General features: G+C 70.5%; 112 protein-coding genes and 1 tRNA gene (2 of these 113 running past the window's edge). 51 read left to right on the top strand and 62 right to left on the bottom strand.

The window, feature by feature from the left end:
* Positions 1 to 251, top strand: partial view of a sigma-70 family RNA polymerase sigma factor gene (locus KUG38_RS10450; protein ID WP_216921135.1) — the end only. 514 nt of this gene lie to the left of the window's left edge; the window shows 251 of its 765 coding nt (coding positions 515–765); the start codon falls outside the window, past its left edge; its stop codon occupies positions 249 to 251.
* On the opposite strand, the gene KUG38_RS10445 is transcribed toward KUG38_RS10450, so the two are convergent.
* The gene (locus KUG38_RS10445) at positions 199 to 390 is read right to left on the bottom strand and encodes a sigma factor SigF (RefSeq protein ID WP_094584563.1); all 192 of its coding nucleotides are present in this window, start codon (positions 388 to 390) and stop codon (positions 199 to 201) included. The two genes, KUG38_RS10450 and KUG38_RS10445, sit on opposite strands and share 53 nt — an antisense overlap.
* A gap of 239 nt (positions 391 to 629) precedes the next feature.
* Here KUG38_RS10445 and KUG38_RS10440 point away from each other — a divergent pair, with 239 nt between their 5' ends.
* Both KUG38_RS10440 and KUG38_RS10435 read left to right on the top strand, forming a co-directional pair.
* A complete protein-coding gene (locus tag KUG38_RS10440; protein ID WP_286195932.1) occupies positions 630 to 2,195 on the top strand; it encodes a DUF3370 family protein in 1,566 nt (521 codons plus the stop codon).
* A 45-nt stretch (positions 2,196 to 2,240) separates the two neighbouring features.
* Positions 2,241 to 3,323 (top strand): J domain-containing protein, encoded by a 1,083-nt coding sequence (locus KUG38_RS10435; protein ID WP_216921132.1) that lies wholly within the window; start codon positions 2,241 to 2,243, stop codon positions 3,321 to 3,323.
* Positions 3,324 to 4,315: 992 nt separating this feature from the next.
* On the opposite strand, the gene KUG38_RS10430 is transcribed toward KUG38_RS10435, so the two are convergent.
* Positions 4,316 to 4,810 (bottom strand): allophycocyanin subunit alpha-B, encoded by a 495-nt coding sequence (locus KUG38_RS10430; RefSeq protein ID WP_216921130.1) that lies wholly within the window; start codon positions 4,808 to 4,810, stop codon positions 4,316 to 4,318.
* A 122-nt stretch (positions 4,811 to 4,932) separates the two neighbouring features.
* Between KUG38_RS10430 and rlmD the strand changes: the two genes are divergently transcribed.
* On the top strand, positions 4,933 to 6,303 hold the full coding sequence (gene rlmD / locus KUG38_RS10425; RefSeq protein ID WP_216921128.1) for a 23S rRNA (uracil(1939)-C(5))-methyltransferase RlmD: 1,371 nt from the start codon (positions 4,933 to 4,935) through the stop codon (positions 6,301 to 6,303).
* On the opposite strand, the gene pheT is transcribed toward rlmD, so the two are convergent.
* Entirely contained in the window at positions 6,300 to 8,756 is a 2,457-nt protein-coding gene (gene pheT / locus KUG38_RS10420; RefSeq protein ID WP_216921125.1) for a phenylalanine--tRNA ligase subunit beta, read from the bottom strand. The genes rlmD and pheT overlap by 4 nt on opposite strands.
* Positions 8,757 to 8,868: 112 nt before the next feature.
* On the opposite strand from pheT, the gene rpmG reads away from it, so the two are divergent.
* From rpmG to KUG38_RS10405, 3 genes are all read left to right on the top strand, one after another.
* Entirely contained in the window at positions 8,869 to 9,063 is a 195-nt protein-coding gene (gene rpmG, locus KUG38_RS10415) for a 50S ribosomal protein L33 (protein ID WP_015108195.1), read from the top strand.
* 89 nt (positions 9,064 to 9,152) lie between these two features.
* Positions 9,153 to 9,374, top strand: a complete 222-nt coding sequence (gene rpsR, locus KUG38_RS10410) for a 30S ribosomal protein S18 (RefSeq protein WP_006041316.1) — start codon at positions 9,153 to 9,155, stop codon at positions 9,372 to 9,374.
* 1 nt (position 9,375) lies between these two features.
* Positions 9,376 to 11,415 (top strand): ribonuclease catalytic domain-containing protein, encoded by a 2,040-nt coding sequence (locus KUG38_RS10405; RefSeq protein ID WP_216921123.1) that lies wholly within the window; start codon positions 9,376 to 9,378, stop codon positions 11,413 to 11,415.
* Positions 11,416 to 11,426: 11 nt separating this feature from the next.
* Here KUG38_RS10405 and KUG38_RS10400 read toward each other — a convergent pair whose 3' ends face one another.
* The 3 genes from KUG38_RS10400 to KUG38_RS10390 are packed head-to-tail and all read right to left on the bottom strand — an operon-like array spanning position 11,427 to position 14,228.
* Positions 11,427 to 11,741, bottom strand: a complete 315-nt coding sequence (locus KUG38_RS10400) for a hypothetical protein (protein ID WP_216921121.1) — start codon at positions 11,739 to 11,741, stop codon at positions 11,427 to 11,429.
* 37 nt (positions 11,742 to 11,778) lie between these two features.
* Entirely contained in the window at positions 11,779 to 12,369 is a 591-nt protein-coding gene (locus KUG38_RS10395; RefSeq protein ID WP_216921119.1) for a hypothetical protein, read from the bottom strand.
* Entirely contained in the window at positions 12,366 to 14,228 is a 1,863-nt protein-coding gene (locus KUG38_RS10390) for an FAD-dependent oxidoreductase (protein WP_216921118.1), read from the bottom strand. Before KUG38_RS10390 ends, KUG38_RS10395 begins: the two co-directional genes overlap by 4 nt.
* A gap of 136 nt (positions 14,229 to 14,364) precedes the next feature.
* On the opposite strand from KUG38_RS10390, the gene metG reads away from it, so the two are divergent.
* A complete protein-coding gene (metG, locus tag KUG38_RS10385) occupies positions 14,365 to 15,915 on the top strand; it encodes a methionine--tRNA ligase (protein WP_216921117.1) in 1,551 nt (516 codons plus the stop codon).
* Complete coding sequence (lptC, locus tag KUG38_RS10380; protein ID WP_216921116.1) at positions 15,912 to 17,045, top strand: LPS export ABC transporter periplasmic protein LptC; 1,134 nt, start codon at positions 15,912 to 15,914, stop codon at positions 17,043 to 17,045. The genes metG and lptC overlap by 4 nt, the downstream gene beginning before the upstream one ends.
* Here lptC and KUG38_RS10375 read toward each other — a convergent pair.
* The gene (locus KUG38_RS10375) at positions 16,963 to 17,640 is read right to left on the bottom strand and encodes a cofactor assembly of complex C subunit B (RefSeq protein WP_216921115.1); all 678 of its coding nucleotides are present in this window, start codon (positions 17,638 to 17,640) and stop codon (positions 16,963 to 16,965) included. The genes lptC and KUG38_RS10375 overlap by 83 nt on opposite strands.
* A gap of 37 nt (positions 17,641 to 17,677) precedes the next feature.
* Here KUG38_RS10375 and psb32 point away from each other — a divergent pair, with 37 nt between their 5' ends.
* The 6 genes from psb32 to KUG38_RS10345 all read left to right on the top strand — a co-directional run bounded on the left by psb32 (position 17,678) and on the right by KUG38_RS10345 (position 21,999).
* Positions 17,678 to 18,466, top strand: coding sequence for a photosystem II repair protein Psb32 (gene psb32, locus KUG38_RS10370; protein WP_216921114.1), 789 nt, complete (start codon positions 17,678 to 17,680; stop codon positions 18,464 to 18,466).
* A 22-nt stretch (positions 18,467 to 18,488) separates the two neighbouring features.
* Positions 18,489 to 19,634: a proton extrusion protein PcxA gene (pxcA, locus tag KUG38_RS10365; protein WP_216921112.1), complete on the top strand. Its 1,146-nt coding sequence runs from the start codon at positions 18,489 to 18,491 to the stop codon at positions 19,632 to 19,634.
* 1 nt (position 19,635) lies between these two features.
* Positions 19,636 to 20,214, top strand: coding sequence for a bifunctional adenosylcobinamide kinase/adenosylcobinamide-phosphate guanylyltransferase (locus KUG38_RS10360; RefSeq protein ID WP_216921110.1), 579 nt, complete (start codon positions 19,636 to 19,638; stop codon positions 20,212 to 20,214).
* Between the two features lie 12 nt (positions 20,215 to 20,226).
* On the top strand, positions 20,227 to 20,718 hold the full coding sequence (locus tag KUG38_RS10355) for a tRNA (cytidine(34)-2'-O)-methyltransferase (protein ID WP_216921108.1): 492 nt from the start codon (positions 20,227 to 20,229) through the stop codon (positions 20,716 to 20,718).
* A 154-nt stretch (positions 20,719 to 20,872) separates the two neighbouring features.
* A complete protein-coding gene (locus tag KUG38_RS10350; protein ID WP_286195875.1) occupies positions 20,873 to 21,880 on the top strand; it encodes a LysM peptidoglycan-binding domain-containing M23 family metallopeptidase in 1,008 nt (335 codons plus the stop codon).
* 45 nt (positions 21,881 to 21,925) lie between these two features.
* Positions 21,926 to 21,999 (top strand) — tRNA-Met (locus KUG38_RS10345).
* Positions 22,000 to 22,136: 137 nt separating this feature from the next.
* Here KUG38_RS10345 and KUG38_RS10340 read toward each other — a convergent pair.
* Positions 22,137 to 22,493, bottom strand: a complete 357-nt coding sequence (locus KUG38_RS10340) for a hypothetical protein (protein ID WP_216921104.1) — start codon at positions 22,491 to 22,493, stop codon at positions 22,137 to 22,139.
* Between the two features lie 91 nt (positions 22,494 to 22,584).
* Here KUG38_RS10340 and KUG38_RS10335 point away from each other — a divergent pair, with 91 nt between their 5' ends.
* Entirely contained in the window at positions 22,585 to 23,184 is a 600-nt protein-coding gene (locus KUG38_RS10335) for a peroxiredoxin (protein WP_216921746.1), read from the top strand.
* Positions 23,185 to 23,188: 4 nt separating this feature from the next.
* Here the strand turns inward: KUG38_RS10335 and purQ are convergent, their stop codons facing one another.
* On the bottom strand, positions 23,189 to 23,842 hold the full coding sequence (purQ, locus tag KUG38_RS10330; protein WP_216921102.1) for a phosphoribosylformylglycinamidine synthase subunit PurQ: 654 nt from the start codon (positions 23,840 to 23,842) through the stop codon (positions 23,189 to 23,191).
* An 11-nt stretch (positions 23,843 to 23,853) separates the two neighbouring features.
* Complete coding sequence (gene purS, locus KUG38_RS10325; RefSeq protein ID WP_094584545.1) at positions 23,854 to 24,111, bottom strand: phosphoribosylformylglycinamidine synthase subunit PurS; 258 nt, start codon at positions 24,109 to 24,111, stop codon at positions 23,854 to 23,856.
* Between the two features lie 93 nt (positions 24,112 to 24,204).
* Here purS and KUG38_RS10320 point away from each other — a divergent pair, with 93 nt between their 5' ends.
* Positions 24,205 to 24,567 (top strand): hypothetical protein, encoded by a 363-nt coding sequence (locus KUG38_RS10320; RefSeq protein WP_353617776.1) that lies wholly within the window; start codon positions 24,205 to 24,207, stop codon positions 24,565 to 24,567.
* A 47-nt stretch (positions 24,568 to 24,614) separates the two neighbouring features.
* Here KUG38_RS10320 and cobW read toward each other — a convergent pair whose 3' ends face one another.
* Both cobW and KUG38_RS10310 read right to left on the bottom strand, forming a co-directional pair.
* Entirely contained in the window at positions 24,615 to 25,673 is a 1,059-nt protein-coding gene (cobW, locus tag KUG38_RS10315; RefSeq protein WP_216921100.1) for a cobalamin biosynthesis protein CobW, read from the bottom strand.
* A gap of 52 nt (positions 25,674 to 25,725) precedes the next feature.
* The gene (locus tag KUG38_RS10310) at positions 25,726 to 26,298 is read right to left on the bottom strand and encodes a pentapeptide repeat-containing protein (protein ID WP_286195874.1); all 573 of its coding nucleotides are present in this window, start codon (positions 26,296 to 26,298) and stop codon (positions 25,726 to 25,728) included.
* A gap of 47 nt (positions 26,299 to 26,345) precedes the next feature.
* Here KUG38_RS10310 and upp point away from each other — a divergent pair, with 47 nt between their 5' ends.
* From upp to KUG38_RS10290, 4 genes are all read left to right on the top strand, one after another.
* Entirely contained in the window at positions 26,346 to 27,011 is a 666-nt protein-coding gene (upp, locus tag KUG38_RS10305; RefSeq protein ID WP_216921098.1) for a uracil phosphoribosyltransferase, read from the top strand.
* Between the two features lie 42 nt (positions 27,012 to 27,053).
* Positions 27,054 to 27,341, top strand: coding sequence for a hypothetical protein (locus tag KUG38_RS10300; protein WP_094584542.1), 288 nt, complete (start codon positions 27,054 to 27,056; stop codon positions 27,339 to 27,341).
* A 48-nt stretch (positions 27,342 to 27,389) separates the two neighbouring features.
* Positions 27,390 to 29,066 (top strand): dihydroxy-acid dehydratase, encoded by a 1,677-nt coding sequence (gene ilvD / locus KUG38_RS10295; protein ID WP_216921096.1) that lies wholly within the window; start codon positions 27,390 to 27,392, stop codon positions 29,064 to 29,066.
* A 217-nt stretch (positions 29,067 to 29,283) separates the two neighbouring features.
* A complete protein-coding gene (locus KUG38_RS10290) occupies positions 29,284 to 29,508 on the top strand; it encodes a ribbon-helix-helix domain-containing protein (protein ID WP_216921094.1) in 225 nt (74 codons plus the stop codon).
* 16 nt (positions 29,509 to 29,524) lie between these two features.
* Here KUG38_RS10290 and KUG38_RS10285 read toward each other — a convergent pair whose 3' ends face one another.
* A complete protein-coding gene (locus KUG38_RS10285) occupies positions 29,525 to 30,466 on the bottom strand; it encodes a helix-turn-helix domain-containing protein (protein ID WP_216921093.1) in 942 nt (313 codons plus the stop codon).
* 501 nt (positions 30,467 to 30,967) lie between these two features.
* Between KUG38_RS10285 and KUG38_RS10280 the strand changes: the two genes are divergently transcribed.
* The gene (locus KUG38_RS10280) at positions 30,968 to 34,183 is read left to right on the top strand and encodes a chemotaxis protein CheB (protein ID WP_216921091.1); all 3,216 of its coding nucleotides are present in this window, start codon (positions 30,968 to 30,970) and stop codon (positions 34,181 to 34,183) included.
* On the opposite strand, the gene KUG38_RS10275 is transcribed toward KUG38_RS10280, so the two are convergent.
* From KUG38_RS10275 to glpX, 7 genes are all read right to left on the bottom strand, one after another.
* Complete coding sequence (locus KUG38_RS10275; protein WP_216921089.1) at positions 34,174 to 34,611, bottom strand: DUF8659 family protein; 438 nt, start codon at positions 34,609 to 34,611, stop codon at positions 34,174 to 34,176. The two genes, KUG38_RS10280 and KUG38_RS10275, sit on opposite strands and share 10 nt — an antisense overlap.
* Positions 34,598 to 35,152 carry a CIA30 family protein gene (locus KUG38_RS10270; RefSeq protein ID WP_216921087.1) on the bottom strand — a complete coding sequence of 185 codons (555 nt, stop codon included), beginning with the start codon at positions 35,150 to 35,152 and terminating at the stop codon, positions 34,598 to 34,600. The genes KUG38_RS10275 and KUG38_RS10270 overlap by 14 nt, the downstream gene beginning before the upstream one ends.
* Positions 35,153 to 35,160: 8 nt before the next feature.
* The gene (pgl, locus tag KUG38_RS10265; RefSeq protein WP_216921085.1) at positions 35,161 to 35,892 is read right to left on the bottom strand and encodes a 6-phosphogluconolactonase; all 732 of its coding nucleotides are present in this window, start codon (positions 35,890 to 35,892) and stop codon (positions 35,161 to 35,163) included.
* Complete coding sequence (gene gnd / locus KUG38_RS10260; RefSeq protein ID WP_216921084.1) at positions 35,889 to 37,307, bottom strand: NADP-dependent phosphogluconate dehydrogenase; 1,419 nt, start codon at positions 37,305 to 37,307, stop codon at positions 35,889 to 35,891. The genes pgl and gnd overlap by 4 nt, the downstream gene beginning before the upstream one ends.
* A 112-nt stretch (positions 37,308 to 37,419) precedes the next feature.
* Positions 37,420 to 38,715: a glucose-1-phosphate adenylyltransferase gene (locus KUG38_RS10255; protein ID WP_216921082.1), complete on the bottom strand. Its 1,296-nt coding sequence runs from the start codon at positions 38,713 to 38,715 to the stop codon at positions 37,420 to 37,422.
* Between the two features lie 147 nt (positions 38,716 to 38,862).
* Complete coding sequence (locus KUG38_RS10250) at positions 38,863 to 40,173, bottom strand: glutamyl-tRNA reductase (protein WP_216921080.1); 1,311 nt, start codon at positions 40,171 to 40,173, stop codon at positions 38,863 to 38,865.
* A 34-nt stretch (positions 40,174 to 40,207) separates the two neighbouring features.
* Positions 40,208 to 41,212, bottom strand: coding sequence for a class II fructose-bisphosphatase (glpX, locus tag KUG38_RS10245; RefSeq protein WP_216921078.1), 1,005 nt, complete (start codon positions 41,210 to 41,212; stop codon positions 40,208 to 40,210).
* Between the two features lie 204 nt (positions 41,213 to 41,416).
* Between glpX and rpe the strand changes: the two genes are divergently transcribed.
* Positions 41,417 to 42,100, top strand: coding sequence for a ribulose-phosphate 3-epimerase (gene rpe / locus KUG38_RS10240; protein WP_216921076.1), 684 nt, complete (start codon positions 41,417 to 41,419; stop codon positions 42,098 to 42,100).
* A gap of 95 nt (positions 42,101 to 42,195) precedes the next feature.
* Here rpe and ccsB read toward each other — a convergent pair whose 3' ends face one another.
* From ccsB to KUG38_RS10205, 7 genes are all read right to left on the bottom strand, one after another.
* Positions 42,196 to 43,107, bottom strand: coding sequence for a c-type cytochrome biogenesis protein CcsB (gene ccsB / locus KUG38_RS10235; RefSeq protein WP_216921074.1), 912 nt, complete (start codon positions 43,105 to 43,107; stop codon positions 42,196 to 42,198).
* 55 nt (positions 43,108 to 43,162) lie between these two features.
* A complete protein-coding gene (locus KUG38_RS10230) occupies positions 43,163 to 44,323 on the bottom strand; it encodes an LptF/LptG family permease (RefSeq protein ID WP_216921737.1) in 1,161 nt (386 codons plus the stop codon).
* A 56-nt stretch (positions 44,324 to 44,379) separates the two neighbouring features.
* Positions 44,380 to 45,108 carry an LPS export ABC transporter ATP-binding protein gene (lptB, locus tag KUG38_RS10225; RefSeq protein ID WP_216921072.1) on the bottom strand — a complete coding sequence of 243 codons (729 nt, stop codon included), beginning with the start codon at positions 45,106 to 45,108 and terminating at the stop codon, positions 44,380 to 44,382.
* The gene (locus KUG38_RS10220) at positions 45,105 to 45,593 is read right to left on the bottom strand and encodes an LptA/OstA family protein (protein WP_233133815.1); all 489 of its coding nucleotides are present in this window, start codon (positions 45,591 to 45,593) and stop codon (positions 45,105 to 45,107) included. Before KUG38_RS10220 ends, lptB begins: the two co-directional genes overlap by 4 nt.
* Positions 45,594 to 45,622: 29 nt before the next feature.
* Positions 45,623 to 46,039, bottom strand: a complete 417-nt coding sequence (locus KUG38_RS10215) for a DUF309 domain-containing protein (protein WP_216921070.1) — start codon at positions 46,037 to 46,039, stop codon at positions 45,623 to 45,625.
* Positions 46,036 to 47,844, bottom strand: coding sequence for a translational GTPase TypA (gene typA, locus KUG38_RS10210; RefSeq protein ID WP_015108155.1), 1,809 nt, complete (start codon positions 47,842 to 47,844; stop codon positions 46,036 to 46,038). The genes KUG38_RS10215 and typA overlap by 4 nt, the downstream gene beginning before the upstream one ends.
* A gap of 323 nt (positions 47,845 to 48,167) precedes the next feature.
* A complete protein-coding gene (locus KUG38_RS10205) occupies positions 48,168 to 48,881 on the bottom strand; it encodes a M15 family metallopeptidase (protein WP_216921068.1) in 714 nt (237 codons plus the stop codon).
* Positions 48,882 to 49,064: 183 nt separating this feature from the next.
* On the opposite strand from KUG38_RS10205, the gene chlP reads away from it, so the two are divergent.
* Positions 49,065 to 50,450: a geranylgeranyl reductase gene (gene chlP / locus KUG38_RS10200; protein WP_216921066.1), complete on the top strand. Its 1,386-nt coding sequence runs from the start codon at positions 49,065 to 49,067 to the stop codon at positions 50,448 to 50,450.
* A gap of 40 nt (positions 50,451 to 50,490) precedes the next feature.
* Here chlP and KUG38_RS10195 read toward each other — a convergent pair whose 3' ends face one another.
* Positions 50,491 to 51,798 (bottom strand): hemolysin family protein, encoded by a 1,308-nt coding sequence (locus KUG38_RS10195; RefSeq protein ID WP_216921064.1) that lies wholly within the window; start codon positions 51,796 to 51,798, stop codon positions 50,491 to 50,493.
* Between the two features lie 205 nt (positions 51,799 to 52,003).
* Between KUG38_RS10195 and KUG38_RS10190 the strand changes: the two genes are divergently transcribed.
* The 3 genes from KUG38_RS10190 to KUG38_RS10180 are packed head-to-tail and all read left to right on the top strand — an operon-like array spanning position 52,004 to position 54,935.
* Complete coding sequence (locus tag KUG38_RS10190; RefSeq protein ID WP_286195871.1) at positions 52,004 to 52,696, top strand: methyltransferase domain-containing protein; 693 nt, start codon at positions 52,004 to 52,006, stop codon at positions 52,694 to 52,696.
* Entirely contained in the window at positions 52,693 to 53,847 is a 1,155-nt protein-coding gene (locus tag KUG38_RS10185) for an NAD(P)/FAD-dependent oxidoreductase (protein WP_216921060.1), read from the top strand. The genes KUG38_RS10190 and KUG38_RS10185 overlap by 4 nt, the downstream gene beginning before the upstream one ends.
* Positions 53,838 to 54,935, top strand: coding sequence for a type III polyketide synthase (locus KUG38_RS10180; protein WP_216921059.1), 1,098 nt, complete (start codon positions 53,838 to 53,840; stop codon positions 54,933 to 54,935). The genes KUG38_RS10185 and KUG38_RS10180 overlap by 10 nt, the downstream gene beginning before the upstream one ends.
* A gap of 1 nt (position 54,936) precedes the next feature.
* On the opposite strand, the gene glyS is transcribed toward KUG38_RS10180, so the two are convergent.
* Positions 54,937 to 57,102 (bottom strand): glycine--tRNA ligase subunit beta, encoded by a 2,166-nt coding sequence (glyS, locus tag KUG38_RS10175; protein WP_216921058.1) that lies wholly within the window; start codon positions 57,100 to 57,102, stop codon positions 54,937 to 54,939.
* A 113-nt stretch (positions 57,103 to 57,215) separates the two neighbouring features.
* On the opposite strand from glyS, the gene sir reads away from it, so the two are divergent.
* Both sir and KUG38_RS10165 read left to right on the top strand, forming a co-directional pair.
* Entirely contained in the window at positions 57,216 to 58,985 is a 1,770-nt protein-coding gene (gene sir / locus KUG38_RS10170) for a sulfite reductase, ferredoxin dependent (protein ID WP_216921057.1), read from the top strand.
* The gene (locus KUG38_RS10165; RefSeq protein WP_216921056.1) at positions 58,985 to 59,428 is read left to right on the top strand and encodes a hypothetical protein; all 444 of its coding nucleotides are present in this window, start codon (positions 58,985 to 58,987) and stop codon (positions 59,426 to 59,428) included. The genes sir and KUG38_RS10165 overlap by 1 nt, the downstream gene beginning before the upstream one ends.
* Here the strand turns inward: KUG38_RS10165 and KUG38_RS10160 are convergent.
* The 11 genes from KUG38_RS10160 to KUG38_RS10110 all read right to left on the bottom strand — a co-directional run bounded on the left by KUG38_RS10160 (position 59,389) and on the right by KUG38_RS10110 (position 70,106).
* A complete protein-coding gene (locus KUG38_RS10160; protein WP_216921055.1) occupies positions 59,389 to 60,108 on the bottom strand; it encodes a M15 family metallopeptidase in 720 nt (239 codons plus the stop codon). The genes KUG38_RS10165 and KUG38_RS10160 overlap by 40 nt on opposite strands.
* A gap of 36 nt (positions 60,109 to 60,144) precedes the next feature.
* Positions 60,145 to 62,619, bottom strand: a complete 2,475-nt coding sequence (gene recG, locus KUG38_RS10155; protein ID WP_286195870.1) for an ATP-dependent DNA helicase RecG — start codon at positions 62,617 to 62,619, stop codon at positions 60,145 to 60,147.
* A 35-nt stretch (positions 62,620 to 62,654) separates the two neighbouring features.
* Positions 62,655 to 63,764: a hypothetical protein gene (locus tag KUG38_RS10150; protein ID WP_286195869.1), complete on the bottom strand. Its 1,110-nt coding sequence runs from the start codon at positions 63,762 to 63,764 to the stop codon at positions 62,655 to 62,657.
* A 10-nt stretch (positions 63,765 to 63,774) separates the two neighbouring features.
* Entirely contained in the window at positions 63,775 to 64,434 is a 660-nt protein-coding gene (gene tsf / locus KUG38_RS10145) for a translation elongation factor Ts (RefSeq protein ID WP_106219942.1), read from the bottom strand.
* 38 nt (positions 64,435 to 64,472) lie between these two features.
* Positions 64,473 to 65,189, bottom strand: a complete 717-nt coding sequence (gene rpsB, locus KUG38_RS10140; protein WP_094584520.1) for a 30S ribosomal protein S2 — start codon at positions 65,187 to 65,189, stop codon at positions 64,473 to 64,475.
* A 108-nt stretch (positions 65,190 to 65,297) separates the two neighbouring features.
* The gene (locus KUG38_RS10135) at positions 65,298 to 66,236 is read right to left on the bottom strand and encodes a glycosyltransferase family 2 protein (protein WP_216921728.1); all 939 of its coding nucleotides are present in this window, start codon (positions 66,234 to 66,236) and stop codon (positions 65,298 to 65,300) included.
* Positions 66,237 to 66,351: 115 nt separating this feature from the next.
* Entirely contained in the window at positions 66,352 to 66,507 is a 156-nt protein-coding gene (locus KUG38_RS10130) for an Asl3888 family RNA-binding protein (protein ID WP_011293689.1), read from the bottom strand.
* A gap of 42 nt (positions 66,508 to 66,549) precedes the next feature.
* A complete protein-coding gene (locus KUG38_RS10125) occupies positions 66,550 to 67,293 on the bottom strand; it encodes a DevA family ABC transporter ATP-binding protein (protein WP_216921053.1) in 744 nt (247 codons plus the stop codon).
* A gap of 19 nt (positions 67,294 to 67,312) precedes the next feature.
* The gene (gene devC / locus KUG38_RS10120; protein ID WP_216921051.1) at positions 67,313 to 68,479 is read right to left on the bottom strand and encodes an ABC transporter permease DevC; all 1,167 of its coding nucleotides are present in this window, start codon (positions 68,477 to 68,479) and stop codon (positions 67,313 to 67,315) included.
* Entirely contained in the window at positions 68,476 to 69,342 is an 867-nt protein-coding gene (locus KUG38_RS10115; RefSeq protein ID WP_216921049.1) for an efflux RND transporter periplasmic adaptor subunit, read from the bottom strand. Before KUG38_RS10115 ends, devC begins: the two co-directional genes overlap by 4 nt.
* Positions 69,343 to 69,353: 11 nt before the next feature.
* Positions 69,354 to 70,106, bottom strand: coding sequence for a phycocyanobilin:ferredoxin oxidoreductase (locus KUG38_RS10110; protein ID WP_216921047.1), 753 nt, complete (start codon positions 70,104 to 70,106; stop codon positions 69,354 to 69,356).
* 42 nt (positions 70,107 to 70,148) lie between these two features.
* Here KUG38_RS10110 and KUG38_RS10105 point away from each other — a divergent pair, with 42 nt between their 5' ends.
* Positions 70,149 to 71,423: a M16 family metallopeptidase gene (locus KUG38_RS10105; protein ID WP_216921045.1), complete on the top strand. Its 1,275-nt coding sequence runs from the start codon at positions 70,149 to 70,151 to the stop codon at positions 71,421 to 71,423.
* The gene (locus tag KUG38_RS10100) at positions 71,420 to 72,745 is read left to right on the top strand and encodes a M16 family metallopeptidase (RefSeq protein WP_216921043.1); all 1,326 of its coding nucleotides are present in this window, start codon (positions 71,420 to 71,422) and stop codon (positions 72,743 to 72,745) included. The genes KUG38_RS10105 and KUG38_RS10100 overlap by 4 nt, the downstream gene beginning before the upstream one ends.
* On the opposite strand, the gene KUG38_RS10095 is transcribed toward KUG38_RS10100, so the two are convergent.
* On the bottom strand, positions 72,705 to 72,989 hold the full coding sequence (locus KUG38_RS10095) for an NAD(P)H dehydrogenase assembly family protein (protein ID WP_353617774.1): 285 nt from the start codon (positions 72,987 to 72,989) through the stop codon (positions 72,705 to 72,707). The two genes, KUG38_RS10100 and KUG38_RS10095, sit on opposite strands and share 41 nt — an antisense overlap.
* A gap of 108 nt (positions 72,990 to 73,097) precedes the next feature.
* On the opposite strand from KUG38_RS10095, the gene KUG38_RS10090 reads away from it, so the two are divergent.
* From KUG38_RS10090 to KUG38_RS10075, 4 genes are read left to right on the top strand one after another with little or no spacing between them, the layout of a single operon-like run.
* Positions 73,098 to 73,679, top strand: coding sequence for a biotin transporter BioY (locus KUG38_RS10090; protein ID WP_233133811.1), 582 nt, complete (start codon positions 73,098 to 73,100; stop codon positions 73,677 to 73,679).
* A complete protein-coding gene (gene lspA, locus KUG38_RS10085) occupies positions 73,679 to 74,155 on the top strand; it encodes a signal peptidase II (protein ID WP_216921042.1) in 477 nt (158 codons plus the stop codon). Before KUG38_RS10090 ends, lspA begins: the two co-directional genes overlap by 1 nt.
* Positions 74,136 to 76,322 (top strand): transglycosylase domain-containing protein, encoded by a 2,187-nt coding sequence (locus KUG38_RS10080; RefSeq protein WP_216921040.1) that lies wholly within the window; start codon positions 74,136 to 74,138, stop codon positions 76,320 to 76,322. The genes lspA and KUG38_RS10080 overlap by 20 nt, the downstream gene beginning before the upstream one ends.
* On the top strand, positions 76,319 to 77,914 hold the full coding sequence (locus tag KUG38_RS10075) for a YcjF family protein (protein ID WP_216921038.1): 1,596 nt from the start codon (positions 76,319 to 76,321) through the stop codon (positions 77,912 to 77,914). Before KUG38_RS10080 ends, KUG38_RS10075 begins: the two co-directional genes overlap by 4 nt.
* A 116-nt stretch (positions 77,915 to 78,030) precedes the next feature.
* Here the strand turns inward: KUG38_RS10075 and KUG38_RS10070 are convergent, their stop codons facing one another.
* Complete coding sequence (locus KUG38_RS10070; protein WP_216921037.1) at positions 78,031 to 79,464, bottom strand: pyridoxal phosphate-dependent decarboxylase family protein; 1,434 nt, start codon at positions 79,462 to 79,464, stop codon at positions 78,031 to 78,033.
* Positions 79,465 to 79,547: 83 nt separating this feature from the next.
* Here KUG38_RS10070 and KUG38_RS10065 point away from each other — a divergent pair, with 83 nt between their 5' ends.
* The gene (locus KUG38_RS10065; RefSeq protein WP_216921035.1) at positions 79,548 to 80,051 is read left to right on the top strand and encodes a nucleoside deaminase; all 504 of its coding nucleotides are present in this window, start codon (positions 79,548 to 79,550) and stop codon (positions 80,049 to 80,051) included.
* Position 80,052: 1 nt separating this feature from the next.
* Here KUG38_RS10065 and KUG38_RS10060 read toward each other — a convergent pair whose 3' ends face one another.
* Positions 80,053 to 81,234 carry a pyridoxal-phosphate-dependent aminotransferase family protein gene (locus KUG38_RS10060; RefSeq protein ID WP_353617773.1) on the bottom strand — a complete coding sequence of 394 codons (1,182 nt, stop codon included), beginning with the start codon at positions 81,232 to 81,234 and terminating at the stop codon, positions 80,053 to 80,055.
* Between the two features lie 62 nt (positions 81,235 to 81,296).
* Positions 81,297 to 81,815, bottom strand: a complete 519-nt coding sequence (locus KUG38_RS10055; protein WP_190609337.1) for an allophycocyanin subunit beta — start codon at positions 81,813 to 81,815, stop codon at positions 81,297 to 81,299.
* 163 nt (positions 81,816 to 81,978) lie between these two features.
* Here KUG38_RS10055 and KUG38_RS10050 point away from each other — a divergent pair, with 163 nt between their 5' ends.
* Complete coding sequence (locus tag KUG38_RS10050; protein WP_216921032.1) at positions 81,979 to 83,250, top strand: type I glutamate--ammonia ligase; 1,272 nt, start codon at positions 81,979 to 81,981, stop codon at positions 83,248 to 83,250.
* 1 nt (position 83,251) lies between these two features.
* Here KUG38_RS10050 and KUG38_RS10045 read toward each other — a convergent pair whose 3' ends face one another.
* Positions 83,252 to 83,521 carry a hypothetical protein gene (locus KUG38_RS10045; protein ID WP_216921030.1) on the bottom strand — a complete coding sequence of 90 codons (270 nt, stop codon included), beginning with the start codon at positions 83,519 to 83,521 and terminating at the stop codon, positions 83,252 to 83,254.
* Between the two features lie 65 nt (positions 83,522 to 83,586).
* Here KUG38_RS10045 and KUG38_RS10040 point away from each other — a divergent pair, with 65 nt between their 5' ends.
* Positions 83,587 to 83,922 carry a DUF6439 family protein gene (locus KUG38_RS10040; RefSeq protein WP_353617772.1) on the top strand — a complete coding sequence of 112 codons (336 nt, stop codon included), beginning with the start codon at positions 83,587 to 83,589 and terminating at the stop codon, positions 83,920 to 83,922.
* Here the strand turns inward: KUG38_RS10040 and KUG38_RS10035 are convergent.
* Together KUG38_RS10035 and KUG38_RS10030 are read right to left on the bottom strand one after the other, a co-directional pair.
* On the bottom strand, positions 83,888 to 84,313 hold the full coding sequence (locus KUG38_RS10035; protein WP_094584503.1) for an ATP-binding protein: 426 nt from the start codon (positions 84,311 to 84,313) through the stop codon (positions 83,888 to 83,890). The genes KUG38_RS10040 and KUG38_RS10035 overlap by 35 nt on opposite strands.
* A 32-nt stretch (positions 84,314 to 84,345) precedes the next feature.
* Positions 84,346 to 85,092, bottom strand: coding sequence for a GUN4 domain-containing protein (locus KUG38_RS10030; RefSeq protein ID WP_216921026.1), 747 nt, complete (start codon positions 85,090 to 85,092; stop codon positions 84,346 to 84,348).
* A 147-nt stretch (positions 85,093 to 85,239) separates the two neighbouring features.
* Here KUG38_RS10030 and psb28 point away from each other — a divergent pair, with 147 nt between their 5' ends.
* The 3 genes from psb28 to KUG38_RS10015 are packed head-to-tail and all read left to right on the top strand — an operon-like array spanning position 85,240 to position 87,688.
* The gene (gene psb28 / locus KUG38_RS10025; RefSeq protein WP_216921024.1) at positions 85,240 to 85,614 is read left to right on the top strand and encodes a photosystem II reaction center protein Psb28; all 375 of its coding nucleotides are present in this window, start codon (positions 85,240 to 85,242) and stop codon (positions 85,612 to 85,614) included.
* Positions 85,611 to 86,684, top strand: a complete 1,074-nt coding sequence (locus KUG38_RS10020) for an AI-2E family transporter (RefSeq protein WP_216921022.1) — start codon at positions 85,611 to 85,613, stop codon at positions 86,682 to 86,684. Before psb28 ends, KUG38_RS10020 begins: the two co-directional genes overlap by 4 nt.
* Positions 86,681 to 87,688, top strand: coding sequence for an AI-2E family transporter (locus tag KUG38_RS10015; RefSeq protein ID WP_216921020.1), 1,008 nt, complete (start codon positions 86,681 to 86,683; stop codon positions 87,686 to 87,688). The genes KUG38_RS10020 and KUG38_RS10015 overlap by 4 nt, the downstream gene beginning before the upstream one ends.
* A 30-nt stretch (positions 87,689 to 87,718) precedes the next feature.
* Here KUG38_RS10015 and KUG38_RS10010 read toward each other — a convergent pair whose 3' ends face one another.
* The 7 genes from KUG38_RS10010 to rsmA form a co-directional block, all read right to left on the bottom strand.
* Positions 87,719 to 87,946, bottom strand: coding sequence for a hypothetical protein (locus KUG38_RS10010; RefSeq protein ID WP_094584499.1), 228 nt, complete (start codon positions 87,944 to 87,946; stop codon positions 87,719 to 87,721).
* Positions 87,943 to 88,902: a protein translocase subunit SecF gene (gene secF / locus KUG38_RS10005; protein ID WP_216921018.1), complete on the bottom strand. Its 960-nt coding sequence runs from the start codon at positions 88,900 to 88,902 to the stop codon at positions 87,943 to 87,945. The genes KUG38_RS10010 and secF overlap by 4 nt, the downstream gene beginning before the upstream one ends.
* Before the next feature lie 9 nt (positions 88,903 to 88,911).
* On the bottom strand, positions 88,912 to 90,438 hold the full coding sequence (gene secD, locus KUG38_RS10000; protein ID WP_216921016.1) for a protein translocase subunit SecD: 1,527 nt from the start codon (positions 90,436 to 90,438) through the stop codon (positions 88,912 to 88,914).
* Position 90,439: 1 nt separating this feature from the next.
* On the bottom strand, positions 90,440 to 91,423 hold the full coding sequence (locus KUG38_RS09995) for a pyruvate dehydrogenase complex E1 component subunit beta (protein ID WP_216921014.1): 984 nt from the start codon (positions 91,421 to 91,423) through the stop codon (positions 90,440 to 90,442).
* 154 nt (positions 91,424 to 91,577) lie between these two features.
* Positions 91,578 to 91,880 (bottom strand): DUF3082 domain-containing protein, encoded by a 303-nt coding sequence (locus KUG38_RS09990; RefSeq protein WP_094584495.1) that lies wholly within the window; start codon positions 91,878 to 91,880, stop codon positions 91,578 to 91,580.
* Positions 91,877 to 92,827: a 4-(cytidine 5'-diphospho)-2-C-methyl-D-erythritol kinase gene (gene ispE, locus KUG38_RS09985; protein ID WP_216921722.1), complete on the bottom strand. Its 951-nt coding sequence runs from the start codon at positions 92,825 to 92,827 to the stop codon at positions 91,877 to 91,879. The genes KUG38_RS09990 and ispE overlap by 4 nt, the downstream gene beginning before the upstream one ends.
* A 5-nt stretch (positions 92,828 to 92,832) precedes the next feature.
* A complete protein-coding gene (rsmA, locus tag KUG38_RS09980) occupies positions 92,833 to 93,678 on the bottom strand; it encodes a 16S rRNA (adenine(1518)-N(6)/adenine(1519)-N(6))-dimethyltransferase RsmA (RefSeq protein WP_216921012.1) in 846 nt (281 codons plus the stop codon).
* A gap of 76 nt (positions 93,679 to 93,754) precedes the next feature.
* On the opposite strand from rsmA, the gene KUG38_RS09975 reads away from it, so the two are divergent.
* Positions 93,755 to 94,060 carry a hypothetical protein gene (locus KUG38_RS09975; RefSeq protein ID WP_216921010.1) on the top strand — a complete coding sequence of 102 codons (306 nt, stop codon included), beginning with the start codon at positions 93,755 to 93,757 and terminating at the stop codon, positions 94,058 to 94,060.
* A gap of 30 nt (positions 94,061 to 94,090) precedes the next feature.
* Here KUG38_RS09975 and KUG38_RS09970 read toward each other — a convergent pair whose 3' ends face one another.
* The 4 genes from KUG38_RS09970 to KUG38_RS09955 form a co-directional block, all read right to left on the bottom strand.
* Positions 94,091 to 94,456 (bottom strand): YraN family protein, encoded by a 366-nt coding sequence (locus KUG38_RS09970; protein ID WP_216921009.1) that lies wholly within the window; start codon positions 94,454 to 94,456, stop codon positions 94,091 to 94,093.
* A gap of 62 nt (positions 94,457 to 94,518) precedes the next feature.
* Positions 94,519 to 95,028, bottom strand: a complete 510-nt coding sequence (locus tag KUG38_RS09965) for an HPP family protein (RefSeq protein ID WP_353617771.1) — start codon at positions 95,026 to 95,028, stop codon at positions 94,519 to 94,521.
* A gap of 124 nt (positions 95,029 to 95,152) precedes the next feature.
* Positions 95,153 to 95,647 (bottom strand): DUF2721 domain-containing protein, encoded by a 495-nt coding sequence (locus KUG38_RS09960; protein ID WP_094584492.1) that lies wholly within the window; start codon positions 95,645 to 95,647, stop codon positions 95,153 to 95,155.
* A gap of 12 nt (positions 95,648 to 95,659) precedes the next feature.
* Positions 95,660 to 97,258 (bottom strand): putative bifunctional diguanylate cyclase/phosphodiesterase, encoded by a 1,599-nt coding sequence (locus tag KUG38_RS09955; RefSeq protein WP_216921005.1) that lies wholly within the window; start codon positions 97,256 to 97,258, stop codon positions 95,660 to 95,662.
* 215 nt (positions 97,259 to 97,473) lie between these two features.
* On the opposite strand from KUG38_RS09955, the gene KUG38_RS09950 reads away from it, so the two are divergent.
* From KUG38_RS09950 to KUG38_RS09935, 4 genes are read left to right on the top strand one after another with little or no spacing between them, the layout of a single operon-like run.
* Positions 97,474 to 97,983 (top strand): pentapeptide repeat-containing protein, encoded by a 510-nt coding sequence (locus tag KUG38_RS09950; RefSeq protein ID WP_216921004.1) that lies wholly within the window; start codon positions 97,474 to 97,476, stop codon positions 97,981 to 97,983.
* A gap of 10 nt (positions 97,984 to 97,993) precedes the next feature.
* Positions 97,994 to 98,464, top strand: a complete 471-nt coding sequence (locus KUG38_RS09945; RefSeq protein ID WP_216921003.1) for a hypothetical protein — start codon at positions 97,994 to 97,996, stop codon at positions 98,462 to 98,464.
* A 42-nt stretch (positions 98,465 to 98,506) separates the two neighbouring features.
* Positions 98,507 to 98,881: a LexA family protein gene (locus KUG38_RS09940; protein WP_353617770.1), complete on the top strand. Its 375-nt coding sequence runs from the start codon at positions 98,507 to 98,509 to the stop codon at positions 98,879 to 98,881.
* A complete protein-coding gene (locus KUG38_RS09935) occupies positions 98,860 to 100,140 on the top strand; it encodes a Y-family DNA polymerase (protein WP_216921002.1) in 1,281 nt (426 codons plus the stop codon). Before KUG38_RS09940 ends, KUG38_RS09935 begins: the two co-directional genes overlap by 22 nt.
* Before the next feature lie 5 nt (positions 100,141 to 100,145).
* Here KUG38_RS09935 and KUG38_RS09930 read toward each other — a convergent pair whose 3' ends face one another.
* The gene (locus KUG38_RS09930; RefSeq protein ID WP_216921001.1) at positions 100,146 to 101,144 is read right to left on the bottom strand and encodes a GGDEF domain-containing protein; all 999 of its coding nucleotides are present in this window, start codon (positions 101,142 to 101,144) and stop codon (positions 100,146 to 100,148) included.
* A 65-nt stretch (positions 101,145 to 101,209) separates the two neighbouring features.
* Positions 101,210 to 103,312, bottom strand: coding sequence for a DNA primase (dnaG, locus tag KUG38_RS09925; protein WP_216921000.1), 2,103 nt, complete (start codon positions 103,310 to 103,312; stop codon positions 101,210 to 101,212).
* A 126-nt stretch (positions 103,313 to 103,438) separates the two neighbouring features.
* On the opposite strand from dnaG, the gene KUG38_RS09920 reads away from it, so the two are divergent.
* The gene (locus KUG38_RS09920) at positions 103,439 to 104,353 is read left to right on the top strand and encodes a DMT family transporter (protein WP_353617769.1); all 915 of its coding nucleotides are present in this window, start codon (positions 103,439 to 103,441) and stop codon (positions 104,351 to 104,353) included.
* Positions 104,350 to 105,768, top strand: coding sequence for a cation:proton antiporter domain-containing protein (locus KUG38_RS09915; protein ID WP_216920999.1), 1,419 nt, complete (start codon positions 104,350 to 104,352; stop codon positions 105,766 to 105,768). The genes KUG38_RS09920 and KUG38_RS09915 overlap by 4 nt, the downstream gene beginning before the upstream one ends.
* On the opposite strand, the gene KUG38_RS09910 is transcribed toward KUG38_RS09915, so the two are convergent.
* Positions 105,757 to 106,230, bottom strand: a complete 474-nt coding sequence (locus KUG38_RS09910) for a hypothetical protein (protein ID WP_216920998.1) — start codon at positions 106,228 to 106,230, stop codon at positions 105,757 to 105,759. The genes KUG38_RS09915 and KUG38_RS09910 overlap by 12 nt on opposite strands.
* A gap of 22 nt (positions 106,231 to 106,252) precedes the next feature.
* Between KUG38_RS09910 and ruvA the strand changes: the two genes are divergently transcribed.
* The 3 genes from ruvA to KUG38_RS09895 all read left to right on the top strand — a co-directional run bounded on the left by ruvA (position 106,253) and on the right by KUG38_RS09895 (position 107,686).
* Positions 106,253 to 106,903, top strand: a complete 651-nt coding sequence (gene ruvA, locus KUG38_RS09905) for a Holliday junction branch migration protein RuvA (RefSeq protein WP_216921714.1) — start codon at positions 106,253 to 106,255, stop codon at positions 106,901 to 106,903.
* A gap of 77 nt (positions 106,904 to 106,980) precedes the next feature.
* On the top strand, positions 106,981 to 107,250 hold the full coding sequence (gene rpsO / locus KUG38_RS09900) for a 30S ribosomal protein S15 (RefSeq protein ID WP_015108092.1): 270 nt from the start codon (positions 106,981 to 106,983) through the stop codon (positions 107,248 to 107,250).
* A 10-nt stretch (positions 107,251 to 107,260) separates the two neighbouring features.
* On the top strand, positions 107,261 to 107,686 hold the full coding sequence (locus KUG38_RS09895) for a PAM68 family protein (protein WP_216920997.1): 426 nt from the start codon (positions 107,261 to 107,263) through the stop codon (positions 107,684 to 107,686).
* Here the strand turns inward: KUG38_RS09895 and KUG38_RS09890 are convergent.
* A protein-coding gene (locus KUG38_RS09890; RefSeq protein WP_216920995.1) for a DNA polymerase III subunit alpha crosses the window boundary here: on the bottom strand, positions 107,666 to 109,717 show its 3' portion. 1,479 nt of this gene lie beyond the right edge of the window; only the last 2,052 of its 3,531 coding nucleotides appear in the window; its start codon lies beyond the right edge, outside the window; its stop codon occupies positions 107,666 to 107,668. The genes KUG38_RS09895 and KUG38_RS09890 overlap by 21 nt on opposite strands.

Here is a 109,717-nt window from a genome sequence, read left to right as displayed (position 1 = left end):
AGGAGGAGCCGGGTCCGTCGGTGGCCATGCTGCTGGCCCTGCTGGAGCCCCGCCAGCAAGTGGTGGTGCGCCAGGTGGTTCTGGCGGGGTGGAGCTACCGGCGCCTCGGGCGCCAGATGGAAGTGAGCCCGATGACGGTGAAACGCCTGCTGCACAAAGGCCTGGAGCAGCTGCGACTGGAGCTGGATACCCGCGGGCTCAGCCCTGGGGATCGGCCTGATCGCGGTGCATCTGCTGCTCCAGGGTGCTGATGGCGGCGTTCATCGCGGCCAGCTGCCGCTCGATGCCATCGCGCCAGAAGCTCAGCAGCCGCAGCTTGCGTTCCTGATACCGCCGCAGGGCGCTGGCTCCGGACTCCGACCCGGAGCAGTACCCGAAGGGAGGAATCATGACAAAATCTGCAGAGTGGGTCCGTTCTAGCGAGCCCGTCGTTCCATCCGGGGCTGCCCAGGTCCTCGCACCCCCCAACGGTTGGGACGGTCGCATCCCGCCTTACCGTCCTCTGGCCACCCACACCACCAGCCTGACGCAATTTGAGATCAGTTCCCCCCATTGGTCCCATCGGTGTCTGGCTGACGCTGGGTCTGGGCCTGGTGTTGGCGCAGCCCGCCCACGCCTACGTGGCCCTCATGGCGGGCCAGAAGGCCCGGCCGCTGAACGGCACCTTCAACAGCGTGCCGGTGCTGCACTCCAACCAGCCGGAGGAGGTGGAGGGGCCGGGGATCCTGATCAACACGGCACCGGGCTACGCCTATGCCACGGAGACGGGCCAGCCCCTGCGCAATGCGGAGTTCACCTTCAACGGGGAATTCGGCATGCACCTGCACCACAAGTATTTCCCGCCCAACCGCCGCTCCATCGCCCCTGGCACGCGACGGGCGGAGCTGACCCTGGCGGCGATCCTGATCAATCCGGGCGTGCGTCCGGTCCACATCCGCTTCGAGAAGGGGGCGGTGCGCAACAGCTTCGAGGCCCCGTACCTCGCCAACAACCTGATGGGGGTCAAGCCGCTGGGGCCCCGTCCCTGGAACACCGGACCCGGTGATGCCACCGCTGTGCAGATGCTGCGTGGCCGCCTGGACAGCCGACTGAGCGACGAGATCACAATCCCGGCCCGCAGCCGCATCGTGCTGTTCCAGACCCAGCTGCCGGCCCTGGGCATCGCCAACGCCCTGCTGCGCGGCCGCAGCGACGGCCCCTTCCAGATCGCCGTGGTGGCCGCCAAGGAGCGTGACACCGACTATGAAGTGCTGGCGGTGCTGGATGAGGGCCGGCTGGCCCCCGGCCGGGTTTACCTCAGCCGGATCAATGACATCCACAACCGGCGCATCTTCTCCCGTGTGGGCGGCGTCGCCCTCGGCGATGCCTACCAGGCCTCGATCAGCCACGACCTCGACGTCAAGGGCCCGCTGCACGTGCCCTTCACCAGCACCGACCGCCACCACTTCGGCACCCGCGACGTGCAGGTCAACGCCCTGGCCAGCCGCATGGTCGATTCCTCCCTCGACAACGTCGGCACCTACGGAGTGCGGTTCGATATCGACCTGAACCTCAAGGGCAACGGCCCCTACGAGCTGGTGATGAGCCACCCCACCCTGATCGGCGGCCAGCCCTTCACGGCCTTCCGGGGCTCCATCCAGATCCAGACCCCCGCCGGCCTGCGGGAGGTGCATGTGGGGCTGCGCTCGGGGCAGAGCCTGTCCCTGGGTCAGATCGATCTCACCCCAGGGGTCGTGAACCCCGTGCGCGTCAGCCTCGTCTACCCGGCCGATGCCACCCCGGGCCATCTGCTGAGCGTGGTCAGCGCCAGCCAGCTGGCCATGGTCCAGGAACGGGAACGGCAGCTGGAACTGGCCCGGGCCGGTGCCACCGTCCGGCCGGCCCCGCCGCCCGTCGCCCCTCCGGCGCTCACCGTCCTGCCCCCCGCCGCCACCATCACCCCGACGCCGATGGGGGGCGGCACCGGTCCCCTGGTGCCGCCGTCCCAGATGCTGCGGCCGGCGCCGGCCCCCGGTTGGCTCGCGCCGCCACCGCCGCTGCCCTCATCCAACCGCGGCGTCCTGGCGCCGTCCCCCATGATCACGCCGATGCGCAGCCGCTCCGGCACCGCCGCCGGCGGCGGATCGCTGGTGGATCGCTACCGCGAGGCCGTGGAGGCCCAGCAACAGTTCCTGCGGGACCAGCGGGGACCCTGACCAGCCTTCCGATGCCAGCAAAACCAGCACCGATGGAGGGCTGCCGTGGCTGAGAAGTCGAACGACGCCCGACAGCGGATCAGCCTCGACCTCAGCCGGGAGCTGGTGGCCCACCTGGATCACCTGCGGCGCGAGTGGGGCATCCGCAGCCGGGGCGATGTGCTCGAACGTCTGCTCGACGATCTGTTCGGCTCCGGAGAGGAGGGGGATGGCGAGTCTGACGGCGATCGTGTTGGTGTTGGCAGTGACGGAGGGGGACTTGGCCTGGTGCCGGAGGGCCGATCGACCCAGCGTCACGACGATGACGAGCGGGACCTGGAGGAACAGGGGGCCCTGGTGCTGGTGGGACGGGGGGCGATGGACACCCTGCAGGCGGAATTCGAGTGGGAAGCGCCGGCAGAGCATGCCCCACGGCCCCAGCATGCAGGCGGAGGCATCGATCTGCCCGGCTTCGTGCGTCGCCGCTCCGATGTCCTCAAGCGCAGCCTGCGGCCAACGGCGCGGTCGGGTGCCGGGCCCCTGCCCCTGACCCCCCTGCCGCCCCTCGGCGGGGAGGTGGTGCAGCAGGCGATGGAGGAGGCCGGTAACCACTGGCGCACCCTCTATGGGTCGCCGGCCAACGAAGCGGTGCTGGAGGCGGCCATGCTCTGGCTGGCCCAGGACATCTGGCCCCAGTCGGACCAGAGCGATGGCCGTACGTTCACCTGGTCGGGCGCCTGCCAGGTGATGCAGCAGTTCGTTCCCGGCTGGAGCGATGGCCCGCCGACGTTTGAACGGGTGATGGTCACCGCCGGTGTGCTGGAAGATCCCTTCAGTGGGTCGACCCTGAGCCTGCGGATCCCGACCCTGATCCGGCGCTTCGTCCACCGTTTTCGACGCCGTCGCCGTGGCACGTCCTTCCAGACGCTGGAGCACACCATGACCCTGCACGGCGCCCTGCGTCTGCTGCAGTTGCCCACCGATCCCGGCCAGCGCCTGACCCTTGCCCAGATCCGTGAGGCCTACCGGGACATGGCCCAGAGCCACCACCCCGACGCCGGCGGTTCGGTGGAGGCGATGCGACGGCTCAATGAGGCCTATCAGCTGCTCAAGGAGCTCTATCGGCAGGGCGCCGCGAGCGACCGCTGACCTCTCAGCGCGCACCGATCAGGGGCGTAGCGAGCTGCCCAAGTGTCTCGCGTGAGACAAGGGCCTGGTCTAGTAGTGAGTCCCAGACTGGGGGGATGGGACGGAGGATTTCACCACCAAGGCGCTCGGACCTCAGGCGGCGCATATGAGACCAGCTACGTGTCGTGGTGCTGGTCTCATTCGCCACTACGAAGAACGTGATTTTTCGTCGATTTCATTTGTGACGACCGGCCTTCTCCACCTCGTGGCCTCCGCCGACAGTCGACGAGCTGCGGATCGCAAGCGCAGTGACTGTCCAGGGGCGCCTGTCCAGGCCGATGGCCATGTCCATGGTTTGGACAGCACCTGAAAAGCTCTGGCGCTACTGGCTCCCGAGTGCTTGCGTATCTGTCTTTGACACAGATACGCAGGTTGAAGCGGCGGCACGAAGCGCTCGATTCCTCGGAAACCGCTCGAAACCCCCCAGGGGGAGAGCCATCTTCAACAGCTTGTCCATCCCCATGCACAGACCCTGCAACATGCCGATCAGAAGTCTCAGATGAGTGTTGTTACTGGACCAGTATTGCGACCCATCTGGGACAGCTGAGGGTCTTGCGCTGGATCCGCCTCCCAGGCGCCATGGCGGCCCCATCTCCGACCAGGCCATCGCCTTGCCGGCCAGGGATGCCCTCCAGCACCTGATCACGAACCGCCAACCCACGAGCCGGCCAGCGCCACAGCCGCTGCAGATGTCGCAATTGGCCCGTTCGGGTCTCAGGCCAGGACCTGAAGCGTGTCCCGTGTGAGACACATGGCGGACCCTTGTCGCTGCCCAGGCGATCGTCCGCGCGCCACCGGCGGGCCTCGTTCCAATCGCGGGAGGCCCCACAAAAAAACCCGTCACGAACGTGACGGGGAGGGAGGCTGGAAAGCCCAGAGAAATCTGGTTGATCGTCTCATCTCGGACCCACCGTAAGACCAGTGACTGGACCAGAGTGAGACGGTCGGACCGATCAGGTGGAGGTCTGGAGTCCCTGGATCAGGTAATCGAAGTAGGGGCCGGCCAGGATGGCTTCATCAGCACCCAGAAGCACCAGCGCCGCCTCCTTGAGGGTGCGCATCGCTTCCACCATGCCGGGGAGGGGCACGCCCAGGCTGTTGTACATCTCGCGGGCGCCCACCACGCCGATCTGCTGGATCAGCTCGGTGCTGCCGGCCAGGATTCCGTAGGTGACCAGCCGCAGGTACCAGCTGTAATCACGCAGGCACTGGGCACGCTGCTTCTGGCCGAAGGCATTGCCTCCGGGGGCCACGTAGTCCGGCTTGCGCAGGAAGAGCTGTTTGGACGCTTCGGCGATGATCTTTTTCTCGTTGTCGGTCAGCACCCTGACGACACTCAGCCGGCGGGCCCCGCCACTGAGGAACTCCACCATCGTGCGCAGCTCGCCGCCGGTGGGGTAGCGGAGCTGATCATCGGCCTGGAGGATCAGATCGCGAACGACGCTCATAGCAGCGACCACAGTCCGGCGAATCCTATCGAGCCCGAAGCCTCCACCAGGGCTCCTGGCGCAAGGTGTAACGCCCCTTTGCACGACCCCCGATAGGGTCGCTGCAGTGCTGCGGAATCCAGATGGCCTCGGTGGGCGACAGGCTCGAGCTGGAGATCACCGACCTGGGCCATGACGGGCAGGGGGTGGGGCGCCACGACGGGCTGGTGGTGTTCGTCAGCGGCGCCCTGCCCGGGGACACCGTGCAGGTGCGCCTGCAGGCGGTGGCGCGGCGCCATCTGGTGGGTCAGCTGCTGCGGGTGCTGACCCCCTCGCCCGACCGCCGCCGGCCTCCCTGCATCCTCGCTGACAACTGCGGTGGCTGCAGCCTCCAGCCCCTGGCGGACGGGGCTCAGGCCGCCTGGAAGCAGCGCAGCCTGGAGCAGACCCTGCAGCGCATCGGCGGCCTGAGCGCCCCTGTGCGGCCGCTGCTGGTGGCCGATCCGACCCTCGGCTACCGCAACCGCGCCCTGATTCCGCTGGAGCGCCGGGCCGATGGCCGCCTGCGTGCCGGCTACTACCGCCGGGGCTCGCACCAGATCGTCAACATGGCCCGCTGCCCGGTGCTCGACCCGCGCATCGACGCCCTGGTCGCCCCCCTCAAGGCCGACATCGAAGCCAGCGACTGGCCGATCGATCGCCACGGCAACGACCCCGAGGCCGTGGAGGGTCCCGGTCTGCGCCACCTGGGCCTGCGGGTGGGGGCGGCCACCGGGGAGCTGCTCATCACCCTGATCAGCAGCCATGACGACCTGCCCGGCCTCGAGGCCCTGGCCGAGGCCTGGTGCGAACGCTGGCCCGAACTGGTGGGTGTCTGCCTCAACCTCCAGCCCCTGCCCACCAATCGCCTGATGGGCGACGAGACCCGGGTGATCCGCGGCCGTGAGTGGCTCCACGAGAGCTTCGCCGGCCTGCGCTTCCGCATCGCCGCTGACACCTTCTTCCAGGTCAACACCCGCCAGGCCGAACGGCTGGTGCCCCATCTGATCGAGGCCCTCGGCCCTGCTGCCGCCGGCGGCTCCCTGCTGGATGCCTACTGCGGCATCGGCACCTACAGCCTGCCCCTGGCCGCCGCCGGCTGGCAGGTCAGCGGCCTGGAGCTGCACCCGGGCTCGGTGGCCATGGCCCGGCTGAATGCCTCCGCCAACGGCCTGGGGGATCGGGCGAGCTTCGAGCAGACCGACGTGCCCCAGGTGCTGGAGGAGCGGCTCCAGGGCCAGCAGGCCCTGGTGCTGGATCCGCCCCGCAAGGGGCTGAGCCCGATCGCCACCGCCGCGATCCTGGCGGCGCAACCGGAGCGCATCGCCTACGTGAGCTGCGATCCGGCGGCCCTGGCCCGCGACCTGGCCCAGCTGTGCGGCTCAGGGGTCTACCGGCTGAACTGGGTGCAGCCCGTGGACTTCTTCCCCAACACCAGCCACGTGGAGGCTCTGGCGGCCCTGGAGCGGCTCTAGCGGCGCTGCTCGGCGCCGAAGCGGCGCTCGAGGGCCTCGCGCACCCGCCCATGGGCCGCCTCCACCTCCTCGTCGGTGAGGGTGCGGGCGCTGTCGCGGTAGCGCAGGCGGAAGGCCTGGCTGCAGCGGCCGGCCTCCACCTGGGCGCCCTCGTAGCGGTCGATCAGCTCGGCCTGCTCCAGCAGCGGCTTGCCCGCCTTGCGGATCGCCGCCAGCAGGTCGGCGGCCGTGGTGTCGGCGGGAACGACCAGGGCCAGATCGCGCTCCGAGGCGGGCACGGTGGGGTAGGCGCGGAAGCTGGGCTGCCAGCGGTTGCGGCGGGTGCCGGCGCTGAGCAGGGGCTCCAGGTCCAGCTGGAACACATAGCTGGCGGCCGGCAGGTCGAGGGCGTCGGCCTCGGCCGGGTGGAGCTGGCCAAACCAGCCGGCGGGCTTGCCTTCCACCAGCAGCTGGGCGGCACGGCCGGGGTGCAGCAGGGGGGCGTCGACCAGGGGGCGGTCCTCCAGGGGCAGGCGCAGGGGCTCCAGACCGGCCTGGAGCACGCCGCGGGCCTGGAAGTAGTCCGGGGGGGCGGGCTTGCCGGAGCTGCGCCAGCGTTCGCCGCGCCGCTCCCCGGCGATCACCCCCACCAGCAGGGTGCGTTCCCCATGGCGCTCCTCACCGCTGGCCCCACCACCCGGGAACACCCGGCCGATCTCGAAGCCCCAGAAGCCCCCCAGGGAGGCCTGCAGGTTGCGGCGGGCGGCCTGGAGCAGCTCCTGGTGCAGGTTGTCGCGCAGGTGGCCGTAGTCGGCCAGGAGCGGATTGGCCAGGGGCACCCGGCCCGGGGCCGCCGCCACCAGCGACAGGGAGACGATCTCCTGCAGGCCAGCGGCGCAGAGGCTGCGGCGCAGGCGTCGCTCCAGCTGCTGGGCCGGCTCCAGGCCGCCGGGGATCAGGGGATCGGGCAGATGGGCGGCGAAGTGGTCGTAGCCCACCAGCCGGGCCACCTCCTCGATCAGGTCCACCTCACGCTTGAGATCCATGGCCCGCTCGGGCGGCACCCGCACCTGCCAGCCCTCCTCGTCCTCCTCAAGCACGCAGCCGAGGGCCTCAAGGGTGGCGGTGATGCGGTCGTCGTCCAGGTCCTGGGCCTCGCCCTCCACCAGCACCGGACCCAGCAGGTTGTGGAGGGCGTCGCGGCGCAGGGGCAGGGGCGGCTGGGGAGACGGGGTCCGTTGGTGCAGCCAGCGGCCCTCCACGCTGGCTCCGGCCAGCTCCTGCAGCAGGGCCACGGCCCGATCGGCGGCTGCCACGGTGATCTCCCGCGGCACCCCCTTCTCGAAGCGGCTGCAGGCCTCGGTGCGCAGCCCGACGCTGCGGGCGGAGCGGCGCACGGCCTGGGGGGCGAAGACGGCCGCCTCCAGCCAGATGGCGGTGGTGGCTTCGGTGACGGCCTCGGCGAGGCCCCCCATCACCCCGGCCAGGGCGATGGGGTGGTCGCCGCAGGTGACCACCAGGGCCTCGTCGCTCAAGGTGCGCTCCTGGCCGTCGAGGGCGACGAAGGCTTCCCCGGGGCGGCCCTGGCGCAGGCCGATGCTGGCCGGCTCGGGGGTGCCGTCCGTGAGCGCCCCCAGGCGATCCCGGTCGAAGGCATGCAGGGGCTGGCCCGTCTCCAGCATCACCAGGTTGGTGATATCGACCACGTTGTTGATGGGGCGCACACCGGCCCTCTCCAGGCGCTGGCGCAGCCAGTCCGGGGAGGGACCCACCTTCAGGCCGCTGAGGGCGGTGAGGCTGAACAGGCCACCCGCCTCGATGGCCTCGCGGTCGGCCGCCGCGGCAGCCAGGGGCTGGGCGGCCACCACGGGCGCCGGAGCGGGGAAGGTGGTGCTGCCGCCGCTGAGGGCCGCCACCTCGCGGGCGATGCCCCGCATCGAGAGGCCATCGGGGCGGTTGGCGGTGATCGCCAGTTCCAGCACCTGATCATCCAGGCCCAGCAACGGACCCACGGGCGTCCCCAGGGGGGGCACGCTGGCCAGCAACTGGTCGAGTTCGGCAATGCCGTCGCTGCCGTCGTCGAGGCCCAGTTCCCGCAGCGAGCAGATCATGCCGCTGCTGGCCACCCCCCGCAGTTCGGCCGGCTTGATCGTCAACCCCACCGCCGGCAGGGTGCTGCCCACCAGGGCCACGGGCACGTGCAGGCCCTGGCGCACATTCGCGGCGCCGCAGACGATCTGCAGGGGCTCGCCAGCCCCCACATCCACCCGACAGACACTGAGCTTGTCGGCGTTGGGATGGGGATCCCGCTGCACCACATGACCCACCACCACCCCGGCCGCCCGGGCCGCCAGATCCTCGATGGCCTCCACCTCGAAACCGGCGATCGAGAGGCGCTCCGCCAGGTGCCCAGGCTCGAGAGCGGCCGGTTCCACGCTGACCAGCTCCCGGAGCCATTGGAGCGAAACCAGCATCGGAGGGTTGCACAGCAGCCGCCCACATTAGGAAGCGATCAGGGCCCTCCCCATCGGGAGGTAAGGTGCAGGATCGTCTCTCTGCAACGCATCCGCGGCGCAACGTCCTTCCATGGCCAAGAACAAGGGCGTCCGGCTGGTGATCACCCTCGAGTGCACCGAATGCCGGTCCAACCCCGCCAAGCGGTCCCCTGGCGTGTCCCGTTACACGACCCAGAAGAACCGCCGCAACACCACCGAACGGATCGAACTGAAGAAGTTCTGCCCCCACTGCAACGCCTCCACCGTCCACAAGGAGATCAAGTGAGGCTGGATTCCCTGCGGAATCCCATCGCCTGATCGTCCCGCGGCCCCTGCAGCGGCAGTTTCCTCCTTTCGTTCCATCACTCCGTTCCCATGTCCAGTTCCTTCTTCAAAAAGCGCCTGTCGCCGATCAAGCCCGGTGATCCGATCGATTACAAGGACGTCGATCTGCTCAAGAAGTTCATCACCGAGCGCGGCAAGATCCTGCCCCGCCGCCTCACCGGCCTGACGGCCAAGCAGCAGCGCGACCTCACCAATGCCGTCAAGCGGGCCCGGATCGTGGCCCTGCTGCCCTTCGTGAATCCCGAAGGCTGAGTTGCCCTCCGCCTCGCGTCGCTTCACGGCGGGTGACCTGGTCGGCCTCCACGACGACAGCCGCAGTCTGCTGGCGGTCGTCGTGGCCGAGAAAGGTACGCGCCTCGATCTCAAGGTGGGATTTGAGGCCAAGGCCGTCCAGCGGGGGGTCCGGCAGCTCGATCTGCTGGCCGCTCTTCCTGGCGATCAATCCCCACCCTCCCGCCTGTCCCAGCCCCCCTGGGGTCTGAGTCCGGAGGCGTTGCAGCAGGCCGCCCCCAGCCCCAGGGAGCTGGGGGCGGCCTGGTTGCTGCTTCTGGACGACCCGTCGTCCCTCGCGCTGGGGGACTTCGTTGACCTGATCGGCGACGGCGGCAATCCCATCCAGCGGGCCGCCTGCTGGCTGTGGCTGCAGGGCCCCCAGACCCTGTTCCGCTGGCGCCAGCAGCAGGTGGAGGCCCGGCCCCTGGTGGATGTGCGCCGGCTGCGGCGGGAGGCCCGACGCCAGCAACTGGCCGAGCAGCGCCGCCGCCAGTGGCAGGACGCCCTGCGCCAGCGCCGCCCGATCGATCCCCAGCAGCTCGATCCCGAACAGCGCCAGCACCTGTCCCTGCTGCGGGAATGGGCCAGCGGGGAGACCAGCCGACCCCTGCCCGACGACCTGCACCGGGCCCTGCAGGCGGCCCACTGCGCGATGGAAGCCTCCCCGATCCGGCACCTGCTGGTGGATCTGGGCCAGTGGGAGCGGCACCATCTGCCCTCGCTGGAGAACACCACCTGGCAAGCGGGCTTCTCCGCGGAGCTCGAGGCGGAGGCCCGGCGGCTGGTGGAGCTGGCCGCCACGGAGCTTCCCGGTGACGAGCGCCGCCGCGACCTCACCCGCCTGCACACCGTCACGATCGACGATGCGGACACCCGCGACATCGACGACGGCCTCTCCCTGGAGCAGGGGCCCGATGGCACACCGCGGCTGTGGATCCACATCGCTGACCCGGGCCGGCTGGTGGCACCGGACAGCCCCCTCGACACCGAAGCCCGGCGACGGGCCAGCAGCCTTTACCTGGCCCGGGGGCCGCTGCCGATGTTCCCCGAGGTGCTCAGCACCGGCCCGATGAGCCTGCGCATGGGCCAGCGCAGTGCGGCCCTGAGCCTGTGGGTGGAGCTGGCGGAGGACGGCGCCGTGGCCGCCCATGGGCTGGAGTCCAGCTGGGTGCGGCCCGCCTACCGCCTGAGTTATGCCGATGCCGATGAGCTGATCGAGCTGGCCCCGCCCCAGGAGCGCGATCTCGAAGAGATCCACGCCCTGATGGAGCGGCGGCGGCGCTGGCGACTGGCCCGGGGGGCCCTCGATCTGGACCAGCCCGAGGGCCGGATCCGCTGTGACGACCAGGGACCCCAGCTGGAGATCACCGAGCCGTCGCCATCGCGGACGCTGGTGGCCGAGGCCATGATCCTGGCCGGTGCCGTGATCGCCCAACACGGCCAGGGGCAAGGCCTGGCCCTGCCCTACCGCAGCCAGCTGGCGGCGGAGCTGCCCCCTGAGGCGGAGCTGGCGAGCCTGCCGGCCGGTCCGGTGCGCCACGCGGCCATCAAGCGCTGCCTCAGCCGGGGCCATCTCGGCACCACGCCCGCCCCCCACTTCTCCCTGGGCCTGCCCTGCTACGTGCAGGCCACCTCACCGATCCGCCGGTACAACGACCTGCTGGTGCAACGCCAGCTGCTGGCCCATCAGCAGGGGCAGCCGGTGCTGGAGGAGGCGGAGCTGGCGGCGCTGCTGGCGGAGCTGGAGGGGGCGATCCGCCAGGGCCTGCAGATCGCCCGGGAGGACCAGCGCCACTGGCAGCAGGTGTGGTTCGAGGCCCAGGAGCAGCACCAGTGGCCGGGGCTGTTCCTGCGCTGGCTGCGGCCCCAGGACCGGCTTGGCCTGGTGCACCTGCCCGATCTGGCCATGGACCTGGCCGCCGAGTGCCATGGCGATCCCAGTCCCGGCGACGCCCTGCTGGTGCGGCTGCAGCAGGTGGATTCCCTGCGGGACCTGCTGCGCTTCACGGCCGCGGGCTGACCCTGGAGGCCTCAGGGGCTGAGGTTGTACTTGCCCATCGCCTGCTGTTTGCAGATGGTTTCGGCCTGGGCAATCGTCGCCCGGTCGTTCACCTGCTGGGCCACGCAGGTGCAGGTGTCCTTGGCCAGGCCCTCCGGTACCGGCTTGCCCGCCTTGGTGAAATCAGCATTCACCGCCAGGGTGCAGTAGTGGATGATCAGCTGGTCGCGCATGTTGTTGAGACCCTGGGCCCGGGCTGGCAGGGCGGCCAGCAGCAGCGCCGAGCCCGCCACCGAGAGCAGCACGGGCAGGGGCCGGAGAGCGGATCCTGGGTTGGCGGAAACCATGGGGCAAGGGCGCTGATCCAACCCATCCTGGCCGACCTCAGGCCGGCTGGCCCATGCGCTGCAGGCGGCGCCGCCGCCACAGCAGCAACACCACCACCCCCACGCAGGCCAGGCCCACCGCCGCCGGGAACAGGGTCGTGGTCAGCGTCAGCCGCTCAAGGGAGAGCAGCACCAGCAGGTTGCGCAGCACGAACAGGCTGAAGAAGCCGATCCGTTCCTGTTCGGGGTGGCTCCAGGCCCGCCGCAGGGTGGGGCCGAAGCCCAGCAGGTCCACCAGGGTGAGGACCACCACGGCCCCGAGCGGGTCGGCGGTGAGGAACCAGAAGGGCAGGGCCGAGGCGGCGCCGGCCAGAAACAGCCAATCGCTTGTGGTGATCGCCCGATCGGCGCCATGGGTGAAGGCCAGCCAGGCGATGGAGAAGGTGATCAGGGCCGACACGCCGGTGGGCCAGGCCCCGACCCCGCCGCCGGCGGCCCACGTGGCCAGGAACACCAGCAGGGTGGTGACCCCCCAGATCAGCCAGGAGAACACATGGGGGCGGGTGCGGCCGTCCCGAATGGAGCGGATGTACGGGAGGAAGGCCGCGAAGGTGAGGGCGATGGCCGTCGCGCTGAACAGTGCCTTCACGGCACGGCGCGCGACACCCGCAGCCAGGGGCCCCAGGGGTTGGCGCAGCCGATCAGGGCTGCAGGGGTGGGGCGATCGAGGCCCAGCAGCCAGTGGTGCAGGGACGGTTCCAGGGTGATCAGGGGCCAGGCCCCGGACTCGCCGTGGAGCACGTAGCCGCCCTGGCCATCGGGCACCAGCTCGCCGCGCCAGAGGCGCTCGCCCGGCTCCGGCGGTGGCGCCCAGCCCGCCGGGGCCGCCAGTTCCGCTGCCTCCAGCTGCCCGTGCCGATCCAGTCGCTCCGGCGACTCCAGCGCCTCCATCTGCCGATCGCGCCAGCGGGGGTGGTGCCAGGGGGTGTCCCAGAGCGGCACCACACCAGCCGGGGCCACCGGATCGCTGATCAGGGCCTCCTGCAGCCGCCGCACCGGCAGGGCCGCCGGATCCAGCCCCTCTTGCACGCACAGGGCCGCCGCCAGACCGGCGGCCTGGCCGATGTTGAGCACCAGCGGCTGGAGCCGGGTGGCGCCGTTGGCCATGTGGCTGACGCCGAAGCCCTTGTCGGCCGCCAGCAGGTTGGTCACCCCCTCACTCACCAGGGCGCCGTACGGGATGGTGAAGGGGGTGCCGCTCCAGCGGCCGCCCCAGCGGCAGCTCTTGGGGGCCAGGGGCCAGTCGCCGCCGGGGTAGTGGTGGTCGTTGGCGTAGTTGCCCACGGCGATGCTGGTCAAGGTTCCTTCGGCGGCGCGGCTGAGGGGGGCGATGCAGGCACCCTCCCCCTGGGGCAGCAGGTGTTGCTCCAGCACCAGCTCCCGGGCCACCAGCCGGCGGCCCTCACGCCAGTAGGGCATCAGGGCCAGGGATCCGGCGCCGCTGAGCCGGCCGGCGCTGGCCTCCTCGGCTGTGGGAAACACCGCCGCCGGCCCCAGCCAGCCGCCGCTGGCCTGGCGCAGGGCGGCGGCGAAGGCCTCGCTGTGGTCGCGCATCGCTGCGAGCAGCTCCCCTTCGACCGCAGCGACATCGGCGGCGGCACCTCCGACGACGCATTCCGGAAAAGCCCGCTCCAGGCCGTGGTGCCAGTCGTTGCCATGCAGGGGCCAGTTCAGCATCACCAGCCCGCCTGGCAGGCGCCCGTAGGTGAGGGTGCGCTCCAGGCCGAAGGACTCGGTGGCCCCGGCGAATGGGGCGTCGAGGGTGGGGGGGGAGTGCTGCCAGGCCTCCCTATCGGGGGCCGCCGTTCCCCCGCGCTCGTCCAGCTGGCCCAGGCACACCCAGGTGGGCGACTGCACCGGCTGACGCTGGAAGAAGGGGTCGTTCCCGAGGCGCTCGGCCGTGGGGGCGCTGGGTTCCTGCCAGAGCTCCTTGCCCTCCCAGCCGAAGCGGAAGGGGGCGCCGGCCAGGGGATAGAGCTCGCCCCGGTCGCTGCCATCGATCACCACCGTGGGCACGAGGCGCCGCAGGACGCCCCTGTGCTGCACGGTCACGGCGCTGATGCGGTCGCCGTCGCGCTCCACCGCCTCCAGCCGCACGCCGGACCACCAGTCCAGCCGTTCCTCGGCCGCCACCCAGCGGCGCAGGATCCGCTCGGCGCTGGCGGGGCGGTAGCCGAAGCAGCTCACCCAGTTCTGATCCAGCCCCTCCGGCTCGATCCACTGCAGGGCCCGCAGCAGGGCCCCCCAGAGGCCGCTCTGCCAGGGGCTCAGCTCGTTGCCGTCCGGGGCGCACACCCCAGCGGCGCTCACCATGCCGCCGAGCCAGGGCCCGGGGGTGAGCAGCAGGGTGTCGGCGCCGGAGCGGGCGGCCTGCAGCGCGGCGGCCACACCACCGCTGCCACCGCCCCACACGAGCACCTCAGCCCTGCGATCGAAGCCCGTGCGCATCGGGGAGAAAGGGCCGGGGTCAGGGGGCCAGCATCCCATCCCGGGGCCACGGCTAGGATCCGGGCCCCGGGCTGGGCCCACGGGCGTCACGGGGACCCTTCCTGCCGCCGGCGGACCCGGCCGACGACGCCTGCCGATGACCTATACCCTCACCACCCCCCTCTATTACGTCAACGACCGCGCCCACCTGGGCAGCACCTACACCACCCTTGCCTGCGACAGCATGGCCCGCTTCCGGCGGCTGCAGGGCGAGCGGGTCACCTTCATCACCGGCTGCGACGAGCACGGTCTGAAGATCCAGCGCTCAGCGGAGGCCGCCGGCCTCACCCCCCAGGCCCACTGCGACGCCATCAGCGGCGAGTACCGCGACCTGTGGCGCCGCTGGGGCATCAGCAACGACCGCTTCATCCGCACCACCGACCCGCGCCACCGGGCGATCGTGGAGCAGTTCTTCGCCCGGGTCGAGGCCAGCGGCGATGTGGTCGAAGGGCGCCAGCAGGGCTGGTACTGCGTGGCCTGCGAGGAGTTCAAGGAGGAATCGCCGGCAGCCACCGAGCCCCACTGCCCGATCCACCTGCGCCCCCTGGAGTGGCGCGACGAGCTCAACCTCTTCTTCCGCCTCTCCCGTTACCAGGAGCAGATCGAACAGCTGGTGGCCAGCGATGGCTTCATCGCGCCCCGCTCCCGGCGCCGGGAGGTGGAGAACTTCGTCGCCGGTGGCCTGCGGGACTTCTCCATCTCCCGCCTCGACCTGCCCTGGGGCATCCCCGTTCCCGGCTACGAGGGCCACACCTTCTATGTGTGGTTCGACGCGCTGGTGGGCTACCTTTCGGCCCTGCTGGAGCCGGACGATCCCGCCGACCTGAGCCTGTTGGCCGAGCGCGGCTGGCCCGCCCAGCTGCACGTGATCGGCAAGGACATCCTGCGTTTTCACGCCGTCTACTGGCCGGCCATGCTCCTCTCGGCCGGGCTGCCCCTGCCGGAGAAGGTCTTCGGCCACGGCTTCCTCACCCGGGAGGGCCAGAAGATGGGCAAATCTCTGGGCAACGTGCTGGATCCCGACGTCCTGCTCGAGCGCTGCGGCACCGATGCGGTGCGCTGGTACCTGCTGCGGGACATCCCCTTCGGCGATGACGGCGATTTCCAGCAGCAGCGCTTCAGCGATCTGGTCAACAACGACCTGGCCAACACGATCGGCAACCTGCTCAACCGCACCTCCTCGATGGCGCGCCGCTGGTTCGACGAGGCCGTGCCGCCGGCGGGAGCCGCCGCCGCCCCAGACCATCCCCTGGCCGTGCGCTGCCTGGCCTGCGCCCAGACCGTCGAAGGGGCCCTTGAAGCACTGGATTTCCGCACGGCGGCCGCCGCAATTCTGGAGCTGGCCGAGGCGGCCAACGGCTTCCTGAACGATCGCGCCCCCTGGAAGGCCATCAAGGCCGAGGAGGGCCGCGACGGTGTGGCCGAAGACCTTTATGCCGTGCTGGAGACGAGCCGCTGGGTGGCCGTGCTGCTGGCCCCGCTGCTGCCGGATCTCTCCGGGCGCATGCTCGACCAGCTGGCCCAGCCGCCGCTGGTGGCCGACAGCGGCTGGACGGCGGCCCGACACTGGGGGAAGCTGGCCAGTGGTCTGGCCCTGCCCGAACCGACGCCGGTGATGCACCGACTGGAACTGGATTCCCCCCTTTGACGCTTTCCCTCCCCGCGCGACCCTGGCGCCTGTCGGCCCTGCTGGTGCTGCTGCTTGCCGGCTGCGGCCGCAGCGACGTCGCCCGCGAGACGGCACCCACCCCCTTCGTGTTCCGTTCCCTGGATCTGCGCCAGCAGGATGTGTTCGGGCGCCCGAACTGGGAACTCACCAGCCCCGAGGCCCGCTATGACCTGCGTCGCCGGGTGGCCCGGGCCCTGCAGCCCCGCGGCGTGATCTACAGCGACGGCAAGCCGGCCTACCGGGTGGAGGCTTCCACCGGCACCGTGATCAACGACGGGGCCGTGATCCTGCTGGAGGGGCGGATCCGGCTGCAGCGCCTCGGGAAGGAGCCGGTGATGATCCAGGGCACCCGGGTGCGCTGGCTTCCCTCCCGCAACCTGATGGAGATCGACCGCCATCCGGAGGGGTTCGACCCCCACACCCGGCTCTCCGCCGAGCGGGCCACCTTCCGGCTCGACAAGGACACCCTGGAGCTGCAGGGCAAGCCCCGGCTGCGGCGCTGGGCCCAGGCCTTCGATCCCTTCCGTGCCAACCCCGTCGGCACCCCCCAGATCGTGCTGACCGTGACCTCGGTGCTCTGGCAACCCGGCAGCGGCGCCCTCACCGCCCGCGGGCCGGTGCTGGGTGAACGGCGGCCGCCGGGCTCAGCCTCCACCAGCCCGCTCCAGACCCTCACCGCCACCTCCCTGGTCGGCAACACCAAGACCCAGCTGTTCAACCTCGGACCGCCGGTGCTGTTCAGCGACCCGGCGGTGGCCGGCGGCGCCAGCGCCCGGGGCAAGGCCCTGCAGGTGGACGCCGGCCAGCATCTGGTGCGGATCCCATCGGGCTGCTTCCTCCAGCAGGACGGTGCCAGCCTCGAGGCCACCAGCTGCTCCTGGAACTGGGAGACCCAGGCGGTCACCGCCGATGGTTCGGTGCTGCTGCAGCGGCCCGCCAGCCGCCAGCTCACCCGCGGCAGCGTGCTGCGGGGGCAGCTGGGCAACAAGGGGGCCGTGGTGGTCACCAACCCTGGAGGCCGGGTGTTCAGCCAGTTCCAGGTGCCGCCGTCGACGACACCTCCGCGGCCGGTGGCGCCGCGCCCGAAACCCGAGCCAATTCGCCTGTGAGCCTGCGGGCCCAGCCCTCGACCCACACCAGATCACTGCGGCTGAAGCAGCGGGGCGACCAACCGCCCAGCACCAGCACCCCCTCGGTGCCGAGGGGCTGGACCACCACCGCCGGCAGGCCCGCGGGCAGGCTGCTGAACTCGTCACGGCCCGGGTAGAGCTTCAGGTCCACCAGGGAAATGGCCTTGCCGCTGGCCATGCTGCGGGCGCAGATGGCCCCGGGCAGGAAGTCGCCGCTGCCCAGCACGCCCCGCTCCAGCAGGGTGTGCCCGCGCCAGTGGAGCAGCACCACCGCCGCCGGCGTCGCCGTCAGGAGCATGGTGCTGCCCCAGCCCAGCTCCTCGGCCAGAGCAGCCTCCAGATCCGGCGACAGCCGCAGTCCCTCACGGCCCTCCAGCGCCACCCGCTCCGGCGCCACGGGCTCCACCCGCTGCCAGAGCAGGGCCACGAGCAGCAGCAGCACCGCCAGGATGCTGGCCAGCACCGAGGCCCGCTCCAGGGGCGGCTCCAGGCTCGGGGCCGTCATCTGGTTGAGCACGGCCAGGGCCAGGCCCGTGGCGCCGCAGGCCAGAACGACACGGGCGGGGGCGGACATCGTCATCGTGGCGTCCCGCTCCGAAGCTGCCTTCAGGATGCCGGAACGGAGCCGCAACGGCAGACTGGTGGCGTCTTGCACGATGGCCTTGGCTTCAGTGACGCCTTCGGTGGCGGCAGCCCACCCCGGCCCCACCCGCCGCTCCGGGCTGCTCCGCTCCCTGCTCTCCCTGGTGCTGGCCATCGGCCTGGTGCTGGCGGCTCCGGTCGCGGCCGTCCGGGCCCTGTCGGCGGCGGATCTGCCCGCCCGTCCACCGGCCGAGCACGTGCTCGACGGCGCCGACGTGCTCAGCCGGGCGGGCAAGGCCGAGATCGAGCGCCAGCTGCAGGCCTTCAGCGCCGAACGGGTCGATGCCCGCCTGATCACCCTCACCCGGCTCGACTACGGCCTTGACCTCAACAGCCTGGCCGGCCAGCTGCTGGAGCGCTGGACGGCCGATCCCCCGGCCGGCAGCAGTCCCGATCCGTTGCTGCTGCTGCTGATCGACACCCAGACCCGGGCCACGGCGATTGCGGCCCAGCCCCCCCTCGACCGCCAGCTCCCCAGCGAGCTGCTGAAGAGCACCGCGGCCACCACCATGGCCCAGCCCCTGCGCAGCGGCGACCGCTACCGCCAGTCGGCCGTCGACGCCCTGCAACGCCTTGCCACCGTTCTCCAGGGCGGGGAAGATTCCGGCGAACCCGTCGTCGAGGAAACGGCCGCCGTCGTCAGCAACATCCCCACCCGGGAGGAGACCTCCAGCAGCAACGCCTTCACCTGGGTGATCGTCCTGCTGGTGGTGGGCACCGTCGTGCCGATGCTCACCTGGTGGGTCTTCTCCCGCTGATCCCCCCGCTACCCGCCTCCCCATGGGACTGACGAACTGGATGGGTACCTTCGGGCGGGCCCGCTCCCTCGACCTGAGCTCGGACCTCGAGCGCGGCTATGAGGCCGCCCTGCTCATCCAGAGCATCGAGATGGAGCACTACAACGACCGGCCGGTGCGTCCCGAACTGGAGCTCAGCATCCCCCGGGCCATGCAGGCCCAGGTGCTGCGCCGTTTCCGGGCGGCCCTGCAGGTCTGCCGCCAGTCCAGGGACGTGCTGGCCCCCTACCGGCAGGAGCTCTCCGGCCAGGAACTGCGCCAGTACCAGCTGATCGACACGGTCACCGCCCGCTATGCCGTGGCCCGGGAGGAGCTGCCGGCCCTGAGCCGCACCCCGGAGATGCTGCCCCGCAGCCTGGTGAGCGTGGTCGACCAGGTGCGCCGCCAACTCGACCCGGAGGCGGAGGCCAGTGTGGTGGCGGGCTTCCGCCGTCGTCGCGATTCCACCCTGGTGTCGCTGCGGATCCTGCTGCTGCTGGTGCTGGTGCCGGTGCTGGTGCAGCAGGTGAGCCGCACCTACGTGGTGTCGCCCCTGGTGGATCGCTTCGCCCCCGACAACGCCTTCCTGGCCTACCCGAAACCCCACCTGGAGGAGCGTGCCGTCGAGAAGCTGCGGGTGTACCAGGCGGAGATCGAATTCGACGCCCTGCTGGCGGGCAAGGCCCTGCCCAGCCGCGAGGAGCTCCAGACGGAGCTGGCCAAGCGGGCCCAGGAGCTCAAGGAGGAGGCCGACCAGGAGAGCACCCATGCCATCAAGAACGTCCTGGCCGATGTCTGCGGTTTCATCGGCTTCGTGGCGGTGGCCATCGCCGGACGGCGCGACATCCAGGTGCTGCGGGGCTTCATCGACGAAATGGTGTATGGCCTGAGCGACAGCGCCAAGGCCTTCGCCATCATCCTGTTCACGGACATCTTCGTGGGATTCCACAGTCCGGAGGGCTGGACAGTGCTGCTCGATGGTGTCGCCCACCATCTGGGATTGCCGGCCCAGGAGAATTTCGTGATGCTCTTCATCGCCACCTTCCCGGTGGTACTGGCCACGATCTTCAAGTACTGGATCTTCCGTTACCTGAACCGCGTCTCGCCGTCCTCGGTGGCCACCCTGCGCAACATGAACGGTGGCGGCTGAGGTGGCGGCTGAGCCCCCGTCCGGGGTCCAGCGCCATCCGCGCCTCACGCTGGTCAGCGGACCTTCGCGGGGCGGCAAGAGCCGCTGGGCCGAGCATCTGGCCGGCACCAGCGGCCTGGCGGTGATCTACCTGGCCACCGGGCCCTCCCTGCCCGACGACGACGCCTGGCAGGAGCGGCTGCGGCGCCACCGCCTTCGCCGTCCCCCTGAATGGGGCTGCCGCGAGGTGGGCGGTGATCTGGCCGCCGAGCTGGAACGTCTGCAGGAAGGGCAGCTGGGGTTGGTGGATTCACTCGGAACCTGGGTGGCCGCCCACCTGGAGCTGGAGGCGCCGGACTGGGGGCTCCGCTGCGACGAGCTGCTGAGGGCCATCGGCGCCTGCCCGGCGCCGCTGGTGCTGGTCTGCGAGGAGACGGGCTGGGGCGTGGTGCCGGCCACGGCGGCCGGATCCCGATTCCGCGACCGGCTCGGGACGATGCAACAGACCCTCCAGGCCCGCAGCGAGGCGGCCTGGCTGGTCCTGCAGGGACGTGCCCTCGACCTGCTGGCCCTGAGCCAGCCCGTGCCCCCCGGCGCCTGAGGACAGCCCCGGATGCCCCGCGTCGTTCTCTACCAGCCCCAGATCCCGCCGAACACGGGCAACGTGGCCCGCACCTGCGCCGCCACCGGCTGCGAACTGCATCTGATCGAACCCCTCGGTTTCACGATCAGCGATCGCCATCTGCGCCGGGCCGGCCTGGATTACTGGCCCTGGGTGTCGCTGCACCGCCACGGCGACCTGGAGCGCTTCCAGGCGGAGCGACGGCGGCGGGGGGGCCGTCTGGTGGCCCTCAGCAGCCAGGCGGAGGCGTCCTACACCGATTTCCGCTTCCATCCCGACGACTGGCTGCTGTTCGGACGGGAGACGGACGGATTACCGAACGCCCTGCAGGCGTCGGCCGAGGCGCGGCTCACCATCCCGATGGCCTGCCGGGCCCGGGACGGCCAGGGGGGCGTCCGCAGCCTGAATCTCTCGGTGTCCGTTGGCATCGTGCTGTTCGAGGCCCTGCGCCAGATCGGGCCGGCCGCAGCCAGCGACTCCTGAGACCCAAGGGGGACGGTCCCGATGTCCCGACCGAGTTGTGCCTGAGGAACCTTGCCGCCTGTGGTTCATAGCGCTACTCTCTGCCGGACCCGCAGATGTTGGCTTCTCTGCTGGGTTTTGTCCGCTGGATGTGAAATGCATGAAGCCTTTCCGCTTGATTCTTCCCTTTCTGCTCTCCACACCGGCCGTCGTGCCGCTCGTGGCCGTTCTCGCTGACGATTCCCCCAGCACGGTGTCCACCGAGACCCTGCTGGCCTCCCTGCCTTCCGCCACCGACCGGGTCTGGGTCAAGGTGCGCCGTCCGGTGTCCATCGAGGAGCTCTCCACCGCCCTCGACCTCGATGAGAGCCGCCTGGCCCGCCTCAATGACGTCGATGAAGATCACCGCTTCGGCAACGGCGACTGGCTGGTGGTGCCGTCCCGGGGCAAGGAGCGCCTCGGCCGCATCGCCTCCCTCGATGCCTCTGCCCAGCGCCAGAGCCCCCCTGTCTCCACCCCTCCCCCGGTCGAGAACGATGGCGTCGTCCGCTTCGGCGACACGGTGCTGAAGCTGGCCCAGCGCTACGGCCTGAGCGTGGCCGAACTGGTGCGCCTCAATCCCGGCCTGGAAACCGCCCGCCTGGTGGTGGGCAGCCAGATTCGACTGGCCCAGTCGGCGCCGGGCCGTTCCCGCATGCTGCTGGGCCTGAAGCCCTCCGTCAGCGGCGGCATCAGCTGGCCCGAGCTCCCCGAGTTCGGCGACCCCCAGCCGCCCTTCGACGGTGCCACCACGGCCCCCTCCACCAGCTGGATCTGGCCCACCCGCGGGGTGTTCACCTCCGGTTTCGGCTGGCGCTGGGGCCGGATGCACAAGGGCATCGATGTGGCCAACAACGTCGGCACCCCGATCATGGCCGCCAGGGAGGGCCAGGTCGTCTTCGCCGGCTGGCATGACGGCGGCTACGGCTTCCTGGTGGAGATCGCCCATCCCGACGGCAGCCGCAGCCTCTACGCCCACAACAGCCGCCTGCTGGTGGCCAGGGGCGAGATGGTGACCCAGGGTCAGGTGATCAGCCAGATGGGCAGCACCGGCCGCAGCACCGGTCCCCACCTGCACTTCGAGATCCACCCCCCTGGCCGCGGTGCGGTCAACCCCCTGCAGATGCTTCCCCCCCGGGCCTGACCCGGTCGGGGGCCGAGCAGGCCATCGTCTAAAGTCAGGTGGATTGGCTCGGTAGCTCAGCTGGTTAGAGCGTGGGATTCATAACCCCAAGGTCGGGAGTTCAAGTCTCCCCCGAGCCATTGTCCTGGGTCATTGTTTTCTGATTCCAGGTTGCCTGGATGGAGCCATTCCACCCAGCATCAAAATCAACGGCAGAGGCGAATCCACCGTTGATGCAACGTTGAGGTATCGCTGATGCGGCGTCGAAGCCGCTGATTCAGCGCATCTCGATGGCGTTGAGCCGTTCACGGAAGCTGCGGGCATTGGCCGCCTCCTGGCTTTCCACACTCTCGACCCAGGCCGGCAGCGGAGCGATCACGGGCAGGGCAGGCGCGGCGGTGACGACGACGGGCTGGGAGCTCTGAAGCGACCGGCGACTGCGGCCGTACCCCCCCGACTGGGAACGGTTCTGCAGGGCGCGGGTGAGGCTCTTGCTGCGGTTGGCGGCGCCCACGGTTTCCCCATCCTTGGGGCGGATCAGGGGGTTGCCCTTGAGTTCGGAGCGCAACTGATTGATGAGCCGGAAGTGGCCGGTGGTGTTGTATTTGCGCAGGACGGTCGGATCCCAACCCATGGCCGAGGCATTGCTACGTTGACAAGCATCGTAGGGCCAGGCTCCTTCAGGCCAGCATGGGGGTCATTCCCCTCCCGAGACGGTGCCCACCATGACCAGCAGCGGCAGGCTCGTGGGCCTCGAAGCCCCCGACTTTCGCGCCACCGCCGTGGTGGATCAGGAGTTCAGAGAGCTGTCGCTGCGCGACTATCGCGGCAGGGATGTGGTGCTGTTCTTCTATCCCCTCAATTTCACCTTCGTCTGTCCCACGGAGATCACGGCCTTCAGTGATCGCCACGCTGAATTCGCCCGCCTCGGCGCCGCCATCCTGGCCGTCTCCGTCGACAGCCCCTACAGCCATCTGGCCTGGGTGCAGACCGAACGCAAGAGCGGGGGGCTCGGGGTTGTGGCCTACCCCCTGGTGTCGGATCTCAACAAGGAGATCGCCCGGGCCTATCACGTGCTCGACGAGCAGGCCGGCACGGCCTTGCGGGGACTGTTCCTGATCGACCCCGATGGGGTGATCCGCCACAGCACCGTCAACGACGTGGCCGTCGGCCGCAGTGTGGACGAAACCCTGCGGGTGCTGCAGGCGTTCCAGCACGTGCGGACCCAGCCCGGCCAGGTCTGTCCGGCCGACTGGACCCCCGGGGCCCGCACCCTGGCCCCCGATCCCCGCGGCAGTCGCGACTTCTTCGCGGCCCTGGACTGAGACCTCAGCCCAGCAGCGATTGCAGCAGGCGCCGGCCGTCGAGGCCGCCGGTGACCGGATCACAGGCCCGCTCCGGATGGGGCATCAGGCCGAGCACATTGCCGGCGGGGTTGCTCAGGCCGGCCACGTCGCCCCGCGATCCATTCGGATTGGCGACGTAGCGCAGCACCACACAGCCCTGATCCTCGAGGCGCTCCAGCTGCTCCGGCTCCACCTGGTAGCGCCCTTCCCCGTGGGCGATCGGCAGGCTGATCCGCTCGCCGGCGCCGTAGGCGCCGAGCCAGCGGCAGGCCCCGGGCTGCACCTCCAGGGGGCTGCTCTGGCAGAGGAAGTGCAGATCCCGGTTGCGGGTGAGGGCTCCGGGCAGCAGGCCCATCTCCGTGAGCACCTGGAAGCCGTTGCAGATGCCGAGCACGGGCCCGCCGCGCTCGGCGAAGCTGCGCACCTCCTCCAGCACGGGGGCGAAGCGGGCGATGGCGCCGCAGCGCAGGTAGTCGCCGTAGCTGAAGCCCCCCGGCAGCACGACGGCCTCGAGGCCGGACAGGTCGCGCTCCTCATGCCAGAGGAAGCGCACGGGGATGCCCAGGCAGCCCTCCAGGGCCCAGGCCACGTCCCGGTCGCAGTTGGAGCCGGGAAACACAACGATGCCGACGGTCATCGGTCCGCCCCTCAACCCGCTTCGGCCAGATCCAGCGACCAGTCCTCGATCACCGGATTGGCGAGCAGGCGGTCGCTGAGCAGTTCGAGCCGGGCCTGGGCGGTGGCCCGGTCCGGCGCCTCCAGATCCAGCTCGATCGCCTTGCCGATCCGCAGGCGCTTCACGCCCTCCACCCCGAGCCGGGCGGCGGCGGCCCGGGTGGCCTCCCCGGCGGGGTCCAGCACGGAAGGGCGCAGGGAAACCTGAACGCGGGCGTTGAAGAGCGGCACCGGGGGCACGGACGTTTGTTAAATCTTGGCAGCACGCCCCACCACCCCCCCGGCGCAGCACCAGCCTGGAGTTGATGCTCCGCACCGCTGGCCGTGGTGCCCTCCCTGCGACGGTTGCTGCTGGATCCGCTGGGGCCCGGATTGCTGGCCTGGCTGACGGGCCTGGCCCTGGCCTGCACGGCCCTGCAGGCCCACTCCCTGCCGGGGCTGGTGTCGCTGCAGTGCCGCGTCGCCGATGGTCCCTGGCAGGAGTGCCAGATGCAGGTCGAGGAGCTCGGCCTCCACTGGTTCCTGTTGGTGGGGGGCCAGAGGATCGAGTTCCGCCACGACGGACGGGGCCGGGTGACGATGCTCAAACCCTCCGGCAGCTGGCAGCCGGTGAACAGCCGCTGGGTGGAGAACACCGATCTCTGCTGGGATGGGATCTGCGCCCGGGGCGACATCCCCCTCGACTGACGCGGGGCTCGGGCCAGGGGCCGCCCCTGGGTACCGCGTCTTGGGCCTCAGAGGCGATCGAGGGCGTCGCGCAGGGGGCCGGCGGCGCCGGCGGTGGCCAGCAGCACCAGCTCCAGGCCGTCGGGGCCATCACCCTCGGCGGGGGCGGCGCCTGGGGCCATCCCCTCCCGCTCCTCGTACCAGCAGTCGAGGCGTCGACCGACCCCCTGGATCTGCAGCGGCAAGCGCTTGCCGTCCTGGCGCAGCCGCCCCTTGAGCCGCACGACGGGATGGTCGATCAGCAGTTGCTGCAGCTGGGCCTCCAGGGCGGCCCGCCCCCATTGGCCGGCCCGTCGCACGACGATCGACTCCATCGCCACGTGGGCATGGTCGTGGTGGTCGTGATCGTGGTCGTCGTGGTCGTGATCGCGGCCCGGACCATCCAGCACCAGGGAGGGATCGAGGCGGCCCCGGGCCATGGGCAGCACCACGGTGCCGGGGCGCAGATCGGCGCGCAGCGCCTCGGTCACCCGGGCCAGGGCCTCCGGCTCCAGCCGGTCTGCCCGGCTCACCAGCACCAGGTCGGCGGCACCGAGCTGGTCGGCGAACAGGTCCTCGATGGCGCTGATGTGGTCGAGGCTGGGGTCGGCCCGGCGCTGGGCCTCCACCGCGTCGGCGTCCCCCACCACGTGGCCGGCGGCCATCGCCTCGCCATCCACCACCGTGACCACCCCGTGTACCCGGGTGCGGCTGCGGATCTCCGGCCAGCCGAAGGCGGCCACCAGGGGCTCGGGCAGGGCCAGGCCGCTGGTTTCCACGACGATGCCGTCGAGCCGGTCGGCCCGCTCCAGCAGCCGCTGCATCGTGGGCAGGAACTCATCCTGGACGGTGCAGCAGAGGCAGCCGTTGGCCAGCTCCACCAGCCGGTCGTCCAGCTCCTCCTCGGGGCAGAAGCCGCAGGAGGCGATCAGATCACCGTCAATGCCCACCTCACCGAACTCGTTGACCAGGACGGCCAGCCGCAGTCCGCTCTCCAGGAGCAGGTGGCGCAGCAGGGTGGTCTTGCCGGCCCCCAGAAATCCGGTCACCACCGTGACCGGCAGCCGTCGGGTGCTGGTGGCGGTCATCGGGGAGCGGGCAGGGGGAATCGAAACCTAGGGGAGGCGCCGCCGGTGGGGGTCAGCGGCAGCCGAGGCTCTCCCGCGTGTCGACGCCGGTGAGGGGGTGGCTGCCGGTGGCACGGGCGCAGAGGGCCTTCTGCTCCGGCAGGTCGAGCACCGCGTCGCTGAAGTCGGCCCCGTCGATGCGGGCCTCCCGGAAGCGGCTCTGCATCAGCATGGCGTTGCGGAACTGGGCACCGCGCAGGTCCGCCCCGTCGAAGCGGGTGGCGAAGGCCACCACGTCCTCCAGGTCGGCGCCGCGCAGGTCGGCCTGGCGCAGGTCGGTGGAGTTGAAGACGGCCCCGCGCAGGTCGGCGTCCCGTAGATCGAAGCCCTCCATCGAGGCCTTGAGAAACTCCTGCTGCTGCAGGTTGCGGCCCCGCAGGTCGGGGTCGAGGTCCTGGAAGGAGCGCTGGGCGCGCAGCTCGGGGGCGGTGATCGCCTGGGCCGGCGCCACGGGCAGCACGGTCCAGACGAGCAGCAGACCCAGCACCGTCCCCAGCACCCCCCCCAGGACGGACCCCAGCCGGCCGGCCAGCGGGGCCCTGGGCCTCCGGACGATCACGGGGAAGATAGGGGAGCTGGGGACCATGCCACACCGGTACGCTGCCGGATCAAGCTAGGCAGACGCAGCGCGCCATGAGCATGTCCCTGCGGGTGGTGGTCCCCCCCCATCCCCTGATCGGCCACTGGCTCACCCTGCTGCGCGACGGGGCCACCCCCTCGCCCCTGTTCGCCACCGCCATGGCGGAACTGGGCCGCTGGCTCACCTATGAGGCCCTGCGCGACTGGCTGCCCCATCGCCCGGTGTCGGTCACCACGCCCCTGGGCCACTGCGACGGCCAGGTGGTCGATCCGGATGTGCCGCTGCTGGTGATCCCGGTGCTGCGGGGGGGCCTGGGGCTGTGGCAGGGGGCCCAGTCCGTGCTGCCGTCGGCCCAGCTGGCCCATGTGGGCATCGAGCCCTGCGGGCCGGAGCACAAGCCCCACTGGTTCCTCGATGACCTGCCGGCCACCATCGATCCCCGCAGCGGCGTGCTGGTGTTCCTGCCTGTCCTCGCCAGCGGCTCGATCCTGCTGGCCCTGCTCGACCGTCTGGCGGGCCTGGGGGTGGAGGGTCAGCGGCTGCGGGTGATCACCACCCTGGCCGCGAGCCCCGGGCTGAAGGTCGTCGGCGAACACCACAGCCAGCTCACCATCTACTGCGCCGGCATCGACCCCGAGGTGGACAGCCGCCACCGCGTCGTTCCCGGTTTCGGCGAGGTGAGCGAGCGGCTGTATGGAATCGCCGCCGCCCCTGCCTAGGCTGGGCCCCTCAGGTCCAGATCCCCCTTCCTTTGCAGGTTCATGGCTGATTCCAGGCAGCAATCGTCCGCCAGCGGCAGTCTGGTTCTGCTGGCCGGGGCCGCCGGGGCGGTGATGGGGGCCGCCGGGCTGGCGGTCTGGCTGCTGCGCCGGGCCGATCGTCACCGGCTCGCCCAGCGCCAGCTGCGCATGCTGCGTGTCTCCCGCCTCAGCGAAGCCTTCGAGGAGCCGCCGGTGAGCAGCGACCAGCTGCACGACCGCGTCCAGAAACTCAACCAGGCGATCGACGAGGTGCGCCGCCAGCTCGAGCAACTGCAGCCCCAGGCCTGAGGGCGCAGGCCCCTCGGTAAGTTGCTGCAGACCCGTTCCTCCCCGGCCATGCTGCGCTCCGACGCCATCACCAAGGGCCTCCAACGCTCCCCCAACCGGGCCATGCTGCGGGCCGTCGGTTTCGGCGACGGGGATTTCGGCAAGCCGATCATCGGCATCGCCAACGGCTACAGCACGATCACGCCCTGCAACATCGGCCTCAACGATCTGGCCCGACGGGCCGAGCAGGCCGCCCGCGTCGCCGGAGCGATGCCCCAGATGTTCGGCACCATCACCGTCAGCGACGGCATCTCGATGGGGACCGAAGGGATGAAGTACTCGCTCGTGTCCCGCGAAGTGATCGCCGACTCGATCGAAACCGCCTGCAACGCCCAGAGCATGGATGGTCTGCTGGCCATCGGCGGCTGCGACAAGAACATGCCCGGCGCCATGCTGGCCATGGCCCGCATGAACATCCCGGCGATCTTCGTCTACGGCGGCACAATCAAGCCGGGCAAACTCGGTCCCTGTGACCTCACCGTGGTGAGTGCCTTCGAGGCGGTGGGCCAGCTTTCCGGCGGCCGGATCGACGAGGCGGAGCTGCTGGCGATCGAGAAGAACGCCTGCCCCGGGGCCGGCAGCTGCGGCGGCATGTTCACCGCCAACACGATGAGTTCGGCCTTCGAGGCCTTCGGGCTGAGCCTGCCCTACAGCTCCACGATGGCGGCGGAGGACCCGGAGAAGGCCGAGAGCGCTGCCCGTTCGGCCGAGGTGCTGGTGCAGGCGATCGAGGCCGGCATCCGCCCCCGGGACCTGCTCACCAGGGAGGCGTTCGAGAACGCCATCGCCGTGATCATGGCGGTGGGCGGCTCCACCAACTCGGTGCTGCACCTGCTGGCGATCGCCCGCACCGCCGGCGTGCCGCTGACGATCGACGACTTCGAGACGATCCGCCAGAAGGTGCCCGTGATCTGCGACCTCAAGCCCAGCGGCCGCTACGTGACCGTGGACCTGCACCGGGCGGGCGGCATCCCCCAGGTGATGAAGCTGCTGCTCGACGGCGGCCTCCTGAACGGCGACTGCCGCACGATCGAGGGGCGCACCCTGGCGGAGGTGCTCGCCGAGGTTCCTTCCGAGCCTCCTGCCGATCAGGACGTGATCCGGCCCCTGTCCAACCCCCTCTACGCCCAGGGCCACCTGGCGATCCTGCGGGGCAACCTGGCCGAGGAGGGCAGCGTGGCCAAGATCAGCGGGGTGAAGAACCCGGTGATGACCGGCCCGGCGCGGGTCTTCGAGAGTGAGGAGGACGCCCTGGCCGCCATCCTCGCCAAGCGCATCAGCGCCGGTGATGTGGTGGTGATCCGCTACGAAGGACCGGTGGGCGGCCCCGGCATGCGCGAGATGCTCGCCCCCACCGCCGCGATCATCGGTGAGGGGCTGGGGGATTCGGTGGCCCTGATCACCGACGGCCGCTTCTCCGGCGGCACCTACGGCATGGTGGTGGGCCACGTGGCTCCGGAAGCCGCCGTGGGCGGCACCATCGCCCTGGTCCAGGAGGGCGACAGCATCACGGTGGATGCGAAGCAACGGCTGATCCAGCTCAACGTGGCCGACGAGGAGCTGGCCCACCGCCGCAGCGGCTGGACGAAGCCCGCCCCCCGCTACCGCACCGGGGTGCTCGGCAAGTACGCCCGGCTGGTGAGCAGCAGCAGCCTGGGGGCCGTCACCGACCTGTACCCGGACTGAGTCGCAGGCTGTCAGCCCGATTTCATAAACGTGCAGTTTGCGCAGGGCGATGCAGGCCTGCACTGGTGGCGCAGGCCCCCTGCTGCTGACCGCAGCAGGGTGAATCGCTTACCAGCACTGGCATCTGGTCCACGGAGGGGTTCCGGCTCACTGTGAAGCGCCTGTCCGCAGGCCATGGAATCGGGCTTAGAGCAGAGGCAGCCCCCCCGATCGACCCATGCGAAGCAACTCCGAACCCGGTCCCTTCCTGCGGCCGGTGCGTGTCACCATCACCGTTCCCTACAACGCCTACCAGGCCCTGGTGGAGCGCAGCAACGTCCAGGGACGCTCCCTCTCCAACCTGGCCGCCTACCTGCTGGAGTCGGCCCTCCAGGGCGGGCACCCCAGCGAGCACAACCAGGGCCGCATGGAGTCGGCGGATGGGTTCCGACGCCGGGCGTGACCACGGCGGGTCCCGGCTACTCCGGCCGGGACTCGCGCAGCAGCTGGGACGGCTTGACATGGAAGCGCTGCTGGAAATCCACGCTGAACAGTCCCAGGGAGCGATAGCCGCACTCGCGGGCGATGCTCCCCACCGTGTCGTTCGGAGTCGGCCGCTCCAGCCGTTGCCGAGCCCGGTCAAGACGCTGCATCTTGATCCACTTGGTGGCGGTGCAGCCCATGCGCTCGGCGAAGGCATATTGCAGGGACCTGCGGGAGTAATGACTCCTCGATTCCAGGTCGGTGAGGGTGAGCGGCTCGCCCAGATTCTGCTTGATGTAGTCGATCAGTTCGTCGAAGGAATCCCGGCCCTGGGTCTGCCGGTGCAGGAGCCGATCCAGGGTCTTGTCCTGGCGGATCTCCGGCAGCAGCATGGCCACCATCAACCGATAGATCTGGTCGTCGAACTGGAGGCGATCCAGCAACCCAAGGCCATACCCCGACAGCTGCCCCGCCATGGCGACGGTCTGCTGCAACGCCGTCAGCAGGGAAGGGGCGAACTGATTCAGGGGCGGGCTCCAACCATGGGCCTGGGCAACACTTTCTTCCCAGCCTTTCGGCTTCTGCAGATACCCCCCCATGGCCATCGCCGTCTCCAGCAGTCGATCCCTGGTCAGAGCGAAAGCCACGGCCGACGAGAGGGTGCTCTCCATCGTGCAGGCCGCACTCGCCATCAGCACACAGCCTCCCTTGACACAGGGCCAGGTGGTGGAGGCCTGGCGCAGCCGCTGTTCTCCGCCGTACCCCAGGACAACGATGTGCTCCTGACGTTCGGAAAAAGCCATCCGCATCGGCCTGGCCGTCCAGGCCGTCGCCACGAGGCTGCCGAGGTGAAGATTGGCGCCGTAATACCACCAGGAGGACTCGGGCTCCAGCGGGATGATCTCCACCAGCGGCAGGGCCTGCTGCAGCAAAGACACGCAGGACTCGGAATCCTCACTCAGCCGGAGCTGACGCAGCAGGGGATTGGGGAAATGGCCTGCTTCAGGGTGCCATTGACTAGGAAAGAAAGGCTCGCTGCACATACGAAGCCTCACCTCCTGTTATTTCCTCTGTTCAATAAGCTTATCACAACAAACGCGCAGCTTCTGCCGAGTCGTTAGCTGTTCACACGCTGTTCACACTCCGATGGGGCCTTGCTCTTGAGCTCCCTTCTCATACAAGATTGGCATCTCGATGACAGCTTTCATGATCATTCATGACAGTGATCATCTCTGATGAAACGCTTTAGAACCATCGCGCTCCGATTCCGGCTCCACCCGCCGCGCTGCCAGCGGTGCTGTTCTTCACGCAGCGTCGGCCTGGAGGGCCCCGGCGGCTTACATTGAGATCCAACCTTCACGGTGCGGATATCGATGGAAGAATCCAGTGAATCGGAGTCTTCCCCGGCGCCATCCACGCCCCCCGGTTCCGAACCCGACATGCATCTGGTGGGCATCGGGGCCTCGGCAGGCGGCCTGGAGGCCCTGCAGGCCCTTCTCGGCAGCCTCTCCCACGGCGGCAGCGTGGCCTATGTGGTGGCCCAGCACCTCTCGCCCGACCACGGCAGCCTGATGGTCGAACTGCTGGCACGGGTCACCGAGCTGCAGGTGGTCGAGGCGGTCGACGGGAGCATGTTGCTGCCGGACACGGTCAGCGTCTGCCCCCCCAACCACGACATCAGCGTCGAGGGGAACCGGGTGAAGCTGGTGGCGCCCGAACCCCGCTTCGGCCCAAGCCCCAGCATCGACCGTCTGTTCGAGTCGATCGCCGACCACTGGAATGGCCATGGGGCCGCCGTGGTGCTCTCGGGCACCGGCTCCGACGGGGCCCGCGGCCTGCGGGCCGTGCGGGCTGCCGGTGGGCTCACCATCGCCCAGACCCCCGAGAGCGCCCGGTTCGCCGCCATGCCCACCGCCGCCGTCGCCATGGGTGGGGCCGACCTCGTCCTTGAGCCGGCCGCCATCGGCCGTCACCTCTGCGACCTGATGGGCTCGAGCGGCGACTGGGTCGAGCTGAACGTTCCCGACCCCAGGAGCCTCAACGTCTCCAGTGCCCTGGAGCTGCTGCTGCACAACAGCGGCATCGATTTCAGCCAGTACAAGGCGTCCACCCTGCAGCGTCAGCTGGCGCGGCGCATGGCGATCCGCCAGATGGACAACATGGAGGAGTACCTGCAGGTGCTGGCGGCCGACAGCAGGGAGGCCTCGGCCCTCGTCCACAACCTGCTGGTCACCGTCACCTCCTTCTTCCGCGACCCGGAGTCGTTCGCGGTCCTCGGCGAACTCCTGCAGGCCTACCTAGCCCAGCGCACCCGCAAGGACCGCCTGAGGGTGTGGGTGCCGGGCTGTGCCACCGGCGAGGAGGTCTATTCGATCGGGATGCTGATCAGCGAGGTGCTCGGCCACCCCCAGGACCTGACCCATCACCTCAAGATCTTCGGCACCGACCTCGACGAGGACAGCCTGGCCGTGGCGCGCCGGGCCACCTATCCGGCGGCCTCCAGCCTGGCCATCCCGGAAACGCTGCGGGAACGCTTCGTGGTGCCGTTCAACGGCGAGATCCAGATCTGCGAGGCCCTGCGCAACTGCGTGGTCTTCGCCCGCCACAACGTGGCCGTCGATCCGCCCTTCCCGCGTCTGGACCTGATCTCCAGCCGCAACACCCTCATCTACTTCACCCAGCCCCTGCAGGATCGGGTGCTGGCGCAGTTCCGTTTCGGCCTTCTCCCCGCGGGTCTGCTGTTCCTCGGCCGCACGGAGTCGCTGGGCCACCGGACCGAGGGCTTCGAGGTGGCCAACGCCGACCACCGCATCTTCCATCGCACCGCGGAACACCAGTCCGCCCGCTACACCGCGGCCATCCAGCCCTCCCAGCGCCCACCGACCCTGTTCACCCCGGTCGGGCGGATCTCGATCCTGAGGGAGACCGTGGTCGAGGAGCATGTCGCCACCCTCGAGGCCCTGGTCCGCAGCACCTCTCCCCCCTGCGTGATCCTCGATGAAAACCACGGACTGGTGGAGGTGATCGGCGATGTCAGTCCCTTCTGCCGGCTCCCTGAAGGCCGGATCTCCACGGCCGCCACGTCCTTCCTGCTGCCGGAGCTGCAGGCCGAGGCCCGCGCCCTGCTGCTGATCGTGCGGGCCGATGGCCAGCCGGTCCGCAGCCGGCGGCTTCACCTGCCGAACTTCGCCATTCACCTGCAGCTGGAGGCCCGGCCGCTCCAGGTCAACGAGCGGGTGCTGACCCTGCTCAGCTTCCTGCAGGAACCCCTCGACGGCTCGGAGCAGGCCCCAACGGATGCTCCTTTGATCCGGGACCCGGAGTTCGATCAGCAGATCGCCCGGCTGGAGAAGGAGCTGCTCACCAGCCACGACACCCTGCGCCGCTCCCTGGCGGATCTGGAGGAGGCCAACGAGGAACTGGAGGCTTCGGCCGAAGAACTGCAGGCCTCATCGGAGGAGCTGCAGTCGTCCAACGAAGAGCTGGAATCCTCCAACGAGGAGCTGCAGGCCACCAACGAGGAACTGGCCACCCTCAACCAGGAGCTGCGGGCCAGGAGCACGGACCTGCAACTGCTCAGCACCGACCTGGAGAACATCCAGAACTCCCTCAACCAGGGCATGGTCATCGTCGACCGGGAGCTGTGCATCACCCGGTTCACGCCCCTGGCGGTGCGGGTGTTCGCCCTGGTGGACGACGACATCGGCCGGCCCCTGCTGGGGATTCCCACCACGGTGCCCCTGCCGGGACTGCGGTCGGCCCTGATGGAGGTGGTGGACGGTTCTCCCCGGCGCAACATCGAGGCGGTCAACGAGGACATCGCCTACCTGGCCCAGGTGCTGCCCTACCAGGAACGGGAGGGGCAGCGGCTCGGGGCGATCATCACCCTCACCGACGTGTCGGAACTGCTGGCCCTGCGCCAGGCCGCCGAGGACTCCCTGGATTCCTTCTCCACCCTCACCGATGCCCTCGAGGAGGCGGTCTGGAAGCGGGACGCCAGCCTTCAGCGGCTGCTCTATGCCAGCCAGCGCATCCTGCCCCTGACGGGCTGGAGCCCGGCCGAGCTGTTTGCCCATCCCCAGCTGCTCGATGACGCCATCCTTCCGGAGGACAGGGATCGGGTCTGGGCCGCCCGGGACCCGGCCGAGGGGGGCTGGTCGGTGCAGTACCGGATCATCCGCCGCGATGGCGAGCAGCGCTGGGTGACGGAGAACGCCAAGGTGCTCACCGAGGAGATGGATCGCTATGTGGTCGGCACCCTCTCCGACGTCACCCAGCAGCGCCAGGCCCAGGAGCATGGCCGCGATCTCTCGGTCCTGTTCGAGACGTTGGTCCGAAGCCCCAGCTTCTCGGTGGCGGTGTTCGACGGCAACCAGCGGGTGGTGATGGTCAACGCCAGCCTGTGCCACCGGATCGGCTTCGAGCGCGACAGCCTGGTGGGGTCACCGGCCTCCCTGTTCTGCCAGCTGCCGGAAGAGGCCATGGCCGCCGCCCCCACCGACGCGCCCGCCGATGGGCCGCTGTTCGTCAGCGAGTCCTTTCCCCTGCGCCATCGCGATGGCCACACCCTGCAGACCAGGGCGGAACTCTGGCCGCTGCCGTCGCCGATGGGGACCGGATCGCTGCTGATGGTGCTGCCTTCGCCTCAGCCCTGATCGGGCCGCAGCAGGGCCCGCAGGCGGCGGGCCAGGGCCTCCAGCGGCTCCCCCTGGGGCGGACAGCTGCAGCGCAGCCCCGTGGCCCCATCCATCCAGACCGGATGGCTGCCCTGCCACAGCAGGGGATGGTCCTCCCCCTGGCGCCAGGCCAGGGTGAGGTTGAAATCCTCACCGCTGCGGTAGATCTCCAGCTCCAGATCCTCCGTCGGCACCCGTTCGCCCTCGGGTGTGCGGGCCTCCAGCCGCAGGCAGAGATCCAGGCTGTCCACCTCCTCGGCCGCCGCCTCCACCCCAGCCCCCAGGGCGCCTGGGTCGGGGTTGACCACCGCATGGCGCAGGGGTCTGCGGCAGAGATCGGCCGCCGCCGCCACCAGCTGGCAGAGGTCGGTGTTGGCGCTGCCGATGGAGGACTCAGGCGACGGCATCGATCGCCATCAGCTCCAGGCTGAGCGGGCCGGCCCGGAAGCCCGGGTTGGCGGAGCCGTCATCACCGAACTTCGAGTGCAGGATCTGCAGCCGGGTGATGCGCTGGGCGTCGAAGCGCAGGGGCAGGCCGAGGGGCAAAGCCTCGATCGGCTTGGCCCGGATCGAGGGCCGCAGCTGGGCGAAGGGGATCCTCACCCGGCAGGGGCCCGCCGGGTCGGTGGCGAAGTTGGCCACCCAGCGCACGCCGCCGGGGATCATCTCGGTGAGACCCGCCACCCCGTCGGCGCAGGCCACCGCCAGCTTGTAATGGCGGCCATCGCCGTGGAGCTCCAGCTCGAAGGCGGCCTGCTCCGAGAGATCGAGGGGCGGGGAGAACACCGGCGAACGGCAGCTCACGAAGCCGCCGCCCTGTTCCACCACCTCCGCCTCCAGCCGCAGCCCGCGGCTGCTGACCGTGCAGCTGCCGCTGCTGCGGCCGCCCATCACGGTGTCGTTGAGGGCATGCCAGCCACTGAAGCCATCGCCGCGGATCACCGGCATGGGAGCCCTCAGGCGCCGGGGAGGTCGGCGGCGGCGGCGGCATCGGCCAGGATCACCACCACGCCGGCCGGCCGCACCAGCCGGGCGGGGGTGCGCTCGGCGGGCTCACTCGGGTCGAGCAGCCGGGCGAGCGCCTGGCGCTTGCCGGCGCCGCTGACCAGGAAGATCACCCGGCGGGCCGCCGAGAGCACCGGCGCGGTGAGGGTGATGCGGGGCAGGCCCTTGCCCTCGCCAATGGTGACCGGACGATCGCTGACACCGGGGGCCGCCGTGCCGGGGAACAGGGAGGCGGTGTGGCCGTCGTCACCCAGGCCCAGCAGCAGCACATCGAAGCGGGGCAGCGCGCCGGGGCAGAGCACCGCCAGCTCGGAGGCGTAGGCCTCGGCGCTGGCCTGCGGGGTGGGGCGGTCGGTGGGCACCGGGTGGAAGCGCGCGCGGCTGGCCGGCGACTGGGCCAGCAGGGTTTCCCGCAGCATGCGGGCATTGCTGGAGGGGTCGTCGGCCGGCACCCAGCGCTCATCCCCCAGCAGGACATCGACCCGCTCCCAGGGCAGGTGCTCCTCGGCCAGCCGGGCGTAGGCCGCCCGGGGGGTTTCGCCACCCGCCAGGGCGATCTGGGCCCGGTCCCGCTCCGCCAGGGCCAGATCGATGCCGGTGGCGATCTGCTCCGCTGCCTGGCGGGCCAGATCTTCCGGGCTGGTGGCGACGATCAGCTGGTAGCGCGTGCTTGGTTCGGTCAAACGAGCCACTCGGTGTGGAACGCGCCGGGGCGGTCCGTGCGCTCATAAGTATGGGAGCCGAAGCAGTCGCGCATGGCCTGCACCAGGTTCTGGGGCAGGCGACCGGTGCGGTAGCTGTCGATGTAGTCGAGGGTGCTGCTGAGGCAGGGCACGGGAATGCCAGCCAGGGCCGCCCCCGCCACCACCTGGCGCAGGCCGGCCAGGCGCTGGTTGACCTGGGCGGCGAACCAGGGATCGAGCATCAGGTTGGGCAGGGAGGGATCGGTGCCGTAGGCGTCCTGGATGCGTTGCAGCAGCCGGGCCCGGATGATGCAGCCCCCCTTCCAGATCTGGCCGATGGCCGAAAAGTCGAGGTTGTAGTCGTGGAGTTTCGAGGCCTCCTGCAGCAGGGCCATGCCCTGGCCGTAGCTGGCGATGCAGGCCAGGATGCAGGCATCCCGCAGCGGCGCCATGCCAGTGGCGGGCTCGCCCAGCGGGAAGCTGTGGGGGGCGGGGGCGTGCAGGACCGCCTCGGCCGCCATCCGCTCGCTGCGCAGGGAGCTCAGCACGCGGGCGTTGAGGGCGGCGTAGATGGTGGGCACGGGCACCCCCATCTCCAGGGCGCTGACGACGGTCCACAGGCCGGTGCCCTTCTGGCCGGCGGCATCGACGATCAGTTCCACCAGGTCACCGCCGCTTTCGGGATCCTTGGTGCGCAGGCACACCTCGGTGATCTCCACCAGGAAGGAAGCCAGCTCTTCGGTCTGGTTCCAGCCCCCGAGCACGTCGGCCATGGCGTCGCCATCGAGGCCGCCGATGCGCTTCATCAGGTCGTAGGCCTCGGCCAGGATCTGCTCGATGCCGTACTCGATGCCGTTGTGGACGGTCTTGACGAAGTGGCCGGCGCCACCGGGGCCGATGTAGGTGACGCAGGGGCCGTCCTCCACCTGGGCGGCCATCTTGGTGACAAGGCTCTCGATGGCGTCGTAGGCCGCCTTGGTGCCGCCGGGCATCATGCTCGGCCCCTCCAGGGCCCCCTTGGCGCCACCGGAGACGCCCATGCCGATGTAGCCGAAGCTCTTGCTCTCCAGCTCCTTGACCCGCCGTTCGGTGTCGGTGTAGAGGGAGTTGCCGCCGTCGATCAGCAGATCGCCTTCCTCGAGCAGCGGCGAGATGCTGGCGATGGTGGCATCCACCGGATCGCCCGCCTTCACCATCATCAGGATGCGGCGGGGCCGCTCCAGCGCCGCCACGAACTCCTCGAGGGTGGCCGCTCCCACGATGTCCTTGCCGGCGCCGCGTCCGGCCAGGAACTCCTCGGTCTTGGCGTAGGTCCGGTTGTAGACGACGCTCGAGAACCCATTTCTCTCGGCGTTGAGGACCAGATTCTCACCCATCACGCCGAGGCCGATGAGTCCGAAATGCGCCTTGCCCATAGGAGCGTGGATGTCTTGCTTCATCGCCACTGTGGCCAGCGGTCGGCGGAGCGTCGGTGTCCCGGGGGGGGATGTCAGCAACTGCTGGCCCAGCCCTCCCCCGGCGCGGTCCTCAGATGACGGTGCCGTCGGCGATCGTGCCGTTCTTCACCACCACGACAATGCCGTTGCGGATGTAGAAGTTGAGCTCCGGTCGGTCGGCCTCCTCCACCCGGTCCTTGTTGACGATGGTGACGTCGCGGCCGATGCGCACGTTCTTGTCGAGGATCGCCCCCTTCACCGTGGTGCCCCGGCCCACGCCGATCGGGGTGCCGCCCCGCTCGCGCAGCACGAGGCGTTCCTCGGAGGATTCGAAGAAGTCGGCCCCCATCAACAGGGTGTCCTGGAGGACGACTTCGTCTTCGACCCGGGAGCGCACACCAAGCACGCAGTGGTGGATGCTGCAGGCCTTGAGCAGGGATCCCTCCCCGATGATCGACTGGGTCACCTGGGCGTCCTGCAGCTTGCTGGGGGGCAGGTAGCGGGGCCGGGTGTAGATGGGGAACTTCTCGTCGTAGAAGGAGAAGGCCGGGTTGGGCTGGTCAGTGAGGGCCAGGTTGGCCTCGTAGAACGCCCCGATCGTGCCGATGTCCTCCCAGTAGTCGTCGAAGAGGAAGGTCTGCAGGTGGTCACCACGGCCGAGGGAGGCGGGGATGATCTCCTTGCCGAAATCGGTGGCCTCCGGATGGCTGGCCAGCAGGTCGAACAGGGTGTTGCGGTTGAAGACGTAGATCCCCATCGAGGCCAGGTAGGGCCGCTTGGCGGCCTCCTCGGCGGAGAGGCCGAGGCTCTCGGTGTTGACCCGCATGGCCTCCAGGGCGTCGCCCTTGGGCTTCTCGCTGAACTCCAGGATCCGGCCGTCGGAAGAGGTGCGCATCAGGCCGAAGCCCTCCGCCTGGGCCGCATCCACCGGCAGGGCACCCACCGTCAGCTCGGCGCCGCAGTCGATGTGGTGCTGCACGAACTTGCTGTAGTCCATCCGGTAGAGCTGGTCACCGGAGAGGATCAGCACGTGGTCCACGTCCCACTCCTGGAACAGCCACTGGTACTTGCGCACCGCGTCGGCCGTGCCTTCGAACCAGCTGGGACTGTCGGGGGTCTGCTGGGCGGCGAGCACCTCCACGAAGCCCTGGCCGAAGCCGGAGGAGAGGTTGTAGCTCATCGTCAGGTGACGGTTGAGCGAGGCGCTGTTGAACTGCGTCAGCACGTAGATCTTGTTGATCTCCGAGTTGATGCAGTTGCTGATGGGAATATCGATCAGTCGGTATTTCCCGGCGAGGGGAACGGCGGGCTTCGCCCGCATCTTGGTGAGGGGGTAGAGACGCGTTCCCGCACCGCCTCCCAGGATGATGGCCAGAACGCGTTTCATGAGCCCAGTCCTCGGTCCTTGGCTGGCCAGACCGTACTGGAGCGTGGTGACGCGGAGCGCCGCGCTGCTGCTTCTCGGTTCATGTTCCGTTGCAGTGAAATGGGGTGCTGGTGCCGGTGAAGCGGGGACCCTCCCGGGGGGCGGGGCTCAGGCCTCCGGCGGGTCGTCGTGAAGCTCGAAGAGGTCCTGCAGCACCCCCATGGCCGCCCGCCGCTGCTGGCGGGGCTGGGGGGCGCGCAGCCGGGTGACGGGCGTGTGCAGGATCTTGTTGATGATCCCCTTGCTGAGGGCTTCGACCACCTTCCGCTCCCGGGCGGAAAGGTCCGGGCCCATGCGGCTGAGGGCCTTCTGCAGCTCCTGCTCGCGGATGTCCTCCAGCTGGAGACGCAGCCGGTTGACCAAGGGCACCGCCTCGAGGCCGTCCCACCATTCCAGGAACAGGCGTGATTCCTCGGCCAGGAGCCCCTCGGCCTCGGCGGCCATCTCCCGCCGGGCCTCCTGGTTGCGGGCCACCACCTCCTGGAGATCGTCGACGTCGAAGCTGTCGACACCCTGGAGTTCGGCCGCATCGGCGCTGATGTTGCGGGGCACACCGATATCGATGAGCATCAGGCTGGAGCGGCGGTTGAGGCCCTCCAGCCGCCGGGCCGTGATGATCGGCTCCTCGGCGCCGGTGCTGGTGAACACCAGCGAGCAGGTGCTCAGGCAGTGGTCGAGGTCGTCCAGGGGACGGCACTGCACGGGCAGGGCGGGGAAATCGGCCGCCAGGGCCTCGGCCCGGGCGACGGTGCGGTTGAGCACCACCACCCCCCGGCAGCCCTTGGCCTGCAGGTGCTGAAGCAGCAGCCGGGCCATGCGGCCCGCCCCCACCACCGCCACCTGCTCCTGGTCCAGCGGCACCAGCTCATCGGTGCCCCGGGCCTGGCCCACCTTCAGCTGGGCCAGCTCGACGGCCGCCGAGCTGATCGACACCGCCCCGGTGCCCAGGTTGGTCTCGGTGCGCACCCGCTTGCCGGTGCTCACCGCCTGGTTGAGCAGGCGGTTGAGGATCGGGCCCACGGAGCGGTGCTCCTGGCCGAGGCGCACCATCTTCTTCACCTGGGAAAGGATCTGACCCTCTCCCAGCACCAGGCTGTCGAGCCCGGCGGCCACCCGCAGCAGGTGGCCCACGGCCTCCTCGTGGTGGTAGGTGAACAGATGGGGGCGCAGCTCCTCCAGCGCCAGACCGGACTGGCGGCTGAGGAAGTCGCCGACGGCCGTGATGCCCTGTTCGGGATGGCGCAGGAGCGTGTAGATCTCCAGCCGGTTGCAGGTGCTCAGGATCGAGGCCTCGATCACCTGCTCATCCGCCCGCAGCCTCTGGAGGGAATCCTCCATGGTCTGCTCGGGGATGCTCAGGCGCTCGCGGATTTCCACCGGAGCCGTGCGATGGCTCAGACCGACGACGGCGATGTGCATGGAGGCGGGCTCCGAGGTCCGGACTCTGGTGGGATCAGCGCAGGGCGATGCTCTTGGCGCCCTCCTTGATATGCACCGTATCGGTGAAGCGGGCGCTGCGGTCGAGGGTGCTGATGATCAGGCTGCTGGTGCGGGTGCAGTCGGCCTCGAAGACCACGCCGTTGAACAGCAGGCCGGGGGTGATGCCGCTGCCGGCGAAGACCACGTTCTCGCCGGAGGCGAGCTCTTCGGCCTCATAGACCTTGTCGACGTCGGTGATGCCCATCTCGTTGAGGCGGGCGATGTTGCCCTCCTTGGTGTAGTCGGCCCACTCGCTGGTCTGGGCGACGGCGGGGTCGTACACCAGCTGGCCCTGGAAGTGGCCGCCGAGGGCCCGCAGGGCGGCGGCGGAGATCACACCCTCGGGGGCGGCGCCGATGCCCATCAGGCAGTGGGTGCCGGTGCCGGCGAAGCCGCAGGCGATGGCGGCCTGCACGTCACCGTCGCTGATCGGCTTGACGCGGGCGCCGGTGGCGCGGATCTCGGCGATCAGGGCCTTGTGGCGGGCGCGGTCCATCACCACGATGGTGAGGTCGCTGGCGGGGATGCCGAGGCACTCGCTCAGGATGGCGATGTTCTCGGTGGCACTCTTGCGGATGTCCACCTTGCCCTTGGCGGCCGGGGGCGCCGCCAGCTTCTTCATGTAGAAGTCGGGGGCATAGAACAGGCCGCCGCGGTCGCTGGCGGCGAGTACGGCCATCGAGCCGTCCTGGGCGTTGGCGCAGAGGTTGGTGCCTTCGCAGGGGTCGACGGCGAAGTCGACACCGGGGCCGGTGCCGCTGCCGACTTCCTCGCCGATGTAAAGCATGGGGGCTTCATCGCGCTCCCCTTCCCCGATGACGATCCGGCCCTGCATGGCAATGCTGCCCATGCGGGTGCGCATCGCCTCGACGGCGGCCGCATCGGCTTCGTCCTTCTTGCCGAGCCCGGTCAGGCGGGCAGAGGCAATGGCGGCCTGCTCGACGACTTCGAGCAGTTCCTGGATAAGAGTGCGATCCACAACGGTCCGGCAGGGGGAGGGGCCTCAACGAGGGGCCGGCACGCCGGAGGCGGACCGCAGGCAAAGCGGGGAAAGATCCAGCCGCTGCAAGGCCTCTCGGAGTCGAAGCGGGGCCATCGTATCAGCGCGCCCGGGAGCACCCCGGGAGACCCATGGTGGGCCGCTCCTTACAATCCCTTCATTCTTCCGCTGCGGTGGCCGTCCATGAGCACCAAGCCCCTGGTGATCTCCCCGTCGATCCTTTCGGCCGACTTCTCCCGCCTCGGCGACGACGTGCGGGCCGTCGACGCCGCCGGTGCCGACTGGATCCACGTGGACGTGATGGACGGCCGCTTCGTGCCCAACATCACCATCGGCCCGCTGATCGTCGAGGCCCTGCGCCCGGTGACGACCAAGCCCCTGGACGTGCACCTGATGATCGTCGAGCCCGAGAAGTACGTGGCCGATTTCGCCAAGGCCGGCGCCGACATCATCAGCGTCCAGGTCGAGGCCTGCCCCCACCTGCACCGCAACCTCAGCCAGATCAAGGACCTGGGCAAGATGGCCGGTGCCGTGCTCAACCCCAGCACCCCCCTCGACACCCTCGAGTACTGCCTGGAGCTCTGTGATCTGGTGCTGATCATGAGCGTCAACCCCGGCTTCGGCGGCCAGAGCTTCATTCCCTCCCAGGTGGAGAAGATCCGCCAGCTGCGCCGCCTCTGTGATGAGCGAGGTCTGGATCCCTGGATCGAGGTCGACGGCGGCGTCAAAGGCAGCAACGCCTGGCAGGTGATCGAGGCGGGCGCCAACGCGATCGTCAGCGGTTCGGGGGTCTTCGGCCACGCCGACTACGCCGAGGCCATCACCGGCATCCGCAACAGCCGCCGCCCCGAGCCGGCCCTGGTCTGAGGGCCGCAAGGCCGCCCATGGCTGGCGGCCTTCTGATGGGCAGGAGCTTGAGAGGGGGCCCGTGACGAACGGGCCCTTTCTTGTTGCGCGTTAGCTCAGCTGCCCAGGAACCAGCCGTAGCTGTGCAGGCCGATGCCGAGCAGATTCACGCCGATGTAGCAGACGGCGATCACCACCAGGCCGGCCGACGCCACGATCGCCGGTCGGCGTCCCTGCCAGCCCCGGATCAGACGGGTGTGCAGGTAGGCGGCATAGACGAGCCAGCAGATCAGGGCCCAGGTCTCCTTGGGATCCCAGCTCCACCAGCTGCCCCAGGCCTCATTGGCCCACACCGCGCCGCTCACCAGTCCGACGGACAGGAGCAGGAAGCCCACCGTGATCGTGCGGTAGCTGAGGCTGTCGAGCTGCTCGCTGATGCGGAAGCTGCTGCTGCTCAGCGCCATGGCACCGGGGCCGTCGCTGGCCAGCTGGGCCTGGCGGAAGCCGCCGCTGCCGATCGAGCTGCTGCGCAGCTCGAGGTCCTCGTTGCGGTCGACGAACAGCACGGCCACCGACAGCAGGGAGCCCACCAGCAGGGCGGCATAGCTGACCATGATCACGCTGACGTGCATCACCAGCCAGCTGGAGCGCAGCGCCGGCACCAGGGGCGAGGCCTCCTGGAGGCGATCCGGCAGCGCGAAGCTGGCGAAGGCCACGCAGCCCAGGCCCATCGGGGTGGCCGCCGCCGCCACCAGTGGGTTGGGCCAGCTGCGCTCCACCAGCAGCTGGGTGAGGGTGCAGGCCCAGGCCAGGAAGCAGAGCGACTCGTAGAGGTTGCTGATCGGGAAGTGGCCCGACTCCCACCAGCGCAGCACCAGCTGGGCAGTGAGGCAGAGATTGGCCGAGGCCACCAGGATCCTGACCACCGGGTTGCTGTGGCCGCCGCTGACGGACCAGAAGGCGATGGGCAGCACCAGCAGGAGCAGGGCGAAGGCCGCGAGGCCGAGGCCGATGACCGGATCGTTCACCAAAGGAGCGGATCGAAACCGATCCACTTTGCCGTGCCGTCCCCCCGATGGGGCCTCAGCGGCTCGCCTGGCGCAACAGCCAGAGTCCTCCGGCCAGGCCGATGACCACCGGCAGCCAGGCCGCCATGAAGGGCATCAGGGTGCCTGTGATCCCCAGGGAGCTGAAGATGAAGGACATCAGGTAGTAGCCGAAGATCAGCAGCACGCTGATGCCGAACCCCTGGCTGCGGCTGGTGCGCGAATTGGGCCGCACCCCCAGGCTGCTGCCGATCAGGCCGAACACCAGGCAGATGGCCGGGAAGGCGAACTTCTCCTGGATCCGCACCCGCAGCCGCCGCGCCTCCTTGGTGTTGTTGGCCTCCAGCAACAGCCGCTCCGCCGTCAGGGCCTGGCCCACGGTCATGGTGCTGGCGTCGGTGGGCAGCTGGGCCACCTCGATCGGATCGCGGGTGAAGGGGTAGAGGTAACGGTCAAAGCTGGCGGAGGTGGTGGTGCCGGTGGCCACGTCGATGTTGGTGATGCGGCCCTTGTTGAACTCCCACATGCCCTCCTCCTCGTTCCACTTGCCGGTGAGGGCCGTGAGCATCTGCCGGTAGCCGTGGCGTGAGAAGTCGAGCAGGGTGACATCGAGCATGACCCCCTTGCGGAACTGGCGGGCATGGAAGATGTGGGTCAGCCACTTCACCGATTCGCCGTTGGGCAGCTTGACGTCGGTGAAACGGGAATAGAGGGCGTTGTCGCTCTGCTCGGTGGCGATGGCCTTGCCGAGGGCCCGCTCCAGGCTGTTGGTGGCCTCCAGATTCGCCCGCGGCACGATCGCGTCGTTGAAGACGAAGGTGAGCAGGGTCATCACCAGGGCCAGGGCCATGGCCGGCAGCACCATGCGCCGGGTGCTCACGCCCACGCTGCGCAGGGCGGTCAGCTCGCTGCTGCCCGACAGGCGGCTGTAGGCCAGCAGGGTGGCCATCAGGGTGGCCATCGGGAAGGACAGCACCAGGAAGGAGGGCAGCCTCAGCAGCAGCACCTTCATCGCCGCCAGCACCGGCAGGCCGGACTCGGCCACCCGGCGCACCAGCTCGAACACCGCCCCCACGGAGAGGGACACGGCCGTGAAGGCGGCGATGCCGAAAAGCAGCGGGCCCAGCAGTTCCTGAAGTAGCCAGCGGTCGAGCAGGGGCAGATCCCGCCAGCGCGGCACCCGCTTCCAGTCACGCAGCCGTTCGGCGCCCGGCAGCTGCAGCCAGGTGGGGCGCTTCTCCAGCAGGGCCCCCTTCAAAGCTGGAAACCCTCGCCGAGGTAGTGACGCCGCACCAGGGGATCGTTGGCCACGGAATGGGAGGCACCGGAGGCAAGGATCCTGCCATCGGCCAGGATGTAGGCACGGTCGGTGATCGCCAGGGTCTCCCGCACGTTGTGATCGGTGATCAGCACGCCCATGCCCCGGCCCCGCAGGCTGTCGATCAGGGCCTGGAGATCGGCGACGGCCATGGGATCCACCCCCGCGAAGGGTTCGTCGAGCAGCAGGTAGCGGGGGCCCTGGTCGCCCACGGCGAGGGCCCGGGCCACCTCGCAGCGGCGCCGCTCACCGCCGGAGAGCTGGTAGCCGCGGCGGTGCTGGAAGCCGCCCAGATGGAAATCCTCGATCAGCACGTCCAGGCGGCTGCGGCGCCCGGCCGGATCCGAGCCGCTCTCCTGCAGGGCCAGCATCAGGTTGTCGCGGACGCTGAGCTGGCGGAACACGCTCGCCTCCTGGGGGAGGTAGCCGATGCCGAGGCGTGCGCGGCGGGGCATCGGCAGGTGGGACACGGACTCCCCGTCCAGGAGCACCTCGCCGCAGTCGGGCCGGAGCAGACCGGTGATCAGATTGAAGGTGGTCGTCTTGCCGGCCCCGTTCGGACCCAGCAGCCCCACCACTTCCCCCGGGCGCAGATCCAGGCTCACATCGGTCACCAGGGGGCGGCCGGCGAGGGTGATGGCCACCCTCTCCAGAACCAGGCTCACGGCTTGGGGGTGGCAGGCTTGGCTGCGTCAGGCTTGGAGGTGCCCTGCTGCTGCAGGCGGAACTTACTGAAGACCTGTTTGCCGGCGGGCGGCTCCGCCAGCATGCGCTCGCTGTCGAGCTGATACACCAGCCGCTCCGCCCGCAGTCGCTGGCCATCGGTGTCGATCACGTCGACATCGCCGGTGAGCACCAGGCGCCCCTCATTGCTGAAATACTGGGCCTGCCGCGAGGTGGCCGTCATGCCGCGATCGGCGTAGACGATGCGCACGTTGCCCGTGGCGGTGACGATGCCGTTCTGATTGTCGGCCTGCTGCACGTCGGACTCGATCGTGACCATGCCGGTGGCGGGCGTCTTCGGCCGCTGGGTCTGGGCCGTGGCGGCCGGCGCCTGGGCCGCGACGGGGCGGGACGGGAGCACCAGCAGGGCGGCGCCCACGAACCCCGCGGCGAGCACGAACAGCAGTGGGCGGGGGGGCAGGGTCAAGGTGGAAATCGTGGAGGCCTTGAGTGTGCTCAATGTACCGGCGCCGTGCCCGTTCCCCGCGCCAGTTCCAGGCGCGGCAGGGGGAGGCCGCTGAGGTCGGCCTGCTGCTGGAGGGCCTCCAGCCGCTGGGCGGCCAGGAGCCGGACCGGCCCCAGGGCTAGGCCCAGGGCTTCGTCGCCGCAGCCCCGCAGGCGGCCCAGCCCCTCGCCCATCAGCACCGTGGCGCCGCGGCGGTTGTCGCGTTCCAGATGCAGTTCAGCCACCGCGATCTGCAGCAGACCCTGGAGCACGGGCCGCATCGGACCCTGGGTCTCATGCCAGAGCTCCTCGAAGCCGTCGTGGCAGGCATACCACTCGGCCGCGTTGAAGTGTTTGATCGCCTGCTGCAGGCGTGGGTCCGCCTGCAGCAGGGTTTCCTCATCGGCGGATGGGGCGCCGGGACTCAACGCTTGGCGGGCTTCTTCACCGGCATCTTGCGCAGCCGGATCGACTCGGGGGTGACCTCCAGCATCTCGTCGGGGCCGATGTACTCGAGGGCCCGCTCCAGGGTCATCTGGATCGGCGACTGGAGGGTGTCGAGCACCTCAGCGCCGGCCGAGCGGATGTTGGTGACCTGCTTGGCCTTGCAGACGTTGAGCTCGAGATCGGGCGGGCGGTTGTGCTCACCGACGATCATCCCCTTGTAGACCTTGGTGCCGGGGGTGATGAAGAACTGGCCGCGGTCCTCGGCGCCCTTGAGGGCGTAGAAGGTGGCGGTGCCCTCCTCGAAGGCGATCAGGACGCCGTTGCGGCGGGCGTCGAAGTCGCCCTGCATGGGGCGGTAGTCGAGGAAGGAGTGGCTCATGATCCCCTCGCCCCGGCTGGCGCGGATGAACTCGCCCCGGAAGCCGATCAGACCCCGGGAGGGCACCACGAACTCCAGCTGGGTACGGCCGTCGCTGGTGGCCTCCATGTTCTGCATTTCGCCCTTGCGGATGCCCAGCTTCTCGATGCAGCTGCCCACCGCCTCCTCGGGCACGTCCATCACCAGGGTCTCGAACGGCTCGTGGGGCGTGCCGTCGATGGTGCGGAAGATCACCTGGGGCTGGGACACCTGGAACTCGAAGCCTTCGCGACGCATCGTCTCGATCAGGATGCCGAGGTGCAGCTCACCGCGGCCGCAGACGGAGAAGCGGTCGGGGGAGTCGGTGTCCTCGACCCGCAGGGCCACGTTGGTGAGAAGCTCCCGCTGCAGGCGATCACGCAGCTGGCGGCTGGTGACGAACTTACCTTCCTTGCCGGCGAAGGGGGAGTCGTTGACGACGAAGGTCATCTGCAGGGTGGGTTCGTCCACCTTGATCAGCGGCAGGGCCTCGGGATGGTCGGGGCAGGCGATGGTCTCGCCGATGTTGACCTCATCGAAGCCGGCGACGGCCACCAGATCGCCCGCCCGGGCTTCGGGGATCTCCACCCGCTGCAGACCCTGGAAGCCGAGCAGCTTGCTGATGCGGCCACGCTTGATGCTGCCGTCGTCGCGGATCAGGGCGACGTTCTGTCCGCCGGCGATCGTGCCGTTGTGGACCCGGCCGATCATGATCCGGCCGAGGAAGTCGGAGTAGTCGAGGGTGGTGACCTGCATCTGCAGGGGCTTGGTGGGATCACCCACCGGCGGCGGGACATGCCGCAGGATGGCGTCGAAGAGCGGCTTCATGTTGTCGCTCTCGGTGGCCATGTCGGGCTTGGCGTAACCGCCCATGCCGCTGCCGAAGAGATAGGTGAAGTCGCACTGGTCGTCATCGGCGCCGAGCTCGATGAACAGATCGAGCACCTTGTCGACCGCCTGCTCGGGGTCCACCCGGGCCCGGTCGATCTTGTTGACGAAGACGATCGGCCGCAGGCCCTTCTCCAGGGCCTTCTTGAGCACAAAGCGCGTCTGGGGCATGGGGCCTTCGTTGGCGTCCACGATCAGCAGACAGCCATCCACCATGCCCAGCACCCGCTCCACCTCACCGCCGAAGTCGGAGTGACCGGGGGTGTCAACGATGTTGATGCGGATGCCGTTGTAATCCACGGCGGTGTTCTTGGAAAGGATCGTGATCCCCCGTTCCCGCTCCAGATCGTTGGAATCGAGCACACAGGTGGGCACCGCTTCACCTTCGCGGAAGATGCCGGACTGCTCGAGCAGGGCATCCACCAGGGTGGTCTTGCCGTGGTCGACGTGGGCAATGATCGCGATATTGCGTATCGGGGCGCCTTTGATGTCGCCGCTCATGGGGATGTCGTCCTGCGAAGGTGAGGGAAGGGGTTCGACGGAATCGAATCGACGGTGGTCGTTTCCAGGGAAACGGGGCGTTGATGGCGAGACGAAGAAGACATGTCGCTGCCAACGTTGCGTTCAGCTAGGCGTTCAGGTGGACGGAATGGGAAATCCAGGGCCCTGAACGGGGACCAACCAGCGCTCTGACGCTTCGTCAGGGTTTTCGGGGAACCCTGCCGCGCCGGCCCGGTGGGACATGTGGCGAACGTTGAAGCGATTCTTTATCCTACTCCCACCCCCTCCCGCGGCACCGGCGGCGGGTCCCCGAACCTGGCGGTTCAGCGGGCCAGGCGCTGGGCGGGCTCGAACATCTCCAGGGCTTCGGTGGACCCTTCGAAGCGCCAGTGCCAGGGTTCGTAGCTCACACCCTGGCGGTTGCCCCTGGGGAAGGAACGCACGAAATGGAACCGGGCCGCGTGGCGATCGAGCCAGCGGTAGGCGTCGGTGGTCTCGAAACTCTCCATCAGATTGGTGGCCGGCAGGCGACCGTCCCCCAGGTCCACGGCGAAGCCGGTGCTGTGTTCGGAGAAGCCCGGCGGCGCACTGACCCGGGCCCGGTCGGCGGAGGTCTGGTTGCGCTCGGCCTTGACATCGAAGAACAGCTGCTTCTGCAGATCAACGCTGCGCCAGGCACTCAGCACGGTGAGGACGACACCGTCGGCATCGGCGGCGGCGCGCATGTCCTCGAGGGCACGGGCCGCGTCCGGCCGCAGGCGCAGGCCGGGAGCGATGGCCACCAGGTCGGCGGGCCCGGCCTCGGGATAGGGAAAGTGGCCGAGGAGCCGACCGTCCGGCCCGAGACGGGCCGACAGACCCGGAACGGGCGTGGGGGTGATCCAGGTGCGCAGGGGGCCGATCAGCAGCAGAACGGCAGCACCGGCCAGCAGGGCGCCGGTGAGTCCCACCTGGGCCATCCGCCTGGGGAGGGAGGCCGGCCGGCGCGGGCGGGGCGTGGTGCGCCGGGCCAGCGGGATGTCGTCACCGAGGGGCATCACCGAGGGGCATAACCGGGCGGAATCACCGAGGGCCATCTCCGATGCGGGGCGGAGACGGCCTCTGCTCCGGGCCTGACCCATCTTAGTTGGGGGTCATTTCATAGGTTTCTCTACCGGGCGGTTACCCGCACGGCGGTGTTAGCTTCCAACCCACATCCCAATGGCGGAGCAGGTTTCAAGATGTTGCGAGTGGCAGTCGTGGGCGGCGGCCCCAGCGGTTCCTGTGCTGCGGAAGTTCTCGCCAAGGCCGGCATCGAGACCTGGCTGTTCGAGCGCAAGCTCGACAACGCCAAGCCCTGCGGTGGGGCGATCCCCTTGTGCATGGTCGAGGAATTCGACCTGCCGGAATCGATCATCGACCGCAAGGTGCGGAACATGCGGATGATCTCTCCCTCCAACCGGGAGGTGGACATCCACCTGGAGAACAGCAACGAATACATCGGCATGTGCCGCCGGGAGGTCCTCGACGGCTTCCTGCGCAACCGGGCCGCCGAACTGGGCGCCCATCTGGTCAACGGGCTGGTGCAGAGCATCGACACCGGCAGCCAGCGCCAGGGTCCCTACACCCTCCACTACGCCGACTACTCCTCCGGCGGCCCCACCGGTGAACTCAAGACCCTCGAGGTGGATCTGATCGTCGGCGCCGACGGGGCCAACAGCCGGGTGGCCAAGGCCATGGACGCCGGTGACTACAACGTGGCGATCGCCTTCCAGGAGCGGATCCGGCTCCCCGCCGAGGAGATGGCCTACTACGAGGACCTGGCCGAGATGTACGTCGGCACCGACGTCTCGCCCGACTTCTATGCCTGGGTGTTCCCCAAGTACGACCACGTGGCGGTGGGCACCGGCACCATGCAGGCCAACCAGTCCCTGATCAAGGGTCTCCAGAAGGGGATCCGCGAGCGGGCCAGCCGCCGGCTGCTGCGCGGCGAGGTGATCAAGGTGGAGGCCCACCCCATCCCCGAGCATCCCCGCCCCCGGCGGGTGGTGGGCCGCATGGCCCTGGTGGGCGACGCGGCCGGTTACGTCACCAAGAGCTCCGGCGAAGGCATCTACTTCGCCGCCAAGAGCGGCCGGATGTGTGCCGAGGAGATCGTCGCCGCCAGCGCCTCCGGCAGCCGCATCCCCACCGAGAAGGATCTCAAGGTCTACATCCGCAAGTGGGACCGCAAGTACGGCGCCACCTACAAGGTGCTGGAACTGCTCCAGAACATCTTCTACAGCAACGATGCCGCCCGTGAGGCGTTCGTCGAGATGTGCGATGACAAGGACGTTCAGCGGCTCACCTTCGACAGCTACCTCTACAAGCGGGTGGTGGCGATGAACCCCTGGCAGCAGATCAAGCTCACCGTGCTCACCCTGGGCGCCGTGCTGCGGGGTCAGGCCCTGGCTCCCGCCGGCTACAAGCCGGTCCCCAGCGCCGTGCGCTCGGCCGAGGAAGCGGAGGCGATCCTGGCGGCCGCCGAGCCCCGCTCGGCGATGAAACCAGCCGGCGTCCATGCCGTGACACCGCCCGTGGATCCCGATCCCGACACCGTCAAGGAGCCCGTGCTGGTCGCCAAGTGAGAAGGGGGGCTACCTGAGGCCAGCCGGCCTGAGGAGAACCTCAGGCCGGTTCCTTGTCGGCTTCGATCCAGCTGACCAGCAGTTTGTCGACCCGGTTGCCGTCCATGTCGACGACCTCGATACGCAGGCCGTCCCACTCGAAACAGTCGCCGGCCTTGGGAATGTGTTCGAGGTAGTGCATCACGAAGCCCCCCAGGGTCTGGTAACCGCCGCGGTCCTCCTCCGGGAGCCGGCCCTTCCCCACCAGATCCTTGAAGTCAGCAATGTCCAGGGCGCCATCGAGGAGCCAGGAACCGTCCTGACGGACGATGATCATCGGATCCTCCCGGTCCTGGCCTGAGGAGAGATCACCGACGATCGCCTCCATCATGTCGTTGAGGGTCACCAGCCCTTCGATGCCGCCGAATTCGTCGGTGACCAGGGCGATATGGACCCCCGAGCTGCGGAACTGCTCGATCAGCTTCAGGGCCCGGGTGCTTTCACCGACGTAGAGGGGTGGCTGCAGCAGGGCCTCGATGTCCCGTGGCCCGTCACCAAGCTGGGCCGCCAGCAGGTTGCGGCCACGGACCACGCCGACGCAGGCGTCGAGGCTGGCACGGGCCACCGGAAACAGGGAGTGGTTCGCCTCCATCACCCGCTGGAGGTGGGTCTGCGGCGATTCGGCCAGGTCCAGCCAGCAGATGTCGGTGCGCGGCGTCATGATCGCCTTGACCGGTCGGTCGGCCAGCCGGAACACCCGCTCCACCATGGCGTGCTCAGCCACCTCGAACAGGCCGGATTCCGTTCCCCGTCGCAGCAGGGTCCTGATCTCCTCCTCGGTGATCTCCGGCTCACCGGTTTCGCCGATGCCCATGAGGCTGAGGAGGCGGTCGGTGGAGGCGCCCAGCAGGTGAGCGAGGGGGGCCATCCAGCGCGACAGGGCCCGCATCGGGGGCGCCACGGCGCAGGCGATGCGCTCGGGGTCGTTGAGGGCGATGCGCTTCGGCACCAGCTCCCCCAGCACCAGGGAAAGAAAGGTGATGGCGGTGACCACGAGTCCGAGGGACAGGGGGTCGGCCCAGGCCCGCAATGGCGGCACGGCCTCAAGCAGCGGCCGTAAGGCTTCGGCCACCCGCGAGCCGCCCAGCGCACCGCTGAGAATGCCGATCAATGTGATGCCGATCTGCACCGTCGAGAGGAAATCGTTGGGGGATCGGATTAGTTTCAGAGCCACTTCCGCCTTTTTCTCCCCAGCCTCCGCCTGGTGCTCAAGGCGCAATCTCCGAGCCGACATCATGGCCAACTCCGAACCCGAAAAGATCCCGTTGATCAGAATCAGAAGGACAATCAAAAAACTGTCGAACAGCATCGGCAAATCCAGTGATGGCCCCTCGGCCAGCGGCAGAACAAAACGACAAGTTAGGTGACGACGGCTGTAGCTCCCCGCCGGATGACCCTTCGGCGAAGTCCTGAGCGGCCGTGGAGCCGTCCTGTCCCCCCAGCCGCCCAACCCCCAGCGCCCTTCTCCGATGCCTTGGCAGCCCCTGGCTGAGCGAAACCGACAGCCGGAGTGGATGGATCAGTCCGGCCTCGACGCCGCTGCCCATCAGCAGGCCCTCCAGGGCCTGCGACGGATCAACGCCATCAGCCGCGCTGTGGGGTGCCTGTTCACGCCGGTTCAGGCCCTGGCCGCCGCCCTTGGCCACGGCCGGCCCCTGCGGATCCTGGATGTGGCCTGCGGTGGGGGCGACAACACCATGGCGCTGGCGCAGCGCTGCCGACGCAACGGTCTGGCCGTGCAGGTCGACGGCTGCGACCGCAGCCAGCAGGCGGTGGCCATCGCCAACGGCCATGCCGCCGGCACTGCCCTGGGGAGCCGCTTCTTCCAGGCCGACGTTCTGGAGGATCCCCTGCCGGCCGGTTACGACGTCATGGTCTGCAGCCTGTTTCTGCATCACCTCGAGAACGCCGACGCCGTCGAGCTGCTCCGCCGCCTGGGCCAGAGCTGCCGCCATCTGGTGCTGGTGAACGACCTGATCCGCAGTCCGCTGGGCTACGGCCTGGCCTGGGTGGGTTGCCGGCTGCTGAGTCGCTCGCCGATCGTTCATTTCGATGGTCCCGTATCGGTGCAGGGGGCCTTCCGGATGGACGAGGCGCTTGATCTGGCAACCCGGGCCGGCCTGGGGGGAGCCAGCATCCAGCGCCACTGGCCCGAGCGCTTCCTGCTCAGCTGGCGCCGTCCTGACGGGGCGCTGGAAGCGCCATGACGGCTCCCGAGTGGGATGTGATCGTGCTCGGGGCCGGACCCGCCGGTGCCCTGGCCGCCCACCAGCTGGCCAGGCAGCGGCTGCGGGTGCTGCTGGTGGACAAGCGGACCTTTCCCCGCTGGAAGGTCTGCGGCACCTGTCTCAACGGCCTGGCCCTCGAGGCCCTGGCTCAGGCGGGCCTGTCGGGCCTGGTGGATCGCCTCGGCGGTGTGCCCCTCACCCGGCTCCACCTCGGACTGCAGAACCATCAGGCGGAGCTGGAGCTACCCCTGGGCCGCTCCCTCTCCCGAGGCCGCCTCGACCTGGTCCTGGCCGAGGCGGCGGAAGCCGAAGGCGCGGTGTGGCGGCGGGGCACCGAGGCCACGGTGACTGGCCCCTGCCCGGGCGGCCGGCAGGTGCGGCTGTGCAGCGGCGGTGCGGCTGAAACCACCAGCGCCCGGGTGGTGCTCGTGGCCACCGGGCTGGGCAGCCCGGGACTGACCCCTGCCATCGGGATCCGGAACCGGGTCGAAGCCCACTCCAGGGTGGGGGCCGGCTGCCGCGTCGATACCGGCGCCGGCGGCTATGGCCGGGGCACGATCCACATGGCGGTCGGCCGCCATGGCTATGTGGGGCTGGTGCGCACCGAAACCGGATATCTCAACCTGGCGGCGGCCTTCGACCGGGCCCATCTGATCCAGGCCGGAGGGGCGGCAAGCGCCGCCGCGGGCGTGCTGGCGGAGGCTGGCTTCGAGCCGGTCCCCGAGGCCTCGGCCAGCGCCTGGCTGGCCACCCCGGCCCTCACCGCCCACCGTTGGCCGCCGGCGGCCGAGCGGGTGCTGCTGCTGGGAGATGCCGCCGGCTATGTCGAACCGTTCACGGGGGAGGGGATGGGCTGGGCCCTGCTGGGGGCCCTGGCGGTGGTGCCATGGGCCGTTCAGGGGCAGCACCAATGGAGCAGGGAGCTCGAGCGGCAATGGGTTCGCCGCTACGGCCGGCTGATCGGATGCCGCCAGCGACTCTGCCGGGGCCTGGCCTTCGCCCTGCGCCGCCCCGGCCTCAGCCGCTGTGCCCTGGCGGCGGTGGAGCGCTGGCCGGTCCTGGCCTCCCCCTTCCTGCACCCCTTCGATGGCGCCGGCGTGAATTCGCTGGTCCCTGAACCATGTCCCTGACCATCCAGGGGCTGGGAACGGCCCTGCCTCCCGAACGGATCGCCCAGGGCGATGCCGCCACCATTGCTGCCGAGGTGGCCCTGCCCGCCCAGACCCCCTCCCCAGGCCAGCGCCGGCTGCTGGAGACCCTGCACCGCCGCTCGGGCGTCGCCAACCGCCACAGCGTCCTGCTCCAGCCCCCCGGCAGCGACCCCCGGCAGACCTTCTTCGGAGCCACCAGCCCCGGCACCGGGGAGCGGATGCGGCGCTACGCCCTCGAAGCACCGCACCTGGCCCTGCGGGCCGTCCGGGCGGCCCTGGCCCAGGCCGGGCTGAGCGCGGAGCGGATCACCCATCTGGTCACGGTCTCCTGCAGCGGCTTCCATGCCCCCGGCGTCGATCTGGCCCTGATGGCCGCCCTGCCGCTGGACGCCGGCGTGGCCCGCACCCATGTGGGGTTCATGGGCTGCCATGGGGCGCTCAATGGTCTGCGGGTCGCCGCCGGGTTCACCGGTGCCCAGCCGGAGGCCTGTGTGCTGCTCTGCGCCGTCGAGCTCTGCAGCCTCCATCTCCAGTACGGCTGGGATGGGGAGCGGATCGTGGCCAATGCCCTGTTCGCCGATGGCGCCGCCGCCCTGGTGGCCACGGGGGAGCCGCCGGAGCAGGCCGCACCGACCACGCCACCGCTGGGGCGGCTGCTCGCCAGCGGTTCCCTGCTGGTGCCCGCCAGCACGGAGGCCATGTCCTGGGGGATCGGGGACCACGGCTTCGCCATGGGTCTGTCACCGCAGGTTCCTGACCTGATCGGCGAGCATCTGCGGCCCTGGCTCGAGGGCTGGCTGGCCGGCCACAACCTCAGCCTCGATGCCATCGGCTCCTGGGCCGTGCACCCCGGTGGCCCCCGCATCCTCTCGGCGGTCACGAAAGGACTGGGACTCGATCCAGGGCTGATCGAACCCTCCCGCTCGGTGCTTCGGGACTACGGCAACATGTCGTCCCCGACCCTGCTGTTCATCCTCGAGCGCCTGCAGCGCAGCGGCGCTCCGGGCCCCTGTCTGGCCATGGCCTTCGGACCCGGCCTGTGCATCGAGGTGGCCCTGCTGGCCTGAATCAGCCCCCCAGTCGGCTGAAATCGGCGAGCACCGAGGCCTGGTTGCGCAGCACCGCCAGCAGCCGCAGGCGGTTGCGGCGCACCTCGGGCTCGTCGCAGAGCACCATGACGCTGCCGGGGCCATCGAAGAAGGCGGCCAGGGTGGCGCCGCTCTCCCCCAGCATCCGGGCCAGCGGTTCGTAGCGGGCGGTGCCGGTGGCGGCGGCATGGACCGCCAGCCGCTCCAGCACCGCCAGCACGGCGGCCTCGCTGGGGGAACCGAACAGATCCGCGTTCACCACCCCATCGGGGCTGACCAGATCCTCCGCCAGGTCGGCCTGTTCGGCCAGGCGGGAGGCCCGCTGCACCACCGCCTGCACCAGGGGCAGGCTGCCTTCGCTGCGCAGACGTCGCAGCAGCTCCACCCGGGCCCGGGCATCGGCCGGATCCCGCAGCAGCCGCTCCAGGGAGACGCCATCCCCGGCCACGGCCTGGACCAGATCGGCGCTGGAGCCCTCCTCCTCCAGCAGGCTGGCCAGGCGTTGGCGCAGGAAGTCGAGCAGGTCGGCGGCCAGGGCCAGCGGCTGCACTGCCAGCTCAGGCAGCAGCCGCTGCCAGTGGGCGGTGGCCTCGGCCATCAGGCCCACCAGGTCGAGCGACCAGCCCCGATCCCAGAGGATCTGCAGCAGGCCGTTGCCCGCCCGGCGCAGGGCATAGGGATCGGAGGAGCCGCTGGGCCGCTCCCCCCTGGCGAAGATGCTGAGCAGCAGCTCCAGCCGTTCGGCGAGGGCCAGCACCGCCCCCGCTTCGGACCCCGGCAGGGCGTCGCCGGCGCCGCGGGGCTGGTAATGCTCCAGCACCGCCAGGGCCACCGCACGGGACTCGCCCTCCGCCAGCAGGTACTTCGCCCCCATCACCCCCTGCAGCTCGGGGAATTCCCCGACCATCTGGCTCACCAGGTCGTGCTTGCACAGGGGAGCGGCCCTCCGCGCAGCGACGGCGGCGGCATCGCCCACCGGCAGGCGGCTGCACAGCAGATCCGCCAGCCAGGCCAGGCGCTGGGTGCGATCGGCCAGGCTGCCGAGACCCTCGGCGAAGGTGACCCGATCGAGGGCCTCCACCCGCTCCGTGCTGCTCTGACGGCGGTCCGCCGCCAGGAAGAAGGCCGCATCCGCCAGCCGGGCCCGCAGCACCCGCTCATTGCCGCGCCGGATCGTGTCGGCGGCGGCGGCCAGGCCGTTGGACAGGCACAGGAACCGGGGCATCAGGGCCTCCCCGGCCACCAGGGCCAGGGGATCGGCCGGGGCGTCCGCCAGGCGCAGGGGCACGTAGCGCTGGTGGGAACGCATCACGGTGCTGAGCACCTCCGGGGGCAGGGCCAGATAGTCGGCATCGATGGAGCCCTCGATCAGCCGGGGGGACTCCACCAGGTCGACCAGTTCGTCGAACAGCGACTCCGGCAGATCCAGCTCGGCCCCCGCCGCTGTCGCCGCCGCCTCCAGGGCGGTGCGGATCGCGGCGCCCCTGGCTTCCCGGTCGACCTGGACATCGGCGGCCTCCAGGGCGGCGGCATAGCCCGTGGCGGAGGGGATCGTCACCGCTCCGGCGTGAAGACGGTGGCCGCGGCTGAGGCGATCGCTGGCCACAGGCGGATCCACGTCGGTGAGCGCCACCGGCACCACCGCCTCGTCGAGCAGCGCCACCAGCCAGCGCAGGGGCCGGCTGAAGCGGCCATCCCCGGCGCCCCAGCGCATGAAGCGCCGCCCCTGCAGTGAGCGGATCCAGCCGGGGATGCACCCGGCCAGCACCTCGGCGGTGGGGCGACCGGCCTCGGTGGTGCGGGCGAACACGAAGGGGCCCTTGTCGGTCTCGCGGATCTCCAGCTGGTCGGGGCTGCAGCCGCAGCGTCGGGCGAATCCGATGGCGGCCTGGGTGGGCTGGCCATCGCGGAACGCCTGCTGGGCCGGCGGACCCTTGCGATCCTCGACCAGGTCCTCCTGCTCCCGGGGCAGGCCGGTGACGGTCACGGCCAGGCGCCGGGGGGTGCCGCCGGTGCTGATCGTGTCGCAGGCGAGGCGGGCCTCCCGCAGGTCGCGGGCCACGATCGCCTCCAGCTGGGGCTGGGCCAGGCGCACGAAATCGGCCGGCAGTTCCTCGGTTCCGATCTCCAGAAGAAAGGTGGCCATGCAGGGGAGAGGGCAGAACGCGACTGTATGCAAAGGAGGGAAACGGCCGGAACCTCCGGCGGTGCGCCACGTCCCGTTCGCTAGTTTCAGTTCAGATACCGTTCCGCATGCCGATGTCCTCGACGACGGTCGCCGACAGCACGTCGCTCCCATCGGCTCCTCCCGCCAAGCCCCCCACCAAGCAGGAGGCGCTCAAGGCCGGCAGCGGCCACCTGCATGATCCCCTGGCGGGCGAACTGGGCAACGATCTGCCCAGCTTCACGGATCCCGCCGTCCAGATCCTCAAGTTCCACGGCAGTTACCAGCAGGACGACCGGGACAAACGCCGCAAGGGCGCCGACAAGGACTGGCAGATGATGCTGCGGCTGCGCAACCCCGGCGGGCGCATCCCCACCTCCCTTTACCTGGCGCTGGATGCCCTCGCCGATCGCTTGGGCAACGGCACCCTGCGGATCACGACGCGCCAGGCCTTCCAGATGCACGGCGTCCAGAAGACCGACCTCAAGGAGGTGATCGGCGGCATCGTGCGGGCCCTGGGCTCCACCCTGTCGGCCTGCGGGGACATCAACCGCAACGTGATGGCCCCGGCCGCCCCCTTCGAGCGCGACGGCTACCCGGAGGCCCGCCTGCTGGCCGATCGCATCGCCGACCTGCTGGCTCCCCAGGCCGCCGAGGGCTCCTACCTCGACCTCTGGGTCGACGGCGACCTGAGCTATCGCATCAAGCCCAAGGGCCCGGTGAAGAAGGCGCGCCGTCTGCAGGAGAGCGGTGCCGTGTTCAGTGGTGACGCGGCCGAACCCCTCTACGGCTCCACCTACCTGCCGCGCAAGTTCAAGGTGGCCGTCACCGTCCCCGGGGACAACTCGGTGGACCTGCTGACCCAGGACATCGGCCTGGTGCTGTTCAGCGACCCCTCCGGCCGGCCGCTGGGCTGCAACGTCTATGTGGGCGGTGGCATGGGGCGGACCCACAACAAGGACGAGACCTTCGCCCGCACCGCCGATCCCCTCGGCTATGTGGCCGCCGCCCATGTGCTGGAGCTGGTGCAGGCGATCGTCGCCCTGCAGCGGGACCACGGCGACCGGGAGCAGCGCCGCCACGCCCGGATGAAATATCTGATCCACGACCGGGGGGTGGACTGGTTCCGCACCGAACTGGGCCGGTACTTCCCCCATCCGATCAAGGGGATGCGCCGGGAGCCCCCCGCCGTCCTCACCGACTACCTGGGCTGGCATCGCCAGTCCCCGGGTCTGTGGTTCGTGGGGCTGCCGGTGCTGTGCGGACGCCTGCAGGGGGAGCTCAAGAGCGGCCTGCGCCGTCTCATCGAGACCTACCAGCTGGAGGTGCGGCTCACCCCCAACCAGGACCTGCTGCTCTGCAACATCGGCAGCGCCCAGCGGGCGTCGGTGCGGGAGGGTCTGGCGGCCCTCGGCCTCACCGCCCCCGAGGCGCCGGCCCCCCTGGCCCGCCATGCCCTGGCCTGCCCGGCCCTGCCCCTGTGCGGCCTGGCGATCACCGAAGCCGAACGGATCCTCCCCGAGGTGCTCGACCGCCTCGAGGCCCTGCTGGAGCGGCTGGAGATCCGCAAACCGCTGCTGGTGCGCATGACGGGCTGCCCCAATGGCTGCGCCCGTCCCTACATGGCCGAGATCGGGCTGGTGGGCAGCGCCGTGGACGCGTACCAGCTTTGGCTCGGCGGCAGCCACGGCCTGACACGGCTGGCCAGCCCCTACCTGGAGAAGATGCCCCTGGAGAAGCTCGAGGCCACCCTGGAGCCCCTGCTGGTGGCCTGGCGCGACGAGGGCGGTCCCCGCAGCCGCTTCGGCGACTTCATCGAGCGGATCGGGGCCGAGCGGGTCACCGGGCTGCTCGCCGCCGCCTGATGGGCCACCCCTCCGCTGGCCCCATCCAGCCCCTTCTGGGCGCCCTCCTCGGCACGCTGCTGGCGGGGCTGCTGCCCTGCTCAGGGCGGACCAGTGAGGCGGCGGAGCGGCCGCGGGCGCCCGAGGCCCCGGTGCAGTACTTCCAGTCCGATCCCCTGGCCTGCCAGCCGGACTCGATCCGGGCCGCCTACAAGGCCCATCTGCAGCCCTTCGCCGACCAGAGTCCGGCGGTGCTGGCCAAGCTGCGCCGCGTGCAGGACGACATGACCCTGGCCAGCCTCAAGCGCTGCGTCCAGAAGGGTCTGCTGACCCGCCCCCAGGCCAGCGTTCTGTTCCGGGAACTGGGCCTGACCCTGCCGGGCACCGTGATCCCCGTCACCAACAGCCCGACACCCTCCACCGCTCAGCCCACACCGTCCCCGGCACCGGCCACGGCGCCGTAGAGGGCCTGCGGTTCGCCGCGGCGCCAGGCCCAGAGCTGGTCGCCGTGGCTGAAATGCCACCACTCGTTGGGGTGCTGGGCGAAGCCTGATTCCTCCATTACCGCCGCCAGCAGCCGGCGCCGTTGGTGCCACTCGGCGGCCTCGCTGCCGGGGGCGGCCCCGGCGTGGTGGTCGGGCTCGGAGATGGCGCCGATCGCGTCGATCTCCCCGCCCATGGCCAGGGGGCGGCCGCTGGCCTCGGCCAGGGTGAGATCCACCGCGGCACCGGTGCTGTGGGGGGGCGGGGTGGCCGGATCGGCACTCGGCGGGGCCCAGAAACGATCCACCTCCGCCGCCACGGCCTGCTGGGGGAGGCCGAAGGCGTCGGGGTCGAGGCCCCGCTCGCGGCAGGCCTCACGGAAGGCCTGGCGGACCATGAACGCCTGAACGGCGATGGGGCGCCAGGCGTCGAAGATGGCCAGCCGCCAGTGGGGCCGACGCTGCTGCAGCCGCTCCTGGGCCCGCTCCAGCCGATCGATCACACCGCGCCGCAGCCGGAAGGGACTGGCACCGGCGCCATAGGGCGCCCCCAGGGCCTGATAGGGATGGGGCTCGAGCCGCCACAGGCTCGGCGGCAGGTCGTTCAGGGGCTCGCCCCCATCGGCGATGGGGATCGGACTCCAGGGGCGCAGGGGCGGCATGGGGGCGGCGGGTCCGGCTCGGCCCGGTGGTCTGGCTCAATTCAACTGGGCCGCCTCCACCGAGCGGCGCCGCTGGGCCTCGAGGGCCCCGCGCAGGTGCGGGTGGTTGGCCAGGTCGGGATCCAGCGACAGAATCCGCTGCGCCGCCGTGCGCGCCTCCTCAAGCACCGCTCCGTCGTCGCTGAGGCTGGCCAGGGCCAGGTCCGGCAGGCCCGACTGGCGGGTGCCGAGCACCTGGCCGGGCCCCCGCAGCCGCAGGTCCATCTCGGCGATCTCGAAGCCGTCGCTGCTGCGGGCGAGCAGCTCCAGCCGCTGGCGGGCCATGGCGTTGTCCCCCTCGTGCAGCAGCAGGCAATGGGAGGCGGCGGCCCCCCGACCCACCCGGCCCCGCAACTGGTGCAACTGGGCCAGACCGAAGCGCTCCGCATGTTCGATCACCATCACGCTCGCCTCCGGCACGTCCACCCCCACCTCCACCACCGTCGTGGACACCAGCACCTGGGAGTGCCCGTCCTGGAAGGCGCTGATGGCGCGCTGCTTCTCATCGCCAGTCATCCGACCGTGCAGCAGGCCCACCGTGAGTTCGGGAAACACCTCCTCATCGAGGTGGCGGTGCACCTCCACCGCCGAGCGCAGGTCGAGCTTCTCCGATTCCTCCACCAGGGGCAGCACCACGTAGGCCCGCTGCCCCTTGGCCACCTCCTGACGCACCAGCTCCCAGGCGCCAGCGCGCTCGGATCCCCGCAGCAGCCGGGTGCGGATCGGCGTGCGGCCTGGCGGCAGTTCATCGATCTGGCTGAGGTCCAGATCGCCGTGGATCGAGAGGGCCAGGGTGCGGGGAATGGGGGTGGCGGTCATGGTGAGCAGATGGGGCTGGAGCCCCTTGGCCAGCAGCCGGTTGCGCTGCCGCACGCCGAAGCGGTGCTGCTCATCGACCACCACCAGCCCGAGGCGGTCGAACTGGACAGGATCCTCCAGCAGGGCATGGGTCCCCACCAGCAGCTTCACCTGGCCGTTGACCAGGTCCTGCAGCACCTGGCGGCGGCGGCGGGCGGGGGTGGAGCCGGTGAGCAGCTCGATGCTGACGTCGAGCTGGGGCAGCCAGCCGGCCAGCTTGTGGAAATGCTGGGCCGCCAGCACCTCGGTGGGCGCCATCAGAGCCCCCTGGCAGCCGGCGGCAATGGCCCCCAGCAGGGCCGCCAGGGCCACCACCGTCTTGCCGCTGCCCACATCCCCCTGCACCAGCCGGGCCATGGGCTGGGGGCGCTCCATGTCGGCGCGGATCTCCGCCAGCACGCGGCTCTGGGCGCCGGTGAGGGGAAAGGGCAGCAGGTCGAGGAAGCGGCTCACCAGGTCCTCGCCGCCGCTGGGCAGGAGCAGCGGCGGCGCCGGGGAGCGGCGCAGGCGCTCGCGCCGCTGCCCCAGGGCCAGCTGCAGCAGCAGGAATTCATCGAAGACCAGGCGCCGGCGGCAGCGCTGCAGCTCCTCGCGGTCGGCGGGGCGATGGAGCCCCAGCAGCGCCTCGCCACGGCCCGTCAGGCCCAGCTCCAGGCGCAGAGACTCCGGCAGGGGATCGGGCCAGCGGCTCGCCGCCGGCAGCACCGCGGCGATGGCCCGGCCGAGGGCCTCGCCACTGAGGCCCTCTGTGAGGGCATAAACGGGCACGAACCGTCCGATCCGCTCCGACCGCACCGGCGCGCCGGGGGCCTCCAGCACCTCCAGCAGGGGATCGCCGAAGCAGGGGCCATAGGGGCTGTCCTTCACCAGCCCGCTGACGGCCACCGTGGCCCCCACCGGGTAGAGCCGCTGCTGGGCCTTGAGCCAGCCGGGACTGCTGAAGCGGCGACCCGCAAAGAACCGCGTCACCTTCAGTCGGCCCGTCACGTCCTGCAGCTGCAGCTCCAGGATCGCCAGGTTGGGGTTGCGGGGGCTGCCGAAGGCATGGCAGCGGCGCACCGTCGCCACGATGGTGGCGGTCCGCCCCGGCTCCAGGGCCGCGATCCGCACCAGATGGGCGTAATCGAGGTAGTCGCGGGGGTAATGGTGCACCAGATCGCGCACCACCAGCAGGCCGAGGGCGGCGAGGCGGGTGGCGGTCTTCGGGCCGATCCCGGGCACCTCCGCCAGGGGGGTCTGGGGATCGAGCCGCTGGGGAGCGCCGGCGGTTGGCCCCACCGCAGGATCAGGGGCCCCCAGCCGCAGGCGTGGGGGTCCCACGGGCCGGACCTCCTGCCGGCGGCGGCGCAGTTCATGCAGCGCCTGCCGCAGGCGCCGCACCAGCGACTGGCGGCCCGCCAGCGCCAGGGCGCCGTAGCCGGCGAAGTCCCGGGACAGGGCGGCCAGCTGCTGGCGCTCGGCGGCTTCGAGCCCCTCCGGCGCCGCCGCCAGGGAGCTGCCGATGAAGCCGCTGAAGCGGTCGCGACGCCCCTGGAGATCTGCGAAGCCGGCTTCGGCCTCGAGGCGGCAGGCCAGCTGCAGGGGTGTGCACCAGCGCTCCAGGGCCTCAGGCAAGGACGCCGCCGGCCCTTCCACGGAGGGGGTGCCGTTCAGTCGCTCGGAATCGATGGGGGGCGGATGTCCTGCAGCCAAAGCTGTTCGGCCTGATGGATCCGTAGCCGCCGTTGCAGGCGACGGAACTGCTGGGCCATTCTGCGAACCTCCTGCCGATGCTGCTGCAGCCGCCGCCGGCAGGTGCGCAGGCGGGGTTCCTCCAGCTCCAGATCCGTGGGCCGCAGCAGCACCGCCAGCGTCTGGGCCTGGGGTCCGCGGGCGCCAGGGAAGGGCAGGGGCAACCGCATCAGGTTGGCGGGGGCGGCCATCGTCTCGAGCTGGCCGGCCAGGACCGCATCCAGCAGGCTCACCGGCAGCAGGCTGCGGCTCACGCCACCGCGCAGCAGCTCCACATTGATGGCATGGGAGAGGTTGCGCAGCCGCCGGGCCAGGGCCAGCTCCATGCCGTCCATCCAGCGCAGCACCCGTTCGGGATCGTCGGGAAGCCGCCCCGCCTGCCACAGGGAATCCTCCTCGGAGCCCTCCGGGGGCTCCTCGTCGGGATCGTCGCGGCCGTCGTCGGGATCGTCGTGGCTGTCATCCTCCCGGTCGTCGTCCCGGTCGTGGGGGCGCACGTCATCCTCATCGTCCCGCTCCCCTTCGTTGGTGTCCGGCGGGTGGGCTTCCCCATGGCCGAGAGCCCCCCAGAGGAAAGATCCGCCGGCGAGGGGCGGTGCAAAGGCGATCTGCACCGATCCCGGCGGCAGGGACTCCGGTTCCCCGCCCCCGCTCTCCCCCTCCCAGGTGAGTTCCTCCAGCAGCTGTTCCCGGTCGTGGCGGTCGCGGCGCTGGCGCTCCCGGGAGATCTGGGCCGCCAAAATCACCAGCTGCTCGACCGTGAGCAGGCTGCAGCAGCGCCCCACCAGCTCCTGGATCTGGCCATGCAGCAACCTCCTGCCCTCAACCGGGAGTTCGGTGTAGCGCTGGGGGTGGACCTGGGTGGCGAGATGGAAGCAGGCCTGGCGGACCTGCTGGGGCAGCGCCTGCCGCAGTACCTGGAGGTACAGGGCGACGTGGCGATAGAGCTCCGGGTTCGACTGCGTCAGCCGCCGGGTCAGGGCCTGGAGCTGACCCGGCAGATCGATCGAATCGGACGGGTCGCTCAACGGCTCCGGCTCAGGCCGCCTTGCCCATCGCCGCCACTTCAGCGGCGAAATCCGACTGCTCCACCTCAATGCCCTCACCGAGGGTGTAGCGGGTGAAGCGGCGCACCCGGATGTTCTCGCCGGTCTTGCCGGCGGCCGACTTGACCATCTCCCCGACGGTCACGGTGTTGTCGCGGATGAAGGGCTGGTCCATCAGGGCCAGTTCCTTGAGGCGCTTGCCGATGCGCCCCGCCACGATCTTGACCTTCATCTCCTCCTTCTTGCCGGCGAGATCGTCGCGACCCATCTCGATGGACTTCTCCCGCTCCGCCACTTCGGGGGGGATGTCGTCGGTGCTGACGTATTCCACGTTGGGGCAGGCGGCGATCTGCATCGCCACGTTGCGCACCAGCTCCTGGAAGAGCTCACCGCGGGCCACGAAGTCGGTCTCGCAGTTCACCTCCACCAGCACGCCGACGCGGGCACCGGTGTGGATGTAGCTGCCGACGGCCCCTTCGGCCGCCGTACGACCGGCCTTCTTCTCGGCGGTGGCGATGCCCTTCTGGCGCAGCCATTCGGCGGCCTTGGTGGCATCCCCACCGGATTCGGTGAGGGCCTTCTTGCAGTCCATCATGCCCGCGCCGGTCTTGTCGCGCAGGTCCTTGACGAGCTTGGCAGTGATCTCAGCCATGGGGTGGGAGTAGGGGAGGTCGGGAGGGAGAGAACGGCTCAGGCGTCGTCGTCGCCGCCGCGCTGATCCTGCGCTCCATGGCGGCCTTCATTGATGGCATCCGCCAGCCGGCCCAGCACCAGCTGGACGGAACGCACGGCGTCGTCGTTGCAGGGGATGGGAACGTCGCAGAGATCGGGATCGCAGTTGGTGTCAAGCATGGACACCAGGGGGATGTCGAGCTTGCGGCACTCGAGCACGGCGTTGGTCTCACGGCGCTGATCCACCAGCACCACCACATCGGGCAGGCGGCGCATGTTCTTGAGGCCGCCCAGATACTTCTGAAGACGGTCGAGCTCACGCCGCAGCACGGCGGCTTCCTTCTTGGGCCGCATGGCGATGGCGCCGGAGGACTCCATGCGCTCCAGGTCCTTGAGGCGGTCGATGCGGGCCCGCATCGTGCTCCAGTTGGTGAGCATGCCGCCCAGCCAGCGCTGGTTGACGTAGGAAGCGCCGCAGCGGGCAGCTTCCTGGGCGATGACCTCGGAGGCCTGCTTCTTGGTGCCGACGAACAGGAAGCGCTTGCCGCTGCGGGCGGCACTGCGGGTCCATTTGTAGGCGTTGTTCATGCAGACGGCGGTCTGCACGAGATCGATGATGTGGACTCCGTTGCGCGCGCAATAGATGTAGCGCGACATCTTGGGATTCCAGCGACGGGTCTGGTGTCCGAAGTGGGCACCAGCTTCCATCATCTCGGCGAGAGTGACGACAGCCATTGGGGTTGTGGGGTTTCGGGTTGGCCTCCACCTGCCAGGGATGCCGCTCCCAGGGAAGGGGGGCGGATCACCCGAAACGTGCAGGTGTGCGGTGTTGGTGTGACCGGGTCAACCTACCAAATGGCCCTGCTGGCGGGCTTCGGCATGGAGGGCCCGCACCCCGAAGCGGTTGAGGGGCAGCCGCAGCAGCTCCATCGCCAACCCCGCCTTGTCGTGGCGGATCAGCCAGCGCAGCAGGGGCCTCAGGGTCCGTTCATTGATCAGGCCGCCGAGGGTGAGCAGCTCCCACAGGGCCAGATGCAGCCAGGTGTACTGGATGATGAAGCGCACCCGCCGGGTGGGGTGCTTGCGGTAGAAAACCAGGCCCATCTTGGCCCGTTCCCGCTCCACCCGCACCAGATCGGGGATCTGCTCGAGGCTCAGGGGCGGATGCCAGTGGTAGCCCACGGCCTCGGGGCAGCGCACCAGCCGCACGCCCATGCGACGCAGCCGTTCCCCGAGCTCCAGATCCTCCCAGCCGTAGAGGCGGAAGCCGGTGTCGAACAGGCCCGACTGCTCCAGCACCCGGCGGTCGATCGCCACGTTGCCGGTGGCGAAGTAGGCCCAGGAGAGATCCCGCAGCTTGTGGGGCTCCGACGTGGGCGCTTCGAAGTTGTGGGTGTTGATCACGGCGCCGTAGGTGAAGCAGAGCCGGTCGCCGCTCTCTTCCCAGGCCCGCGCCAGGGCCGTGGCGTGGTGCAGCAGGAACCGCTCCGTCACCACCAGATCACTGTCGATAAAGACGATCACATCGCCGCGGGCCTCGTCCACGCCCCGGTTGCGACCTTCGGCGGGGCCACCGTGGTCCTGGCGGATCAGGCGCAGATGGGGGAACGCGGTGGCATGGGCATCCAGCCAGCGCACCGTGTCGTCGGTGGAGCCGTCATCGACCAGCACCACCTCGTAGGCCTGCAGGGGGCCGCCGGTCTCCTGGAGTTCCAGTGCCTGCAGGCACTGGCGCAGGATCGGCAGCCGGTTGTAGGTGGGGATGACGACGCTGATGAACATCGGGTAAAGGTGCGAGGCAGGGCCGCAGGCAGCGGGTGGGTCGGTCGTGGCAGCCATGAAAAAAGGGGGATCCCGATCGAATCCCCCCGGTGCCGCCTTGACCGGACAGGCGTGATCAGTCGGCGGCGCCGCCGTTGTTGGCCGTGCCGGTCACGCCGTTGCCGGCCCCTTCACCGCGGCCGTCGTTACGCAGCTTGCGCTTCTTGAACTTGCGGGCGTAGGCCCGGTTGCGCTCCTGCTTTTCCTTCTTGAGGTTCCTGCGTTTCGACATAGGTGATGCGAGCCTTGAAAAGACTGTGATGCTCCACCCTACTCACCCGACCACGGCCTCACCGGCCCACAGCCGGCCATCCTCCATCCGCACCAGGCGGTCGGCCACATCGAGGATGCGGGGGTCGTGGGTGACCATCAGGACGCCGCAGCCCTCGTCCCGGGCCAGGCGCTGGAGCAGTTCCACCACCTCCCGGCCGGTGCGGCTGTCGAGGGCGGCGGTGGGCTCGTCCGCCAGGAGCAGGCGGGGGTGGGCGGCGAGGGCCCGGGCGATCGCCACCCGTTGCTTCTGGCCTCCGGAAAGGTCGTGGGGGAGCTTGCCGAGGTGGTCGGAGAGGCCCACGGCCCGCAGCCATTCCCGGGAGAGGTCACGACGGGCGCGGTAGCCCAGATCCGGCAGCAGGTCGGCCCCCATCTGCACGTTCTGCTCGGCGGTGAGGCAGCGCAGCAGGTTGTGGCCCTGGAAGATCATGCCGACGCTGCGGCGCAGCAGCTGGCGCTCATGGCGGCTGGAGCCGTTCAGCTCGCAGCCCAGCACCCGCACCGACCCCTCCATCACCTGGCGCAGGGCCCCCACCAGGGTGAGCAGGGTGGTCTTGCCGCAGCCGGAAGGCCCCGTGAGCAGCACCACCTCGCCGGGGTGGATCTCCAGATCGATGCCCTGGAGCACCTGGCGCCGCATGGCGCCGGTGCCGTACCAGTGGCTGAGCCCCCGCACCGACACCGTGGCGGAGCCATCGGCCGTTCTGGCGACGGGCGGGGCGGAACCGGTGTGGAGCGTGGTCATCGGCTCAGGAAGGAAGGGCTCAGAAAATGTCGGCCGGATCGGCGTCGCCCAGCTTGCGCATCGCCATCGCCGCCGACCCCATGCACATCACCAGGATCATCAGGAAGACGGTCATGGACCGGTCGCCGGCCATCGCCACCGGCAGCTTGGTGGCGGCATGGATGGCGGCGTACAGCACCTGGCCGGCGATGTAGGCGGGCACGTAGCCGAAGATCGCCAGAAGCAGCCCCTCGCGCGCCACCACCCCCAGCAGGGTGAGCAGGCTGTAGCCCATGGCCATCAGGGTGGCGTATTCGGGCAGGTGGTCGCTGACGTCGGAATAGAGGATCTGGTAGACGATCACGCAGCCCACCACGAAGCCCATGGCAGCGCCCAGGGTGAAGATGAAGCCGATGGCGGTGCTGGTGCGCCAGTAGTCCATCTCCAGGTCCAGGAAGCCCTGCTTGGTGAGCACGGTCACGTCCTCCGGCAGCAGGCGGCGCAAGCGGTCCACCACCTGGGCGGGGTCGGCCCCGGGACGCAGGCGGATCAGACCCAGCTCGATGCTGCCGGGCGGGTTGTTCGGCACCAGGCTCAGCAGGGTTTCCCGGCTGGTGAGGAGGTTCCCGTCGGCACCGAAGGACGGCCCTGAACTGAACAGGCCCGCCACCCGCAGCCGCTTGCCGGCCACCTCACTCTCCACGGTCCGGCCCTCCCGGAACCACTTCGCCACCGGTCCGAACTCATCGCGGGAGAGGTCGTCGAAAAGCACCCGGCCCTTCTGGGTGAGGCGGGGCGCCATGGCGGTGACGGCCGGATCAAGAAACAGGGGATCCCCCGGCTCAAACCCCAGGGCCAGGATCGAACGCGTGCCCTTGGTCTCGGGGTTGCGCCAGAGCAGCAGGTTCCAGTGCACCGGGGTGATGCCGGTCACGTCCGGATCGGCCTTGGCCTGCACCAGCCGTCGCTCGGGGAAGCCGGTCATGCTGATCGAGCTCTTGCTGCGGGGGCTGAGCAGCACCAGATCGGTGTCGAACAGCTTGTGCACCGTGACGCTGGAGTCGAACAGGGCGTCGCGGAAGCCCAGCTGCATGAACATCAGGATCCCGGCGAAGGTGATCCCGGCCAGGGCCACCGCCAGGCGCATCGGCTGGCGGGTGAGCAGCAGCCAGGCCAGCGGGATGCGGCGTCCCTGCCAGAGGCTCATGGCTGCATGCGGGCGATGACCTTGAGGCCGCTGAGGTCGGCGACCTTCGCCCCATCCTGGGGATCAAGCCGCACCCGCACCTCGACGACACGGGCATCGGCGTCGCCGGTGGGATCGGTGGAGAGGACCTCCCGCTGGCGGACCTGGGGACTGATGCGCGTCACGGTGCCCCGGAGGGTGCCGTCGAAGCCGCCGTTTTCGCTGGTGAGGGTGACCGCCTGGCCGACCCGGACCCGATCGATGTCGCTCTCGTAGACCTCGATCGAGGCCTCCATGCGATCGCTGGCCCCCAGCTCGAGGATGCCCTTGTCGCCGGGCCGTTCGCCGACGCGGGACTGGATGCGCAGCACCGTGCCGTCGATCGGGGCCCGCAATTCGGTGTTGACCAGGTCGGTGGTGGCCTTGACCAGGGAGGCCCGGGCCTCCTGCAGCTGACCCTGAAGCTCCAGGGTGCGCTGCTCAAGCACGTCGAGATCGGCGGCGGAATAGGCGCCGTCGCTGGCCAGCTTGCGATAGCGCGCCAGGTCGCGGGTCTGGATGGTGAGCCGGCGGCTCAGGTTGGCGATCCGGGTGCGGATCAGCTCGAGTTCCGCCCGTTGCAGGGGCTGGTTGTCGAAACGGGCCAGCAGCTGGCCCGCCCGCACCCGGTCACCCTCGGCCACCAGCAGCTCGGTGATGCGGGGGCTGCCGCCGATGCCCGTGATCGGCGCCGCCAGGATGCGCACGTCACCGTCGGGCTCCAGTTGGCCCAGGGCCGCCACGGCCTCCACCGGGGCCGGCGGACGGGCGACTGCGGCGGCCGGAGGCTTGGCGGGCTGCAGGCGCTGGTACAAGACGACACCGCCTACCAGCAGACCCGCCACACCGGCGACGATCAGGCCGTTGCGCCAGGGACCGGTGGGTCGTCGAAGAGCAGGTCCTCGATGTAGCGGTCCGCCCACTGGGGGTTGAACGCCTTCTCCAGCACCCTCCGGGTCTTGTCGTTTTGTTTCTGTTGCTTGCAATACCTCAGCTGCCCGCTCCATCGCGCAACCGTAGCCGGATCGTCATGGGCTTGGGAAGGGCTCGTTGCCGCCGCTGTGGCCAGCACGCCGAGGAACGTGGCCACCTCGTCGACGAACCCCTTTTCCTCCGCCTCCGACTCCGGCCGCACGAACAGCACGTGGGGGGAGAAGATCGACCCCCAGGGGGGCAGCTCGCGCACCTGGGCAAAGGCGGGCCGGGTCCGGTCGGCCAGGGCCGCCGCGATCGCCTCCGGCAGGGTCTCCCCAACGGGGGAGAGATCGACGATGGCGGCGCTCACCCCGGCCTTGCCGGCGACGATGTCGGCGCCGAACACCGGCAGGTCGTAGCGGGGATCGGGGAAGAAGACGCAGTGGAGGATCTGCAGCCCGGCCCCGAGGCGCGCCGTCTCCAGGTGCAGCTTGCGCAGCCCCCGGCAGCGGTGCACCTCGTTGCGGATGAACAGGGCATCCCCGTCCAGGCTGCCGCTGATCGCCTCCAGTTCCGGGTCGATCGCCAAAGGGGCCAGATCCGGCAGAGCGTTGCGACAGAGCCGGATCCGCTCCGCCAGGGAATCCACCAGGGGGTGGATGCCACCGTCAACGGCCGGTGCGACCTCACCCATGGACACGTCGTCACAGCAGAATGCGGATCCTGCCATGCATCCGTGAGCGATTCCCTGGGTTGTTGCGGGTCCTTGCTGCCCGGTCTGGCCGCCCCCGTCAGCCACACCCTCGCCAACGGGGTCGAACTGGTGCAGCTCGACCTGGAGGACGCCCCCCTGGTCTGCCTTGATTTCTGGTGCCGCGCCGGCAGCGCCTTCGAGACACCAGCGGAGAGCGGCCTGGCCCATTTCCTCGAGCACATGGTGTTCAAGGGCAGCGACGGGCTGGCGGCCGGGGAGTTCGATCGCCGCATCGAGGCCCTGGGGGGCAGCAGCAATGCCGCCACCGGCTTCGACGATGTCCACTTCCACGCCCTGATGCCCCCGGAGGCGGCGGCCGAGGCCCTTGATCTGCTGATGGATCTGGTGCTGCAGCCCCGGCTCGACGCCGACAGCTTCGCGATGGAGCGGCAGGTGGTGCTGGAGGAGCTGGCCCAGAGCGAGGACCAGCCCGAGGAGGTGGCCCTGCAGCGGCTGCTGTCCCTGGCCTGTCCCGACCATCCCTACGGACTGCCGATCCTGGGGCGGCGCCAGGCCCTGCTGGACCATGACCCGGCCGCCATGGCGGCCTTCCACCACCGCCAGTACGCCGCCGGGCGCTGCGTGCTTTCCCTCGCCGGTGCCGTCGGCGACGGCGCCCTGATGGAGCGGGCCGCCGCCGGCCCGCTCGCGTCCCTGGCGGCGAGCGGGGCGCCGATGGCCCCGGCGGAACTGCGGGTCACCCCGGGGGAGCACCGGCTGGCGGTGCCGCGGCTCGAGGCCGCCCGGCTGCTGATGCTGTGGTGGCTGCCTCCCGCCGCCGATCTGGAGGCCATGGTCGGGGCCGACCTGGGCACCACCGTGCTGGCGGAAGGGCGCCGCAGCCGCCTCGTGGAACGGCTGCGGGAGCAGCTGCAGATCGTGGAGAGCATCGATCTGGATCTGCATGCCATGGAGGGCGGCAGCATCGCCCTGCTGGAGGCCGTCTGCGATCCCGAGGAGCTGGGCGAGGTGCGGCAGGCCATCGAGCAGGTGTGGCAGGAGCTCCGCCAGGACGCCCTGGCTGAACAGGAGTGGGGACGGGCCCGGCGCCTCGTCGCCAACGGCTACCGCTTCTCCCTGGAATCCCCCGGCGGCGTGGCCTCCCTGATCGGCAGCAGCCGTCTCTGGGGCCGGCCCCAGCCCCTCGGCCATCCCCTGGAACTGCTGGAGCGCTGGTCGCCCCAGCGGCTCCAGGAGCAGATGCTGCCCCTGCTGGATCCGGCCCGGGCCTGCGTGCTCGAGGCGGTGCCGGCATGAGCATCGCCCCCCCACCCGGAAGCGAAGACAGCCGCGTCCTGGAGGGCGGCCTGCCGCTGCGGATCCTGCACCGGCCCGGGCCGGCGATCCTGGCGGCCCGCCTCGCCATTCCCGGCGGCAGCGGCCGCGACCCCGCCGGTGCCCGCGGCGCCCACCAGCTCCTGGCCGGCAGCATGACGCGCGGCTGCGGCGCGCTCGATGCCGAGGCCCTCGCCGACTGCGTCGAGGGGGCCGGTGCCGCCCTGCGGGTGGAGGCCCACGAGGACGGTCTGGTGCTGGCCCTGAAGTGCGCCGCCGACGACGCCACCACCCTGGTGCCCCTGCTCCTGGCCATGGCCCGGCGGCCCCGGCTCGAGGCCGACCAGGTGGCGATCGAGCGCCAGCTCAACCTCCAGATGCTGCAGCGCCAGAAGGAGGACCCCTTCCAGCTGGCCCACGACCAGCTGCGCCGGCTGCTCTACGGCGACGGGCCCTACGGCCATGACCCCCTCGGGATCGAAACGGAACTGGCCGGCCTCGGGCCGGACGATCTGCGCCCCCTGGTGGAACGGCTCGGCAGCGACGGCGCCGTCCTGGTGCTCTGCGGCGACGCCCCCGCCGACCTGGGGGAGGCGCTGGAACGGGAACTGGCGGCGTCCCCCTGGAACACCCACGCCCCGGTGACCCAGCCCTTCGCCGGTCCGCCGCCGGCCACGGGGCCCCTGGGCCAGCAGGTGCAGGACACCGAACAGGTGGTGCTGATGCTGGGGGCCGCCACCGTTCCCCTGGCCCACCCCGACGCCCTGGCCCTGCGGTTGCTGCAGGCGCACCTGGGCCTCGGCATGTCCAGCCGTCTGTTCATCACGATGCGGGAGGAGCGTGGTCTGGCCTACGACGTCGGTGTGCACCTGCCGGCCCACGCCGGCGGCGCGCCGTTCGTCATGCACCTGTCCACCTCGGCCGAGCGGGTGGCGGAAGCCACCACCTGCCTGCTGGACGAGTGGCAACGGCTCCTGGAGGAGCCGTTGGACGAGGGCTCACGGCTGCTGGCCCTGGCCAAGTTCCAGGGGCAGGACGCCATGGGGCGCCAGACCTGCTCCCAGATCGCCGAGCGCCTGGCCCTGGTGCTCAGCCAGGGCCTGCCCGCCGACCATGTGCGCCGGGTGCTGGTGCGGGCCCCTGGCCTGGCCGCCGGGGATCTGCGCTCGGCCGCCCGCCGCTGGCTCGCCTCCCCGGCCCTGAGCCTGGTGGGCCCGGCCCCGGCCCTGGCGCAGGCGCAGCTGGCCTGGCAGAACCACGGCCTCAGCCGTCGGCCGGGGCGGGTTCCAGATCCGTCGCGTTGATCAGGAAGGTGCCGCGGCGGAAGCGGATGGCCCGCAGATCCAGGGCCCTGATCTCCACCACGCGGCCCACCTCCCCCGGATCCACCAGATCCGGCGGGCGCAGCATCGGCATCGGGTCGGCGGTCTTGATGTAGCGCAGCGGCTGGCGCAGCCGCACGGCATCCCCCAGGTGGATCTCGACCGGCGGAACCGTCGGCGCCATCTCCTCGGCGGCGGGCGGGTCGGTGGGGGTTGAATCCGGCATCGGTACTGGGTCCGGCTGTAGGGGGCTCCGGGGCTACGGGTGCCCGGCGGGCGGGCTGGGGGGGGCCCTTCTCAGCCGAACCTAGCTGCAGCAGGATGGGCGCCAGCCATGGACGGTTCATTGCGGGCCCTTGCCACCTGGAGCGGAGCGATCGCCGGCCTTCTCCTGATTCTCGTCGGCGGTCTGGTGCCGGCTGCCTTTCCGGTCCATGAGGCCGCGGGCTGGGCCGTGCGTCCGCTCGGCATCACCCTGCAGGTGCCGGCCCTGCTCCTGACGGCCCTGGTCTGCGGTCCCCGCAGTGCCACGCTGGCGGCTGTGGCCTATCTCAGTGTCGGTCTGTTCCAGCTGCCGGTGTTCCATGAAGGGGGCGGCGTCGGCTACCTGCTCGATCCGGGCTTCGGCTACCTGGCGGGCTTCCTGCCGGCCGCCTGGATCACCGGCAAGCTGGCGCGCCAACCGGGCATGGACGATCCCCTGACCCTCGCCGGCGCCGCCGCCATCGGCCTGGTGGTGCTGCACCTCTGCGGCCTCGCCAACCTGCTCCTGGGGAGCCTGGCCGGCCGCTGGGGCGGGGACACCCTGACCCTGGTGGTGGGTTACAGCCTGGCCCTGCTGCCCCAGCTGCTGCTCTGCTGCGCTGCCGGTGTCCTGGCCTGGCTGCTGCGCCGTCTGCTGCTGGTGCCCTCGTGATGGCAAGAACGCTGCGCCAGCGGCTGGCCCCCCTGCTGCTGGCGGCCCTCGCCGTGGGGCTGGATCAGCTCAGCAAGCGCTGGGCCCTGGAACACCTACCCAGCGGCAGCATCCAGCCGCTCCTGCCCGGCCTGCTGCAGCTGCAGCGCGTCAGCAACACCGGGGCGGCCTTCAGCCTCTTCGCCGGGGCGCCGAACCAGCTGGGCCTGGTGAGCGCCCTGGTGAGCCTCGGGCTGCTGTTCTGGATCCTGTGGCGTCCTCTCGCCGGCCTCTGGAACGTGCTGGCCCTGGGACTGCTGCTCGGGGGCGCCGTCGGCAACGGCATCGACCGCTGGCGCCACGGGGCCGTGGTGGACTTCCTGGAGTTCGTCCCGATCCATTTCCCGATCTTCAACCTCGCCGACGTCGCCATCAACCTGGCCGTGGCCTGCTTCCTCATCGACCTGCTGCGACCCCATGCCGACCGCCATCCTTGAAGGGCTGGAGCAGCGGCTGCGGCCCCGGGCTCCCGGCCCCCGGCTCACGGTGCAGCGGCCGGGCCTGCCGGATCTGGAGCAGCCCCTGCACGGCAGCCTCTACCGGATCGGCCGCGCCGCCGACAACGCCATCGTCATCGACCACACGGCGGTCAGCCGCTACCACGCCCTGCTGGAGAACCACGGCGGGCATTGGCTGCTGAGCGACGCCGGCTCCACCAACGGGCTGTGGTGGCGGGGCCGGCGGGTGCGGGAGCTGGTGCTGCGCGAGGGGGACCGGGTGCGCTTCGGGCCCCCCGATCAGGCGGATCTGCCCACGCTCCTGTTCGAGCGCGACGGCAGCACCCGCGTGGACAGGCTGGGGCGCTGGGGGGCGCGGGCCGCGGCGGCCGTGGCCGGCGGCGGCAGCCTGCTGCTGGCCCTGTCCCTGCTCCAGGTGCCCACCCGCGGCAGCCTGGCGACGGTGCGAGGCCCCCTTCTCCTGTACGACCGCCAGGATCGACCGGTGGCCTCCGTGGCCGATCGCAAGCGGCGCGAGCTTGCCGAGCTCGGGGCCTACCCCCCGGTGCTGATCGATGCCCTGCTGGCCAGCGAGGACAACCGCTTCTGGTGGCATCCGGGCGTGGACCCGATCGGCACCGCCCGGGCCCTGGTCACCAACCTCCTGGGGGGCCGGGTGCTCGAAGGCGGCAGCACCCTCACCCAGCAGATCGCCCGCAGCCTGTACCCGGAGCAGGTGGGGCAGGGGGAAACCCTGGGGCGCAAATGGCGGGAGCTGCTGGTGGCCCTGCAGCTGGAGGCCCGTTTCAGCAAGGAGGAGCTGCTGCTCAGCTACCTCAACCGGGTCTATCTCGGTGCCGTCTGGGGGTTCGAGGACGCCTCCCGGCGCTTCTTCAACCGTCCGGCGTCGGCGCTGAAGCTTGAGGAGGCCGCCCTGCTGGTGGGCCTGCTCCCCTCCCCGAACGGTTACGACCCCTGCGTCGATCCCGCGGCGGCCCTCGCCTCCCGCAACCAGGTGCTCGACAAGATGGCGGCCACCAACCGCATCTCCGCCGACCAGGCGCGCCGCGCCCGGCGCCAGCCGATCCGCCTGGCCGCGGACGCCTGCCGCTCCGCCCAGCAGCGCGGGGCGCCCTTCTACACCGACCAGGTGCGCCGCGACCTGGAGAACCAGGTGGGCAAGGCGGTGGCCGCCGAGGGCAACTTCCTGATCGACACCCACCTCGATCCGCTGCTGCAGGAGCGGGTCGAGCTGCTTCTGCGCCAGCGCATCGACGCCAGCCGATCCCTGGGGGTGAGCCAGGGGGCGGTGGTGGTGCTCGACAGCCGCACCGGAGGCATCCGCGCCATCGCCGGCGGCCGGGATTATCTGCAGAGCCAGTTCAACCGCGCCTCGATGGCCCTGCGCCAGCCGGGCAGCACCTTCAAGCTCGTGCCCTACGTCGTCGCCCTGGAGCGGGGCGCCCGGCCCGGTGATCGGATCGGCTGCGGACCGCTGGACTGGGGCGGCCAGCACTTCAGCAGCGGCTGCGGCGGCAGTCTCAGCCTGCGCCAGGCCATGGCGATCAGCAGCAACACCGCCGCCCTGCGGCTGGCCCGCAAGGACGGCCTCGACGCCGTCGTCAGCAAGGGCCGGGACCTGGGCTTCACCAGCCCCCTGGCCCCGGTGCCGGGCCTGGCCCTGGGCCAGAGCGAGGTGACCCTGCTGGAGCTCACGGCGGCCTATGCCGCCGTCGCTGCCGACGGGCTCTGGCGGGCCCCGACCACGATCCGGCGGCTCACCGATGCCGAGGCGTGCGCCGCTTCCCCGACGGGGGCAACACCGGCCGGTGCCGATTGCCGGACCTCCGCCGGCAGCTCCAGGGCGGTCACCAGCCCGGGACGGCGGGTGATGAGCCCCGCCACCGCCAAGGCGATGCGGACGCTGCTGGAGGCGGTGGTCAGCGGCGGTACCGGCAGCGCCGCCTACGTGGGCACCGGCAGCTGGGGCAAGACCGGCACCACCAACGAGGGCCGGGACCTGCTGTTCGTGGGCTATGCCCCCAGGCGCCAGTGGGTGATCGGCATCTGGCTGGGCAACGATGACAACAGCCCCACCGCCGCCAGCAGCTCCCTGGCCGCCTCCCTGTTCGGCGAGATCGTGCGCTCCGCACCGCCGGGACCGTGAAGCTGCCGCCGCGGCTCTGGATCTGGGTCGTTCTGGGTCTGCTGGCGCTGGTGGTGCTGGGCATGGTGCTGCAGGCGATCCAGCAGCTGCAGTGGACCCTGAGCACCTGGCTGCCCTACTGGATGGTGGGGCCGCTGATGCTGGTCATGCTGGCGGCCCTGGTGGTGGCCCTGGCCCAGGTGGGCTGGCCCTGGCTGCGCCGGCTGCGGCAGGGCGGGACGATGGGCCCCGGCAAGTCCGCCCCCGCGGCGGTGCCCTCCAGCCGCCGGGAGGCGGCCCAGCGGAACCTGGGCTCCATCGACCGCACCCTGGCCCAGGTGCGCGACGCGGTGGAGCGGGAGGCCCTGCGTCAGGAACGGCAGCGGATGGAGGCGGAGCTGGAGCGGGGCGACCTGGTGATCGTTGTCTTCGGCACCGGCTCGACCGGCAAGACCTCCCTGATCCGCGCCCTGCTGCAGGAGCTGGTGGGGGAGGTGGGGGCGCCGATGGGCTCGACCACGGCCGCCACCCGCTACCGGCTGCGGCTGAAGGATCTGCCCCGGGCCGTGATCCTGGAGGACACCCCGGGAATTCTCGAAGCGGGGCGCGAGGGCCGGGAGCGGGAGCGCGTGGCCCGGGAACTGGCCGCCCGGGCCGACCTGCTGCTGCTGGTGCTGGACGGGGACCTGCGGGCCAGCGAGCTGGAGGTGTTCGAGACCCTGGCGGGGCTGGGCAAGCGGCTGCTGCTGGTGCTCAACAAATGCGACCTGCGCGGTGAAGAGGAGGAGCGTCGGCTGCTGGCACTGCTGCGGCAGCGCTGCGCCGCCCGCCTCGGCCCCGAGGATGTGATCCCCACCAGTGCCGCCCCCCAGAGCGTGCCGATGCCGGGCGGCAAGCCGCTGCAGCCGGCGCCGGAGGTGGAGGCCCTGCTGCGCCGCATCGCCGCCGTCCTGCATGCCGACGGGGAGGAGCTGATCGCCGACAACCTGCTGCTGCAGTGCCGTCGCCTCAGCCAGGCCAGCCAGGATCTGCTCGACCGCCAACGCCGCAGCGATGCCGGCACGATCGTCGACCGGTACATGTGGATCGGCGCCGGGGTGGTGATGGTGACGCCGCTGCCGGGCATCGACCTGCTCGCCACCGCCGCGGTGAACGCCCAGATGGTGGTGGAGATCGGCCGCGTCTACGGGGTCAGCCTCAGCCGCGAGAACGCCCAGGATCTGGCCCTGTCGGTGGGCCGCACCCTGGCGGGCCTCGGCCTGATCAAGGGGGGGGTGGGGCTGATCACCTCGGCCCTGAGCCTCAATCTTCCCGCCCTGGTCGTCAGCCGGGCGGTGCAGGCGGTCAGCGCCGCCTGGCTCACCCGGGTGGCGGGCCGCAGCTTCATCACCTACTTCCGCCAGAACCAGGACTGGGGGGATGGCGGGCTGCAGGAGGTGCTGCAGCGTGAGTACGACCTCAACCAGCGGGAGGGGATGCTGCGCCGCTTCCTGGAGACGGCCCTCAGCCGGGTGGTGGAACCGCTTCAGCAGCGGCAGGCGCGGCGGCTGCCGCCACGCCCAGGGCCTCGGGGGGCGGGGGCTGAAGGGGACCGCGGGAATCCAGGACGGTGATCAGCACCAGATAGGCCACCCCGATCAGGATCGAGAGGGCGCCAGTGAGGATCGCCACCCACCGGCCACGGCGGTCGGTCGCGGGGCGCGGCGGCGCCACCGGCTCCGGCTTCGGTTCAGCCATCGGCGGCCTCCGCCAGGCTGCGCTGCACCACCTGGGCCAGGCGCTCCAGGTGCTCGCTGCCCGTGTGGGGGTTGCCCAGCACCGCCTTGAGGTGATGGAGCCCCCGGTAGACGGGCCGCGACAGCATCAGCTGCTCCCCCAGCAGGGCCGCCCGGGTGGCCGCACTCCAGCGTTCGGCGCCGGCGGCGCCTGAGCCTTCAGGGCGGAAGGCAAGCAGGTGCAGGGGACCGCTGCAGAGGGTCAGGCCACCGATGGCCCGCAGCCGTCGCTCCAGCTCGCTGCGGCGCTGGACGGCCGCCTCGATCAGGGCGGCCATGCCGTCGAGGCCCAGCTGGCGCAGCCCCAGCCAGAGCTTGAGGATCTCCCCCGGCCGGGTGCCCTGCAATCCCGCCTCCCCCTGGTGGCCGCCGCCCCAGCTGGGCTCCATGTAGGGCAGGCCGGTGTTGAAGGCCCGCTGCAGGTGGCGGGGGTCGGCCAGCAGCAACAGGGAGGAGGTCTTGGTGATGCCGAGCAGCTTCTGGGGGTTGACCGTGATCGAATCGGCCAGCCCCAGGCCGCCCAGCAGGGGCCGGAGTCGCTCACTGAAGGCGAAGATCGCCCCGATGGCCCCGTCCACGTGCAGCCAGTGGCCGTAGCGGCTGCAGAGGGCGGCGATCGGCTCCAGCGGATCAAGGGCGCCCCGCACGGTGGTGCCGGAGGTGGCCACCACGGCGATCACGGGGGTGCCGGCCCGATCCAGCCGGGCCAGCCGCTCCTCGAGGGCCAGGGGGTCCAGGCCGCCGGCAGCGGTCACCGGCAGCCGCACCAGGGCCTCGGCCGGCAGGCCCATCACGGCGACGGCCTTGATCAGCGAGACGTGGGCCTCCTCGCTGCAGAGCACCACCGCGTCGCCCCGGGTCGCCAGACCCCGTTGGTGACGGGCGGTGACCAGGGCCATCAGGTTGCTGAGGCTGCCGCCGCTGGCGGCCACGCCGCCGGCACCCTCGGGCAGGCCGAGACGCCCCGCCATCCAGGCGCACAGGGCCCGCTCCAGGCGGCTCAGGCTGGGGGAGAGCTCCTCGGCCAGCAGGTTGTTGTTCAGCCCGGCGCAGATCAGATCGGCCACGATCGAGGCCGACAGGGGCGGCGGGTCGAGGTGGGCCAGGGCGCCGGGATGGTTGGGGTTGTAGGCCCCCTCCATCACCAGCTGGAGATCGGCCAGCAGCCGGTCGCTGCCCAGGCCTTCGGCCTCCGGCTCCACCACCGGCAGCACGCTCAGCCCGGGAAGGGGTGTGCCGTGGCCGGCCTCGCCCAGCCAGCGGCACAGCAGGTTCGACGCCTGATGCAAAAAGGCCTCAAGAGCCGGATCCACCTGGAACGGATCCACGAAGGAGACGCGCTCCCTGGGGGGCGGCGCTGGCCGCTGGGCGGGGGGGACGCTGGCCAACGGCGACGGTGGAGGCTTCGGCATTCTGCCGCTTGCCCCTCCGGAGGCATGGCTAGAAGAAGTCCATGCTGCATGACGCGTCCATGCTGAATGACGCCGCCAGCCTGCTGTGGATGGACCGGCTCCTACGGCTCGCCGACGCGGTCGGGGCCGGAGGGGAGATCCCGGTGGCGGCGGCCCTGCTTGATGAGGCCGGCCGCTGTGTGGGCTGGGGCAGCAACCGGCGCCACCGGCGGGCGGACCCCCTGGGGCACGCCGAACTGCTGGCCCTGCGCCGGGCGGCGGCGGCCCGGGGCGACTGGCGCTTCAACGGCTGCACCCTGCTGGTGACCCTCGAGCCGTGTCCGATGTGCGCCGGCGCCCTGGTCCAGGCGCGGGTGGGCACGGTGATCTACGGGGCGGCAGATCCGAAGCGGGGCGGCCTGGGCGGCAGCCTGGATCTGTCGCGCCACCCCAGTGCCCACCACCACATGGTGGTGCGGGGGGGCGTGCTGGGGGAGCGGGCCGGGGAGCAGCTGGAGGCCTGGTTCCGGCAGCGGCGCCGAGGCCGGCAGGAGCTCCGGGCCAGGAGAGAGGGCCCGGCCTGACTCAGGCGACCCCGGCCGCGACGGCCGCAGGCGACGGCCGGAAGGCGGGCAGCTCGCTTTCGAAGATGGCGAGCAGGCGGTCCACGTTCTCGGGGGTGCTGTTGTAGCCCATCAGGCCGATGCGCCACACCTTGCCGGCCAGATCCCCCAGCCCGCCCCCGACCTCGATGCCGAAGCGGTCAAGCAGGTGGCGGCTGAAGGCCTTGCCGTCGACCCCCTCGGGAATCCGGACCGTGGTGAGGGTGGCCAGCCGCAGGGGCTCGCTGACGTGCAGCTCAAGCCCCAGACGCTCCAGACCGGCCCAGAGGCGCTCGGCATTGCTGCGGTGGCGCGCCCAGGCGGCCTCCAACCCTTCCTCGGCCAGAAGCCGCAGAGCTTCCCGCATGCCGAAGTTCATGTTGACCGGGGCGGTGTGGTGGTACACCCGGTCGCTGCCCCAGTACTTGTTGAGCAGGGAGACATCGAGGTACCAGTTGGGCACCTTGCCGGAACGGGCGGCCAGCTTGGCCTCGGCCCGGGGGCCCATGGTGAAGGGGCCCAGGCCGGGGGGGCAGCTGAGGCCCTTCTGGCTGCAGCTGTAGGCCAGGTCCACCTTCCAGGCATCGATGTGCAGCGGCACCGCCCCCAGGGAGGTGACCGTGTCCAGCAGCAGCAGGCAGTCGTGCTGCCGGCAGAGGTCGCCGATGCCCTCCATCGGCTGGCACACCCCGGTGGAGGTCTCGGCGTGCACCATCGCCAGGATGGTGGGCTTGTGGGCGATCAGGGCGGCTTCGAGTTCGGCCAGGTCGAAGGCCTCTCCCCAGGGCCGCTCGATCGTGACCACCTCGGCCCGGTAGCGGCCGGCCATGTCGACCAGGCGCTGGCCGAAGTAGCCCATCACCGCCACCAGCACCTTGTCGCCGGGTTCGATGGTGTTGGCCAGCGTCGCCTCCATGGCGGCGCTGCCGGTGCCGCTCATCGGGATGGTGAGCCGGTTGTCGGTCTGCCAGGCGTAGCGCAGCAGCTCCTGCACCTCACCCATCAGGTCGATGTAGAGGGGGTCCAGGTGGCCGATCGGCATCCGGGCCAGGGCCTGCAGCACCGTGGGGTGGGCATTGGACGGACCAGGACCCAGCAGCAGACGCTCGGGGGTGGCGATGGGGTCCAGGGCGAGCCGGTGGGCGCTGCTGACGGATGGAGGCACTGGGAGAGAAGGCAAGAACTGGCGGGGAGGCAGTAGTGAACTGAGATTAGGGAACGGTCGCCTCAGCGGGCCCGGACGTTGCTGGAGCCGAGGCCGCGGCAGAGGTGCTCAAAGGGCGCCCGCACCAGGGCGGTATCCACCATGCCGGCATCGGCCAGCATCTCGGCGATCACCTCACCGAGCAGGGCGATGCTGCGGACGGTGGGACCGGTGGGCACCCCCAGGCTCTTGTAGGTGTCATCGAGACCATTCAGCACCCGCTCGTCAAGGATGGTGAAGTCGTCGGCCACCAGGGCGTAGCTGGCGTAGCGCAGGAAGTAATCCATGTCCCGCAGGCAGGCCGCCAGACGCCGGGTGGTGTAGGCGTTGCCGCCGGGGAGCAGCAGTTCCGGGTCCTCCAGCCAGAGGCGCTGGGCCGCCTCCCGGACGATGGTGGCGGCTTCCCGGTTGATCAGCTCGACCGCAGCCAGCCGCAACTCCGCCTGACCGAAATAGGAATCGATCCGATCGATCGCGGAGCGATCGAAATAGCGGCCCAGCTGGTCGTAGCGACCGATCAGACCGGTGATGGCATCTCGCATGGACGAAACGGATCGACGCACCTGAAGCGGAAGGTAGCACTCGCAATCCGCCAGATTCCTGTGCTGCGGCTGGTTCTGGGGAATCTGACAGAAACGGTTACGCGGCCACCGGCCGATCGGGGGGGCACCATCGTGGCGGCAGCCTTCCCACCCGCCTCCCGCCATGGCCACCTCCGCCCAGGACGTCCTGCGCCGCCTCGGAGACGACGGCATCGAGCGCATCGACCTCAAGGTGACGGACCTGGCGGGGCGCTGGCAGTCGATCGGCCTGGAAGCCCATCGTCTCGGGGAGGGGGCCTTCCACCACGGCCTGGCCCTCGACGGCCTGGTGCTCCATCCGGACCCGGCCACCGCCTGGATCGACCCTTTTCTCGCCCCCCGGAGCCTCAGCCTGATCGCTGCGGTCGAGGGGCCGCCCGACGGCGCTGGGCGCCTCCGCCATTGCCCGCGCAGCCTGGCGGCCCGCGCCCTGGACCTGCTGGCGGGCAGCGGACTGGCGGATGCCGCCCGCTTCGGCACCGAGTCCGGCTACTTCCTGTTCCAGGAGCTCACCTCCCAGGCCGACGAGCTCGGCTGCGGTTACCGCGTCGCCCTCGGGGCCGCTCCGCCGGAGGCTCTGCACAGCGAGCTGGCGCTGACCCTGGCGGCCCTGGGGATCCGGGCCCGCCTGCCGCTCCAGCCGGCGGCCGGTCCCCTGCAGCACCTCACGGTGGCCAGCGACGATCCGCTGCGGGCCGCCGACGCGCTGATGGTGAGCCGCTACGTGGTGCGGAACGTGGCCCGCCGCCACGGCTGGAGCGCCACCTTCCTGCCCAGGCCCACCCTGGAGGGCGCCTGCGCCGGCCTGGCGGTGCACCAGAGCCTGTGGAAGGCCGGCCATCCCCTGTTTGCCGGCGAAGGCACCTACGGCGACCTCTCCCAGACGGCCCGCTGGTACCTGGGGGGGCTGCTGCGCCACGGCCCGTCCCTGGCCGCCTTCACCAACCCCGGCACCAACAGCTACCGGCGGCTGGGGAGCGGGCCCCAGGCGCCGACCCGGCTGGCCTATGCCCGCCACGACTCCGCCACCGTGGTGGCCGTTCCCGAGCCGGACAGGGATCCCGGCCGGCGGCGGCTGGTGCTGCGCCAGGGCGACGGGCTCGCCAATCCCTACCTGGCCTTCAGCGCCATGCTGCTGGCGGGCCTCGATGGGGTGCGCCACCAGATCGATCCCGGCCCCCCTGCTGATCGGGAGCCCGCCCATCAGCCCGCCGGGCTGCCCACCGACCTGGGCGCCGCCCTTGCGGCCCTGGCCGCCGACCACGACTACCTGCTGGCCGGCGATGTCTTCGGCCGGGAGCTGCTCGATGACTGGACCGCCCTCAAGCGCCGTGAGGTGGAGGCGCTGGAGCAGCGACCCCATCCGCTCGAATTCGTCGGCGAAGCCGACGCCTGAATCACGGTCTGAGCAACCAGGCCAGCAGCAGCCCGAGCCCCCCCCAGCGCAGGGCCGTCCAGAAGCGATCGCTTTGGCGCCCGCGCGGCAGCAGGGCCTCCGGGAGCGGGTCCAGCAGCCGCTGGGCCAGCTCCAGCCGCTGGCGCCTGCGGCGCAGGCTGACACCGCTGGCGGCGACCGCCCCGGGGCGGCCGGCCAGGCTCAGCACCGCCGCCAGATGGTGGAGCACTCCGGGGGACGGGGAGCGGCGGGGGCGCTGGGGACGTCTCATGGCGGCGCGATCGACAGGGCGTGGCCTGGAGCGACAGGATGGATCCACTTCGGCCCGATCGTCCAGTGGAAGCCCCCGCCGCTCCAGCCGGATCGCCTTCCACGGCCGGCGCCACCGTGCCGGCGAGCCGCTCCTGGCCCGCCGACGCCCTGCCCCTGGCCGAGCAGCTGCACCGCCAGCTCAGCATCGGCGATCGGGAGTGGCACGCCCTGAAGCGTCAGCGGCCCCGGCGGGCCGCTGAACAGCTGGCGGCAGCGCTGGTCCAGCTGCTCGCCGCCGATGACCCCGGCGCCAGTGCAGCCACCGACGGCCGCCTGCGCGCCATCGCCCTGCTGGAGAACGCCCAGGCCTGGCTGCGGGCCGAGATCAGCGATCCGGGCTGTCCTGCCCACGGGCGCTGACCGCCGCCCGACGGGCCGCCAGCTGCAGGCGGTTGCCACGACCGCTCCAGCGCACGTCGTCGAAGCAGTGGTGGATGAGAAACAGACCCCGGCCGGAGGGGGCATCCTCCTGGCAGGGCAAGCAGGCCTGGCGCGCGTGGGCCGGCAGGCCAGGGCCCTCGTCCTGCACCTGCCAGATCACCCAGCGCGGCGTGACGATCCGCCGGACCCGCAGGCACTTGCCCGGATCGCAGCCGTTGCCGTGCCGCACCGCATTGACCAGGGCCTCCTGGAGACCGAGCTGAAGCTCCGCCTGGCGCAGGGCGCAGCCGATGGGTTCGAGGAGCAACTCCACCAGCGGCGCCAGCTGCAGGGTGGAGGGGGTGATGTAGTCGGCCCAGCGGAGCTGCATGAAGCAGGTAGTCCCATTCGCCTGACCGGAACCTAACGCGGGCGCCCTGCCGCTGCCTCCTCCAGGCGCGCCTGGATGGCGGGATGTTGCAGAAGGGCATCCATCAGGCGCACCCCCCGGAGCTGGTTGATCAGGGGCATGTGGCCCTCTGGGGCCTCGATCGACCACTGGAAGGAGCCTGGGTAGCGGGTCCAGGTGCCGTCGGTCTTCCAGCCCAGCCGGGGCCAGAGGCGCTCCCACTGCCCCTGGCAGGCCTGCAGCAGCCTGGCCTGGGCCGAGAAGCCGAAGCGTCCCTGGGAGTAGCAGGTCCAGAGTCGGTCGAGGTTGGTGAGGTCGGTGGCGGGCATGACCGCGACCTCGCTGTAATAGACGTAGCCGCGGCGCACGGCCCCCTCGCCGGCCAGCTGGCGCAGGTGGTCACTGGTGAGCCGGTCGGCCTCCTCGAACGCCTGCCGCATCAGGTACTGCTGCAGGGGCGCGTAGTCGAGCCCGGCGACGCTGGTGACGGCCAGCCAGCCCTGGGGATGGCGGGCCAGCAGGGCCTCCTGGCGGGCGGTGTCACCGGAGGCCAGCAGCAGCTGGATCAGGTGGCCGGCGGCCCAGTCGTCTCCGGTGGCATCGAGGAGGTCGAGACGGTCCGGGATCAGATCCAGCAGGGCCGACCCGGCCTGGCCGAGGCTGGCCAGCAGGCTGCGGCGCTGACGGGCTGAGCCCGTGAGGAAACGCTCCAGCAGCTGATCGGCATCGACGGTGCTGGAAACCGGAGGACCGGAGAGCATGGGGGAGACGACCGGCCGGAAAGGCAGCAGGGTGGGACCCACTATGTCAGGACCGATGGGCACTGGCCTGGTGCCGGGGGTCCGGCCGTGAAGCCCCGCAAAGAGCCGTGACGGGCTCTGCCTAAAGTCACCTTTTGAGCGAGTGCCATGGCCGCCGCCATTCAGTTCTTCCGCGGGGTGGACGAGACGGTCGTGCCCGACATCCGCTTGACCCGTTCACGGGATGGCCGCACCGGCCAGGCCACCTTCGTCTTCGAGGAGCCCGAAGCCCTGGCCCCCCAGTCGATGGGGGACATCACCGGCATGTTCATGCTCGATGAGGAAGGCGAGATGGTGACCCGGGAGGTGAAGGCGCGCTTCGTCAATGGCAAGGCCAGCGCCCTGGAAGCCACCTACACCTGGAAGAGCACCGCCGACTTCGAGCGCTTCATGCGCTTCGCCCAGCGTTACGCCGACGGCCATGGCCTCGGCTTCGCCGGCCAGGGCGATGAGTCGGCCGAGGAGTCTCAGGAGGACGTTTGAAATTCGGCCAGTGGCTGGGCCTGATCGCCCTGCTGGCGGCGCTCGTTCTGTTGTGGAGCCTGCGTGACGCCCTGATCCTCCTGTTCGCCGCCGTGGTGCTCGCCATGGCCCTGTGCACCCTGGTGGGCGCCATCCGGGAGCGGATCGGCGTCGCCCGTCCCATCGCCCTGCTGCTGGCCCTGCTCCTGGTCAGCCTGGTGGTGCTGGTGGTCGCCACGGTGGTGATCCCGCCGTTCATCGCCGAGTTCCGCGAACTGCTGCTGCAGGTGCCTCGGGCCTGGGCCGAGTTGCTGAAGCTGCTGCGCCAGGCTCTCGAGGGGGCATCCCAGATGGTGTACGGCCGCCGGGACGGCAGCCTGGACTGGCTGAAAGCGACCCTCTCGATTCCCGCCACCCTGCCCCCCGACCTGCTGGGCCGGCTCGGCGGCGGCGCCATCGGCCTGGTGGGCGTGGCCGGCAACCTCGGCGCGGGGCTGCTCCAGACCCTGTTCGTCGTGGCCGTCTCCCTGATGGTGGCCGCCCAGCCCACCGGCTACCGGGAAGCCCTGCTGCTGCTGGCGCCGTCCTTCTACCGCCGGCGGCTGCGGCAGGTGCTGGTGGCCTGCGGCACCGCCCTGAGCAGCTGGATGGTGGGGGTGCTGATCAGCTCCGTCTGCGTGGGCCTGCTGGCGGCCATCGGCCTGTCCCTGCTGGGGGTGAAGCTGGTGGCGGCCAATGCCCTTCTGGCGGGCCTGCTCAACATCATCCCCAACGTGGGACCCACCCTCAGCACGGTCTTCCCGATGTCGGTGGCCCTGCTGGACGCCCCCTGGAAGGCCCTGGCCGTCCTGGTGACCTACGTGATCATTCAGAACCTGGAGAGCTATGTCATCACCCCCTCGGTGATGCACCACCAGCTGCAGCTGCTGCCCGGCCTGACCCTCACGGCCCAGCTGCTGTTCACCCTGCTGTTCGGCCCCCTCGGCCTGCTGCTGGCCCTGCCCCTGGCGGTGTGCCTCCAGGTGCTGCTGCGGGATGTGCTGATCCATGACATCCTCGATCCCTGGAAGCGGGAACGGCGGCAGACATGAAGGCACGCACCCTGCTCGGGGCCCTTGCCTTGGTGGCGCTTTGCCTGCTGCTGTGGGAACTGCGCTGGGTGCTGCTGATCCTCTTCGGCGCCGTGGTGCTGGCGGTGGCCCTCGATGTGCCCACCAGCCTGCTGCGCAGGCTCACGCCGCTGAACCGGGGGGCGGCCCTGTCGCTGGTGCTGCTGGCCCTGCTGGTGATCGGCTGGGTGCTCGCCAATCTGCTGCTGCCGGAACTGATCGACCAGATCCGCCAGTTCAGCCAGCTGGTCCCCGAACTGCTGGATCGGCTCGGGGATGTGGTCCCCAAGACCCCCCTTCTCCGCGACCTCGACCGCCAGCTGGCCGAGGGGACGCTCTGGGACCGGCTGCAGCCCCTGGGCGGCCAGCTGCTGGGGGTAGCTGGGGGCGCGGCCAACAGCACCATCCAGCTGCTGCTGATGCTGCTGCTGGCGATCCTGATGGCGCTCGATCCGGCCAGCCACCAACGGCTCCTCATCGCCGCCACGCCGCGGTTCTACCGCCCCCGCATGCAACAGCTGCTGGGGGAATGCCGCGAGGCCCTCGGGGGCTGGCTGGCGGGCATGACCATTTCGGGCACGGTGGTGTTCGTCACCACCTGGGCGGGCCTGGCCCTGCTGCAGGTGCCCCTGGCCCTGCTCAGCGGCCTGGTCTGCGGCCTGCTCACCTTCGTGCCCACCATCGGTCCCACGGCCGCCACCCTGCTGCCGTTGGCGGTCGCCCTGCTGATCTCGCCGGCCAAGGTGCTCCAGGTGCTGGTGCTGCGGCTGCTGCTCCAGAACGGCGAAGCCTTCCTGCTCACCCCGCTGCTGCTGAGCCGCACCGTCAACCTGCTGCCCACGGTGGCCCTGATGGCCCAGCTGAGCCTGGGGGCCCTGCTGGGACTTCCCGGGCTGCTGCTGGCCCTGCCCCTGGTGGTGGTCCTGCAGGTGGCCTGCGAAGAGGTGCTCGTCCGGGACGTGATGGACCGCTGGGATCGCACCTGATCACCGGATCGGCGCTGGGGGCCGGCCGGCTCAGCCGCGGACCCGGCGGTAGTGGTGCCAGAGGGAGGGCTGGGCCACCAGCACCGTGACGGCCAGGAGGTGGGAGCGGACGGCGGCGGTGAGGGAGGTCAGGGTGAGGTGGTCCCAGAGCAGGATCAGCTCCACCCGCAGGTCGATCAGGGCCAGCACCAGCAGCACCACCGGCAGCAGGGGCCAGCCGCCGCGCCGGATCGGCTCGCTGCGGTCGGGGCCCCTCATCGCTTCGAGAACACCGGCAGCAGGGTGGGTGCCAGGCCGATGCTCGACCAGCTGCCCACGGCGATGCCGACCGTGAGTGCCACGGCGAACCAGAACAGGGTGCTGCCGCCGAAGAAGATCAGGGCCACCAGGGGCAGCAGGGTGGTGAACGAGGTGTAGAGGGAGCGGGTGAGGGTGGCGTCGACGGCCACATCCACCTGCTCCACCAGGGGAAGGTCCCCGAGGACACGGCGCTGCTCGCGGATCCGGTCGTAGACGACCACCGTGTCGGTGACGGAATAGCCGGCCACGGTGATCAGGGAGACGGCGAACAGGGAATCCACCTCGATGCCCTGGAGCAGCCCCAGCCAGGCGAACAGCCCGCAGGTGATCAGCACGTCATGGGCCAGGCAGAGCAGGGCCAGCCCGGCGAAGATGCCGCTGTAGCTGAAGGTGATGTAGACGGCGATGCCGGCGAAGCTCACCAGCAGGGACACGAGGCTGCCCTGCAGGAGCCGCGAGCCAAGGGTCGGTCCGATCGTGTTGACCGAGGTGCCGCTGGAGAGCAGGGGGCCGACCCGGTTAGCGAGGTCATCGATGACCGCCTTGCTCTGGTCGGCATCGAGGGCCGGCAGACGCAGAAGCAGGGAGCGGCCGCCATCGAGCACCTGAACCGAGGCGCTGCCGAGGCTGGGGGCCACCTCCCCTTCCGGGGAGGGCAGGGCGAGGCCGACCAGGCCCTGGCGCACTTCGGCGGCGGTGACGGGCTTGCAGGGGGCACAGTCCCGCTCCACCTGCACCTGGGTGCCGCCGGTGAAATCGAGGCCGGGCCGCAGCGGTGCGCCGATCGACGGATTCAGCCAGCAGAGGGCCAGGCCCAGCAGGCTCAGGCCGCAGGCCAGGATCGAACCCACCCAGGCCAGACGGCGGTGGCGGCTGATGCGGAAGCGGGGGGACGGGGGGGAGACGGAGGTCATGGCGGTCATTCAGGCCACACCCGGCTGGGCTGCAGCGGATCGGGCGGACGGCAGCTGGCGGGCGGGGAGGAAGTAGGTGGGGCGCCGCAGGGCCGGGTAGCTCATCAGCAGGCGCAGCAGGGTGCGGGTGCAGGTGAGGGCGGTGAACAGACTGAGCACCAGGCCGATCGCCAGGGTGACAGCGAACCCCTTGACCAGGCCGGTGCCCAGAAAGAACAGGGCCGCGCAGCTGATCAGGCCGGTGACGTGGCCGTCGATGATCGAAGACAGGGCCAGGGAGAAGCCCGTGTCGATGGAGCGGATCAGGGTGTTGCCGGCCCGCAGCTCCTCCTTGATGCGCTCGAAGATCAGCACGTTGGCATCCACGGCCATGCCGACCGAGAGGATGAAACCGGCGATGCCCGGCAGGGTGAGGGTGACGGGAATCAGGGCATAGATGGCCAGGTTGAACAGGGCGTAAAGGCTCAGGGCCACCACCGCCACGATCCCGGGCAGGCGGTACACCGACATCATGAAGATGGCCACCAGGACCAGGCCAGAGAGGCCGGCCACCAGGCTGGAGCGGATGTTCTCGGCCCCCAGGGACGGGCCGACGGTGCGCACTTCAACGATCTTCACCGGCAGGGGCAGGGAGCCCCCCCGCAGCTGGACCTCCAGGTCGCGGGCCTCCTCGGCGCTGAAGTTGCCGCTGATCGAAGCGGAGCCGCCGGTGATGCCGGCCACCTTGAACTGCTCGCCGACGCTGGCTTCGCTGATCGAGCGGCCATCGAGGACGATGCCCAGCAACCGGTTGGTGCCGGCGATCGACTGGGTGAGGGCGGCGAACTTCTCGCCCCCTTCCCGGTTGAAGCCCAGGGTCACCTCCCAGCCGGTTCCGGTGGCCTGCTGCTGGCGGCCGGCGCTGGTGAGGTCCTTGCCGGTGATCAGGGGGGGGCCGTAGAGGGTAAGGATGCGGCGGTTGGTCTCCCGGAGCAGCAGCTCCAGCTGTTCGACCTCACTGGCGCCGGCAGGAACCTTGATTCCGAGGGAGGTGAGCGCCTTGGCCAGATCCTCCGCCGACAGGGAGGACGGCGGCGGTGGCGGCGTTGCCGTGGGGTCGTTGATGCCGGAGGGGGGCTGCTTGGAGCGCAGCACCGACTCCGCCTGGCGCTTCAGGCCCAGCAGGCCTTGCATCTCCTGCTCGGTGCCGGGCTTCTGGGCACGGAACTCCAGCAGGGCCGTGCTGCCCAGCACCCGGGCCGCCTGGCTCGGATCCTGCTCACCCGGAAGCTGGAGCACCAGCTGGTCGCTGCCCACGGCCTGGAGGGTGGATTCGGCCACACCCAGGCCGTTGATGCGGCGCTCCAGCACCTCCTTGACCGCCTCCAGCTGTTCGGTGTCCACCCGGGTGATGGACCCGGCGGGCATCACCTGGAGGGTGAGCTGGCTGCCGCCGCGGAGATCGAGGCCCAGCTGCAGGCCGTAGTTGGCCAGCAGGGCCCCGGAGGCGATGGTGAGGGCGAGGATGAGGGCGAACCAGCCCTGTTGACGTCCCATCTCAGCGACGACCCGCCTTCAGATCGAGCGCCGCGGCGACGATCTGGTGGGGCTGAATGATGGTGAGATTCTCCAGATTGCCGTTGTAGGGGGTGGGGATGTCCTGGGAGGAGAGGCGCACCGGCCGGGCATCGAGGTCGTCGAAGCAGTGCTCGGTGATCAGGGCGATCAGTTCGGCCCCGATGCCGCCGGTCTTCATGCATTCCTCCACCACCACCACCTTGTGGGTCTTGCGGATCGAGCGGGCGATGGTCTCCATGTCGAAGGGCTTGAGGCTGATCAGGTCGATCAGCTCGACATCGACCCCCTCGGCCTCCAGCTGCTCCACCGCCTTGAGGCAGTGGTGGCGCATGCGCGAATAGGTGAGCATCGTGACGTCCTTACCTTCACGCACGACCTCGGCCTGGTCGAGGGCGCAGATGTAGTCGCCCTCGGGGATGTCCTCGCTGAGGTTGTAGAGAAGAACGTGCTCGAAGAAGAGCACCGGATTGTTGTCGCGGATGGCGGCCTTCATCAGGCCCTTGGCATTGGTGGGGGTGCTCACCGCCACGATCTTGATGCCGGGCACGGCATGGAAGTAGGCCTCAAGGCGCTGGCTGTGCTCGGCACCGAGCTGGCGGCCGACGCCGCCGGGTCCGCGCACCACCGCCGGGATCGTGTAGTTGCCGCCGCTGGTGTAACGCAGCATCCCCATGTTGTTGGAGATCTGGTTGAAGGCGAGCAGCAGAAAGCCCATGTTCATGCCCTCCACGATCGGCCTCAGGCCGGTCATGGCGGCACCGACGGCCATGCCGGTGAAGCTGTTCTCGGCGATGGGGGTGTCCAGCACCCGCAGTTCGCCGTACTTCTGGCAGAGGTCCTTGGTGACCTTGTAGGAGCCGCCGTAATGGCCCACGTCCTCTCCCATGACACACACATGGGGGTCGCGGGCCATCTCCTCGTCGATGGCTTCGCGCAGGGCGTTGAACAGGAGAGTTTCAGCCACGGAGCAGGGGCCTGTGCGCGGCCAACCTATCTCAGCCGCCGGCGGCGAAGGTGCTGAGCAGCAGGACCGACAGGAGCATGCCCGGCAGCAGCAGGACCACCAACAGACCCAGATCGTGGGGTGTCATCGGGGGGAGGGGCGGCTGGGGGGCAGCTTAGGAAGGGGATTCGGCCTCGGCCGGCCAAAGGCTGCGGATGAACACCAGGAACAGCCCCAGGCCGATGAAGGCGAAGGTGAAGGTGGCCAGGAAGCACATCCCCACCATCAGGGTCTTCATGGCGGTGGCGATGCTCTGGGCGAAGGCCGAGTCGAAGTGGGGCGGATGGGTCACGTACCAGCCCACCACCCGCTGGCTCACCCCCAGGCTCAGCCAGGCCAGCAGTCCGCTGGTGAGGGCGCCGGACAGGAAGCTGAGGGGTCCCTTGCGCGGCGGTGGGGCGGGGCGTTCGTCGGTCATGGCGCGGATCCATCCGTCACCAGGCTGACACCGGATCCGCCGCAGCGGCAGCACCAGGCGTCGAAGCCCAGCGCCGCCAGCGACTCCGCCAGGGCATCGCGGGCCGCCTCGGCCGTGGCCAGGTCCGGGTGCAGCGCGAACAGACTCGGCCCCGAGCCGCTCATCGCGACGGCCAGGGCCCCCGGGCCGCGGCGCAGCAGCTCGAGGCCGGCGCGGATGCTCTCCACCTCCGGCTCCACCACCGCCTGCAGGTCGTTGCGCAGGTGGGGCAGCGGGCCCCGGCCGGCCAGGGCCGCCACCAGGGGGCCCTGACGCAGGGCCTGGCGCCGCTGCTCGAAGTCCTCCTCGGCTTCGAGATAGAAGTCACTGCGCAGGTCCCGGCAGCGGCCGTAGGCCCAGGGGGTGGAGACACTGGCCTCGGGATGCTTGATCAGCAGCACGGCCTGTCCGGGCGCCCCGGCGGCCGTCACGGGCTCGAGCCGCTCCCCGCGGCCGAAGCAGAGCTGGGTGCCACCCTCCAGGCAGAACGGCATGTCGGATCCCAGCTCGGCCGCCAGCCCGTGCAGCCGCGCCGCGCCCAGGCTCAGGCCCCAGAGGGCGTCGAGGCCCACCAGGGCGGCGGCCCCATCGCTCGAGCCCCCCGCCAGACCGGCGCCGATGGGGATGCGCTTGTGCAGGGTGATGTCCACCCCCAGCTCCGGCAGGCCGACCCGGGAGCGCAGCAGCTCGGCCGCCCTGACGATCAGGTTGGTGCCGTCGCTGGGCAGCTCCGCGCTGTCACTGCGCAGCCGGATCGTGGCGTCGGCGGTGGACCGCAACACCAGGGTGTCGGCCAGGTCGATGCTCTGCATCACCATCGCCAGCTCGTGGTAGCCGTCCGGCCGCAGACCCAGCACCTCCAGGTGCAGGTTGATCTTGGCGGGGGCCCGCACCGTCACATCTGCCATCGGGTTCATGCTCCGCCGGGATCGGCGCTCGATGCCCGATTCAAGCCGGTGGCGAGCGCCAGCCAGCGCTCGGGCGCCAGCTCCTGGGGACGCTGCTGCAGATCGACGCCGGCGGCGGCGGCCACCTCCAGCAGGGCCGGCGCCGGCAGCAGTCCCGCCAGGGTGGTGCGGAGCATCTTGCGCCGTCCGGCGAAGCAGCGCGTCAGCAGCCGCTCCACCGCCAGGGCCTGGTCCAGCGGCGGCAGGGATTCCGGCGGGACGGGCTCGATCACGATCACCTCCGAGGTGACCTTCGGCGGCGGGGAGAAGCAGCGGGGCGGCACCGGGCAGACGCTGCTGCAGCGGGCCAGCAGCTGCAGACGCACGCTGAGGGCCGAAAAGGCGCTGCTGCCCGGCCGGGCCCGGATCCGCTGGCCCACCTCCTGCTGCACCAGCAGCACCAGCCGCTCGAAGCGACAGGGGGCGGGCCGGCCCAGGCGCCCCACCAGCAGCTCCAGCAGCGGTCCGGTGATGTTGTACGGGATGTTGGCGACCACCTTGGTGGGCGCGGGACGGTCGGGGAAGGGCAGCGCCAGCTCCAGCACGTCCCCCTCGATCAGGGTGAAGCGCCCGTCACCCCCGAACCGCTGCCGCAGGCCCGCCACCAGGTCCCGGTCCAGTTCCACCGCCAGCAGCGAGGCCGCCGGCGACGCCAGCAGCCGTTCGGTCAGGGCGCCCCGGCCCGGGCCGACCTCCAGGACGTGGTCGTCGCCCCGCAGGTCGGCGGCCGCCACGATGCGATCGAGGATCTGGCCATCGGTGAGCCAGTGCTGCCCGAAGCGCTTGCGGGCCCGGTGGCCGCTGAAGGTCATGGAAGCGCCGGCAGGTCTCCCCAGATTGCAGCGCCGTCAGGCCTGGCTAGAGCTGGAGCAGCTTCCCCCTTCCGCCATGGCCCCTGGATTCCGGCTCACCGGCCCACTGCTGACCGGTGCCCTGCTGGCGGGCGGCCTTGCCCTGCTGGCGGTCCCTGCCCGGGCCGGCAGCGTCACCGCCGAATCGATCTTCGACCGTCAGGCCACCCGCCAGCAGGCCAAGAGCCAGGTGCCCAAGGGTGCCACGATCACCCGCACGGTCTGTGAGGACCTGGAAGTGGGCATGGACAACACCCGCTACCGCTGCACCGTGTACTACACGATGACGCCGGCCCCGGCGGCCACGCCGGCCCCGGTCGCCCCGGCCACCAGCCAGCCCTGAGCCGACCGCTCCCCTCGCCAGAGGAGCCCTTCAGTCGCCCAGCCGGATCCAGCGCACCGGCGCCCGGGAGGGCGGCAGCGGCACCAGGGCCGCCACCTGCTCCACCGGCGTCCGCTCCCAGCGCGGATGGGCCGCCAGCCAGCAATCCCAGGCCCGCGCCAGCCGCAGGCGCTTCTGCCGGCGCAGGGCCGCCGTTCCGCCGCCATCCAGGCCATCGCGGCGGCGCCCCTTCACCTCCACCAGCAGCAGGCGTCCCGGCTTGTGGACGATGAGGTCCAGTTCGCCCCAGCGGCAGTGCCAGTTGCGCTCCAGCAGCTGCCAGCCGCGCAGCCGCAGCAGCCGCAGCACCCGCTGCTCCGCCCAGGCTCCCTGACGCTGGGCGGGGCTGGGGGGCATGGCCGGTGGGAAAGGCTGACCCAGGGTTCCCCGCTGCGGTCCTGGCGAACCGATGGCGGAGCTCAGATCCAGTGGTGGGGATAGGAACGCCCGGGGGCCAACCAGGCCAATCCCAGGGCCACCAGCAGGAGCAGCAGGGAGCCCGCCAGGACAGGCATCAGCACATAGCCAGGGCCGGCATGGAGGAGCACCCCAAGCAGGGCGACCGCTCCGGCAGGAGGATGGAGGCAGCGCATCACCTGTCCGGCGGCGATGGCCAGGGCGACCGCCAGGCCCATCACCCAGGGAGCCGTCCCGAACCAGGCGACACAGGCCACGCTCACGATGGCCGCCGACCCATTCCCCAGCAGCAGGTTGCGGGGCTGGGCCAGGGGACTGTCGGGATGACCGAACAGCAGAACACTGGAGGCTCCGAGGGGAGCGGCCACCAGGGGATAGTGACTGGCGACGCTGATCAGTCCCAGAAGGGTGATCGCCAGCAGCGCACCGAACCAGGACAACAGCACCTGAGCGGGCAGGAAGCTCGGCTGATACTCCCGGCCCTTACGCCGCTGGGACTGGATCAGGCGCAACAGCCAGGCCATTGCAGAACTGTATCGAATGTGACAGTTCAATGGCACTGGTGCTGACCGGGTCAGCGTTGAACTGCCCTCAGTTGAACTGCCCTCAGTTGAACTGCCCTGAGTTGAACCACCCTCAGTAGTACCGGCGCGGGTTCTGGCTGATGGCCAGCTGCACCTCCAGCAGGAACAGCAGCAGACCCACGATCATCGCGCCCATGGCCGCCACGAACAGGGGCACCACGATGGCGGTGACATCCAGGGCTGCCACCGCGCTGATGAACAGCACCGCCACCACGGCGGCCACCAGCAGGGCGGTGACGGTGACCGCCAGGATCGCCCGGTTGATCAGAAAGGTGCGGCGGCGCTGCACCGCCAGCACCTGCTCCAGCCGGTCCCCGTCCTCGGGATCGGGATCCGGCTGCGCCCGGCTCTTCGCCAGGGCCTCCTGCAGGACACGGGTGCGGTCGATGATCCGGGCCAGCCGGGAGCTGAACAGGCTCAGCAGCCCGGTGACACCGGTGAACAGGAACACCGGCGCCACCGACAGCTGGATCGCCTTGGAGAGCCCCGCCACGGAGCGCCCATCGCCGATGTCGATGGACAGCAGCAGGGGGAGGCTCCAGGCCATTCGGGGATTCCCTCAGGCCTCCGTTGTGATCTGGCTCTGGAGCAGGGCCTCCAGCTCCTGTTCGGAAAGCGGGGCCGAGAGCTGGTACCCCTGGCCGTGGCGACAGCCGAGGGTGAGCAGCATCTGCCGCTGGCGGGAGCGTTCCACCCCCTCCACCACCACCATGATCCCGGTGGCGTCACTGAGCCGGATCACGGCGCTGAGCATGGCCTGCTGCAGCTGGTCGTAGTCGATCGCGGAGATCAGGCTCCGGTCGATCTTGACTTCGCTGAAGGGCAGCTCGGTGAGCCGCTGCAGGCCGGAATAGCCGGTGCCGAAATCATCCATGGCCAGCGCGAACCCCTGGCGCCTCAGATCCCGCAGCTGGTCGGCCACATGGGTCGACATCTCCAGGATGCTGCCTTCGGTGAGCTCCAGGACGATGCGACCGGGCGTCAGCTGGTGGCGTTCCAGGGCCATCAGCAGGTCGCTGCTCCAGGTCGGATCCTGCACCTGGAGCGGCGAGACGTTCACGCAGATCCTGCCCAGCTGCAGCCCGGCGACATCCCAGCGGTGCAGCGCCTCGAACGCCCGCTCCATCACCCAGCGCCCCAGGGAGGAGATCTGGGCCGTGGCCTCGGCCACGTCGATGAAGTCGGCGGGGGACTGGCGCCCCAGCACCGGGTCATCCCAGCGGCAGAGCACCTCGGCGGCGATCACCCGGCCGGATTCCAGCTCGATGATCGGCTGGAAGGCCAGCTCCAGCTGCTCCTGCTCGATCGCCAGGGCCAGCGGACGGGCCAGCAGTTCCTGCAACTGGACCGACCGCTCCACCGGCGCCGCGATGCAGCAGCTGGGAAAGGGCTGGCGGTGGGTTTCCTCCAGCGCCCGGGTGGCGGCATCCAGGAGCACCGAGAACTCGCTGCCGTCGTCGGGGGCCCGGCTGATGCCCACGTTCAGCGACGGCTCGATGACGTGCTCCAGCACCGTGGTGGGGCTCTCCAGGCTGGTCAGCAGCTCGCCAGCCATGTCGCGCACCGCGTCGATGCCCATCGCTCCCGGCACCAGGGCCAGCAGGCGGTCCCCCCCCTGGCGGGAGAAGAAGCCACCGGCCGGAAGGGCCGTCTCCAGGCGGTGGGCAATCTCCTCGATCAGGGCCTCGCAGGCGGCAATGCCCAGCCGGCCGCGTACCAGGTCGAGCTGCAGCACCTGCAGATGCAGCAGCACGGCACCCTCCCCGTAGCGGTCCGTCACCAGGCCATCCAGATCCGCCAGGTTCACCCGCTGGTCGAGCAGCTCCAGCAGGCACCAGACCGTCCCCGGCCCGGCGGTGGCGGGCAGGCGGCTGAGCGACAGGGGAATCGCCGCATCGGCCTGCGGCCCACCGACCAGATCACTGCGCAGACTCGCCACGGTCCCCGCCAGCAGCGGCGCCACGTCGGCGGCACAGAGCTCCTGCAAGGTCCGCTGGCGCAGCGCCGCCCACTCCAGCCCCGAACGCCGGCAGAACGCCCCGTTCGCCGCCAGGATCACCCCCTGCCCATCGGCCAGGGCCGCCGGCCGCTCGATCCTCTGCAGCAGGCCCTCGATCGCTCCGGCCCCTGGCTCCCCTGCCTCGACAACGCGGCTCACCATCGCTGTTCCGCGGTGTGGGGCCAGCGACCGGCCCCTGATCGCCGGAAGCCCCTGGGCTGGAAGTCCCTGATCATCAATGGTTGCGGAGATCGAACGGGCCGCCGTCGCGGTCCTGCATCACGCTAGTCGCCCTCTCCCCATCGGCATCCCTCCCCGGACCTCGGAGCGCCGTGGAGCCCTTGCCTAGGCTGGCGTTCTTCGCTTCATCGCCGATGACGCGCCCCCTGCCCCGGTTCCCGGCCCTGCTGCTGGCCCTGCTCCTGGCCCTGCTGCTGGATGGCCTTCTGCTGCTGGCCCGCCCCGTGCCGGTGGCGGCGGCGATGGACTACGCCAAACAGGTGCTGATCGGGGCCGATTTCCACGGCGCCGACCTGCGCGGTGTCACCTTCAACCTCACCAACCTGCGCGACGCCGATCTCTCTGGGGCCGACCTGCGCGGCGCCAGCCTGTTCGGCGCCAAGCTCCAGGACGCCGACCTGAGCGGCAGCGACCTGCGGGACGCCACCCTGGATTCGGCGGTGTTCGAGGGCACCGACCTGCGCAACGCCCGCCTCGACGACGCCTTCGCCTTCAACACCAAGTTCCGTGGGGTGCTCATCGACGGCGCCGACTTCACGAACGTGCCCCTGCGCGGTGATGCCCTCACCAGCCTCTGTGCCGCCGCCAGCGGCACCAATCCCGTCAGTGGCCGGCTCACCCGCGACACACTGAACTGCAGCTGATTCCGCCCCGATGAGCTTCGATGCCCGCAGCCGCGAGCGGCTGGAGGCCCTCGGCCGCCAGCTGCCCCGCCCGCTGCCCGCCCCGCCGCCTCCCACCCCGGCCGCCGGCGCTCCGGCCCCCGGGTCATCGGCGCTCGAACGTCGCCATCCGGTGGAAACCGAGCAGGACCCCCAGAAGCTGTTCCGCGCCCTGATGAACGTCAGCGCCGACGGCAGCGTGCCGCCCCATCTGCTGGAGCGCCTGCGGCAGCTGGAGACGCCTCCCACCGTCGCCGGCAGCCCCCCCGCCGGCAGCCCCCGCCCCGGCCCCAGCGATGGCCCCAGTGGCGGCCCGAGCGGCGATGGCGCCTCCCCCGGGGCCGCCAGCCGGCGTCGCACCCCGACCCCTCGGAGCGGGGCGAACCGGCGCCTCCCGGCCGACGACACCGAACGGGAGCTCTACACCGCCTTTCAGCAGCTGCTGCTCGAGGACGGGGACTGACCAGTACATCCGTACTAAGGTGAGGCCTGTCGCCCGGGGCCCGTGCCCGATCCCCACCACCCCGATCCCGGCCCGGGGGTCGACCTCAACGCCCAGCTGAACCTCCACCCCGAGCGCACCCTGCTGCTGCGCGTCTGCGGCGACTCGATGGTCGGCGCCGGCATCCGCCACGGCGACCTGCTCGTCGTGGACCGGGGGGCCGCTCCCCGCTCCGGCCGCATCGTGGTGGCCCTGCTGGAGGGGGGATTCACCCTCAAGCGCCTGGTGCGCCGGGGGCCGCGCTGGTGGCTGGAGGCGGCCAACCCCGCCTACCCGCCCCTGGCCCTCGGCGGCAGCGACGACGACCGCCTCTGGGGCGTGGCCCTGCACGTGATCCGTTCGCTGCCGGGAGGTCGATGGCCCAGGCCACAGTCCTGATCGACGGCAACAACTTCTACGCCTCCTGCGAGGCGGCCCTCGATCCCGCCGTGATCGGCAAGCCCCTGGTGGTGCTCTCCAACAACGACGGCTGCATCGTCTCCCGCAGCGCCGAGGCCCGCGCCATGGGCATTCCCATGGGCACCCCCTGGTTCCAGGTGCGCCACGACCTGGAACGCCGCGGCGTGGTGGTGCGCAGCTCCAACTACGGCCTCTACGCCGACATGAGCCAGCGGCTGATGGCCAGCCTCGAAGCCTGGGTGGAGGAGCTGGAGGTCTATTCCATCGACGAGGCCTTCGGCCGCCTGCACCGCCCGCCCGGCGACGGCGACCTCAGCGCCTGGGGGACAGACCTGCGCCGCCAGGTGCGCCGCCAGCTGGGCCTGCCGGTGGCGGTGGGCATCGCCCCCACCAAGGTGCTGGCCAAGATCGCCAACCGGATCGCCAAACGCGACCCCTCCCATGGCGGCGTCTTCGACCTGGGCCAGGCGGGGGATCCGGGCCCCTGGCTGGAGGCCATCGCCATCGAGGACGTCTGGGGCATCGGCCGTAAACTGTCCCGCTGGTGCCGCCTGCGGGGCATCGCCAACGCCCGGGCCCTGCGCGACATGCCGAGCGGCGAGCTGCGGCACCGCTGCGGCGTGGTGGGGGTGCGTCTGCAGCAGGAGCTGCGCGGCCACAGCTGCCTGCCCCTGGTGGCGGTGCCGCCGGCGAAGCAGGAAACCTGCGTCAGCCGCAGCTTCAGCGAGCCGGTCACCAGCCTCGAGGGCCTGCGGCAGGCGATCGCCACCTACCTCAGCCGGGCCGGCGAGAAGCTGCGCCGCCAGGGGCAGCGGGCGGGCAGCGTCACGGTGTTCGTGCGCAGCAGCCCCTTCAACGGCACCCGCTTCTACGCCAACGCCGCCACCGTCGCCCTGCCGCTGCCCAGCAACGACACCGCCGTGCTGCTCGCCGCCGCCCTGCCGCTGGCCGAGCGGCTGTTCCGGCCCCACAAGCCGCTGCAGAAGGCGGGGGTGCTGCTGCAGGATCTGCAGCCGGTGGCGCTGCTGCAGCACCATCTGCTGGTGCCGCTGCCGCCGGAGCAGCAGCGGCGGCGCGAGGCCCTGATGGCCGCCGTCGACGGCCTCAACCGCCGCTACGGCAGCGGCACGGTGCAGTGGGCCGCCTGCGGCCTGCGGCCCCGCTGGACGATGCGCCGCTCGCGCCTGTCCCGGGCGGCCACCACCCGCCTGAGCGATGTACCGGTGGTGCGGGCCTGAGGCCCTCAGGGACGCTCGAAGAGGCTGGCGACCTGGTCGCGGCCGTTGCCCTTGGCCAGCGCAAGGGCCCGCTCGGCCCGCAGGATCAGGTCGGGGAAGGCGTGGTCCTGGGGGGCCAGGGCGGTGAGGCCGCCGCTGATGTGCAGGCGGAAGTCGGAATGGGTGTGCACCCCGGGCATGTGGGTGACGGCGGTGCGGAGGGACTCGGCCAGGGCCATCGCCCGATCCGCGTCGATGCCCACCAGCAGCAGGGCGAACTCACCATCGCCAAGACGGGCGGCGAAGTCCTGCTCCTGCAGGAAGGTGCGGGCCAGCTGGACCAGGTCGGCCAGCACCCGGTCGCCGGCGGCATGGCCCCAGCGGTTGTTGATCAGCCGCAGATTGTCGACATCGAAGAGCAGCAGCGACAGGGGATGGTGATCGCGGCGGGCCCGGGCGAACTCCCGCTCGCCGATGGTCAGGAAGGTGTGGCGGGTGGGCAGGCCGGTGACCGGGCAGAGGTGGGCGAGGCGCCGCAGTTCCAGCTCCCGCATGGCCAGCTGGGCCAGGCGGTGCAGCACGGCACGCTGCTCGGCGCTGAGGTCCCGGGGCTCCCGGTCGATGACGCAGAGGGTGCCGAGGTTGTGGCCCTCCGGCGTCTGCAGCGGCGCACCGGCATAGAAGCGGATGTGGGGATCGGCGAAGACCAGGGGGTTGCTGCGGAAGCGTTCGTCGGCCCGGGCATCGGGCACCACCATCACGTCGTCGTGGACGATGGCGTGGGCGCAGAAGGCCATCTCACGGGGGGTTTCGCGCACGTCGAGGCCCCGCCTGGCCAGGAACCACTGCCGGTCGGCCTCCACCAGGGACAGGGCGACGATGGGCGTCTGAAAAATGGCGGCGGCCAGATCCAGGATCCGGTCGAAGTGCTCGTCGCTGTCGGCCTCAAAGAGCCCGTAGCGCTCCAGGTCGCGGAGCCGCTGGTCCTCATCGGCGGGGACAGGAAAGGCCGGATAGGAAGCCATGGCCATCGGTCCTCGCCTCTACTGAAACTGTAGGGAGAACGGATGGCGGCGAGCGGATCCCGGCGTCAGGCGGCCGGGGCCGTGAGGGTCTCCTCGTAGCCGGCACGGCGGCCGTCATCCAGCTGATTCAGGTAGCGGCGTTCGGCGTAGTAGGCCTCCTGGAAGCGCAGGGCGTCACCGTTGAGCGCGTCGAAGAGGTCGTGGATGCGGGTCTCCATGTCGAGACCGGCGCCGGTGACCGGGGGGGCGACGGGGGGCGAGGGGGCAGCCGTGGCCGGGGGCGCATCGCGCTCCTCCTCCAGAAGACGGGCGATGCACTGCTCGAGGGTCTGGAGGCGCTGACTCGACCAGGCATCGAGCAGGTGGCGGCAGCGGCGCAGCACCCGCTGGCGCTCCAGCGACGCCGTGGCCCCCCGCAGCTGCAGCGGTGGGTGGGCCAGGGCCAGCCGCTGCACCTCACTGGGCTCCAGCAGGGGGGTGAGGCGGCTGAGCAGGGCGCTCTGCTCCACCAGCAGCCGGTCGCCCAGCAGGCGGGGCAGATCGAGATCGGCCAGATCCAGGCCGGGGTCGGTGCCCCGGTTGACGGCCTCGAGCCGGCCGGCCCCGAGGTTGTCCTCCTCCAGTTCACCGATGGCGGCCCAGAGCTGGCGGTGGTGCTGGAGGGCGAAGTCATCGAGCTCCCGCCGGCGCAGCTCGGCGCGGATCACGCCACGCCAGGGAGGGCAGTGCAGGTAGAGGCGCAGGATCTCCGCCTCGGCCCGCTCCCGGTGGCCCACTTCCCCGGGTTGCTCCCATCGGGCCGAGCGGCCGTGCCAGCGCTGGCCCTTGACCTGCTGGCGCAGGTCCTCCTCCAGCTGGATGGCCAGCCGGGCCTGGCCGCCGGAGAGGCGCTCCGCCACCTGCTGCAGGTAGTGGCTGCGCACCGCCGACTGGGGCAGCTTGCCCAGCAGCTGCACCAGCCCCGAAACGGCCTGCTGGAACTGGTCGGCCCGGGCCAGATCCTTTCCCTCAAGCACCTGCTCGATCTGCCAGTCGAGCCAGAGGGGGGCCTGGTCCAGCAGGGAGCGGTACTCCCCCGCGCCGTGCTGCTGGAGAAACTCGTCCGGATCCTTGCCGGCGGGCAGGTGCAGCACCCGCAGCTCCAGCTGGCCCTGCAGCGCCAGCTGCTCCACCTCGCCGATGGCCCGCTGGGCGGCGCGGATGCCCGCCCCGTCGCTGTCGAAGTTGAGGATCAGCCGGCGGCTGTCGCAGCAGCGGCACAGCTGGGTGATCTGGCTGGAGCTGAGGGCCGTGCCAAGGGCGGCCACCGCATTGGTGATGCCGGCGGCGTGCAGGGCGATCACATCGAAATAGCCCTCCACCACCACGGCCCGGTCGTCGCGGCGGATGGCGTCGGCGGCCCGATCCAGCCCGAACAGGTGCTTGCCCTTCTCGAACACCTCCGTTTCCGGGGAGTTGAGGTACTTCGGCTCGGCGCCGTCCAGCCCCCGGCCACCGAAGCCGATCACCCGACCCTGGCGGTCGCGGATCGGCACCATCACCCGGTCGCGGAAGCGGTCGTAGAAGCCGCCGCCCCCCTTGCGGGCCACCACCAGGCCGGCCGCCTCCAGCAGGTCGGGGCCCAGGCCCTCCACCTGCTGCAGGTGCTGCAGCAGGCCGTCCCAGCCGGCCGGGGCATAGCCCAGCTGGAACGCCTCGAGGGTGGTCTCGCTGAGGCCGCGGGTCTGGCGCAGGTAGGTGAGGGCCGCCGCCCCCTCCGGTGAGCGCAGCTGGCCCTGGAACCAGCCCGCCGCCAGGGCCAGCACCCGGTGCAGCCGGTCGCGGCGGGAGAGCTGCTGGCGCAGCCGCTCCTGCTGGGGGCCGTCGAGGGTCTCGACCGGCAGCTGGTATTTGCGCGCCAGATCCAGCACCACCTCGCTGAAGCTGGTGCGCTGCAGCTCCATCAGGAACTTGATGGCGTTGCCGCCGGCCCCGCAGGAGAAGCAGTAATAGAACTGCTTGGCCGGCGACACCGTCATCGACGGGGATTTGTCGTCGTGGAACGGGCAGATCCCGACGAATTCCCGGCCCTTCTTCTTGAGCACCACGTGCTCCCCTACCACATCGACGATGTCGGCCCGCTCCTTGACGGCCTCGATCGTGCGGGGGTGGAGACGGGGAAGGCTCAAGGGTGAAGGCTCAAGGGGGGGAAGGCTTCTGGTGAAAGCGTGGAGGAACGGGCGCCGCGACCCCCCAGCGGTGGTGGTCGAACTGGCGCCATTCTGGGGCCTGCCACCACCGCTGGAGATCGCCGGGTGAACCGAATCAGCCCCGCCGCCGGCGCCGGTGCCCTCCCGGCCGGGGCCTGGATGGTGCTGAGCGCCCTCGCCTTCAGCCTGATGGTGGTGGGGGTCAAGCAGGTGGGCGACCGTCTCCCCCTGGCCGAAGTGGTGCTGGCCCGGGCCCTGGTGAGCCTGGCCCTGAGCTACGCGATGGTCCGCCGGATCGGCGTGGATCCCTGGGGGCAGCGCCGGGGGCTGCTGGTGGTGCGGGGTCTGGTGGGCAGTGCCGCCCTGTTCTGCGTCTATGCCGCCGTCGTGCACCTGCCCCTGGCCGCCGCCACGGTGCTCCAGTACCTCTACCCCACCTTCACGGCGCTGCTGGCCTGGCTGCTGCTGGGCGAACGGCTGGGGCGGCGTGTGCTGGGGGCCATGGGGCTGGGCTGGCTGGGGGTCCTGCTGGTGGCCCGGCCCACGGCCAGCGCCCCCCTGCCGGCGCTCTGGGTGCTGGTGGCGGTGGCCGGCGCCCTGCTCACCGCCGTGGCCTACGTGAGCGTGCGGCGCCTGGCGGAAAGCGAGCATCCGGCCGTGATCATCCTCTACTTTCCGCTCGTCGCCGTGCCCCTCAGCCTGCCGGCGGTGCTGCTGGATCCGGTGCTGCCCACCCCGCCCGAGCTGCTCTGGCTGGTGGCGATCGGGGTGTTCACCCAGCTGGGCCAGGTGGGGCTCACCCGGGCCCTCACCCAGCTTCCGGCGGCCCGGGCGACGGCGATCAGCTACGTGCAGGTGGGATTCGCCGCCCTCTGGGGCTGGTGGATCTTCGGGGAACCCATGGATCTGCCCACGGCGGGCGGAGCGGGCCTGATCCTGGTGGCCACACTGATCTGCCTGGGCAAACCTCCGGGCGTCGCCGGGGCGATGCCATCGACGCAGAAGCCGCCCGTACGATGACGCCGCCGGATTGGGTCCCTCTGCTGTCCCCGCCATTCCCCGTTGGGCTCCATTGCTGGCTGGCCACGGTGGTGGCGGGCTTCAGTCAGGGGGCGGAGACGCCATTGATCAGGCCGCCGATCGCGCCGGGGATCGTCCCCCTGCCGCTGATGATGCTGACCATCGGCGGCATCTTTCTCGGCACGCTGGCGATCAGTCGCTTTTCGCTGAAGATCGGGGTGCCGGCGATTCTCGGCGTTCTGTTGTTCGGCCTGCTGATCAACCCCTCCGTCACCCTGTTCAGCCATGACACGATCCTGCGACTGCAGGTTCTGAGCCTGTCGATCCTGCTGTTCAACGCCGGACTGGAAACCGATATCCGCTCGATTCGCGGCTTTCTGGAGTACGGCATCATCCTGGCGGTGGGAGGCGTGATCATCTCCAGCCTGCTGCTGGGGCTGATCATCTGGTTTGTGGCCTCCCCCGATGCGGCCGGCATCGAACTCGGTTTCCGGCAGGTGCCGCTGGCCGTGGCGATGCTGATCGCCGCCTGCCTCGGGTCGACGGACGCCGGGGCCACGATGAATGTGCTGCAGCTGGTGGAGCGGGCGATCCCTCGGCGGCTGGCGGCCCTGGTGCAGTTCGAATCCTCCGTCAACGATCCCACCGGCATCCTGTTTCTGGGCGTGGTGATCGGCCTGACGACCCTGGAGGGGGCCAGCGGCGGGCAGCAGGGAGTGGTGGTGGAGCAGCTGCAGACCTTCCTGCAGAAGATCGGCTCCGGTCTGCTGATCGGGGTCTGCGTGAGCTATCTGGGACGCTTCAGCCTCAACCGGCTGGTGCGGGAAAGCAACCAGCTCCTGATCCTGGGCATCGCCATCAGCCTGATCTCCTACGGCGTGGCGGAGCTGATGGGTGGTTCCGGCTTCATCAGCGCCTACGTGGCGGGCCTGATGCTGCGCAACCACACCTACAGCAACGAACGGATCACACCGGAGGCCCTGCAGCAGACCCTGCTGCCGTTCAACAACATGACCGAAATCACCGTTTTCCTGATCTTCGGTCTGAGCGTCCATCCGTTCGAACTTCTACCGGCGCTGCCCGAGGGCATCGTCGTCGCCCTCGCCATGATGCTGGTGGCAAGGCCGGCGAGTGTGCTGCTGTTGCAGCGCTTCTCTCCCTTCACGCTGCGGGATTCGCTCCTGGTGTCCTGGTGCGGCCTGCGGGGGGCCGTACCCCTGGCCCTGAGTTTCGAGATGGTCGACGCCATCCCCAAGGTGCGCGGCATCGACACGGCCACGGTGCCGTCCCTGGTGCAGAACGCGGGCGGCATCGTCTTCTGCGTCGTGGTGATCAACCTGCTGGTGCAGGGCCTCACCCTGCCGCACGTGGCCCGCTGGCTGCGGCTCTCCGAAGGGGCCCCCTCAGCCCCGTGAGCGCAGGGGCAGGGGATCGGTGATCCAGTCCTGGCTGCTGCCGTCGCTGCTGCCGCTGGGGCGGGCCAGCCGCCAGCTCTGCCCCTTCGAGCCCGGCTGCAGATAGAGCTCGAAGGGGCTGTCGACCCGGATGGCATCCCCCGGCAGGCGCCAATCGAAGCGGCCGGTGAGGTGCAGGCCGCGGTCCCCCCCGATGGCAACGCCATCCTGGGCATCGACCCGCACCCGGCTCACCTCGGGCAGGCCGTCCGCCTGGAGATCGAGGGCCTGGGCGATGGCCCCCTGGGTGAGATGGATCTGCAGGGAAAGGGCGTCGAGCAGCACGCTCCGGGGCGGCTGGCCGACCCTGCCGCAGCCCCCGAGAAGCAGCAGCACGGCCAGCAGCGCCGCCAGCAGCAGCGCCGGCACCGGGGCCGGCAACGAGGGGAGGCGAGCCGGGGGGCTTGGCAGGAGGGGCAGCATGGGGGCTGACGCACGTCTCACCATGATCGGCTGGCTGCAGGGGCGACTGGCCGAACCATGGCAGCAGGCTCACCGTTGCGGGGCGCTGCTGATCTGCCAGGGGGTGGGTTACGAAGTGCAGCTCACCCTGCGGCAGTGGCGTCGCCTGCCGGAGGAGGGCAGCGAACTGGCCCTGCACATCCACCACAGCATCCGCGACGACGGCTGGACCCTCTACGGCTTCCCCGATCGGCGTGAGCGGGACCTGTTCCGCGAACTGGTGGCCGTGAGCGGCGTGGGCCCCCAGATGGCCCTGGGCCTGCTCGGGGCGCTGGAGGTGCCCGATCTCGTGCGCGCCATCGTCCACGCCGACCTGCGCAGCCTCTGCCTGGCTCAGGGGGTGGGCAAGCGCACGGCCGAGCGCCTGTCGGTGGAGCTGCGCGCGCGCCTGCAGGAGCGCTTCAGCGGCCTGGTGGATCCCCTGGAGGACGACGGGGAGACTGGCGATGGGGTCGACGGGGCCCCTTCGGCCCCCTGCCGCGAGGAGGTGCAGATCACCCTGGTGGCCCTCGGCTACGAGCCCCTGGAAATCCACCGGGCCCTGCGGGCCGTCGCCGCGGGGATCGATGGGTCCGCCGGCGCCGACGACTGGATCCGGGAAAGTCTGCGCTGGCTGTCCCGCGCCGTGGCCTGAATCGGGCCGGTCCGGGGGAGTGCCAACGGGCCGCACGTTAAGGTGTTGGTTTGCACCGTTCGGGCTCAGATCCGCCCATGCCGCTCACCACCACCCAGAAACAGGAACTGATCAATTCCCATCAGGCCCACGGCACCGACACCGGCTCGGTGGAAGTGCAGGTCGCGATGTTGAGCGAGCGGATCCAGCAACTCAGTGGCCACCTGCAGAAGAACATCCACGACTTCTCCTCGCGCCAGGGGCTGCTCAAGATGATCGGCCGCCGCAAGCGCCTGCTCGGCTACCTCCGCGCCCAGAGCGAGACCCGCTACGCCGAACTGATCAAGAAGCTCGGCATCCGCGGCTGAGGACGGATCCATGGCCCGTCGGCCGAAGCCGAAATCCTTCGGGGCGGACCGCCCCGTGCCGACCCCGGCCAAGGCGCCCCGCCAGCAGGTGATCCCGGATGCGGTGGCCAACCGCATGGTGCGGCGCATCGCCATCGCCACCGGCACCCCCACGGTGCTGGGCATGGGGGTGTTCGTCGCCAGTTACCTGCTGGTGAGCCGCGGGGTGCTCGACATACCCCCCGGCCTCACCCTGGTGGGCTCCGGGGCCTTCTTCCTGCTCGGCCTGCTGGGCCTCAGCTACGGCGTTCTTTCGGCCAGCTGGGAGGACGGTCCCGGCAGCCTGCTGGGCTTCGAGCAGATCGGCGTCAACATCGGCCGGGTGCGGGCCTCGGTGCGGGCCATGCGCCAGGGCGCTGCGGGCACCGGGTCAGGCTCAGGCACTCCCCAGGGGTGAGCGCAGCCACGCCCTGAAGTCGGCCGAGGCCAGGGTCTCCACGGCCGCGGGCGCGTCGGCGACGCAGAACTGACCCCCCAGGCGCACGAAGCGGGTTTCGTCCTGGTGCTTCACCAGGGCCACCACCGGCACCCGCACCCCCGCCTCCTCCTGGCCAGGCCGGTGGCGGGTGAGGCATTCCCGCAGGCGGTGCTGGACGGCGATGTCACCGGCCTGCTCGGGGGCCAGCTCCACCATCACCAGCTGCAGGTCCTCGATGCTGCGGCAGTCGTCGACGAGCAGCTGCACCCGGTCGTCGCGGCGGTCGACGCCTGCCCAGAGCAGCAGGCGGGCATCCACCATCAGGTGGTCGGCCAGGCGGGCGTAGCTCTTGGGGAACACCACCGCCTCGCAGGAGCCGGTGAGGTCCTCCAGCTGCAGCACGGCCATGCGGTCCCCCTTGCGGGTGGTCACCTGGCGGATCTCGCTCACCATCACCACCACGCTCACCTTGGCCTTGTCGGCCATCTCCTCGAGATTGGCCAGGCCGATCGGCGTCAGCAGCCGCACCTGGGACGCCAACTGGCGCAGGGGGTGGTCGGAGATGTAGAAGCCCAGCAGCTCCTTCTCCAGCTTCAGCTTCTCGGTGGGGGGATAGTCGGGCACCGGAGCGGCCTTCGGCGGGGCGGGGGCCTCGACGGCAGCGCCGCCCTCCGAAGTACCGGCAGCCCCGCCGCCGAACAGGTCGAAAAGGTTGCCCTGGCCGCTGGCCCGGTCGCGGGCCCGGGAGCTGGCCCAGTCGAGCACCAGATCGAGGTCGGCCATCAGCTGGGCCCGGTTGGCCTTGGGCTCCAGGCCATCGAGGGCACCGCAGTGGATCAGGGACTCGATCGCCCGGCGGTTGAGCTGCTGGCCAGGGATCCGGTCGCAGAGATCGGCCAGGTGCAGGAAGGGGCCGCCGCTGGAGCGGGCCTCGATCAACTGGCGGATGGCGCCGTCGCCCAGGTTGCGGATGGCCGAGAGGCCGAAGAGGATCTTCTTGCCCACGGGGGTGAAGTCGATGCCGGAGGCATTGACGTCCGGCGGCATCACCTCGATGCCCATCGCCTGGCAGTTGGCGATGTAGCGCTGCACCTTGTCGGTGGTGCCGGCATTCACCGTGAGCAGGGCCGCCATGTAGGCCACCGGATGGTGGGCCTTGAGGTAGGCGGTCTGGTAGGTGACGGCGCCGTAGGCGGTGGAATGGCTCTTGTTGAAGCAGTACTCGGCGAACAGCACCATCTGGTCGAACAACGCATCGGCGATGGAAGCCTCCACGCCCCGTTCGCTGGCGCCGGTGACGAACTGGTGGCGATGCTTCTGCATCTCCGACACCTTCTTCTTGCCCATCGCCCGCCGCAGCAGGTCGGCTTCACCGAGGGAATAGCCCGCCAGGTCCTGGGCGATCCGCATGATCTGCTCCTGGTAGACCATGATCCCGTAGGTCTCCTTGAGGATCGGCTCCAGCTTGGCGTGGGCCACATCAATGGCCTCGCGGCCATGCTTGCGGTTGATGAACTTGGGGATCAGGCCCGCATCGAGGGGGCCCGGCCGATAGAGGGCCAGGATCGAGGAGATGTCCTCCAGGGAGGAAGGCTTGAGATCACGGACGATCTGGCGCATGCCGCTGGATTCGAGCTGGAAGATGCCCTCCAGATCGCCCCGGGCCAGCAGGGCGTAGGTGCCCGGATCGTTGGCCGGCAGGGCGTCGGGATCGAGCCGTTCCCCCTCGGCCTGGGCCACCAGCTCGATCGTCTTCTCGATCATGGTGAGGTTCTTGAGGCCCAGGAAGTCCATCTTCAGCAGGCCCATCGCCTCGACGTCCTCCATGAAGTACTGGGTGATCACCTGGCCGTCGTTGTTGCGCTGCAGGGGCACCAGTTCGTCGAGGGGTTCGGCGGCGATCACCACGCCGGCCGCATGGACACCGAAGGTCTTGTTGGTGCCCTCGATGCGGCGGGCCAGGTCGACCCAGTGGCGCACCTTCGGGTCGTTTTCATACTTCTCGCGGAA

Source organism: Synechococcus sp. CCAP 1479/9, assembly GCF_019038535.1.
In the GTDB taxonomy this organism is placed as follows: Bacteria; Cyanobacteriota; Cyanobacteriia; order PCC-6307; family Cyanobiaceae; genus Cyanobium.
This window is presented reverse-complemented; position numbering and strand designations above follow the sequence as displayed.

Bases quoted from the DNA above. Each gene is read 5' to 3' on its own strand.
- typA (WP_015108155.1), bottom strand. From the start codon at position 47,844: ATGAGCGGCGACATCAAAGGCGCCCCGATACGCAATATCGCGATCATT.
- KUG38_RS10055 (WP_190609337.1), bottom strand. From the start codon at position 81,815: ATGCGAGATGCCATCACCGGTCTGATCGGTCGCTACGACCAGCTGGGC.
- KUG38_RS10340 (WP_216921104.1), bottom strand. From the start codon at position 22,493: ATGGGTTGGGATCCGACCGTCCTGCGCAAATACAACACCACCGGCCAC.
- ispE (WP_216921722.1), bottom strand. From the start codon at position 92,827: ATGGCAGATGTGACGGTGCGGGCCCCCGCCAAGATCAACCTGCACCTG.
- KUG38_RS10375 (WP_216921115.1), bottom strand. From the start codon at position 17,640: ATGTCCGCCCCCGCCCGTGTCGTTCTGGCCTGCGGCGCCACGGGCCTG.
- pheT (WP_216921125.1), bottom strand. From the start codon at position 8,756: ATGCTGGTTTCGCTCCAATGGCTCCGGGAGCTGGTCAGCGTGGAACCG.
- KUG38_RS09970 (WP_216921009.1), bottom strand. From the start codon at position 94,456: ATGCCCCCCAGCCCCGCCCAGCGTCAGGGAGCCTGGGCGGAGCAGCGG.
- KUG38_RS09930 (WP_216921001.1), bottom strand. From the start codon at position 101,144: ATGGCTTCCTATCCGGCCTTTCCTGTCCCCGCCGATGAGGACCAGCGG.
- upp (WP_216921098.1), top strand. From the start codon at position 26,346: ATGAGCATGTCCCTGCGGGTGGTGGTCCCCCCCCATCCCCTGATCGGC.
- KUG38_RS10110 (WP_216921047.1), bottom strand. From the start codon at position 70,106: ATGGGTGAGGTCGCACCGGCCGTTGACGGTGGCATCCACCCCCTGGTG.
- KUG38_RS09910 (WP_216920998.1), bottom strand. From the start codon at position 106,230: ATGCTGCCCCTCCTGCCAAGCCCCCCGGCTCGCCTCCCCTCGTTGCCG.
- KUG38_RS10010 (WP_094584499.1), bottom strand. From the start codon at position 87,946: ATGAGGGGCCCCGACCGCAGCGAGCCGATCCGGCGCGGCGGCTGGCCC.
- KUG38_RS10275 (WP_216921089.1), bottom strand. From the start codon at position 34,611: ATGCCGTCGCCTGAGTCCTCCATCGGCAGCGCCAACACCGACCTCTGC.
- rpsB (WP_094584520.1), bottom strand. From the start codon at position 65,189: ATGGCTGTCGTCACTCTCGCCGAGATGATGGAAGCTGGTGCCCACTTC.
- KUG38_RS10080 (WP_216921040.1), top strand. From the start codon at position 74,136: ATGCCGACCGCCATCCTTGAAGGGCTGGAGCAGCGGCTGCGGCCCCGG.
- KUG38_RS10190 (WP_286195871.1), top strand. From the start codon at position 52,004: ATGGATCAGTCCGGCCTCGACGCCGCTGCCCATCAGCAGGCCCTCCAG.
- KUG38_RS10300 (WP_094584542.1), top strand. From the start codon at position 27,054: ATGGCTGATTCCAGGCAGCAATCGTCCGCCAGCGGCAGTCTGGTTCTG.
- rpmG (WP_015108195.1), top strand. From the start codon at position 8,869: ATGGCCAAGAACAAGGGCGTCCGGCTGGTGATCACCCTCGAGTGCACC.
- KUG38_RS09945 (WP_216921003.1), top strand. From the start codon at position 97,994: ATGAGCTTCGATGCCCGCAGCCGCGAGCGGCTGGAGGCCCTCGGCCGC.
- KUG38_RS10280 (WP_216921091.1), top strand. From the start codon at position 30,968: ATGCATCTGGTGGGCATCGGGGCCTCGGCAGGCGGCCTGGAGGCCCTG.
- KUG38_RS10290 (WP_216921094.1), top strand. From the start codon at position 29,284: ATGCGAAGCAACTCCGAACCCGGTCCCTTCCTGCGGCCGGTGCGTGTC.
- lspA (WP_216921042.1), top strand. From the start codon at position 73,679: ATGGCAAGAACGCTGCGCCAGCGGCTGGCCCCCCTGCTGCTGGCGGCC.
- KUG38_RS10185 (WP_216921060.1), top strand. From the start codon at position 52,693: ATGACGGCTCCCGAGTGGGATGTGATCGTGCTCGGGGCCGGACCCGCC.
- tsf (WP_106219942.1), bottom strand. From the start codon at position 64,434: ATGGCTGAGATCACTGCCAAGCTCGTCAAGGACCTGCGCGACAAGACC.
- KUG38_RS09895 (WP_216920997.1), top strand. From the start codon at position 107,261: ATGGCCCGTCGGCCGAAGCCGAAATCCTTCGGGGCGGACCGCCCCGTG.
- ruvA (WP_216921714.1), top strand. From the start codon at position 106,253: ATGATCGGCTGGCTGCAGGGGCGACTGGCCGAACCATGGCAGCAGGCT.
- KUG38_RS10250 (WP_216921080.1), bottom strand. From the start codon at position 40,173: ATGCACATCGCCGTCGTCGGTCTGAGCCATCGCACGGCTCCGGTGGAA.
- KUG38_RS10180 (WP_216921059.1), top strand. From the start codon at position 53,838: ATGTCCCTGACCATCCAGGGGCTGGGAACGGCCCTGCCTCCCGAACGG.
- ilvD (WP_216921096.1), top strand. From the start codon at position 27,390: ATGCTGCGCTCCGACGCCATCACCAAGGGCCTCCAACGCTCCCCCAAC.
- KUG38_RS10015 (WP_216921020.1), top strand. From the start codon at position 86,681: ATGAAGGCACGCACCCTGCTCGGGGCCCTTGCCTTGGTGGCGCTTTGC.
- pxcA (WP_216921112.1), top strand. From the start codon at position 18,489: ATGGGACTGACGAACTGGATGGGTACCTTCGGGCGGGCCCGCTCCCTC.
- KUG38_RS10045 (WP_216921030.1), bottom strand. From the start codon at position 83,521: ATGAGACGTCCCCAGCGCCCCCGCCGCTCCCCGTCCCCCGGAGTGCTC.
- KUG38_RS10160 (WP_216921055.1), bottom strand. From the start codon at position 60,108: ATGCCGCCCCTGCGCCCCTGGAGTCCGATCCCCATCGCCGATGGGGGC.
- KUG38_RS10030 (WP_216921026.1), bottom strand. From the start codon at position 85,092: ATGCTCTCCGGTCCTCCGGTTTCCAGCACCGTCGATGCCGATCAGCTG.
- psb28 (WP_216921024.1), top strand. From the start codon at position 85,240: ATGGCCGCCGCCATTCAGTTCTTCCGCGGGGTGGACGAGACGGTCGTG.
- KUG38_RS10390 (WP_216921118.1), bottom strand. From the start codon at position 14,228: ATGCGCACGGGCTTCGATCGCAGGGCTGAGGTGCTCGTGTGGGGCGGT.
- KUG38_RS09935 (WP_216921002.1), top strand. From the start codon at position 98,860: ATGGCCCAGGCCACAGTCCTGATCGACGGCAACAACTTCTACGCCTCC.
- rsmA (WP_216921012.1), bottom strand. From the start codon at position 93,678: ATGACCTTCAGCGGCCACCGGGCCCGCAAGCGCTTCGGGCAGCACTGG.
- KUG38_RS09950 (WP_216921004.1), top strand. From the start codon at position 97,474: ATGACGCGCCCCCTGCCCCGGTTCCCGGCCCTGCTGCTGGCCCTGCTC.
- glyS (WP_216921058.1), bottom strand. From the start codon at position 57,102: ATGGCCACCTTTCTTCTGGAGATCGGAACCGAGGAACTGCCGGCCGAT.
- KUG38_RS09960 (WP_094584492.1), bottom strand. From the start codon at position 95,647: ATGGCCTGGAGCCTCCCCCTGCTGCTGTCCATCGACATCGGCGATGGG.
- KUG38_RS10195 (WP_216921064.1), bottom strand. From the start codon at position 51,798: ATGCTGTTCGACAGTTTTTTGATTGTCCTTCTGATTCTGATCAACGGG.
- KUG38_RS10255 (WP_216921082.1), bottom strand. From the start codon at position 38,715: ATGAAACGCGTTCTGGCCATCATCCTGGGAGGCGGTGCGGGAACGCGT.
- KUG38_RS10205 (WP_216921068.1), bottom strand. From the start codon at position 48,881: ATGCCCCTCGGTGACGACATCCCGCTGGCCCGGCGCACCACGCCCCGC.
- KUG38_RS10445 (WP_094584563.1), bottom strand. From the start codon at position 390: ATGATTCCTCCCTTCGGGTACTGCTCCGGGTCGGAGTCCGGAGCCAGC.
- rpe (WP_216921076.1), top strand. From the start codon at position 41,417: ATGAGCACCAAGCCCCTGGTGATCTCCCCGTCGATCCTTTCGGCCGAC.
- KUG38_RS10270 (WP_216921087.1), bottom strand. From the start codon at position 35,152: ATGCCGGTGATCCGCGGCGATGGCTTCAGTGGCTGGCATGCCCTCAAC.
- purQ (WP_216921102.1), bottom strand. From the start codon at position 23,842: ATGACCGTCGGCATCGTTGTGTTTCCCGGCTCCAACTGCGACCGGGAC.
- KUG38_RS10400 (WP_216921121.1), bottom strand. From the start codon at position 11,741: ATGGTTTCCGCCAACCCAGGATCCGCTCTCCGGCCCCTGCCCGTGCTG.
- chlP (WP_216921066.1), top strand. From the start codon at position 49,065: ATGTTGCGAGTGGCAGTCGTGGGCGGCGGCCCCAGCGGTTCCTGTGCT.
- KUG38_RS10100 (WP_216921043.1), top strand. From the start codon at position 71,420: ATGAGCATCGCCCCCCCACCCGGAAGCGAAGACAGCCGCGTCCTGGAG.
- rlmD (WP_216921128.1), top strand. From the start codon at position 4,933: ATGGCCTCGGTGGGCGACAGGCTCGAGCTGGAGATCACCGACCTGGGC.
- KUG38_RS10035 (WP_094584503.1), bottom strand. From the start codon at position 84,313: ATGCAGCTCCGCTGGGCCGACTACATCACCCCCTCCACCCTGCAGCTG.
- devC (WP_216921051.1), bottom strand. From the start codon at position 68,479: ATGAGCCTCTGGCAGGGACGCCGCATCCCGCTGGCCTGGCTGCTGCTC.
- rpsR (WP_006041316.1), top strand. From the start codon at position 9,153: ATGTCCAGTTCCTTCTTCAAAAAGCGCCTGTCGCCGATCAAGCCCGGT.
- KUG38_RS10355 (WP_216921108.1), top strand. From the start codon at position 20,227: ATGCCCCGCGTCGTTCTCTACCAGCCCCAGATCCCGCCGAACACGGGC.
- secF (WP_216921018.1), bottom strand. From the start codon at position 88,902: ATGACCTCCGTCTCCCCCCCGTCCCCCCGCTTCCGCATCAGCCGCCAC.
- rpsO (WP_015108092.1), top strand. From the start codon at position 106,981: ATGCCGCTCACCACCACCCAGAAACAGGAACTGATCAATTCCCATCAG.
- KUG38_RS10165 (WP_216921056.1), top strand. From the start codon at position 58,985: ATGGGCCACCCCTCCGCTGGCCCCATCCAGCCCCTTCTGGGCGCCCTC.
- KUG38_RS10310 (WP_286195874.1), bottom strand. From the start codon at position 26,298: ATGGTCCCCAGCTCCCCTATCTTCCCCGTGATCGTCCGGAGGCCCAGG.
- secD (WP_216921016.1), bottom strand. From the start codon at position 90,438: ATGGGACGTCAACAGGGCTGGTTCGCCCTCATCCTCGCCCTCACCATC.
- KUG38_RS09990 (WP_094584495.1), bottom strand. From the start codon at position 91,880: ATGACCGACGAACGCCCCGCCCCACCGCCGCGCAAGGGACCCCTCAGC.
- KUG38_RS09975 (WP_216921010.1), top strand. From the start codon at position 93,755: ATGGCCCCTGGATTCCGGCTCACCGGCCCACTGCTGACCGGTGCCCTG.
- gnd (WP_216921084.1), bottom strand. From the start codon at position 37,307: ATGGGCAAGGCGCATTTCGGACTCATCGGCCTCGGCGTGATGGGTGAG.
- sir (WP_216921057.1), top strand. From the start codon at position 57,216: ATGTCCTCGACGACGGTCGCCGACAGCACGTCGCTCCCATCGGCTCCT.
- KUG38_RS10335 (WP_216921746.1), top strand. From the start codon at position 22,585: ATGACCAGCAGCGGCAGGCTCGTGGGCCTCGAAGCCCCCGACTTTCGC.
- KUG38_RS10440 (WP_286195932.1), top strand. From the start codon at position 630: ATGGCGGGCCAGAAGGCCCGGCCGCTGAACGGCACCTTCAACAGCGTG.
- KUG38_RS10125 (WP_216921053.1), bottom strand. From the start codon at position 67,293: ATGACCACGCTCCACACCGGTTCCGCCCCGCCCGTCGCCAGAACGGCC.
- psb32 (WP_216921114.1), top strand. From the start codon at position 17,678: ATGCCGGAACGGAGCCGCAACGGCAGACTGGTGGCGTCTTGCACGATG.
- metG (WP_216921117.1), top strand. From the start codon at position 14,365: ATGACCTATACCCTCACCACCCCCCTCTATTACGTCAACGACCGCGCC.
- KUG38_RS10095 (WP_353617774.1), bottom strand. From the start codon at position 72,989: ATGCCGGATTCAACCCCCACCGACCCGCCCGCCGCCGAGGAGATGGCG.
- KUG38_RS10430 (WP_216921130.1), bottom strand. From the start codon at position 4,810: ATGAGCGTCGTTCGCGATCTGATCCTCCAGGCCGATGATCAGCTCCGC.
- KUG38_RS09915 (WP_216920999.1), top strand. From the start codon at position 104,350: ATGACGCCGCCGGATTGGGTCCCTCTGCTGTCCCCGCCATTCCCCGTT.
- cobW (WP_216921100.1), bottom strand. From the start codon at position 25,673: ATGACCGCCACCAGCACCCGACGGCTGCCGGTCACGGTGGTGACCGGA.
- KUG38_RS10065 (WP_216921035.1), top strand. From the start codon at position 79,548: ATGCTGAATGACGCCGCCAGCCTGCTGTGGATGGACCGGCTCCTACGG.
- KUG38_RS10090 (WP_233133811.1), top strand. From the start codon at position 73,098: ATGGACGGTTCATTGCGGGCCCTTGCCACCTGGAGCGGAGCGATCGCC.
- KUG38_RS10130 (WP_011293689.1), bottom strand. From the start codon at position 66,507: ATGTCGAAACGCAGGAACCTCAAGAAGGAAAAGCAGGAGCGCAACCGG.
- KUG38_RS10135 (WP_216921728.1), bottom strand. From the start codon at position 66,236: ATGTTCATCAGCGTCGTCATCCCCACCTACAACCGGCTGCCGATCCTG.
- KUG38_RS10050 (WP_216921032.1), top strand. From the start codon at position 81,979: ATGGCCACCTCCGCCCAGGACGTCCTGCGCCGCCTCGGAGACGACGGC.